The organism is Klebsiella sp. K-3, from assembly GCF_051207495.1.
GTDB classification, from domain to species: Bacteria; Pseudomonadota; Gammaproteobacteria; order Enterobacterales; family Enterobacteriaceae; genus Klebsiella; species Klebsiella aerogenes.
Window position 1 is genome coordinate 286,021 of record NZ_JBPNXF010000003.1, and the last position, 112,292, is coordinate 398,312.

Annotated in this window: 109 protein-coding genes and 1 tRNA gene (1 of these 110 running past the window's edge); 61 read left to right on the forward strand and 49 right to left on the reverse strand. The window is 54.5% G+C overall.

Translation table 11 applies throughout. The features are described from left to right. Window positions 1-195: the 5' portion of a diaminopimelate decarboxylase gene (lysA, locus tag ACSEMK_RS06400; protein ID WP_430914656.1), read on the reverse strand. Its footprint begins 1,068 nt before the window's first position; only the first 195 of its 1,263 coding nucleotides appear in the window; it begins with the start codon at window positions 193-195; its stop codon lies off the left edge, out of view. A gap of 136 nt (window positions 196-331) precedes the next feature. Between lysA and ACSEMK_RS06405 the strand changes: the two genes are divergently transcribed. After that, window positions 332-1,258, forward strand: coding sequence for a LysR family transcriptional regulator (locus ACSEMK_RS06405; RefSeq protein ID WP_087859682.1), 927 nt, complete (start codon window positions 332-334; stop codon window positions 1,256-1,258). Here the strand turns inward: ACSEMK_RS06405 and ACSEMK_RS06410 are convergent. From ACSEMK_RS06410 to ACSEMK_RS06425, 4 genes are all read right to left on the reverse strand, one after another. Beyond that, entirely contained in the window at window positions 1,245-1,937 is a 693-nt protein-coding gene (locus ACSEMK_RS06410; protein WP_046883046.1) for an aspartate/glutamate racemase, read from the reverse strand. The two genes, ACSEMK_RS06405 and ACSEMK_RS06410, sit on opposite strands and share 14 nt — an antisense overlap. A gap of 79 nt (window positions 1,938-2,016) precedes the next feature. Continuing rightward, the gene (locus ACSEMK_RS06415) at window positions 2,017-3,354 is read right to left on the reverse strand and encodes a carbohydrate porin (RefSeq protein ID WP_430914657.1); all 1,338 of its coding nucleotides are present in this window, start codon (window positions 3,352-3,354) and stop codon (window positions 2,017-2,019) included. 108 nt (window positions 3,355-3,462) lie between these two features. Next, the gene (locus ACSEMK_RS06420; protein WP_213793505.1) at window positions 3,463-4,893 is read right to left on the reverse strand and encodes a glycoside hydrolase family 32 protein; all 1,431 of its coding nucleotides are present in this window, start codon (window positions 4,891-4,893) and stop codon (window positions 3,463-3,465) included. Window positions 4,894-4,911: 18 nt separating this feature from the next. Continuing rightward, the gene (locus ACSEMK_RS06425; RefSeq protein ID WP_045373827.1) at window positions 4,912-6,153 is read right to left on the reverse strand and encodes an MFS transporter; all 1,242 of its coding nucleotides are present in this window, start codon (window positions 6,151-6,153) and stop codon (window positions 4,912-4,914) included. Window positions 6,154-6,376: 223 nt separating this feature from the next. Here ACSEMK_RS06425 and ACSEMK_RS06430 point away from each other — a divergent pair, with 223 nt between their 5' ends. Continuing rightward, entirely contained in the window at window positions 6,377-7,372 is a 996-nt protein-coding gene (locus tag ACSEMK_RS06430) for a LacI family DNA-binding transcriptional regulator (RefSeq protein WP_087859686.1), read from the forward strand. Here the strand turns inward: ACSEMK_RS06430 and araE are convergent, their stop codons facing one another. The 4 genes from araE to ACSEMK_RS06450 form a co-directional block, all read right to left on the reverse strand. Next, on the reverse strand, window positions 7,373-8,791 hold the full coding sequence (araE, locus tag ACSEMK_RS06435) for an arabinose-proton symporter AraE (protein WP_435336328.1): 1,419 nt from the start codon (window positions 8,789-8,791) through the stop codon (window positions 7,373-7,375). A gap of 294 nt (window positions 8,792-9,085) precedes the next feature. Continuing rightward, on the reverse strand, window positions 9,086-9,847 hold the full coding sequence (gene kduD, locus ACSEMK_RS06440; RefSeq protein ID WP_430914658.1) for a 2-dehydro-3-deoxy-D-gluconate 5-dehydrogenase KduD: 762 nt from the start codon (window positions 9,845-9,847) through the stop codon (window positions 9,086-9,088). Between the two features lie 366 nt (window positions 9,848-10,213). Beyond that, window positions 10,214-11,392 (reverse strand): acetyl-CoA C-acetyltransferase, encoded by a 1,179-nt coding sequence (locus ACSEMK_RS06445; protein ID WP_430914659.1) that lies wholly within the window; start codon window positions 11,390-11,392, stop codon window positions 10,214-10,216. A 111-nt stretch (window positions 11,393-11,503) separates the two neighbouring features. Further along, on the reverse strand, window positions 11,504-12,379 hold the full coding sequence (locus ACSEMK_RS06450; RefSeq protein WP_032709055.1) for a LysR family transcriptional regulator: 876 nt from the start codon (window positions 12,377-12,379) through the stop codon (window positions 11,504-11,506). 102 nt (window positions 12,380-12,481) lie between these two features. Between ACSEMK_RS06450 and ACSEMK_RS06455 the strand changes: the two genes are divergently transcribed. From ACSEMK_RS06455 to ACSEMK_RS06475, 5 genes are all read left to right on the forward strand, one after another. After that, window positions 12,482-12,943, forward strand: a complete 462-nt coding sequence (locus tag ACSEMK_RS06455; protein WP_020078027.1) for a multidrug/biocide efflux PACE transporter — start codon at window positions 12,482-12,484, stop codon at window positions 12,941-12,943. A 139-nt stretch (window positions 12,944-13,082) separates the two neighbouring features. Next, entirely contained in the window at window positions 13,083-14,312 is a 1,230-nt protein-coding gene (locus ACSEMK_RS06460) for an amino acid permease (RefSeq protein WP_087859690.1), read from the forward strand. Window positions 14,313-14,427: 115 nt separating this feature from the next. Then, complete coding sequence (locus ACSEMK_RS06465; protein ID WP_411325203.1) at window positions 14,428-15,294, forward strand: aldo/keto reductase family oxidoreductase; 867 nt, start codon at window positions 14,428-14,430, stop codon at window positions 15,292-15,294. Window positions 15,295-15,694: 400 nt separating this feature from the next. Further along, window positions 15,695-16,399 (forward strand): flagellar brake protein, encoded by a 705-nt coding sequence (locus ACSEMK_RS06470; protein WP_045396640.1) that lies wholly within the window; start codon window positions 15,695-15,697, stop codon window positions 16,397-16,399. A 5-nt stretch (window positions 16,400-16,404) separates the two neighbouring features. Continuing rightward, on the forward strand, window positions 16,405-16,989 hold the full coding sequence (locus ACSEMK_RS06475; RefSeq protein WP_045396712.1) for a helix-turn-helix transcriptional regulator: 585 nt from the start codon (window positions 16,405-16,407) through the stop codon (window positions 16,987-16,989). 21 nt (window positions 16,990-17,010) lie between these two features. Here ACSEMK_RS06475 and ACSEMK_RS06480 read toward each other — a convergent pair whose 3' ends face one another. Both ACSEMK_RS06480 and ACSEMK_RS06485 read right to left on the reverse strand, forming a co-directional pair. Then, the gene (locus ACSEMK_RS06480; RefSeq protein WP_113372974.1) at window positions 17,011-17,712 is read right to left on the reverse strand and encodes an ArsR/SmtB family transcription factor; all 702 of its coding nucleotides are present in this window, start codon (window positions 17,710-17,712) and stop codon (window positions 17,011-17,013) included. A 21-nt stretch (window positions 17,713-17,733) separates the two neighbouring features. Continuing rightward, a complete protein-coding gene (locus tag ACSEMK_RS06485; protein WP_430914660.1) occupies window positions 17,734-18,051 on the reverse strand; it encodes an antibiotic biosynthesis monooxygenase family protein in 318 nt (105 codons plus the stop codon). A 369-nt stretch (window positions 18,052-18,420) separates the two neighbouring features. Here ACSEMK_RS06485 and ACSEMK_RS06490 point away from each other — a divergent pair, with 369 nt between their 5' ends. Continuing rightward, window positions 18,421-18,633, forward strand: a complete 213-nt coding sequence (locus tag ACSEMK_RS06490) for a YdgH/BhsA/McbA-like domain containing protein (protein ID WP_015369896.1) — start codon at window positions 18,421-18,423, stop codon at window positions 18,631-18,633. 112 nt (window positions 18,634-18,745) lie between these two features. On the opposite strand, the gene ACSEMK_RS06495 is transcribed toward ACSEMK_RS06490, so the two are convergent. Further along, a complete protein-coding gene (locus tag ACSEMK_RS06495) occupies window positions 18,746-19,612 on the reverse strand; it encodes an EamA family transporter (RefSeq protein WP_430914661.1) in 867 nt (288 codons plus the stop codon). An 80-nt stretch (window positions 19,613-19,692) separates the two neighbouring features. Here ACSEMK_RS06495 and ACSEMK_RS06500 point away from each other — a divergent pair, with 80 nt between their 5' ends. Then, window positions 19,693-20,199: a MarR family winged helix-turn-helix transcriptional regulator gene (locus ACSEMK_RS06500; protein WP_087859695.1), complete on the forward strand. Its 507-nt coding sequence runs from the start codon at window positions 19,693-19,695 to the stop codon at window positions 20,197-20,199. Here ACSEMK_RS06500 and ACSEMK_RS06505 read toward each other — a convergent pair. Beyond that, a complete protein-coding gene (locus ACSEMK_RS06505; RefSeq protein WP_087859696.1) occupies window positions 20,196-21,155 on the reverse strand; it encodes a nickel/cobalt transporter in 960 nt (319 codons plus the stop codon). The genes ACSEMK_RS06500 and ACSEMK_RS06505 overlap by 4 nt on opposite strands. A gap of 148 nt (window positions 21,156-21,303) precedes the next feature. Here ACSEMK_RS06505 and ACSEMK_RS06510 point away from each other — a divergent pair, with 148 nt between their 5' ends. The 10 genes from ACSEMK_RS06510 to ACSEMK_RS06555 all read left to right on the forward strand — a co-directional run bounded on the left by ACSEMK_RS06510 (window position 21,304) and on the right by ACSEMK_RS06555 (window position 30,476). Continuing rightward, a complete protein-coding gene (locus ACSEMK_RS06510; protein WP_375372103.1) occupies window positions 21,304-21,780 on the forward strand; it encodes a MarR family winged helix-turn-helix transcriptional regulator in 477 nt (158 codons plus the stop codon). Window positions 21,781-22,128: 348 nt separating this feature from the next. After that, on the forward strand, window positions 22,129-23,274 hold the full coding sequence (locus ACSEMK_RS06515; RefSeq protein WP_430914662.1) for an amidase: 1,146 nt from the start codon (window positions 22,129-22,131) through the stop codon (window positions 23,272-23,274). A 39-nt stretch (window positions 23,275-23,313) separates the two neighbouring features. Then, entirely contained in the window at window positions 23,314-24,480 is a 1,167-nt protein-coding gene (locus tag ACSEMK_RS06520; protein WP_430914663.1) for an acyl-CoA dehydrogenase family protein, read from the forward strand. A gap of 18 nt (window positions 24,481-24,498) precedes the next feature. After that, window positions 24,499-25,011, forward strand: coding sequence for a nuclear transport factor 2 family protein (locus ACSEMK_RS06525; protein WP_430914664.1), 513 nt, complete (start codon window positions 24,499-24,501; stop codon window positions 25,009-25,011). A gap of 22 nt (window positions 25,012-25,033) precedes the next feature. Beyond that, the gene (locus ACSEMK_RS06530) at window positions 25,034-26,338 is read left to right on the forward strand and encodes an aromatic ring-hydroxylating oxygenase subunit alpha (RefSeq protein WP_430914665.1); all 1,305 of its coding nucleotides are present in this window, start codon (window positions 25,034-25,036) and stop codon (window positions 26,336-26,338) included. Beyond that, on the forward strand, window positions 26,338-26,817 hold the full coding sequence (locus ACSEMK_RS06535) for an aromatic-ring-hydroxylating dioxygenase subunit beta (protein WP_430914666.1): 480 nt from the start codon (window positions 26,338-26,340) through the stop codon (window positions 26,815-26,817). Before ACSEMK_RS06530 ends, ACSEMK_RS06535 begins: the two co-directional genes overlap by 1 nt. Before the next feature lie 7 nt (window positions 26,818-26,824). After that, window positions 26,825-27,565: an SDR family NAD(P)-dependent oxidoreductase gene (locus ACSEMK_RS06540; protein ID WP_430914667.1), complete on the forward strand. Its 741-nt coding sequence runs from the start codon at window positions 26,825-26,827 to the stop codon at window positions 27,563-27,565. A 24-nt stretch (window positions 27,566-27,589) separates the two neighbouring features. Further along, the gene (locus ACSEMK_RS06545; RefSeq protein ID WP_430914668.1) at window positions 27,590-28,558 is read left to right on the forward strand and encodes a PDR/VanB family oxidoreductase; all 969 of its coding nucleotides are present in this window, start codon (window positions 27,590-27,592) and stop codon (window positions 28,556-28,558) included. An 11-nt stretch (window positions 28,559-28,569) separates the two neighbouring features. Next, window positions 28,570-29,064 carry a flavin reductase gene (locus ACSEMK_RS06550; RefSeq protein ID WP_015703350.1) on the forward strand — a complete coding sequence of 165 codons (495 nt, stop codon included), beginning with the start codon at window positions 28,570-28,572 and terminating at the stop codon, window positions 29,062-29,064. A 131-nt stretch (window positions 29,065-29,195) separates the two neighbouring features. Next, the gene (locus ACSEMK_RS06555) at window positions 29,196-30,476 is read left to right on the forward strand and encodes an MFS transporter (RefSeq protein WP_430914669.1); all 1,281 of its coding nucleotides are present in this window, start codon (window positions 29,196-29,198) and stop codon (window positions 30,474-30,476) included. Between the two features lie 52 nt (window positions 30,477-30,528). Here the strand turns inward: ACSEMK_RS06555 and ACSEMK_RS06560 are convergent, their stop codons facing one another. Genes ACSEMK_RS06560 through ACSEMK_RS06575 form a run of 4 tightly spaced genes read right to left on the reverse strand, consistent with a single transcriptional unit; the run spans window position 30,529 to window position 35,344 of the window. Beyond that, window positions 30,529-31,527 (reverse strand): hypothetical protein, encoded by a 999-nt coding sequence (locus tag ACSEMK_RS06560; RefSeq protein ID WP_087859705.1) that lies wholly within the window; start codon window positions 31,525-31,527, stop codon window positions 30,529-30,531. A gap of 13 nt (window positions 31,528-31,540) precedes the next feature. Continuing rightward, a complete protein-coding gene (locus tag ACSEMK_RS06565; RefSeq protein ID WP_430914670.1) occupies window positions 31,541-34,024 on the reverse strand; it encodes a fimbrial biogenesis outer membrane usher protein in 2,484 nt (827 codons plus the stop codon). A gap of 18 nt (window positions 34,025-34,042) precedes the next feature. Beyond that, window positions 34,043-34,726 (reverse strand): fimbria/pilus periplasmic chaperone, encoded by a 684-nt coding sequence (locus ACSEMK_RS06570; protein ID WP_015369880.1) that lies wholly within the window; start codon window positions 34,724-34,726, stop codon window positions 34,043-34,045. Between the two features lie 51 nt (window positions 34,727-34,777). Beyond that, complete coding sequence (locus tag ACSEMK_RS06575; protein WP_308957845.1) at window positions 34,778-35,344, reverse strand: fimbrial protein; 567 nt, start codon at window positions 35,342-35,344, stop codon at window positions 34,778-34,780. 350 nt (window positions 35,345-35,694) lie between these two features. On the opposite strand from ACSEMK_RS06575, the gene ACSEMK_RS06580 reads away from it, so the two are divergent. Further along, window positions 35,695-35,940, forward strand: coding sequence for a hypothetical protein (locus tag ACSEMK_RS06580; RefSeq protein WP_435336329.1), 246 nt, complete (start codon window positions 35,695-35,697; stop codon window positions 35,938-35,940). Between the two features lie 32 nt (window positions 35,941-35,972). Here the strand turns inward: ACSEMK_RS06580 and ACSEMK_RS06585 are convergent, their stop codons facing one another. Then, window positions 35,973-36,446 (reverse strand): Lrp/AsnC family transcriptional regulator, encoded by a 474-nt coding sequence (locus ACSEMK_RS06585; RefSeq protein WP_032706451.1) that lies wholly within the window; start codon window positions 36,444-36,446, stop codon window positions 35,973-35,975. 138 nt (window positions 36,447-36,584) lie between these two features. Between ACSEMK_RS06585 and ACSEMK_RS06590 the strand changes: the two genes are divergently transcribed. The 11 genes from ACSEMK_RS06590 (at window position 36,585) to ACSEMK_RS06640 (ending at window position 48,395) form a co-directional block, all read left to right on the forward strand. Beyond that, window positions 36,585-37,196 carry a LysE family translocator gene (locus ACSEMK_RS06590; protein WP_087859711.1) on the forward strand — a complete coding sequence of 204 codons (612 nt, stop codon included), beginning with the start codon at window positions 36,585-36,587 and terminating at the stop codon, window positions 37,194-37,196. A gap of 833 nt (window positions 37,197-38,029) precedes the next feature. Continuing rightward, on the forward strand, window positions 38,030-38,635 hold the full coding sequence (locus tag ACSEMK_RS06595) for a tyrosine-type DNA invertase (RefSeq protein ID WP_087859712.1): 606 nt from the start codon (window positions 38,030-38,032) through the stop codon (window positions 38,633-38,635). A 587-nt stretch (window positions 38,636-39,222) separates the two neighbouring features. After that, window positions 39,223-39,819 carry a type 1 fimbria switch DNA invertase FimE gene (gene fimE / locus ACSEMK_RS06600; protein ID WP_213316528.1) on the forward strand — a complete coding sequence of 199 codons (597 nt, stop codon included), beginning with the start codon at window positions 39,223-39,225 and terminating at the stop codon, window positions 39,817-39,819. A gap of 495 nt (window positions 39,820-40,314) precedes the next feature. Next, window positions 40,315-40,863 (forward strand): type 1 fimbrial major subunit FimA, encoded by a 549-nt coding sequence (fimA, locus tag ACSEMK_RS06605; protein WP_045373910.1) that lies wholly within the window; start codon window positions 40,315-40,317, stop codon window positions 40,861-40,863. Window positions 40,864-40,935: 72 nt separating this feature from the next. Next, the gene (locus ACSEMK_RS06610) at window positions 40,936-41,475 is read left to right on the forward strand and encodes a fimbrial protein (protein ID WP_123273292.1); all 540 of its coding nucleotides are present in this window, start codon (window positions 40,936-40,938) and stop codon (window positions 41,473-41,475) included. A gap of 73 nt (window positions 41,476-41,548) precedes the next feature. Next, on the forward strand, window positions 41,549-42,235 hold the full coding sequence (locus ACSEMK_RS06615) for a fimbria/pilus periplasmic chaperone (RefSeq protein WP_183269119.1): 687 nt from the start codon (window positions 41,549-41,551) through the stop codon (window positions 42,233-42,235). Window positions 42,236-42,316: 81 nt separating this feature from the next. Next, the gene (locus ACSEMK_RS06620; protein WP_087859717.1) at window positions 42,317-44,950 is read left to right on the forward strand and encodes a fimbrial biogenesis usher protein; all 2,634 of its coding nucleotides are present in this window, start codon (window positions 42,317-42,319) and stop codon (window positions 44,948-44,950) included. Between the two features lie 10 nt (window positions 44,951-44,960). Beyond that, window positions 44,961-45,491, forward strand: a complete 531-nt coding sequence (locus tag ACSEMK_RS06625; protein WP_020078007.1) for a fimbrial protein — start codon at window positions 44,961-44,963, stop codon at window positions 45,489-45,491. A gap of 12 nt (window positions 45,492-45,503) precedes the next feature. Continuing rightward, window positions 45,504-46,007 (forward strand): fimbrial protein, encoded by a 504-nt coding sequence (locus ACSEMK_RS06630; RefSeq protein ID WP_087859719.1) that lies wholly within the window; start codon window positions 45,504-45,506, stop codon window positions 46,005-46,007. A gap of 17 nt (window positions 46,008-46,024) precedes the next feature. After that, complete coding sequence (locus ACSEMK_RS06635) at window positions 46,025-46,930, forward strand: fimbrial protein (protein WP_087859720.1); 906 nt, start codon at window positions 46,025-46,027, stop codon at window positions 46,928-46,930. Further along, window positions 46,917-48,395: an EAL domain-containing protein gene (locus ACSEMK_RS06640; RefSeq protein ID WP_430914672.1), complete on the forward strand. Its 1,479-nt coding sequence runs from the start codon at window positions 46,917-46,919 to the stop codon at window positions 48,393-48,395. Before ACSEMK_RS06635 ends, ACSEMK_RS06640 begins: the two co-directional genes overlap by 14 nt. A 36-nt stretch (window positions 48,396-48,431) precedes the next feature. Here the strand turns inward: ACSEMK_RS06640 and ACSEMK_RS06645 are convergent, their stop codons facing one another. Next, on the reverse strand, window positions 48,432-48,704 hold the full coding sequence (locus ACSEMK_RS06645; protein WP_015369862.1) for a GNAT family N-acetyltransferase: 273 nt from the start codon (window positions 48,702-48,704) through the stop codon (window positions 48,432-48,434). Window positions 48,705-48,715: 11 nt separating this feature from the next. Continuing rightward, the gene (gene yjdI, locus ACSEMK_RS06650) at window positions 48,716-48,946 is read right to left on the reverse strand and encodes a 4Fe-4S mono-cluster protein YjdI (RefSeq protein ID WP_087859721.1); all 231 of its coding nucleotides are present in this window, start codon (window positions 48,944-48,946) and stop codon (window positions 48,716-48,718) included. Between the two features lie 275 nt (window positions 48,947-49,221). Here yjdI and ACSEMK_RS06655 point away from each other — a divergent pair, with 275 nt between their 5' ends. From ACSEMK_RS06655 to ACSEMK_RS06670, 4 genes are read left to right on the forward strand one after another with little or no spacing between them, the layout of a single operon-like run. After that, window positions 49,222-49,494 carry a YtcA family lipoprotein gene (locus tag ACSEMK_RS06655; protein ID WP_015369860.1) on the forward strand — a complete coding sequence of 91 codons (273 nt, stop codon included), beginning with the start codon at window positions 49,222-49,224 and terminating at the stop codon, window positions 49,492-49,494. A gap of 6 nt (window positions 49,495-49,500) precedes the next feature. Next, window positions 49,501-50,529, forward strand: coding sequence for a multidrug transporter subunit MdtN (gene mdtN, locus ACSEMK_RS06660; RefSeq protein WP_430914673.1), 1,029 nt, complete (start codon window positions 49,501-49,503; stop codon window positions 50,527-50,529). Window positions 50,530-50,538: 9 nt separating this feature from the next. Next, on the forward strand, window positions 50,539-52,470 hold the full coding sequence (locus ACSEMK_RS06665; protein ID WP_430914674.1) for an FUSC family protein: 1,932 nt from the start codon (window positions 50,539-50,541) through the stop codon (window positions 52,468-52,470). A 5-nt stretch (window positions 52,471-52,475) separates the two neighbouring features. Next, window positions 52,476-53,939 (forward strand): MdtP family multidrug efflux transporter outer membrane subunit, encoded by a 1,464-nt coding sequence (locus tag ACSEMK_RS06670; protein ID WP_430914697.1) that lies wholly within the window; start codon window positions 52,476-52,478, stop codon window positions 53,937-53,939. 446 nt (window positions 53,940-54,385) lie between these two features. Here ACSEMK_RS06670 and ACSEMK_RS06675 read toward each other — a convergent pair whose 3' ends face one another. Further along, window positions 54,386-55,936 (reverse strand): peptide MFS transporter, encoded by a 1,551-nt coding sequence (locus ACSEMK_RS06675; RefSeq protein WP_015369856.1) that lies wholly within the window; start codon window positions 55,934-55,936, stop codon window positions 54,386-54,388. 548 nt (window positions 55,937-56,484) lie between these two features. Here ACSEMK_RS06675 and speFL point away from each other — a divergent pair. From speFL to potE, 3 genes are all read left to right on the forward strand, one after another. After that, the gene (speFL, locus tag ACSEMK_RS06680; RefSeq protein ID WP_006819052.1) at window positions 56,485-56,589 is read left to right on the forward strand and encodes a leader peptide SpeFL; all 105 of its coding nucleotides are present in this window, start codon (window positions 56,485-56,487) and stop codon (window positions 56,587-56,589) included. Between the two features lie 263 nt (window positions 56,590-56,852). Then, window positions 56,853-59,051 carry an ornithine decarboxylase SpeF gene (gene speF, locus ACSEMK_RS06685; RefSeq protein WP_113372992.1) on the forward strand — a complete coding sequence of 733 codons (2,199 nt, stop codon included), beginning with the start codon at window positions 56,853-56,855 and terminating at the stop codon, window positions 59,049-59,051. After that, complete coding sequence (gene potE, locus ACSEMK_RS06690; protein ID WP_015369854.1) at window positions 59,048-60,364, forward strand: putrescine-ornithine antiporter; 1,317 nt, start codon at window positions 59,048-59,050, stop codon at window positions 60,362-60,364. The genes speF and potE overlap by 4 nt, the downstream gene beginning before the upstream one ends. A 48-nt stretch (window positions 60,365-60,412) precedes the next feature. Here potE and rcnR read toward each other — a convergent pair whose 3' ends face one another. Then, complete coding sequence (rcnR, locus tag ACSEMK_RS06695) at window positions 60,413-60,685, reverse strand: Ni(II)/Co(II)-binding transcriptional repressor RcnR (RefSeq protein ID WP_015369853.1); 273 nt, start codon at window positions 60,683-60,685, stop codon at window positions 60,413-60,415. Between the two features lie 118 nt (window positions 60,686-60,803). Between rcnR and ACSEMK_RS06700 the strand changes: the two genes are divergently transcribed. Next, window positions 60,804-61,910 (forward strand): nickel/cobalt efflux protein RcnA, encoded by a 1,107-nt coding sequence (locus ACSEMK_RS06700; protein WP_430914675.1) that lies wholly within the window; start codon window positions 60,804-60,806, stop codon window positions 61,908-61,910. Between the two features lie 116 nt (window positions 61,911-62,026). Then, window positions 62,027-62,683, forward strand: a complete 657-nt coding sequence (locus ACSEMK_RS06705; protein ID WP_020078001.1) for an epoxyqueuosine reductase QueH — start codon at window positions 62,027-62,029, stop codon at window positions 62,681-62,683. Window positions 62,684-63,029: 346 nt separating this feature from the next. On the opposite strand, the gene ACSEMK_RS06710 is transcribed toward ACSEMK_RS06705, so the two are convergent. The 6 genes from ACSEMK_RS06710 to ACSEMK_RS06735 form a co-directional block, all read right to left on the reverse strand. Beyond that, a complete protein-coding gene (locus tag ACSEMK_RS06710) occupies window positions 63,030-63,638 on the reverse strand; it encodes a hypothetical protein (RefSeq protein ID WP_213793534.1) in 609 nt (202 codons plus the stop codon). Window positions 63,639-63,653: 15 nt separating this feature from the next. Beyond that, window positions 63,654-64,622 (reverse strand): hypothetical protein, encoded by a 969-nt coding sequence (locus ACSEMK_RS06715; protein ID WP_213793535.1) that lies wholly within the window; start codon window positions 64,620-64,622, stop codon window positions 63,654-63,656. 464 nt (window positions 64,623-65,086) lie between these two features. After that, entirely contained in the window at window positions 65,087-66,352 is a 1,266-nt protein-coding gene (locus ACSEMK_RS06720; protein WP_430914676.1) for a histidine phosphatase family protein, read from the reverse strand. 25 nt (window positions 66,353-66,377) lie between these two features. Beyond that, window positions 66,378-67,736 carry an MFS transporter gene (locus tag ACSEMK_RS06725; protein ID WP_430914677.1) on the reverse strand — a complete coding sequence of 453 codons (1,359 nt, stop codon included), beginning with the start codon at window positions 67,734-67,736 and terminating at the stop codon, window positions 66,378-66,380. Window positions 67,737-67,846: 110 nt separating this feature from the next. Further along, window positions 67,847-68,656 (reverse strand): inositol monophosphatase family protein, encoded by an 810-nt coding sequence (locus tag ACSEMK_RS06730; protein WP_087859732.1) that lies wholly within the window; start codon window positions 68,654-68,656, stop codon window positions 67,847-67,849. Between the two features lie 116 nt (window positions 68,657-68,772). Next, window positions 68,773-69,729, reverse strand: a complete 957-nt coding sequence (locus ACSEMK_RS06735; RefSeq protein ID WP_275518429.1) for a LacI family DNA-binding transcriptional regulator — start codon at window positions 69,727-69,729, stop codon at window positions 68,773-68,775. Between the two features lie 481 nt (window positions 69,730-70,210). Here ACSEMK_RS06735 and ACSEMK_RS06740 point away from each other — a divergent pair, with 481 nt between their 5' ends. The 6 genes from ACSEMK_RS06740 (at window position 70,211) to ACSEMK_RS06765 (ending at window position 78,036) form a co-directional block, all read left to right on the forward strand. Further along, window positions 70,211-71,284: a catalase family peroxidase gene (locus ACSEMK_RS06740; RefSeq protein ID WP_430914678.1), complete on the forward strand. Its 1,074-nt coding sequence runs from the start codon at window positions 70,211-70,213 to the stop codon at window positions 71,282-71,284. Beyond that, complete coding sequence (locus ACSEMK_RS06745) at window positions 71,281-71,865, forward strand: cytochrome b (protein WP_430914679.1); 585 nt, start codon at window positions 71,281-71,283, stop codon at window positions 71,863-71,865. The genes ACSEMK_RS06740 and ACSEMK_RS06745 overlap by 4 nt, the downstream gene beginning before the upstream one ends. Before the next feature lie 332 nt (window positions 71,866-72,197). Beyond that, on the forward strand, window positions 72,198-73,544 hold the full coding sequence (gene hdcC, locus ACSEMK_RS06750) for a histidine-histamine antiporter (protein ID WP_045373958.1): 1,347 nt from the start codon (window positions 72,198-72,200) through the stop codon (window positions 73,542-73,544). A 34-nt stretch (window positions 73,545-73,578) separates the two neighbouring features. After that, on the forward strand, window positions 73,579-74,715 hold the full coding sequence (locus ACSEMK_RS06755) for a histidine decarboxylase (protein ID WP_015369839.1): 1,137 nt from the start codon (window positions 73,579-73,581) through the stop codon (window positions 74,713-74,715). 116 nt (window positions 74,716-74,831) lie between these two features. Continuing rightward, entirely contained in the window at window positions 74,832-76,100 is a 1,269-nt protein-coding gene (hisS, locus tag ACSEMK_RS06760; protein ID WP_113373000.1) for a histidine--tRNA ligase, read from the forward strand. A gap of 145 nt (window positions 76,101-76,245) precedes the next feature. Further along, window positions 76,246-78,036, forward strand: coding sequence for an ATP phosphoribosyltransferase regulatory subunit (locus ACSEMK_RS06765; protein ID WP_430914680.1), 1,791 nt, complete (start codon window positions 76,246-76,248; stop codon window positions 78,034-78,036). A 32-nt stretch (window positions 78,037-78,068) separates the two neighbouring features. On the opposite strand, the gene ACSEMK_RS06770 is transcribed toward ACSEMK_RS06765, so the two are convergent. From ACSEMK_RS06770 to ACSEMK_RS06805, 8 genes are all read right to left on the reverse strand, one after another. After that, complete coding sequence (locus ACSEMK_RS06770) at window positions 78,069-79,736, reverse strand: Wzy polymerase domain-containing protein (protein WP_430914681.1); 1,668 nt, start codon at window positions 79,734-79,736, stop codon at window positions 78,069-78,071. A 1-nt stretch (window position 79,737) separates the two neighbouring features. Continuing rightward, window positions 79,738-80,277 (reverse strand): fimbrial protein, encoded by a 540-nt coding sequence (locus ACSEMK_RS06775; protein ID WP_271032146.1) that lies wholly within the window; start codon window positions 80,275-80,277, stop codon window positions 79,738-79,740. Window positions 80,278-80,286: 9 nt separating this feature from the next. Further along, entirely contained in the window at window positions 80,287-81,351 is a 1,065-nt protein-coding gene (locus ACSEMK_RS06780) for a fimbrial protein (protein WP_430914682.1), read from the reverse strand. Beyond that, complete coding sequence (locus tag ACSEMK_RS06785; RefSeq protein WP_430914683.1) at window positions 81,348-81,953, reverse strand: fimbrial protein; 606 nt, start codon at window positions 81,951-81,953, stop codon at window positions 81,348-81,350. The genes ACSEMK_RS06780 and ACSEMK_RS06785 overlap by 4 nt, the downstream gene beginning before the upstream one ends. 11 nt (window positions 81,954-81,964) lie before the next feature. Further along, window positions 81,965-82,741, reverse strand: a complete 777-nt coding sequence (locus ACSEMK_RS06790) for a fimbrial biogenesis chaperone (RefSeq protein WP_430914684.1) — start codon at window positions 82,739-82,741, stop codon at window positions 81,965-81,967. A gap of 26 nt (window positions 82,742-82,767) precedes the next feature. Continuing rightward, entirely contained in the window at window positions 82,768-85,239 is a 2,472-nt protein-coding gene (locus tag ACSEMK_RS06795) for a fimbria/pilus outer membrane usher protein (protein ID WP_430914685.1), read from the reverse strand. A gap of 40 nt (window positions 85,240-85,279) precedes the next feature. Then, window positions 85,280-85,828: a fimbrial protein gene (locus tag ACSEMK_RS06800; RefSeq protein WP_113373005.1), complete on the reverse strand. Its 549-nt coding sequence runs from the start codon at window positions 85,826-85,828 to the stop codon at window positions 85,280-85,282. Between the two features lie 69 nt (window positions 85,829-85,897). After that, the gene (locus ACSEMK_RS06805) at window positions 85,898-86,446 is read right to left on the reverse strand and encodes a fimbrial protein (RefSeq protein ID WP_015369827.1); all 549 of its coding nucleotides are present in this window, start codon (window positions 86,444-86,446) and stop codon (window positions 85,898-85,900) included. Window positions 86,447-87,091: 645 nt separating this feature from the next. On the opposite strand from ACSEMK_RS06805, the gene ACSEMK_RS06810 reads away from it, so the two are divergent. The 3 genes from ACSEMK_RS06810 (at window position 87,092) to ACSEMK_RS06820 (ending at window position 89,861) form a co-directional block, all read left to right on the forward strand. Beyond that, the gene (locus tag ACSEMK_RS06810; protein WP_087859743.1) at window positions 87,092-87,880 is read left to right on the forward strand and encodes a winged helix-turn-helix domain-containing protein; all 789 of its coding nucleotides are present in this window, start codon (window positions 87,092-87,094) and stop codon (window positions 87,878-87,880) included. A 1-nt stretch (window position 87,881) separates the two neighbouring features. After that, window positions 87,882-88,400, forward strand: a complete 519-nt coding sequence (locus ACSEMK_RS06815; protein WP_045391971.1) for a hypothetical protein — start codon at window positions 87,882-87,884, stop codon at window positions 88,398-88,400. A 651-nt stretch (window positions 88,401-89,051) separates the two neighbouring features. After that, entirely contained in the window at window positions 89,052-89,861 is an 810-nt protein-coding gene (locus ACSEMK_RS06820; protein WP_316424761.1) for a DUF4225 domain-containing protein, read from the forward strand. On the opposite strand, the gene ACSEMK_RS06825 is transcribed toward ACSEMK_RS06820, so the two are convergent. From ACSEMK_RS06825 to ACSEMK_RS06840, 4 genes are all read right to left on the reverse strand, one after another. Next, window positions 89,858-90,172 carry a hypothetical protein gene (locus ACSEMK_RS06825; RefSeq protein ID WP_049059946.1) on the reverse strand — a complete coding sequence of 105 codons (315 nt, stop codon included), beginning with the start codon at window positions 90,170-90,172 and terminating at the stop codon, window positions 89,858-89,860. The genes ACSEMK_RS06820 and ACSEMK_RS06825 overlap by 4 nt on opposite strands. A 606-nt stretch (window positions 90,173-90,778) precedes the next feature. Next, a tRNA-Gly gene (locus tag ACSEMK_RS06830) sits at window positions 90,779-90,852 on the reverse strand. A gap of 80 nt (window positions 90,853-90,932) precedes the next feature. Continuing rightward, entirely contained in the window at window positions 90,933-91,652 is a 720-nt protein-coding gene (gene actS / locus ACSEMK_RS06835) for an amidase activator ActS (protein ID WP_087859745.1), read from the reverse strand. Window positions 91,653-91,739: 87 nt separating this feature from the next. Continuing rightward, a complete protein-coding gene (locus tag ACSEMK_RS06840; RefSeq protein ID WP_101705733.1) occupies window positions 91,740-92,654 on the reverse strand; it encodes a LysR family transcriptional regulator in 915 nt (304 codons plus the stop codon). Window positions 92,655-92,865: 211 nt separating this feature from the next. Here ACSEMK_RS06840 and ACSEMK_RS06845 point away from each other — a divergent pair, with 211 nt between their 5' ends. From ACSEMK_RS06845 to idi, 4 genes are read left to right on the forward strand one after another with little or no spacing between them, the layout of a single operon-like run. Further along, window positions 92,866-94,359: a UbiD family decarboxylase gene (locus ACSEMK_RS06845; protein WP_015369801.1), complete on the forward strand. Its 1,494-nt coding sequence runs from the start codon at window positions 92,866-92,868 to the stop codon at window positions 94,357-94,359. Between the two features lie 11 nt (window positions 94,360-94,370). After that, window positions 94,371-94,949, forward strand: coding sequence for a UbiX family flavin prenyltransferase (locus tag ACSEMK_RS06850; protein ID WP_045359429.1), 579 nt, complete (start codon window positions 94,371-94,373; stop codon window positions 94,947-94,949). 12 nt (window positions 94,950-94,961) lie between these two features. Next, a complete protein-coding gene (locus ACSEMK_RS06855) occupies window positions 94,962-95,678 on the forward strand; it encodes a DUF554 domain-containing protein (RefSeq protein WP_004144724.1) in 717 nt (238 codons plus the stop codon). Between the two features lie 53 nt (window positions 95,679-95,731). Next, the gene (gene idi / locus ACSEMK_RS06860; RefSeq protein WP_087859747.1) at window positions 95,732-96,286 is read left to right on the forward strand and encodes an isopentenyl-diphosphate Delta-isomerase; all 555 of its coding nucleotides are present in this window, start codon (window positions 95,732-95,734) and stop codon (window positions 96,284-96,286) included. A gap of 106 nt (window positions 96,287-96,392) precedes the next feature. On the opposite strand, the gene lysS is transcribed toward idi, so the two are convergent. The 5 genes from lysS to xerD form a co-directional block, all read right to left on the reverse strand. Further along, window positions 96,393-97,910, reverse strand: a complete 1,518-nt coding sequence (lysS, locus tag ACSEMK_RS06865; protein WP_015369798.1) for a lysine--tRNA ligase — start codon at window positions 97,908-97,910, stop codon at window positions 96,393-96,395. Window positions 97,911-97,919: 9 nt separating this feature from the next. Next, a protein-coding gene (gene prfB / locus ACSEMK_RS06870; RefSeq protein ID WP_096335406.1) for a peptide chain release factor 2 occupies window positions 97,920-99,018 on the reverse strand; the annotation gives its coding sequence in 2 pieces (ribosomal slippage) (window positions 97,920-98,942 and window positions 98,944-99,018; 1,098 coding nt in all). A gap of 85 nt (window positions 99,019-99,103) precedes the next feature. Further along, complete coding sequence (gene recJ, locus ACSEMK_RS06875) at window positions 99,104-100,837, reverse strand: single-stranded-DNA-specific exonuclease RecJ (RefSeq protein ID WP_087859748.1); 1,734 nt, start codon at window positions 100,835-100,837, stop codon at window positions 99,104-99,106. A 5-nt stretch (window positions 100,838-100,842) separates the two neighbouring features. Beyond that, entirely contained in the window at window positions 100,843-101,556 is a 714-nt protein-coding gene (gene dsbC, locus ACSEMK_RS06880; RefSeq protein WP_087859749.1) for a bifunctional protein-disulfide isomerase/oxidoreductase DsbC, read from the reverse strand. A gap of 22 nt (window positions 101,557-101,578) precedes the next feature. Beyond that, entirely contained in the window at window positions 101,579-102,475 is an 897-nt protein-coding gene (gene xerD, locus ACSEMK_RS06885; protein ID WP_015703420.1) for a site-specific tyrosine recombinase XerD, read from the reverse strand. 100 nt (window positions 102,476-102,575) lie between these two features. Between xerD and fldB the strand changes: the two genes are divergently transcribed. Beyond that, a complete protein-coding gene (fldB, locus tag ACSEMK_RS06890; protein ID WP_015369793.1) occupies window positions 102,576-103,097 on the forward strand; it encodes a flavodoxin FldB in 522 nt (173 codons plus the stop codon). Between the two features lie 7 nt (window positions 103,098-103,104). Here fldB and ACSEMK_RS06895 read toward each other — a convergent pair whose 3' ends face one another. Both ACSEMK_RS06895 and sdhE read right to left on the reverse strand, forming a co-directional pair. Further along, a complete protein-coding gene (locus ACSEMK_RS06895) occupies window positions 103,105-103,515 on the reverse strand; it encodes a protein YgfX (protein ID WP_015369792.1) in 411 nt (136 codons plus the stop codon). Beyond that, on the reverse strand, window positions 103,496-103,762 hold the full coding sequence (sdhE, locus tag ACSEMK_RS06900; protein ID WP_015369791.1) for an FAD assembly factor SdhE: 267 nt from the start codon (window positions 103,760-103,762) through the stop codon (window positions 103,496-103,498). The genes ACSEMK_RS06895 and sdhE overlap by 20 nt, the downstream gene beginning before the upstream one ends. Before the next feature lie 223 nt (window positions 103,763-103,985). On the opposite strand from sdhE, the gene ygfZ reads away from it, so the two are divergent. Then, window positions 103,986-104,969 (forward strand): tRNA-modifying protein YgfZ, encoded by a 984-nt coding sequence (ygfZ, locus tag ACSEMK_RS06905; RefSeq protein WP_316424749.1) that lies wholly within the window; start codon window positions 103,986-103,988, stop codon window positions 104,967-104,969. Window positions 104,970-105,067: 98 nt separating this feature from the next. Here the strand turns inward: ygfZ and trhA are convergent, their stop codons facing one another. Continuing rightward, window positions 105,068-105,727 (reverse strand): PAQR family membrane homeostasis protein TrhA, encoded by a 660-nt coding sequence (gene trhA / locus ACSEMK_RS06910; RefSeq protein WP_008806429.1) that lies wholly within the window; start codon window positions 105,725-105,727, stop codon window positions 105,068-105,070. A gap of 164 nt (window positions 105,728-105,891) precedes the next feature. Further along, window positions 105,892-106,203 carry a N(4)-acetylcytidine aminohydrolase gene (gene yqfB, locus ACSEMK_RS06915; RefSeq protein WP_316424748.1) on the reverse strand — a complete coding sequence of 104 codons (312 nt, stop codon included), beginning with the start codon at window positions 106,201-106,203 and terminating at the stop codon, window positions 105,892-105,894. A 50-nt stretch (window positions 106,204-106,253) separates the two neighbouring features. On the opposite strand from yqfB, the gene ACSEMK_RS06920 reads away from it, so the two are divergent. From ACSEMK_RS06920 to ACSEMK_RS06945, 6 genes are all read left to right on the forward strand, one after another. Then, window positions 106,254-106,982, forward strand: coding sequence for a MurR/RpiR family transcriptional regulator (locus ACSEMK_RS06920; RefSeq protein WP_087859751.1), 729 nt, complete (start codon window positions 106,254-106,256; stop codon window positions 106,980-106,982). A gap of 119 nt (window positions 106,983-107,101) precedes the next feature. Continuing rightward, window positions 107,102-108,535: a 6-phospho-beta-glucosidase BglA gene (gene bglA / locus ACSEMK_RS06925; protein WP_435336330.1), complete on the forward strand. Its 1,434-nt coding sequence runs from the start codon at window positions 107,102-107,104 to the stop codon at window positions 108,533-108,535. Between the two features lie 124 nt (window positions 108,536-108,659). After that, window positions 108,660-109,019, forward strand: coding sequence for a copper resistance protein (locus ACSEMK_RS06930; RefSeq protein ID WP_430914687.1), 360 nt, complete (start codon window positions 108,660-108,662; stop codon window positions 109,017-109,019). Between the two features lie 49 nt (window positions 109,020-109,068). Further along, window positions 109,069-111,078, forward strand: coding sequence for a protein-disulfide reductase DsbD family protein (locus tag ACSEMK_RS06935; RefSeq protein WP_430914688.1), 2,010 nt, complete (start codon window positions 109,069-109,071; stop codon window positions 111,076-111,078). 1 nt (window position 111,079) lies between these two features. Then, window positions 111,080-111,691 carry a DsbA family protein gene (locus ACSEMK_RS06940; RefSeq protein ID WP_430914689.1) on the forward strand — a complete coding sequence of 204 codons (612 nt, stop codon included), beginning with the start codon at window positions 111,080-111,082 and terminating at the stop codon, window positions 111,689-111,691. Further along, window positions 111,681-112,184, forward strand: a complete 504-nt coding sequence (locus ACSEMK_RS06945; protein WP_308959108.1) for a protein disulfide oxidoreductase — start codon at window positions 111,681-111,683, stop codon at window positions 112,182-112,184. The genes ACSEMK_RS06940 and ACSEMK_RS06945 overlap by 11 nt, the downstream gene beginning before the upstream one ends. Window positions 112,185-112,292: the final 108 nt, after the last annotated feature.

Below are 112,292 nucleotides of genomic sequence, written 5' to 3' on the forward strand. Positions count from 1 at the left end.
CATCAGACGCAGAATATGAATATTGGAGCAGGCCTTCTGCGCAAAACGCACTACGTCAAACTGGCTAAGTTGGGCAATATGGCGGCGGATAATCTGCGCGTCATAGACCCATACCGGGCAGCCGAACTCAGCGGGCAGGCGCAGTAGATTGTCAGCGGTCAGATCGGTATCGGTGGCGTTCAGCGAGCGTGGCATAAGGACTCCGGTGCGTGCGTGTGTTTGTCGATGTTTTTTCCGATTACGCCACAGCGGGAAGAGAATAAAAAATATCGTTTTGTCGCGAGTCTATGCAAAAATGATATGGCTATCTGATGCTAACCGGGAGCCGCCCATGCCTGCCGTCAACTTACGCCATATTGAGATTTTCCACGCGGTGATGACCACCGGCAACCTGACCGAAGCGGCGCGGATGCTGCACACCTCGCAGCCGACGGTCAGCCGTGAACTGGCGCGCTTTGAGAAAGTACTCGGCTTAAAGCTGTTTGACCGCGCCCGCGGCCGTCTGCAGCCGACGGTCCAGGGGCTGCGACTGTTTGAAGAAGTACAGCGCTCGTGGTACGGGCTGGATCGCATCGTTAGCGCCGCGGAGAGCCTGCGCGAATTCCGCCAGGGAGAGCTGTCGATAGCCTGTCTGCCGGTCTTTTCGCAGTCATTTCTGCCGCTGCTGCTACAACCATTCCTCGCGCGCTATCCGGACGTCAGCCTGCAGATCGTGCCGCAGGAGTCGCCGCTGCTGGAGGAGTGGTTGTCCGCCCAGCGCCACGATTTAGGGTTAACGGAAACGCTGCATACGCCGGCCGGCACCGAGCGCACGCCGCTGCTGACCTTAAATGAGGTCTGCGTACTGCCACAGGATCACCCGCTGGCCGCGAAAACCGAACTCACCCCCGCCGACTTCCACGGCGAAAACTATATCAGCCTGTCGCGCACCGACAGCTATCGTCAGCTGCTTGATGCGCTGTTTATGGAGCACCAGGTAAAACGACGGATGGTGGTGGAAACCCACAGCGCGGCGTCGATCTGCGCGATGGTGCGCGCCGGAGCGGGCATTTCGGTGGTCAACCCGCTCACCGCCCTCGACTACGCTGAGAGCGGCGTGGTGGTGCGGCGATTCAGCGTCGATGTGCCCTTTACCGTCAGCCTAATCCGCCCGCTACATCGCCCCGGCTCCGCGCTGGTCGACGCCTTTGTCCAGCATCTGCAAACCAGCCTGCCGCGTATCGAACAGCCGCTGGCGGCGGTACTTAAGAGAGCATAAATTCCACCGCGTCGGCGGCATGGATCGCCGCGGTATCAAATACCGGCAGCGGGCTACTCGTTTCCGGTACCAACAGGCCGATTTCGGTGCAGCCGAAGATAACGCCTTCCGCCCCCTGCGCCGCCAGCGCCTCGATGACCTGCAGATAATAGTCGCGCGAGGCGTCGCTAAAGGTGCCGAGGCACAGCTCATCAAAGATAATCTGATTGATGCGCGCCCGATCGTCGGCCTGCGGGATCAGCGTCTCAATGGCAAACTGCTGCTGCAGACGGCCGCGATAAAAATCCTGCTCCATGGTGTAGCGGGTACCCAATAGCGCGACCCGACGCTGGCCTTTAGCGCTGATAGCCCGCCCGGTGGCGTCGGCGATATGCAGGAACGGCACCTCGCAGCGGGCTTCAATCGCATCAGCCACCTTATGCATGGTGTTGGTGCACAGCACGATACCCTCGGCGCCGGCCTGCTGTAGCCCCAGCGCCGCCGCGGCGAGGATCTCGCCGGCGCGATCCCATTCCCCTGCCGATTGGCAGGCTTCAATCTCATGAAAATCAACGCTATGAAGCAACAGGCTGGCGGAATGCAGGCCGCCGAGCCGCGCTTTAATGCCTTCATTAATTAACCGGTAATAGGGAATGGTGGATTCCCAGCTCATGCCGCCCAGCAGGCCGATGGTTTTCATTATCTGCTCCTTTATGGTTTGCTCCAGTGAAGCAAACCTGCCGATAACTTTCCACTGTTGCTGTTGGGCGGCGGCCACATCAGAAGAAATATTTAAAGCGCACGCGCGCGCCATAGCGTTCGTCGGCGTTCCCGCCCTGTTGGGCCGACGAATCCAGCCATGAGGCATAGGCGCCGAGATAAATATTAAAGTTCGGCATATCCATGATATTCGGCAGTTGCCAGGAGGTATGAATCGTGTGGATGTCATAGCGGCCCGGCGTCAGAATCGCGCAGTCGCCATCGCACTCGCCGCTGACCCCCGCCATGTTGAACTGGTCGATTTTGTTGTGCGCGTAGATATATCCCAGCTCGACGCGATGCCACAGCGCGTTAATACCGGCGCTGAAATCCTCTTCATCCGCCGCGTCCAGATAAGCGGTGCTGAGATTCACCACCATGCCATTTTCGGCATCGGTTTTAAGCGTATTCCAGCTCATCGTCAGACCGTAACCGGTACGGCTGGACTGATCGACCCAGCGTCCATTCTGGTTTTGATAGCCATAAGCATTGTTCACCAGATTGCTCTCAACCGCCGCCGCCACCGACCACGGCCCGGACTGCCAGGCCGCCACCGGCCGCACGTAGACCACGTTTTTACGATTATCGAGCGCGTTGCCGTGGTAGTTTTGATCGACAAACAGCGAACTGCCGTCTTCCACCAGCGTGTTGAGCTCAAAGTACCAGTTATCGAGGTATTTGCTCAGCAGGAAATTACCGCCGCTGCTGCTACGCCCGCGCCCCTCTTTCATCATGTAGATATAACCGTAACCGTCGCTATAGAGATCGTTGGCGGTATTACCAGAATATTCAATAAACGTATCCTGATTCAACGGGAACATATCGTAGGCTTCAAAGCGCCCCACTTTTATTTTCCAGTCATTTTCCTGACCAAAGAAAAATACGGCATCATCAAGATTCATTTTTCCGGTCATATCCGCCAGCGGTTGTACGCTAAAGCCGGAGTATTTCCCATTAGCGCCTTTACGTAAACCATCGAATCCTAACAAAATACGCCCATTAATATCCCAGCGCTCTTTATCCCCCGGCGCCCAGTTCTTATTCGCGCTGGTTTTTACCGAGGTCAGGCTGCCGGTTCGGCTGGCGCCATCCATATTAAATTCAACATCACCGTAAAATTTTAAATCGACATCTTTATTCACCGCCAGCGCGGGCGCAGGCACGCTGCTTTTAGCCGTCGCGCGCTCCTGCTGTTTCAGTTCGCGGATTTCCGCCTCGGCGTTTTGCGCCCGCTGCTCGGTGGCTTTTAAGCGCTGCTCCATCTGCGCCAGGCGCTCCTCAAGCGAAAGCGTTTGCTGCGCGCCGGCGGCGGGAATAAATAAAGACGAGATAAGACATCCAACCCAGATTTTATTCATCGTTAGACCCTGCTTATTATATATTAAAGGTATTGTTTTATTATTTTGGTAAATATTAAATACCCGCCAGCGATTGCTAACGGGTGATTCTGGTTAATGACTCTTTAATTAGATGTTCCACGCTCCGCCATCAATTAATGCCGCACTGCCGCTCCAGGAAAATAAAGCTAATTCCCGGCGCCGGGCATCAGGATAAATACGGCTGCTGAGGCAGGCTTCGCCATCATTGACGAAAACCTCAACGGATGAGCTATCGAAAAATAGCCGCAGCTTCAACGCCGAACCGGCCGGTAACGCAACGCTGCGGGTGCCGCACAAACCATATTGCGGATAGCGGCGCTCCAGCACCAGACGCTGCATCTGATTGTCGACATATACCCTCAGCCCTTCGCCAAAGCTCAAACCGTACTGCTCGGCGCCGCTATTGGCCGTATCCCAATGCAGGTTGACCTCCATGGTTTCGCAGTGCTCTACCATCGTCAGCTGCTGATTCTTCAACGAACTGACCGGCCACGGGAACCAGTCGCGGCGCAGGCCTTCCACCTCTTTTGCCGGACGCATCAATAACCGATTATTCGCGCCGAGGCTTAACTCGCGCGGCAGCGACAGCATACCGGCCCAACCGTCCTGCTGCTCCGGCAGCGGCGACTCCCACATGTCCAGCCAGCCGATAACAATTCGTCGGCCATCGGGGGTGAGGAAGCTTTGCGGCGCATAGAAATCGTGGCCGCTGTCGAGTTCGACAAACGCCTCTTCGCGGACAAAAGGTTGCCCCGGCTGCCAGTCTCCCAGCAGGTAGCCGCTCTGGAATAAATTGCGCCGGGCAAAGCCGTCTGCGGCCATCCCCTGCGGCGAGAACATCAGCACCCGCTTGCCATCGAGTTCAAAGAAATCCGGGCACTCCCACATGTAGCCCATCCCCGCTTCGGCCTGGGCAAGAATACCGGCGTCCTGCCAGTGGCGCAGGTCGGCGGAACGGTACAACCGCACCTGGCCGACGTCGTCTACCCGCGCGCCGACCACCATGTACCAGCTTTCACCTTCACGCCATACTTTCGGGTCGCGAAAATGGTGCATCCCCGGCGGGGTATCAATGACCATCCCCTGGCGCTCAAAATGGATGCCGTCGCGGCTGGTCGCCAGACACTGGACCTGGTACAGATTATTTTCATCAGCGGGATCGCCATGAAATTTATGGCCGGTGTAGATAAGCGCCAGCGTATCACCATCAACCACCGCCGAGCCGGAGAAGCAGCCGTCTTTATCTTCCGGCCCTTCCGGCGCCAGCGCCACCGGCAGGTGTTCCCAATGCACAAGATCCTTGCTGCGCGCGTGGCCCCAGTGCATCGGCCCCCACTGGTTTGAATACGGGTGGTGCTGATAAAACGCGTGGTACCAGCCGTCGAACCATACCAGCCCATTGGGGTCGTTGATCCAGCCGGCACGGGCCGCCAGGTGATAACGCGGATACCAGCGCGGGTTGAGATCCACGCTTTTCGTCTGCAGTTCCCGCTCCGCGTTACTAATGGAATACATCATATTCATTTCTCTTTTCAGTCAGATAGTGGATGGCTGCGACATGAGCGAATCCGAAGAGGCCTTATTGGATCGCAGCAGGAAGATGGAGATGAAGGTGGTACAGAACACCAGTAGTCCCATGATCAAATAGGAGTCGGCGAAACCGTATTTTTCGTAGCTATAGCCCGCCAGCGGCGACAGTACGGTGGCGATAACCGAACTGGTGCAGGCGAAACCAACCAGGTACAGGGTGGAAGAAAGGCGTTTATCAAAGTTCAGGCTGTTGTATTTAAAGATGGAAACCAGCAGCACCGGCAATTCCACGGCGTGCAGCAGTTTCGTAATCGAGATCAGAACCGGGCCTTCCACCAGCCCGGAGGCCACCATGCGCATCGCCATCACCATGCCGGCGAAGATCAGGCCGTTTTTCGCGCCGATGCGGTTGACCAGCCACGGGGCGCAGAACATCCCCGCCGCTTCGAGGAACACCTGGAATGAGTTGAGATAGCCATACATCGCGTTCCCTTCATGCAGCGTGGCGAACTGCGAAGAGAAATAGACCGGGAATTGCTGGTCGTAAACGCCGTAAATACAGGTGCCGACGACGAAAAACACCAGCGCCCAGAAGCGCGGCAGCGTCAGCAGGCGCAGCGCGTCTTCCAGCGTGACTTTACCGCCACTGACCGCCTCCTGCATGGCGTGCGGCGCTGAAGAAACCTTAAGCCGCGCCAGCAACATGAAGAAAACCAGACCGGAACAGCTGGCGACGGCGAAATTCAGCTGTGGGTTAATGTTGAACAGCAGCCCGGCGAAAAAGGTCGCCACCGCCCAGCCCAGCGATCCCCACATCCGCGCTTTGCCGAATTCAAACTGGCTTTGCCGCGCCACGCGCTCGGTATAGGACTCCAGCACGCCAATGCCGCCGTTAAAGGTCAGGCCGATATAGATGCCGCCAAAAATACTGCCGAGCAGCACGTTGATTTTGAGCAGATAGCCAAACAGCAGATAGGCCGGCCCGGAAAGGATCAGTAAGACCGTGATATACCAGAGTAAGTTTTTGCGCAGCCCCAGTTTATCCTGGATAAAGCCGTAGCAAATCTGGGCGAATAGCGCCGAGACCGACAGCACCGCGTAGATAATGCCGGTATCCCCGGCTTTCAGCCCTACCTCCTGATGTAGCCAGATGGAAAGCAACGAGCCGGAAGAAGACCAGGTAACAAAAAAGAAAAACAGTAAGGCACTGAGTAAGGGGTAGCTGTGAGAGTGATGTGTCTTCATCATGACATTCTCGTGTTGGAGTAATGTGCAAATGGTAACGTTAACAAAAAACAACTCTCATCTGGTTTTGTGACGATTCATGATGTTAATCACAAAAGTTAACGTTAACATAATGGAGATGAGATCGCGATCAACTATTCCTCGCCATGCTTCACCATCGGGCTGGGATAGACTATCGTATGATCCTTTTACATCAGCGACTTAGTTGTATACCGGAGTAATCACCATGGCATCCCTGAAAGATGTAGCGAAGCTAGCCAACGTCTCACTGATGACGGTATCCCGCGCGCTGAACAGCCCGGAGCGCCTGAAGGCGGAAACGCTCGCCCGCGTACAAGCAGCGATTGAACAGACCAATTACGTCCCCGACCTGTCGGCGAAGAAAATTCGCGGCGCCCGGGCAACGCCGAGCACCATCGGCGTACTGGCGCTGGACACGGTGACCACCCCTTTCTCGGTAGAGATAACGCTCTCTATCGAAGAGACGGCGCGGGCCCACGGCTGGAACAGCTTTGTGGTCAACATGTTCTCGGATGACAACCCTGATGCCATTCTCGACCTGCTGCTTTCCCATCGCCCGGACGGCATCATTTACACCACCATGGGGCTGCGCCAGGTTCCGCTACCGGCAAAATTGTTGACGCTGCCCTGTGTACTGGCCAACTGCGAAAGCCTGAACGAGAACGTCGCCAGCTATATTCCGGATGATGAACAGGGCCAGTACGACGCGGTGAAAGCGCTGCTGGCCGCCGGCTATCGCCGCCCGCTCTGTTTGCATCTTCCGGCCAGGCATCTGGCGACGATACGCCGTCGACAGGGGCTGGAACGCGCCTGCCGTGAGGCGCAGGTTGATCCGGATACGCTCGATCACTGCTATATGACCTACGGTGACGAACACTATCGCGATATTCCCGGCCAGCTGCTGGCCCATATTGAGCAGGGTAAACCGCGGTTTGATTCCGTGGTGTGCGGCAACGATCGCATCGCCTTTATGGTCTACCAGACGCTGCTGGCGCAGGGTTTGCGGATCCCGGAAGATGTGGCGGTGGTGGGTTATGACAATATGGTGGGTATTGGCGATCTCTTCCTGCCGCCGCTGTCAACGGTGCAACTGCCGCATTATGAAATTGGCCGCCTGAGCGCCCTGCATATCATTAACGGCGACAGCCATCGGGATACCATTAAGGTTCCCAGCCCGTGGCTGCCGCGTGAATCCGTGTGATCAGTTGCCGATGTTACGCAGCTTTTCGCCGGACATCAGCTTGCGTTCGATGTGCTCCAGCGTCACGTTTTTGGTTTCCGGGATCAGCCAGAAGGTCACGCCGATAAAGGCCACGTTCAGCGCGGTATAGAGCCAGAACGTGCCTGCCGCGCCAATCGCGTCCAGCAGCGTCAGGAAGGTCGCGCCAATAATCATGTTCGACACCCAGTTGGTAGTGGTCGAACAGGTGATGCCGAAGTCGCGGCATTTTAGCGGCTGGATCTCGGAGCACAGGATCCAGACTACCGGCGCGGCGCTCATCGCGTACCCGGCAATACACATCATGGTCATTCCCACCGATAACCAGGAGAGGCCGCTGCCGGCGGTACCGTTATCAAACTGCATCAGGCAGTAGCCCAGCACCAGGGTGCCCAACGCCATCACGCTAAAGCCGATTTTCAATGCCGGTTTACGCCCGGCCTTATCAACGGTAAACACCGCGATAAAGGTGGCGAACATGAAGGTCAGGCCGACCACCAGCGTGGCGATCATCTGCTGCTCGGTGGTGGTAAAGCCGGCCATTTTGAAGATTCGCGGCGCGTAATACATGATGATATTCATGCCGGTAAACTGCTGCATCGCCTGCAATAACATGCCGAGGAACACCGCCCGACGCACGTTGCGGTTCACTTTGAACAGCGCCCATCCCCTCTGCTTCAGCTTCAGGCTTTCGCGAATTTCATTCAGTTCATCGCGCGCCTTTTCCGAGGTATCGCGCAGCATGCGCAGCACTTCTTCGGCCTCGATATGGCGGCCTTTTTCCGCCAGCCAGCGCGGGCTGTTTGGCAGGAACACCACCAGGATAATCAGCAATACCGCCGGCAGCGCCAGCACGCCAAGCATCGCCCGCCAGTTGCCGCTGTAGCTGAAGGCGGTATCGGATAAGAAGGCCAGCACGATGCCAAGCGTGACCATCAACTGATACATGCTGATCATCTTGCCGCGAACGTTTTCGCTTGCCATTTCAGAAAGATAGAGCGGCGCGGTATAAGAGGCGATACCGACGGCGACGCCAAGGACAATACGCGCCGCCAGCAGCATCTCGACGCTGGTGGCGAATGCCGAGCCGATAGAGCCCGCCACAAATAGCACCGCGCCAACCATCAAACTGTATTTACGGCCAAGACGGAAAGAGAGCCAGCCGTTGAACAGCGCGCCAATCGCCGCGCCAAGCATCATACTGCTGACCACCCACTCCTGCAGACGGCTGGATAAAACGAAATGATCGGTGATGAAAGGTAGCGCCCCGGCAATCACGCCGATATCAAGGCCGAATAACAAACCCGCCACCGCGGCGGCAATGGAGACAAACTGGTTCATGCGCCGGGTGTTGCGCTGCGCATTGGGGAGTAAACCCGGATCGGTGGTCAATGAAGTCATTTTTTTCCTGCCTCAACAGAGTATGCGTGCAGTGAAAGTACGGGATCGCAGGGCTAAGGTGTCAGGCGGGAGATGGCGAAGATATGGATAAAACGGCTGGTAGCATTGTTTTTGTGATGGACATTAAACTTTATCTTATGCAAAAAATGCTGTCCGATCGTCAAAACAACCCTGATGAATGGCGAGTATTTTATTTTCCATTACTAACGAGTATGGATTATTTAAACCTCATGATATGGACGATCATTGTTCAGAAAACAACCCGCCGGTTGGCGGGTTGTTCGACTATGTCTGTTAGCGCGCCAGCCAACCGCCGTCTACCGCCACGGTATAGCCGTTGATGTAATCGGATGCGCTGGAGGCAAGAAACACCACCGGACCCATTAAATCGCTCGGCAGCCCCCAGCGACCGGCCGGGATACGGTCGAGAATTTCCGCGCTGCGCTGTTCATCGGCACGCAGCTGCTGGGTATTGTTGGTTGCCATGTAGCCAGGGGCAATGGCGTTAACATTGATATTATGCTTCGCCCATTCGTTGGCCAGCAGGCGAGTTACGCCCATGACGCCGCTTTTCGAGGCGGTGTAGGACGGCACGCGGATCCCCCCCTGGAACGACAGCATGGAGGCAATATTGATGATCTTGCCGCCGTTACGCTGGGCGATGAAATGCTTCGCCGCGGCCTGGGACATAAAGAAGACGCTTTTGATATTCAGGTTCATCACGTCATCCCAGTCTTTCTCACTGAATTCGATAGCATCCTGACGGCGGATCAGCCCCGCGTTATTGACCAGAATATCGATGTGACCGAATTCCGCCACCGCGCGCTCAAGCAACTGCGGAATACCATCTATCTGCCGCAGGTCGGCGGTGAGGCTTAAAAAACGACGCCCCAGCGCGGTAACGCGCTCGATGGTTTCCGTCGGCTCAACGATATTAATACCGACGATATCGCAGCCCGCTTCCGCCAGCCCAACCGCCATGCCCTGGCCTAAACCGGTGTCGCAGCCGGTCACTACCGCGACTTTCCCCTGAAGAGAGAATGCATCAAGAATCATATCTGGTTCCTTTCTTTCACGGCCTGCTCACCACAGGCAAGGTTCTGAGGTTAAGAAGAACTCCTGGAACATCCCCATCATAAAAATAAAACAGAGTTCCGTTTTGCTAATGCTCACATAGTAGATCGCGGAAAAATCATTTTCAATGACAATTAAAACAACGTTTCATTTTTTATGATTAAAAATGATAAAAACACAAAACGGATCACATCGCCAGGGAGCGGTGACCCGTGAAAACACTTAAAATACAACTATTTAGCTTATCTTTGAAAAATAAGCGCAGAGAATGAAAATCTGGTAGAAAAACGAAGAAAGGAAGATCGGTGAGGATGATGGACCTCGCGCCAAAGATGGCGCGAGATCGTATTATGCGCGCTCCACCGCCAGCGCAACGCCCTGACCGCCGCCGATACACAGCGTCGCGAGCCCTTTACGCGCATCGCGCTTAATCATTTCATGTACCAGCGACACCAGAATACGGCAGCCGGAGGCGCCAATAGGATGGCCCAGAGCGATAGCCCCGCCGTTGACGTTAACCCGCCGTTCATCCCACTCCAGCACTCTGCCAACGGAAATCGCCTGGGCGGCGAAAGCTTCATTGGCTTCAATTAAATCCACTTCATCCAGCCGCCAACCCGCGCGCTCAAGACAGCGGCGGGTAGCGTGTACCGGCGCAATGCCCATTAGCGCCGGATCGACGCCGACGCTGGCGAAGGCGCGAATGCGCGCCAGAATCGGCAGCCCCAGCTCCTGGGCCTTTGACTCGCTCATCATCATCACCGCCGCCGCGCCATCGTTAATACTCGATGCATTACCCGCGGTCACCGACCCAAGCTGGTCGAAGGTGGGCATCAGGCTGGCTAACCCTTCAGCGCTGGCATCCATCCGCGGCTGCTCGTCGGTATCCACCAGCCGTTGACTGCCGTTATGCTCGGTGGCGACCGGCACGATTTCATCGCGAAACCGCCCGGAGTCTATCGCCCGCCGCGCTTTTCGCTGCGAGCTAAGCGCCCAGGCGTCCTGTAGTTCACGGCTGATCCCATACTCCCGCGCCAGATTTTCCGCCGTTACGCCCATATGGTAGTCATTGAAAGCGTCCCACAGCCCATCATGCACCAGGCTGTCGATAAGCTGGCTATTGCCCAGCTGCGCGCCGGTTCGGCTATCGGTAAGCACATGCGGCGCGCGGCTCATGTTTTCCTGGCCGCCGGCAATCACCACATCCGCTTCGCCGCACTGGATAGCCTGAGTCGCCAGGTGCAGCGCTTTCAGCCCGGAGCCGCAAACGTCGTTGATGGTGATCGCCGAAACGGTATTCGGCAGCCCGCCGCGGATCGCCGACTGACGCGCCGGATTCTGCCCGGTGCCCGCGGTCAGCACCTGACCGAGGATCACTTCATCAATGCACTGCGGATCGATTCCGCTCCGCTCGACTAACGCCTTCACCACCACGCTGCCCAATTCCACCGCCGAGTGACGCGCCAGCGTTCCCTGAAAACAGCCGATGGGCGTACGCAACGCGCCGACGATCACGACATCTTTCATCCTTTACCTTCTGCGCAAAGAACCATCAATAGATGCCGTTATAGTAGAGAATTGTTATCAAAAAATTTCGCAATTGTTTAAAAAAAGTGAGGAGGTTCACAAAGTTCGCCATCACGACTCGCGGCCTTGCCCTTCAAGGTGTTGGCGCAGCCAGCTGCCCGCTTCCCCCAGCGGCGTACGCTTGTTCCATAGTAGATCCACCGAGATCGAGCGCGGCCAGCCGGCGATATTCAACGCTTTAAGCTTGCCGCTACCGGCGAACTCTTCCACCAGCGCGCAGGGCAAAATGCACCAGCCAAAGCCCTGCACCGCCATACTCAGCAGCAGCAAATAGTTGGGCGCCGACCATACCTGGCCGCGCGAAGGATCCGGCGCGCTCTCAAGATAAGTGCTAAGCCGCAATTCACGCCAGCCGTGCAGATCATCCCAGAAAATCCGTCCCTGACCGGCCAGCGGATGCCCCGGCGCAACATAAATCCCCATCGCCGTTTGCAACGGCAGGCGCATGCTGCCGATCTCCATCGGATAGCTGTCTCTGGCTTCGATAAGCCCCACCTGCGCGCGCTCTTTTTGCAGCAGATCTACCACATCTTCGTCTTCGCCAATCAGGCATTCAAACTCGGTATGCGGAAAACGCCGATCGAACTGTTCCAGCAAATCCTCCAGTACATCCGGGTGCAGGGTATCCGACAAGACGAAGGTCAGCCGCGGTTCGGTATTGCCGGATAACGAACTGGCGAGCTCATCCAGCCGCGAACTAGCGGCCAGTATCGCTTTCACATAGCCCAGCACCTGCTCGCCCTGCGCGGTTAGCGTCGGCTGGCGAGTGGAACGATCGAACAGAGTCAACCCCAGGTCGGTTTCAAGATTCGAAATCGCGGTACTGATGGTGGACTGGCTTTTACGCATCCGCCGGGCGGCGGCGGAGAACGAACCGCTGGCGGCGGCTTCTACAAAAGCGGTGAGAGCTTCGGGAGAATAGTGCATAAACTATCTACTTTATCGATGGAATCTATCTTTTGTTTATCACATTTTTCCATAAAATGCCGGGTAAATCTGGATGACAGAACTGACAAGAGGTATCCAAAAATGAAAACCAATCACCTGCAGCGTAAGACACTGCTGGAACGCGTACTCCACGCGGTGAGCTTTGAAGGTCTCGCCACGTTAATTCTGGCTCCCACCGCCGCCTGGCTAATGCAGCGATCGGTGGTCGAAATGGGCGGCTTGAGCATTCTGCTCGCCACCATGGCGATGGTCTGGAACCTGATCTATAACGCCGCCTTCGACCGTCTGTGGCCGGTTTCACGCCTGGCGCGTACGCTGCGGGTGCGCGCGCTGCACGCCATCGGCTTTGAGTGCGGCTTTATCATCATCGGCGTCACCGTCGTCGCGCTGGTGCTTGGCGTGTCGCTGGTGCAGGCATTTATGCTGGAAATCGGCTTTATGCTGTTCTTCCTGCCCTACACCATGTTCTTTAACTGGGCGTGGGATACGCTGCGCGTGCGCGTCCTGAAGTATCGCCAGCCGCAGAGTCTGCCGAATAGTTAACGTTCTCGATCGCGCGGATCGCCTAACCCTTTGGCGATCCGCAGGTTTATTTATCGCCGAAAACTATCACCGCAAACGATTCATAAATGTGGTAAATTGCACTCCTTTTTTTGGGTTATACGGTTGATAAATTCGCATAATGTCTAAAATTTGGTCTAAAGAAGAAACTCTATGGAGTTTTGCTCTATATGGCACTGCCGTAGGCGCCGGCACCCTATTCCTGCCGATTCAACTCGGTTCGGCCGGCGCCATCGTGCTGTTCCTTACCGCTTTGGTTGCCTGGCCGTTAACCTACTGGCCGCACAGAGCGCTGTGTCAATTCATCCTGTCGGCAAAAGTGGCGGCCGGTGAAGGGATCACCGGCGCGGTCAATCATTACTACGGCAAAAAAGTCGGCAATCTGATCACCAGCCTGTACTTTCTCGCCTTCTTCGTGGTGATCCTGATCTATGCCGTGGCAATCACTAATTCGCTGGCTGAACAACTGGCGAGACACGTGGCGATGACCCCTGGGGTACGCGCTCTGCTGAGCCTCGCCGTGGTGCTGGTACTGAATCTGATCTTCCTGATGGGGCGCCATATGACCATCAAAGTGATGGGATTCCTCGTCTTCCCGCTGATTGGCTGTTTCCTGTTCCTCTCCATCTACCTGATTGGCAGCTGGCAACCGGAACACCTCACCAGTCAGATGCAGCTGAACGCAAAGACCTGGCACCAAATCTGGATCTCAATTCCCGTGATGGTTTTCGCTTTTAGCCATACGCCGATTATTTCGACCTTCGCTATCGATCAGCAGGAGAAATATGGTGAGCTGGCCATGGGTAAATGCAAAAAAATCATGAAGGTGGCCTACACCATCATCTGCGCCAGCGTGCTGTTTTTTGTCTTCAGTTGCCTGCTGTCCATTCCGCTGCCGTACATCGAAGCCGCGCGTAATGAAGGGGTGACGATTCTCTCTGCGCTCTCCATGGCGCCGGGCGCGCCGGGCTGGCTTGCAGTGACCGGCATTATCGTCGCGGTGGTCGCGATGTCGAAATCGTTCCTCGGCACCTATTTTGGGGTGATCGAAGGCGCCAGCGAGATCGTTAAAACGTCTCTCGGCCAGCTCGGCATTCGCAAGAGCCGCGCCTTTAACCGCGCCATGTCGATTATGCTGGTCTCGGCGCTGACTTTCATCGTCTGCTTTATCAATCCGAACGCCATCTCGATGATTTACGCCATCAGCGGCCCACTTATCGCCATGATTCTGTTCATCATGCCGACGCTGTCGACCTACATTATCCCGGCGCTCAAGCCCTATCGTTCACTGGGTAATCTCATAACCTTGATCGTCGGGCTGCTCTGCGTCTCGGTGATGTTCTTCAGTTAAATCGCTCTCGCGGCGACGCCTTCAGCGTCGCCGCACGTTCTGCCAACATTCTCGCCCATTACCTCTCCCTGACGGGATTACACTTACTCCTTGCCTATCATCGGAGGGAGTCATTATGTCCAACGTAACATTATCCGGGGTCGCAATCTTAGGCGACCGTCAGGTTTATCGGCTTGGATACGGCGCCATGCAGCTCGCCGGCCCCGGCGTATTTGGCCCGCCAAAAGATCCCGACGCCGCCATTCGCGTTCTGCAAGAAGCCGTCGCCGCCGGGGTGAATCATATCGATACCTCCGATTTCTACGGCCCGCATATCACCAATCAGCTAATTCGCCAGGCGCTGCATCCCTATGGCGATGATTTGTGTATCGTCACCAAGGTCAGCGCCCGCCGCGATGAGAAAGGCAACTGGCTACCGGCGATGTCGCCGGCGGAACTCACCCAGGCCGTCGAAGATAACCTGCGTAACCTCGGCCTGGAGAGGCTGGAGGTGGTTAATTTGCGCAGCATGCTCGGCACCCACGGCCCGGTGGAAGGTTCGCTGGAGGAACCGCTAACGACCTTACTGGAACTAAAAGCCCGCGGTCTGATTCGTCACATCGGTCTGAGTAACGTCACCGCCAGACAGGTTGCCGATGCGCAGAAGCTGACGCCCATCGTCTGCGTACAAAACCAATACAACATCGCTAACCGCGGTGACGACGCGTTAATCGACGCGCTGGCGCAGCAAAACATCGCCTACGTGCCGTTCTTCCCGCTGGGTGGTTTTACGCCGCTACAGGCGCAGGAGCTTAACGAGGTTGCCGCCGGGCTCAACGTCACGCCGATGCAGGTGGCGCTGGCGTGGCTACTACAGCGCTCGCCGAATATTTTGCTGATTCCGGGCACCTCATCGGTGGCGCATTTACGGGAAAATCTCGCCGCCGCGACGCTTTCTCTGCCCGCCGAGGCGCTGGCGACGCTGGATAGCATCACCCGCTGATGGCGTCAACTCCCCCCTTTACGGCGTTTGTCGTAAAGGGTTATCCCCTTAATATTAAGCTGGAATTAGGCCATCTCTGCTGGCACTATATATCCTACAAATCGGGTTTTGCTGATTCCTTATCCGGGCAATAACCTTATAAATTGCATTGAGTTACGTTATTTCTTAGGCCTCCTAATTGGGAGGCTGTTGTCGTTTGTATTGTTCCATGGTTTTTGTTAACACTCTTGATTACAGGAAAAAACAATATCGGCTTCGACGTTTATACAAATCAATTTGGCCACAAAGATAGTCAATATCATCGAACGTTCACAAAAACATCTGGTTAACATAATCAGTATGTCGCTATTGCTGTAAAAAAAATTAACTATGCACAGTAACGATTCAACAAGGATTACCCATGATAGAGGGAACGATAAAAACCAGTAAGTATGAAATCATTGCTATTTTCAGAGAGGAACAGAGAAAGCAAACAGAGATAGAAATTTTCTTTAATAACAAAAGCATCAGTACTCAGATTGCGCGTGTCGATTTTGCCGAATTCCATATCCGCAGCGAGAGCAAAATCCCGGCGGGGAATAAATTCAAATTTATTCTGCATAGCGATTCAGGAAAGATCGAGTTCACCTCCCAGCGGCAGAAGAATTCCGCTGGCGGCGCGGAGAATAGCAATAAGGTGGCATTTGCGTTACCAGAATGCATCCAGGTTGTACAAAGACGACGAGATCCCAGATTTCGTTTGCGCGATGAGAATGATTTCTTTTGTCATGGCCGCCACAAAAATGGCGAAAACTATGCTTTTGATATCAAAGATATTTCTGATGGCGGCTGCGCGCTGATTGCGCAAAGTCCAAACCTGAAATTCCTTGCCAACAACTCAACGTTGAAAAACGCCATTCTGTCTCTGGCGGAATATGGCGAAATCACCGTTGATCTGGTTATCAAGAACGTGGCGATGGTCACGCTGGATAGCGAAGAGAAGAATCAGGAAAACTACTATCAGATTTCCTGTCAGTTTAAGTTCCGCCGCAGCGACGACAGGAAGAAAATAGAAAAAACGCTGATCGATTTGATTCTGGAAGCCAAGCGGAAGAAGAGAGTTTAATGCCCTTGAACAATATCTTGCTGTACACCGACGACAATATCATTGGCCAATCTATTCACGATTATCTGAGCGATATTCACCAGGATATCACCCAGGCCAGTTATCAGGACATCGTACAAGGGGGCGTCGCGCCCCTGGCTGAGACGGTGATCCTCAATATGATCCACAAGGATATATCCGCTGCCGATACGGTCGTATTACTCAACAAGCTGCGCTTTCATTTCTCGCGCTGTACATTGTTGGTATTGATGGTAAAAAGCGATATCGCCAATCTGTGCCGGGAATTAATAGATCTGGAAAACCTGTTAATCCTGACGGAAAAATCTTCCTTAGACGCATTTTCGGCAATTACCAGAACGCAGGATGAAAACCCGCAGTCCCGGTATTTGCGCACGCAGCGAAAGCTGACGGCCAGAGAGCTGCAGGTACTGGAACTTATTATCGCCTGCAATAACAATAAGCGAATTGCCTCGCTGCTGAATATCGACCATAAGACGGTGCACAGCCATCGCATTCACATCATGAAAAAGTTGGGAATGAATAGCTCGCAGGTGATGCATAAGCAAATCGTCAATATGAATCACTGCTGAACGGGCATACCGCTGCCGGGTCTACAGCGCCAAACCAAAGTGTTGACGCAGCGCTCGCTTACCGGGCTCGCTAATTGTCACTTCTCGGTAGCCGGGCACCAGCATGAACCAACCTTTTTGCACGCCCCACTGCAACAAGGCAGCGCCCGCGGCACCACCCAGATGAAAACGGCGCTCGCTCCAGTCGAGACAGGCGCAGCAGGCTTTGCGGCGGGAGCCGCCATCGCACGCAATACCTAAGCGGGCGAAATGCGCCTCCCCCGTCGCGGTAAGCGCTGCGCCATTAGCCGTGAGCCACGCTTGCTGTTGCAGAAAATCATAGATGGCGACGGCCACCTCACCCGCCAGATGATCGTAGCAGGTACGCGCCATACGCAGCGTCCCCGGCGTTCGTGTGGCCAGCGGCACCGCGCTTTTTCCGGCCATCGTCATCATATTTTCCAGCAATCCGGCGACATCACCACCCGCCAGGCGATAATAGCGATGCCGCCCTTGCGCCAGGCAGATCAGTAAGCGACTGCTGACTAACCGGCTAAGATGCGCGCTGGCGGTCGACGGCGAAATGTCCGCCGCGACGGAGAGCTCAGTCGCTGTCCATGCCCGGCCATCCATTAGCGCGCAGAGTATTTTCACTCGTGAAGGGTCAGCCATCGCCGAAGCAACCGCCGCCATCGCCACGGCCAGCGCTTCGTCATCATTAATCACAACCGCTGGTTGCAGCATAACGCCTCCGCTTAATGTCGGTTACGCAGAGCGCGGACTCTGCATCTGATATTCACGCAGCACCTGCGCCACGCGAATCTGATAATCAGCAAAAATAGACTCCCGCCCTTCCCGCTGCGCCACCTGATGACAAATATTGCGCTTCCAGTCCGCCACCGCCTGCTCATCCCGCCACCAGGACAGCGACAATATCTTCCCCGGCGCACTGAGGCTTTGAAAACGCTCAATGGCGATAAAGCCGTCGATAGTCTCCAGCAGCGGTTTCAGCTGTGCCGCCAGCGCAAGGTATCGTTCCTGCTGCGCTGGCGTGACCTGTGCTTCAAAGAGTACCGCAATCATGGTTTTTTCCTCCAGTAACGAATGAAGCAGCACTGTAGCGCGCCGATGGCTAGCAATGCTTCGCCAGCGGGCGAAGTATCACCGTTACAGAAAGCCAAAAAACCACCAAACCATTCACACAATCAATGCCAAGCAAAATTCTGGCGAGGCTTAAACGCGGGTCAACGGAAATTAGCATTATCGAAGATGAGGTATAACATTCTGTTTTTAAAGTTTTTTTCAATAAAAATTCCATTTGCAGTCATGCAACCGTCACAAAAATGTGATCTAAATCGCACTTTTTGCAACGTACGTTATAGTTAGCAGACTTATTATAAACCCATCGAAAGCACAACGCTTTCCACCATAAAAGTTAAAAGGATAAACACCATGAAAAACGTAAAATTACTTGCTGCTGCTGGTATGCTGTCTCTGGTTTCTTTCGCAAGCTTTGCGGCTCACCCGGTGAGCGTGACCTCTGATACCCTGGACAACGCAGAAGCAAAAATCGCTGCTATCGCTAAAGATCAGGGCGCCTCTTACCACATTACCGAAGCCTATACCGGTAATCAGGTACACATGACGGCGGAACTGTCTAAATAACCGAATGGTCGCAGAGGGAGCTGCCGGACAGGTCGTCTGAGGACGGCTGGTCTGGCTCCCGCCACGTAAAAAAACACGGCAATGTCGAGCCCCTTCATGGGGCTTTTTCACGTCAACGTTTCGCCAGCGCGCGCTGAATAGAGAGCACACTCGCCAGCACCACAATCAGCCCCGCCAACGCCATTCCCTCAATTCTCTGACCGAGAAAAATCCATCCCAGCAGTACCGCCGTCACCGGACTTAGCAGGCTCATTGCCGATACCGCCACCGGCGACAATCGACTGATACCGCGAAACCATAAGCCATACGCCAGCATCGCCCCGGCTACGCACAGCCAGACATAACCAGCGGCCTGTAATAGGGTGACGTTTTGCAGCGGCGGGTCCACCAGCAGCGCGATAGGCAGTAACACGATCCCGCCAATCAGCAATTGCCAGCCGGTCATCGCCACGACCGGCAACGATAGCGCCCAGCGCCGCGACAGCCAGGTGCCCAGTGCCATACTAACGGCGCCAAGAAAGGCGGCGCCGATACCTAACGAATCCAGCACCGTGCGCGGAGAAAGCAGCAACATCGCCATACCGATGATCCCGGCGCAGGCGGAAACCACCGCCAGCCACGGCGAACGCTGGCGATCCACGCACCAGGCCAGCAGCATTACCAGCAGCGGCTGAATCGCGCCGATCACCGCCGCCAACCCGCCGGGAAGACGATAAGCGGCGATAAACAGTAACGCCTGAAAGGCGCCGATATTTAATATTCCGGTGATGATCAGCTTCCACCACTCACCACGCTGCGGAAACTGACGGCTCCACAGTAACAACGCAATTCCGGCGGGCAACACCCGCAACAGCGCGGCGATAAAAGGACGGTCCGGCGGCAAGAATTGCGAAGTGACGATATAGGTGGTTCCCCAGATGGCGGGAGCCAGCGCGGTCAGCAGCAGATCGACCGCCAGATGACGAGTAAAAAAGGCCATGATTTTATCTTCATATCAAGTTAAATTGTGTAGCAAGTATGTATCGATAAATATCTTGATATCAAGATAAGTGAGCACGCATGGACAAATTACCGCCAACGGATGCCGTTGACCGCATTCTCGCCCAATGGCAGCGCGAGCGCCCGGATCTGGATTGCAGCCCGATGGGGCCAATCGGCCGCCTGAAACGCTGCGCCATGCTGCTGGAGCCGCGCGTTGAGACGGCTTTCATCAAACATTCTCTGGTACGCTGGGAGTTCGACATGCTGGCGACGCTGCGCCGCGCCGGCGAGCCATTCGTGCTGTCGCCGACCCAGCTCTTTTCGACACTGATGATTACCTCCGGCACGATGACCCATCGCCTCAAGGCGCTGGAAAAACGAGGGTTGATTACCCGCTTAGCAAATCCTCAGGATGCCCGCAGCATGCTGGTAGCGTTAACGCCAGAGGGACGAGCGCTGATCGATGAGGCGGTTGCCACCCACGTGGCGAATGAGCAACAACTGCTGGCGGGGCTTTCCGTCCCCCAACGCCAGCAGTTAGACGAGGCGCTGCGGGTATTGATGCGCCTGCTGGAAAACGACTAACATCCGGCGGCAATAAAATCGCCGTTGGCGCTGACCGGGATGACAGTTAGAAACAGCACTGTAGCAAACAAGATGAGCAGCACGCCGCCAATCATTTTCACCAACGGCACCAGCCAGCGTAGCTGACGGCTATCGGCGATAAACAAGTTGATCGCCCGATTGCGCGCATAGCGTACCACCAGCGACAATCCGAGGATTGAAAGCGCGGTGCCTAATGCCATGGTCATCACCGCGGCAATGCCCCAACTGACAATTCCCAGCGCATTAGCAAACATCAGGATCATGATTGCTCCGCTACAGGGACGCGCGCCAATCGCCAGCACGACGCCAAGGCGAGTTTTCCAGTCGACGCCGTGTAATTCGCGCCCAACGCCATGATGGCCACAGCCGCACTGTGCATCATGCCCATGCAAAGGCGTCACTGCGTTAATCGTCATTTTGCGCGGGCGCAGGCTTGCCAGCGCCCGGTAGATAACATATGCGCCAAAGGCGCCAATCATCAGGGCGCTAATTTTCTCCACGTACCAGCGGCTGGCGCTAAGGTCGCCAGAGGCCAGGTTCAGGCCAACCGCGAGGATAAAGACGAATAATATGGCGCTCACTCCCTGCATCAGGCTACCAAGGAACGGGACAATCCGCGCTGCCGCCACGCTCTCCTGGTTGGTACTGAGGTACGTGGTGACGATGAATTTACCGTGCCCTGGTCCAATGGCGTGCAGCACGCCATAGAGAAATGCCCCAACCAGCAGCCAGACGCCGCCACTGTACTGGTTATCGTTGAGCTGCAACAGGTACATGACCAGGTAGCGATGCAGGGTAATTTGCATCGCCAGACACCACTGAATAAACGCTCCCCAATGGGCATGCAGCGTCATGGCGGCCCATAGCAGCGTAACCCCCAGCACGCCCGCCAGCAGCAAGCGTGTTTCGCGGCTTAAATAACGTATGGCTAACATAATGTCGTCACCTTTTAGAGGTCTCGCATTGTGCCGAAGCCAGCTTAATCACCTCAGCATCGCAGGGTCTTATTACAGCGTATTGCGTTTTGCAATAACCGCCAAATACGCATACCATCTGCACATTCTATCGTCGTCAGGCAAGGAGATGCTTGTGGATAAGACTCACTCTTCGACCCCGCCAGAGAGCCACGAAAGCCGCTTTCATAAAGAAGAGTTTCCCTTCTTTTGGGTGGTTAACGTTTACGCCCGTTATACCCAATTAATGGAAATCGAGCTCAAAAAAATCGACATCGACCTTTCCCGCTTTCGCGTACTGATGCTGGTGCATCAGTACCACCGCGCCAGTATTTCGCGGATCACCGAATATGCCGTTAGTAAGATGCCAACGGTGACCAAAATTGTTGGCCGTTTGCGCGATGATGGCCTGCTCACGACCCACGTTAGCGTCAGCGATGGTCGGGTCACCGAAGCGGAACTTACCGCTGCCGGTGAAGCCAAGGTTGCCGAAGCCCGGGCGTTAGCGGAAACCGTGTTTGCTAAAGCCTTCAAGGGCATCACCTCAGCGCAGGAAAAAAAGATGAATCAGGTGCTGGCGCTCATTCTGCATAATCTCGATGACTAATCCCCTGCAATAATAACCATTTTCTATAAATGGTTATTCTTTTTATTTTGCCCTCCCCTGCGTTTTTCGCACACTTTTTTATCATTTTTTTAACTTATATTTTTCATTTATTTTTGTGACGCCCCTCAAGAGATTAAAATTTAAACACAATTTTTTATCCATAAAAATCAATAAATTAATAAAAATGATTGCCTTCATAGCGTCGTCTTATCATGAGTTTCGATGTAAAAAACGGGTGACAAATTACTTGAAATTTCAAGTTTTACTGACAAGATTATCTCAAACGCCAGCGGGTCGTTTTTTAGTCATTTAGCGCGGTAATTATCACCCCTTACGGAGTTGTGAAACATGGTTACTGAACATCGTACAGAGACAGAAAACGCACAATCCGGGTTTATCTCGCGCTTTACCCTTGGCGACGGCGAGCTGACGTTTGCGGTCAAAGACAGCCTCGATATTGCCGGTTTCCCGACCCGCGCCGGCAGCCCGGTATTGCAGGATGCGCCGCCTGCCGTCCGCCATGCGGCCGTAGTCGCGGCGCTACTGGATAACGGCTGCCAGCTGCGCGGCAAAACGACCCTACACGAGCTGGCCTTTGGCGTCACCGGCATCAACCCGCATAGCGGTACGCCGCGCAATCCGCATTATCCGCAGTTAATCCCCGGCGGTTCGTCCAGCGGCTCTGCCGCCGTGGTCGCGGCCGGTGAAGTCGACTTCGCCGTCGGCACCGATACCGGCGGCTCGGTGCGAATGCCCGCGGCCTGCTGCGGCGTGGCTGGCCTGAAGCCGAGCTTTGGCCGCCTGAGCCGCGCTGGCGTCATGCCGACTGAAAGTTCGCTCGACTGCGTCGGCCTGTTCGCCCGCGATATCGCCACATTGCGTCAGGCGCTGGCAAAAGCGCTGGGGGAATCAGTGTCTCCTGCGCGCCGGGAAGCCCCCGCGATAAGCTATCTGGCGGGCATGGCAACGCCGGAAATTGAGCAACTGATCGTCTCACGTCTGCAGCAGGCGGGTCTGACATGGACTAGCGCTGAACTGCCGGGGCTCAACGAAGCGCATCAGGCCGGGCTTACGGTGATAAGCCAGGAAAACTGGCTGGCGTTTCACAACATTATCGACGCGCCGAATCTGGCGCCGGACGTCGCCCAGCGGATCCGCGCTGGCGCGGAGATCGGCCCTCAGCAGCGGCAGGCTGCGGAAGGCGTGCGTCAACAATTCAGCGCCGCGGTGGATGCGCAACTGGCGAAAACCCCGCTGATTCTGCTGCCGACCCTGCCAGAATGCCCGCCAACGCTGGAAGAAGCGGCGGATCCGCTCAAAGTGGTCAACCTGACTCGCCTGGTGCGCCCATTTAATTTAAGCGGTCATCCGGCCCTGAGCCTGCCGCTTGGCGAAGTTAATCATCGCCCGGTGGCTCTGCAATTAGTCGCCAATAAAAATAAAGAGTTCGATTTACTTAATTACGCTGAGTATTTGCTGGAAAAATTAAAATAATAAAACCGTACTTTCATTAACTGGAAGAGGCTAAATCGCATGTTAAACCCCTCTGCAACTTCGCGTGCGGAAAAGACCCTGCACGCCACGACAACAGAATTTGCCGAATTACTCGCGGATATTAAAAAACGCAGCGAGGAGTTCGAGCAGCAGAAATATATCTCGGCAGATATCATTTCCCGCTTTAAAAAGATTGGTGTTTATCGCGCGCTGGTGCCAAAACGCTACGGCGGCGATGAAATATCACCTGCGGAGTTTTGTCAGTTAATTGAAACGCTCTCAACGGCGGACGGTTCTGCCGGCTGGGTGGCGAGCTTCGGCATGAATCCGTTTTATCTTGGCGGCCTGCCGCCGAGCAGTCTCGATGAGCTTTACCGCCACGGGCCGGATATTGTCTTTGCCGGCGGGATCTTCCCGCCGCAAAAAGCGACGACTCAGGATGGCGGTTACTGCGTCAGCGGGCGCTGGAGCTTCGCCAGCGGCTGCAGCGGCGCCGAACTTATCGGCGTGGGCATTCTAACCGATGACGGTAGCGACCGTCCGCTACCGCGCATCGCGGTGCTACCCGCCGGAGAGTTCACCATCGATCCGGTCTGGAATACGGTCGGCCTCTCCGGCACCGGCAGCCATGACGTGGTGCTGAATAATGCCTTCGTGCCGCAGGAATGGACCTTTATTCGCGGCGGCGAACTTAACCTCGAAGGCCCTCTGTATCGCTACCCGGTACTGTCGCTGGCCACTCAGGTACTGTCGGTGGTCGCGCTGGGTATCGCCCGCGCGGCGTTATCGGAGATTTACGCCATTGCCGAACGACAAAGCTCGGTCACCGGCGCGCCGTGCCTGGCGGATCGTCAATTCGCGCAGATGGAAATCGCCCACTGCGAAGCGGAACTCCGTTCGGCGCGCTGCTGGTTCTACGACGCCATCGACGATGTCTGGCAGGCGATTCTGCGCGGCGATGAACCGGGAGAAGAGCGGATTAACGCCATGCGCCTCTCTTCCACCCATATTACCCGCGTCTCTGCTTCGGTCACCACCCGCGCGCTGAAACTGGCCGGGATGCCGGGCATTTCAATGCGCAGCCCGCTGCAGCGCTATGCCCGCGACTCCATGGTCATCACCCAGCACGCCTTTATGGGCGAGCTGACATACATCAACGCCGGCAATATGTTCTTCGGCCACTCGCCGCAGCCCGGCTATTTATAAGTCAACACGGAGCCGGTAATGAATGAAGAAATGCTGCAACGGCTGGAAAAGCTGGAAGCCGTGGTGCAGATCCGTAACGCCATCAGCCAGTATATGCATCTCTGTGATGATCTAACGCATCCGGATACCGCCCGGCAAATTGGCGCGCTATTTAGCGAAACGGCTATTTGGGAAGGTATCGGCGAATTATATCAACAAAAGCTCGGGCGCTACTGCGGCAGAGCGGCGATCGTGGGGATGATGAACGCTTATATTAGCGAGCCGTCGCACTTCGCCATCAACGTACATTATTTAACGGCCGAGCATATTCGCGTTGGCGAAAATAACCACGCGGTTGGCCGCTGGAAAATGCTGCAAGCTTCAACGTTTCGCCGCGGCGGCTCGCATTTAAATAGCGCGGAGCTCGTCATTGAATTTATTAAACAAGATCAACAGTGGTTTATTCATCATTTTACCACCCGTAATTTATTTAGCCGCCCGGTAGCTGACTGGCATTCGCTCGCCGATTTACCGGTGCCTGATGGTCATTAAAAGAGATATGTGGAGAGTGACAATGTCTGAATGTATTCCGGTAAAAAATATCGATACCAGCCATACCGCCGAAACGCTGGCAGCACTGGTGCAAAGCGACCGGGTCCATACCTGTCTCTATACTTCCGAGGAAATTTTCGACCTCGAAATCGACAACATTTTTAACCGTACCTGGGTATGGGTCGCCCACGAGAGCGAAATCCCTGACGCCGGCAGCTATAAATCCTCGATGGTGGGTACCCAGCCGGTGATCGTCGTGCGCGATCGCAAAGGCAATATCAACGTGCTGCTCAACCGCTGCCGCCACCGTGCCGCCACCGTTTGCGAACATCGCAGCGGGAAAACGAACGGTTTTACCTGCCCGTATCACGGCTGGGGCTATGGCCTCGACGGCGCGCTGCGCGGGGTGCCGCATCCGGAGAGCTACGGCGATACGCTGAACAAATCTGAGCTCGGCATGGTGCGCCTGCGCGTTGAAAGCTACGCCGGAATGATTTTCGCCAGCTTCAACCACGACATTGAGCCACTGACCGACTTCCTCGGCCCGGCGATGAAATGGATGGATCTGTTCATGAAACAGGGGGCTGGCTACGCGCTGCAGGCCACCACCGCGCACCGTTTTCGCTTTCCCGGCAACTGGAAAATCCAGCTGGAAAATACCACCGACGGCTATCACTTCCCGATCGTTCATAAGTCGTTTTTAAGCTCGGTCGATAAACAGACCGAAGAGATGCTCAACTTCGTCGACGGCAAAGGCTTCGTGGAAGATCTCGGCAACGGCCACAGCGTGATGGTGATGATCCCCGAGCTTATCGATCTGGAAGACAATCTCGATGCGCCAATCCCGGATCGCTTTAGCGAACTGGCCCAAGCCCTGCGCGAGGAAGGCCACGACGAGCAGCAGGTGCGGCGCATCGTACGCGCGGTCGGCGGCAGCGGTTTTAACCTTAACCTGTTCCCCAATGTCGCCTGTTCAATGGCCTTCTTCCGCGTGCTGCAGCCGATATCGGTAAAAGAGACGGAAATTCATCACATGGTGCTGACCATGAAAGATGGCCCGGCGATTGCCAACCAGGCGCGCCTGCGGCTGCAAGAACACTTCCAGGGGCCGATGGGCTTCGGCACCCCCGATGATTCAGAGGCCTGGGAGCGGGTGCAGCGCGGCGGCGGCGCGGGCGACGATCTGTGGATCATGCTCAATCGCGGCCTGCCCGGCGAAGTCCGCACCGCCGACGGCCTGCGCAGCGACGTCAGCGCCGAAACCGGCATGCGCGCCGCCTATCAACAATGGAAAAAGTACATGACCGCTGACAACCGGGGGCAATAATGAACACATCATCTATCCTCAACGCCGCCATTCAGTTTATTAACCTGGAAGCGGACCTGCTCGATCACGGCGAATTTCGCGAATGGCTGGCGCTGTGGCGCACCGAGGGGATGTACATCATCCCCATCGACCAGCAGACCACCGATTTCGCCAACGTGCTCAACTATGCCTACGACAACCACGAGATGCGGGAAAAACGCGTGCAGCGTTTATACAGCGGCGAATCTATCTCCACCACCCCGCGCGCGCGCACTATCCGCATGAGCGGACGTTATCGCCTGCTCGGCGTCAGCGATGAGGTCGTCGAAGTACGCTGCGCCCAATTCCTTTACGAGTACCGCAAGGGCAATGAACAGCACTACGCCGCTGACGTCACCTGGACGCTGGCGCCGGAGGGCGACAGTTTCCGCATCCTGCAAAAGGTGGTGCGCCTGATTAACGGCGACGATTACCTGCATAGCATTGGCTACATCCTGTGAGGACTTTATGACACGTAGCGTACTTATTACCGGCGCGGCCAACGGCCTCGGGCTGGTTATTAGCCGCCATCTCTGGCAACAGGGCTATCAGGTGGCGATGGCCGACCTCAATCTCGATGCGGTCACCCGCAGCGCGCAGGAGATCGATCCCAGCCAGCAGCGGCTGCTGCCGCTGGCGCTGGATATTCGCCAGCCGCAACAGTTCAGCGATGCGCTGGCGCAGATCAGCGCACGCTTCGGCGAACTCGACGTGCTGGTCAACAACGCCGCCTTAACCCTGACTACGCCGATCATGGAGATCGACGTGGAGGAGTTCGATCGCGTCACCAGCACCAACCTGCGCGGCACCTTCGTCGGCTGCCAGACCATCGGCCGCTATTTCAGCCAGCGCCAGCAGGGCAGCATTATTAATCTCGCGTCGCTGGCCGGGCAAAACGGCGGCACCGCCTCCGGCGCCCACTATGCAGCCTCCAAAGGCGGCATTATTACCCTGACCAAAGTCTTCGCCCGCGCCCTGAGTAACGCCGGGGTGAGCGTCAACGCAATTGCGCCGGGGCCGCTGGATCTTCCTTCCGTTCGCGCCGCGGTGCCGGAAGAGAAAATGCCGGCGCTGCTGGAGATGATCCCGATGAAGCGGCTTGGCGATCCGCTGCTGGTCGCCCGCGCGGTAGAACTGCTGGCGGCGCCCTCCGCCACCTTTATCACCGGTGCGACCTGGGATATCAACGGCGGCATTTATATGCGTTAAGCCCTTCGCGGGTGGAGAAAAACTATGGCTGAAACATTGACGGTACGCGTCACAGAACGCGAAATTCAGGGAGCCGAGGTGGTAGTCCTGACGCTGGCCTCGCCGGACGGCGCTCCCCTGCCCTCGTTTAGCGCCGGGGCGCATATCGATCTGCATCTTGGCGATGGCATCGTGCGCCAGTATTCGCTGTGCGGCAGCGCCCATCACCCGCAGCGCTATCGGTTGGGGATCCTCAAGGATCGCGCCTCGCGCGGCGGTTCGCTGGCGGCGCACGCTTTACAGCCCGGCGACGAGGTGCAAATTAGCCCCCCGCGCAACCTGTTCGCGCTGGAGATGTCGGCGCCTCATAGCATTCTGATCGGCGGCGGCATTGGCATCACGCCGATGCTGGCGATGGCCGATACGCTATTTCGCGCCGGGAAATCCTTCGAAGTGCATTACTGCGGCCACAGCCGTGAGGGAATGGCGTTTCTGGCCGAACTGGCGGATTGCCACTTTAGCGCGCACGTTCAGCTACATATCAGCGATGAAAACGACCGGATCCGCCCTCAGGAACTCCTGACGCCTCACGCCGCCGCCGGCCACCTGTACGTTTGCGGTCCGGAGGGTTTTATGGCGTGGATTAATGAAACGGCGCAGGGGTGCGGTTTCAGCGCGGAGCGGCTGCATCAGGAGTATTTCAACCGCGAGGTCGAAACCAGCGGCGGCAGCTTTGAGGTTGAGGTTCCGGAACTCAACCTTAGCGTTACCGTCGGCGAAAACGAGACCATCGTCGCCGCGCTGCAAAAGGCCGGCATCAAAGTGAAAGTCTCCTGCCAACAGGGCGTCTGCGGCACCTGCCTCGCCAACGTTTGTAGCGGCGTACCTGACCACCGCGACGAGTATTTAACCGAAGAAGAACGCGAAGACAACGACCAGATCCTGCTGTGCTGTTCGCGGGCCAAAACCCCGCGGCTGGTTATTGCAGGCTTCGAATACGTCAAACTGAAATAACGGGTATGACTATGAACCTGACATCTGATTTTCGTAATGCCATGGCGCAACTGGGCAGCGCGATCACCATCATTACCACCGATGGCCCGGCGGGCCGCTTCGGCTTTACCGCCTCGGCGGTGTGTAGCGTGACGGATTCGCCGCCGACGCTGCTGGTATGCATGAACCGCTCGTCCTTCGCGCACGGCAAATTCCAGCACAACGGCGTGCTGTGCGTTAACGTGCTCTCCGGTCAGCATCAGCAATTGTCCGGGATTTTCGCCAACGGCCAAATCCGCTCTGAAGAGCGCTTCCTGCACGACGAATGGCTGGCGCTGGAGACCGGCTCGCCGGCGCTGGCTTCCGCCGTGGCGAACTGCGACTGCGTCATTGCCGACAGCCACGAAGTGGGCAGCCACAGCGTATTTTACTGCGAGGTCAAACAGATCCGCTTCGGCAACCCCAGCGACGGGCTGGTCTGGTTTAATCGCCAGTTCCACACCCTTAGCATGGCGTCGTGCCGTTAAGTTTCATCATAACCATAAAAACCCAGCCGACCCATCGCCCGGCGCCAGCAGGCGCCGCCTGATTCACCTGCACTGGAGTTAACCTTATGTCTGGAGCTGTGAGCGGTACAACGGTCCCCCCGGCGCAACCTATGCGCAAATTAATCATCGGGTCTTTTCTTGGCAACTCGCTGGAATGGTACGATTTTTTCCTGTACGGCACCGCGGCGGCGCTGGTCTTCGGGCCGCTGTTTTTCCCCGCCACGAATGACCCGCTGCTCGGTTCATTTTTAGCCTTTTCCGGCTTCGCCATCGGCTTTATCGCCCGCCCGCTCGGCGGCGTGATATTCGGCCATCTCGGCGATCGCTACAGTCGCAAAATGACGCTCATCATCACCCTGACGCTGATGGGCGCCAGTACGTTCTTAATTGGCCTGCTGCCAACCTACGCCCACATCGGCTTGCTGGCGCCAATTGCCTTGATTACGCTGCGCTTTGTACAGGGCGTGGCTTCCGGCGGCGAATGGGGCGGCGGGGTGTTGATGCTCAGCGAAAACGCGCCGGAAAGCCAGAAAGGGTACTACACCGCCTGGAGCCAGGTAGGAGTCTGCGGCGGGTTTGTTCTTTCTTCGCTGGCATTCTATCTGGTACAGCTGCTACCACAGGAAGAGGTGATGTCGTGGGCGTGGCGTATTCCGTTTTTGCTCAGCTTGTTTATCTTTCTGGTCGGCGTCTATATTCGCCGTAACATCCAGGAAAATGCGGAATTCGTGGCGCGCAAAGCAGAAAACGACAGCCAAAATGAGGCCCATCATTTACCGGTACTCAGCGCCTTTAAAAATCATCCACGAGCGATATTGCAGGCGATCGGCCTGCGGCTGGCGGAAAACGGCGCGGTGTATATCTTCTTCACATTTTCAGTGGTCTATTGCAAACATATCGGCATCGACACCCGCGACCTGATCGCGGCGGTCACCATCGCTATGACGGTGGAGATCGCCACGATTCTCGGCTGGGGATGGCTTTCCGATCGCATTGGCCGTAAGCGGCTTTACTACATCGGCGTGATAGGCATGGCGCTGGTGGCCTTCCCCTTCTTCTGGCTGCTGAATATGCACACCTTCCCGGCGATGCTGCTCGCCATGCTGTTGGCATTGCCATTGTGCCATGGCGCGATGATTGCCGCGCAGCCGTGTCTGATGGTGGATCTATTTCCGGTGGAGGTACGCTACACCGGGCTGGCGCTGGGACATGAGATTGGGGCGGTGATTTCCGGCGGTATTAGCCCGATGCTGGCGGTGGCTTTTCTAATGATGTGGGATAGCTATATCCCCATTGCGCTGATGCTGCTGGCTTTCGCGCTACTGGCGCTGCTGGCGCTGGTGAGTATTCGCCAGCAGCAGTTGCGACCTGAACCGGTCGCAACCACGTAAACCACGTAAACCACGTACACCGCGCGCAAAGGAAGGCGCGCGGTACAGAGGGTTAGTTATTGTTCACCACGATAATGACCCGGCTTTTAATCGTACCGCCGCGGATATTCTCGCCATATTTCATCGGTTTGATTTGCAGATAGATCGGGTTGTTGCTGCCATGCCGGGCCTCCTCGTCGGAGTGATAAAGGAAACCGCTGCCGTACTGGAGTTCCCCGCCCTGGCTATCGCGCAGATGAAAACCGACTTCTCCGGCGCCGGTGGCGGCATCCTGATCGTCATTCTTCAATATTTTGCTGGTGCCGGCAAAGCCGGAGGCGGCGACAAAGTAATAATCAATTTTACCGGGCGTCAGTTCGAATACCGCCGACTCGTTCTGGCTACAGTCGATATCAACGCTTTCCATGCGATATTGCGCTTTGTCTTCTTTAATATCGAAGTAGCTGTAATCGCCCATATTGATGAGACGGCTCGGGACGTCAAAACCGCAGGTCATAATATTAATCTGCAGGGTGACGTTAAAGGTGTAATTGATGGTTATCACATGGCAATCTTTATTGCCTTTACAGTACTCAAAGCGCATCGAGTAAAGCAGTGGAAAGGATTCTCCTGGCCTCACCTGCGTCCCGACCGCCGCGCCTTCTTTAATCGTATAGCGAATACCGATCACGCTGTTGAAGATATCCGCTAAGTTATAACTCTGATTTTTTATGATATTACCATCCGCAAGCGCGTTGAGTTTTGCAGGATCGAGAGAAAACTCCATCACGTAGGTTTTACTGCCGACCACCACGTAGAAGTCTTTATTGTCAGGGGGCGACGATGCCACCGAGACGCTGACATTTTGCGTACTGTTGCAGATAAAGTGAAATCCGTCGGCCTGAATATCACTGTTTTGGACATTCAATTCACCGCTGGCGGCCAGCGGTTTAAATGTGTAATTACCACTAGCGTCAACCGTCAGCGATTTAACATCCGGGGTGACATCACAGTTCCCCGCCCGCGCTAAAAAAGAGCATAAGCTTAATACCAGCAAAATTATCCATTTCATGAAAATCGTCCTTTTAGCGGCAGACATAGGTCTTACCTTCATCAATGGTATGTTTAAATGTAATGGTGCAGTAATGGCCCTGCTGCTTATCGACCGCGATGGTTATCGACGGCGGTACGTTATCGGTGCGGATATACAGCATGCTGCCCTGACCGACGACGCCGACATTCTGTCCGTCGTTATCTTCAATTTCATAGCCAAATTTCAGCGGCGTACCGTCCGGGCGTTCGGCGTGAATAAGCCAGGGTTGACGTTGATCGGTATCGAAACGCGCCAGCACCACCGCGCCGCGGTACGGAGCGACCGCTTTACGGTTGCCAATCAACTCGGTTTTGCTCTGCGTATTGGCGGTATTCAGCAGTAACGAACTTTCGCGATAGGGCAATACGTGATCGAAAATGACCGTTCCCTGACCGTTGGTGGTGCGATATTTCTGACCATTAACGAAAGCATTTTCCAGGCCCGGCGCCTGAATAATGGCGAAGGTTTCCGACAGCTGGTTCGCGAAATTGACGCCGCCGGACCAGGCTACCACTCCACCCGACAGGCTGCCGCTGGCCTGGGTATATTTTGACGACTGGCTGTAGCTGCCGCTCAGCGTCGCCAGCGGCGCGTTCCAGGTAAGGTTGCCGCCGGCGGTGGTTTCATGATTTTGCTGCTGCCGGCTAAAGTTCACACCATAATCAAACTGGTCTCGTTGGCCGCCGGTTCCGCTGATGCCGGTGTTATTGGAGGCAAAACCGTCGTTATCGAAAGTCGTCGAATTCGACAGCGTCAGACGACGCGCCAGTACGCTATCACTCTCTCCCCAGATAAGCGGAATCGAAATGAAGAGGTTAAAGCGCTTATCTTCATGATGATCCTCATCATAGGTCTGGCTGGCCGAAATGGTCCAGGAAACCCGCTGCCAGTTATTGGTGTAGCTCAGTTGATAATCTTTATTACTGCCGCTTTTTCCCCAGTAATCACGCCATAAAGCGCTCAGTGAGAAAGACCCTAATCCTTCCGGCAACGACTGGCTAATATTGGCGGAAAAACTATTTTTACGGCCAAAATCATAACGGTAATAATCATCAATGTTGTAAACGTCATTATCATCATGGTGATAACTATTACGGTTCTTCGCCCAGACATGATCGTTAAAGGTACGATAGTCGCTGGTTGAATAGCGATAAGCCGCCATACCGAAACGCGTTTTAGTCTGGGTGAGATATTTGTTGTAGGCAAGCTGATAACTTTGCCCTTCAAAAGTCCCGTTATCCTGATCGCTGCGCGCCCACGTGCCGTCAACGGATACCGCGCCGAGATGAGTATTCCACCCGGTTCCCATAGTAAAAGCTTGATAGTCGGTACCGAGCATGGTACCGCCATACAGGGTCAGCAGGTTGTTCAGGCCATATTGATAGCTAGCCTGCATAAAGTCTTCCTGATTGCTGGCGCCTTCGATATGGCTGCGCCCGGCGGAAATGTCATATTTAGACACCCCCGGCTGCAACATATTAGGTACCGAGGAATAAGGCACCAGGTAGGTGGTTACCGAGCCGTCGGCTTCCCGGATAGTGACATCGAGATCCGCCCCGCCGCCGGCGAGTTGTAAATCGGCAATCGCGAACGGTCCCGGCGGCACCTCTTTCTGATAGACGGTGAAGCCGTTCTGCTCAATAGTCACCAGCGCGTTGCTCTGGGCAATCCCCTGTACGATCGGCGTAAAGTTCTGTTTTGAGTTTGGCAACATTTGCATGTCGCGGAACAGACGAACCCCACGAAAGCGTACCGCATCGAAAATATCCGCTGAGGTATACATGTCGCCTGCACGCAAGGTGCCTAAAATCGGCGCGAAGCCGCGTTCCAGATACAGGGTGTTGCTCTTCCAGTCGCCACCACCGCTATCGGCCTTGCTGTAGGTGGCGTCAGAGTGCAACTGCCAGCTCAACAGGTTCAGCCCGCTGTTGAAACGGGCATAGGTGCTTTTATTATTGCCGCTGTCTTTATAGTCGCTGTAATACTGGCTCAGATAATAAGAGGTATACAGCGCGTTAACGCCGCGGTCCCAACTTTCCGGCGCGACGTAGCCGCGCTCAAGATCCAGAACGTAGGCCTGCGGAATTTCTAAATCAAGCTGAAAAATATTGATATTAAAGGTATAACTGCCGCTCCGCACCGCAGATTTTAGCGTCATACACTGGTTATCTTTCACCATCTGCGCGCTATCCGCTTTGATTCCCAGCTGATTTAATAATGCCGATGACAAGCAGGTATCATCCGGATTACTGGCGACTACGATTGGATATTTACCACGCCATTGTTTATTGACGTAAATATCCAATTCATATTCCCCAGGCAGCGGTTGATTATCCGCGAAGCGAAAGCTTGACGATTTCTCACCTTTCATTCCGCCGATCATAAAATTGGTATCAAAAGTCTCCTCAGCGGCCTGCAACTGGCCGGATAATAAAACCAACAATATCATTGAGGAAAGCGGCGTCATCCTTAACATGGCCAACTCCATTATTTATTATTTTACATTGAGCCTGTCGCTAATAAAGTTCCCATTATCATCAATCATCGTTAGCGAATACTGGCGGGCGAGATTATTTTTTAAAAAAACATCCTGACTGGATAACGGCGCAAGCATAACGCTGCGCTCATTGACTTTAACGTTACTGAGTTTAATTTCAGTAATCGTCAACCAATTTGCCGAACCATTGGCAATATGCAGAGCGTTTTTGCGCGAAGACAACGAAATACTTTTAAACGTATCTTTATTTACCGCCGCGATACCTTTAGGGCGATAAAAAAGCTTAATGCGGTTTTGCATGGCAAACCGCAGCGTATTCGCCCCCTCACTGCCTGGTGTATTCGGAGGAATATCGAGTACGTTGAGATAAAACAGCGACTCTTTGTTCGCCGGAAGTTTGTTGGCTAACTTTTTAATTCGCAGCTGCTGACCGGAGTTACCCGTTATGCGCGCCACCGGCGGCGACAGCAGGAAAGGCACGTTGATTTTTTCCGGCGGCAACGAGGTATTGCCATCGTCTATCCACGACTGCACCAGTGAAGAGCGGGCGCCATGATTCATCAACTGTACGACCACTTCTTGTTTCTCAGCCGGATAGACAACCCGGGTACCGAAAATCACCACTCCGGCATGCGCGGGTTGCATAGCGATAAATAAGCCTGCTAATAAAATCCGTTTCATAGCACCACACCCTCAGCACAATAATTGCCGGCGAAACGCCGGCACAGGTCCTTACTCCGCAGATACGGCAATCGTTAACACCGAGCGGACTTCACCGGCGGTCACCGGAGTGGTGGCATTAATTCGTGCGTATTGCGCAGAGAAGTTCATTTGATAGACGCCATTGCCCACAGAAGTCACCGCCCGCGGCAAATTATTAACGTCATACATGGTATTTTCATTAATCTCCGAATCACCCAGTTTTAATTTAAAACCGACACCATTAGCAGAAGTTGTCGTCGCGATAGGATTAAGTACGCCGCCGGTAGTATAGGTCCCGCCGCTAATATCAATCGATTTCAATACTGTGCCTTCCGGGCAAACGATAGTTAATGGATCGCTACTGGTGGCGAAATTACCGGATAAGACTTCACCGGCCGCCATGCCGGCAAAACGGGTTGCATCAACATCAGCCAGCTGAATTGTACTGCTATAATCGGTTTCAAAACGACAGGAAGAATTAATAACATTACCAATAATAACTAACTCGCCCTGCTCTTCATTTGGCGCCGCAGCAAAAGCATTAACATTCATCAGCACGGTTGAAAATACTGCAGCAGCAATAATTGAACGCTTCATATAATATTCCTTTTATTAACAATTCCATTTAACTTCGCGGGGACTGAGAAAAATCTCATGCCGCGAGCATCGCACGGCCAAATACCCGCCACAACCTGATGAATAAGAATCGTTGATAAAAATCAATGCAAATACTTAAAGCGAATGAGCCCTGATGCCATATACGTAATCTCTTTAGCGTAATAAGCTAAAATACGTAGCAACGAGAATAATAAAATGAGAATTTGCCGGGCGTGTTTAATAATAAACTAAAAAAAAGAGAATTCAGCACATTTTGTGTCGATTTACATAAGATTACGAACCACAATTATAACATTCCGTGATTTATTTTTATATTTAAGGTTCCGACAATGAAAAAAATAATCCTGCCTCTGCTTACCGCCGCCCTGTTGCTGCCGACCCTCACCGCACACGCCACCTACCGCGCGGAAAAACGCCAGGATGCTCGCGATATTCGTCAGGATGCGCGCCAGAGTGGACGTGAAGAAAAACGTGAATGCGTGAGAAATGACGACAAGAGCAATATGCGCTGTCGCGCAGATAAGCGAGAAAATCGGCGCGAAGGCCGCCGCGACGCGCGTGATGAGAAGTGGTAATAACCATACTGCAATGCCCTGGCCGCAGGGCGTTAGCGGGAAGCGTTTAACGTTTCCAGTGGAAAAGGGCGATCTTGCACCACGGTTTTCATCACCAGCGTCGAACGTAAATGCTGCACGCCGGGCATCGCCGACAGTTTGTCATCATAGAGTTTCTGAAATGCGGGAAGATCCCGGGTAACGACATGCATCAGATAATCCGGATCGCCAAACAAACGTTGCGCCAGCACAACCTGCGGGATCTCCGCCACCGCCTCCTCAAAAGCGCTGACCGCTTTCTTATCGCCCTCTTTCAACGTGGCGAAAACGATAGCCAGAAAATTGAATCCCATTTTACCCGGATCGAGATTGGCGCGATAACCGGTAATCACCCCCTCTTGCTCCAGCGCGCGTAGTCGCCGGTGGCAGGGAGAGAGGCTCAAGTTTACCCGCTCCGCCAGTTCAGTTATCGACAGACGACCATCCGCCTGCAGCTCAGCAAGAATTTTTCGATCTATGCTATCCATTTGGAAGATTTTCTCTTTAAACGCCGGTTCAGGACATAACATTGAAAGCTCATTTCGCTTCTATGTCGATATTCTTTCTCACACGATAACCTAATTTTGCGAGTGTGTGATGTCTAATATCATTAAGGAGCGTTGCTGATGGAAATGAGCCTGATCGCCAGCTTCTGGGTAGTCTCGTTTCTGTTGATTATGACTCCCGGTGCCGACTGGGCCTATGCCATTAGCGCCGGTATCAACGGTCGTCGCGTGGTCCCGGCAGTGATGGGGCTGATGTCAGGTCATCTGCTGGCGACCATTGTCGTCGTCGCTGGCGTCGGCGTGTTGATCGCCGGCCATCCGCTGGCGCTATCAGCGATCACGCTGGCGGGCGCGGTCTATCTACTGTGGCTCGGGGTCATGATATTACGCCATCCGGCGGCGCCGAGCGCGGCGAAACAATCGGCTGGCAGCTGGAATAGATGGGCGGTTAAAGGGTTATGTATTAGCGGCCTTAATCCAAAAGTCTTTCTGTTGTTCCTCGCCCTGCTACCGCAGTTTACCGATCCCCACGGCAGTTGGCCGCTGGCACTGCAGATGTCGGCGCTGGGCGCGATGCATCTGATGACCTGTACGCTAATTTATCTGTTGGTCGGCTACGGTTCACGCGCGGTACTGGCAGCCCGGCCGCAGGCGGCGAAGGGAGTAAGCATGGTTTCAGGGCTTATCATGATTGCCATCGCTATTATCCTGTTCTACCAGCAGTTAAGATAATTCGTAAGCGACGGCGCTCATAGAGTAACTTCTTTAGCGCCGCACCGTCTTACCAACTAATATAATCGTGGGTCACAGGTAGCTATTATGTTGCTAAACCAGGGAAGCTAGCTCATCTATTTCCATGAGCTCCTGAAGATGAATTATCTATGTATCATAAGCGGTTACGGCTGAGTGACCAACATCGATAACTTCCTAAAATTGCTGAAAAACTCCGATTAAGCCCCCCGTTAACTGATTACTTGAGCGGAAAATTCCGACTGCTCGATAATAAGTAAAATCTCTCTTTGAAACGTCTGCACATTTATTAACGCTATTCTCCCTACGATTTTTGCAGTATGGTTTAATCGCTGTTGTAGTGTTGCAGTGAATGCTAACAATCGCCGGACGCTGTTTGCCTACGGTAAAACATTTACGCAATACCAACCTGTTTATTGAGGCAATTATCCTCATGGATAACGGTCATAGCGTTATCCAGCCAGGACTCAGTTTATCAGCCGGTAGTCAATGACCTTGCTGTAAGCGCGCATACTCAAGAGGAGAAAGGATGAACAGGACGTGTAAACCCCCAGGAAAATCGATATACATCAAATGCCTGAGCGCATCGCATCAAAAATTCGCCAGCGCACTACACTCCGACGGCGGGGAGACTTCATTATACCCACTGGATTTCGCGCAGCGTTACCGCGACACGGTCCTTGTTACTTGAGGAATATTAAAAACGATCCGCATCATGCTTACTTATAAAATGCGAAACCTATCTTCGGATCCTGTAATAGGCCAACCAGAGCCTATGGGATAGTAATGTACGCCTGCAATAGAAAGGGAACATAATGAAGAATAATAGCGAAATAAAAAAAAGGAACTTCCTGACTCAGAATGAAATCGAGTCACTGCTTAACGCTGCCAATAGTGGACCACATGCTGCTCGTAATTATTGCCTGACATTGCTTTGCTTTATTCATGGATTTCGTGCCAGTGAAATTTGCCGACTGCGAATTTCGGATATTGATTTGCGTTCAAAATGTATTTACATCCACCGTTTAAAAAAAGGGTTCTCAACGACACACCCGTTGCTGAATAAAGAGATTCTGGCACTAAAGCGCTGGCTGGATATTCGTGATGAATATCCACAATCCACCAGCGAGTGGTTATTTCTATCACGTAAGGGTAACCCGCTTTCACGCCAACAGTTTTACCAGATTATTTCCGCCTCTGGCGATCAGGCAGGACTACCGCTGGAAATTCATCCGCACATGTTGCGTCACTCCTGTGGCTTTGCGCTGGCCAATATGGGCATCGATACGCGTCTTATCCAGGATTATCTCGGCCACCGTAACATTCGCCATACCGTCTGGTACACGGCCAGTAACGCCGGACGCTTTTACGGGATTTGGGATAAATCCCGCGAGAAGCAGAGAACGTCGCTTTTCCAGTAAGGTAACCTTACGCCACGGATGGCGTTTCGTTATCGGTGCATCGCATTTCCCCCTGCAGACATTGCAAACCCTTCCCACGGTCTGGCTGTTGCAAATTTGCTCTGTTTAGGCTGCGATAAAATGCAGCTTTCCTCATATATAGATTTTTTCTTGCGAAACATTAATAAAAATTAACCATACGTTAAATATGTTTATTGTTCTTAAAAGTTCTTATTTAGAACATGAAAAAAAACGTTCCTATGCACCTGTAAACCATCAGGATATTAGTTCGTTATTTATTGTTAAATTAATCCTTTCAGCACATGTTTTCCGTTCAATAAATAGCTGGTATTAACTTTTTTCCTTGCTATTTTATGCACCTGCCAGCGACCTTGCGCGGCTCTATTGTGGTAAACAATAAAATAGATAAAAATAAGAATTATCGCGTGGCGATAATTTATGCATGTGTAAATGTAATGTGATACCTGTTTTGTCATTAGCCCCTTCAAATAATACGGCCTTTGCATTCAGATTGTTTTTTATCCAGCCAGGGATCTTTTTCCCAGGCTGTTCCTTGCGAGTAAACTTAAATTCAGGAGCTTAAAATTGTGAACCGACGTCGTTTTCTCACCGCCAAAGAAGTACAGGCAATGATGCAGGCGGCCCAGCACGGCCCAACCGGCGAACGAGATTACTGTCTGATCCTGTTGGCGTTTCGTCACGGGATGCGTATCAGCGAATTACTCGATCTGCACTATCGCGATCTCGACCTTAACGAAGGACGCATCAATGTCCGCCGCTTAAAGAACGGTTTCTCTACCGTACATCCGCTGCGTTTTGATGAACGCGAAGCGATAGAACGCTGGACGCAACAACGGGCCAACTGGAAAGCAGCAGGTAAAAGCGACGCACTATTTATCTCGCGCCGCGGTACCCCGCTTTCACGGCAACAGGCTTATCGTATTATCCGCACCGCCGGGGAAGAGGCAGGAACCGTGACGCATACGCATCCACATATGCTGCGCCACGCCTGCGGCTATGAGCTAGCTGAAAGAGGGGCAGATACCCGTTTGATCCAGGATTATCTCGGACATCGTAATATTCGCCACACTGTCCGTTATACCGCCAGTAATGCAGCGCGTTTTGCCGGGATATGGGAAAGAAACAACCTTTTAGAGGAAAATTTACAAGCGCGGAAGAAATAGGATAACCAATTGATAAAAAGGAAAATTTTTAAGATTGAACAAGTCAATTGGGGCCAAACTGTCTATATCATAAAAATGTTTTGTAATCTTTTGCAACTGACAAGTGCATATTTCATCAAAAAAAATCTTATCTTATTGATTTACATTAACTTCTATAACGACCTTTCTTTACTTATCCTCCTCCGACTATCTACCACACACTCACTTCTCAACATTGAACTCAAGCACGTCTTTTTTCCATACCCGGCAGAGTCGTAGTTTTTAAATCCATTAAATAAACAAAAATCAGTATATAAATCCAATAATAAACCAACATAAACAAAATAAAAGCCATAAATCCCGACGAGTCAAAATGGCCCCAATTGACTCATCAGTAGGGGCGAAAACTGTGCAGAACCGGCAGTCGCACCATTCGGCTGATTTATGGAATGCCTGGAAGGCAAAACGGCTGCCAATTTTGGTTCGTAATATCGATTTTGTTTAAAGGAAAACAGCATGAAAATCAAAACACTGGCAATCGTTGTTCTGTCAGCTCTGTCCCTGAGCTCCGCGGCGGCCTTGGCCGATACCACCACGGTAAATGGCGGTACAGTGCATTTTAAAGGAGAAATCGTCAACGCAGCCTGTGCAGTCGATGCCGGTTCTATCGATCAGACCGTTCAGTTAGGCCAGGTTCGTTCGGCAAAACTGGCTACCGCGGGCAGCACCAGCTCCGCAGTCGGTTTCAACATTCAGTTAGATGACTGTGATACCACTGTCGCGACCAAAGCCTCTGTCGCTTTCTCCGGTACCGCGGTTGATAGCACCAACACCAGCGTTCTGGCACTGCAGAGCTCCGCTGCTGGCGGCGCGACCAACGTCGGCGTACAGATCCTCGACAAAACCGGCACTCCGTTGGGCCTGGATGGCGCAACCTTCAGCGCGGCCACCACGCTGAACGACGGCACCAACATCATTCCTTTCCAGGCGCGTTACTACGCCACTGGCGCGGCTACTGCCGGTACTGCTAACGCAGACGCCACCTTCAAAGTGCAATACGAGTAATTCAAACATCAGACAGGGAAGCATTCCGGGCCAGGATGGCCCGTTATCCACTACGGGATTGGGGTGATAACGATGCAAGGAGTGAAGACAGGTCTGCTGATGTTTCTGCTTTCGCCGCTGGCGCAAGCCGGCAACCACTGGAACGTCACGGTCGCCGGGGGAAACATGCGTTTTCAGGGCGTCATCATCGCCGAGTCCTGCCGCGTTGAAGCCGGCGACCAGCAGATGACCGTCAATATGGGGCAGATCAGCAGCAATCGCTTTCATTCAGCCGGGGAAGATGCCAACCCCGTGCCATTCGATATTCACCTTCAGGATTGCAGCACCGCAGTCAGCCAGCATGTCGGCGTGTCGTTTCGCGGCGTGGCCGATGGCAAAAATCCGGATGTGCTCTCGGTTGGCGAAGGACCGGGTATCGCCACCGGCGTAGGCATCGCGTTATTTGATAATGAAGATCAATTGATTCCGCTGAATAGCCCGCCGGGCGCCTGGCGGCGGCTGTATACCGGCCCCACCACGCTACATTTTGTAGCCAAATATCGGGCGACCGGCAATCAGGTCACCGGAGGAGCGGCAAACGCGCAAGTTTGGTTCTCTCTGACCTATCAGTAATTAACCAGCAGACATCCGGAAACAGGAAACAACGGTGAGTACAAAAGGGGTAAACGTGAAAAAGAGACTGGGGATGACGCGCGGACTACTGGCGGGATTATTGATGATGGCCGCAAGCGGTTACTCCGCTTGGGCTCAGGCCGGCGTTGCGCTCGGCGCCACGCGGGTTATCTATCCGGCCGGGCAAAAACAGGTACAGTTAGGGGTAACCAATAATGATGACAGCAGCACCTATCTGATTCAGTCCTGGGTGGAAAACGCTGACGGCGGCAAAGATGGCCGCTTCGTGATTACGCCGCCGCTGTTTGCCATGCAGGGCAAAAAAGAAAATACCCTGCGCATCATTGACGCCACCAATAAACAACTGCCGCAGGATCGCGAAAGCCTGTTCTGGATTAACGTGAAAGCCATCCCGTCGATGGATAAATCCAAGCTGAGCGAAAATACCCTGCAACTGGCGATTATCAGCCGCATCAAGCTCTACTATCGCCCGGCGAAGCTGGCGCTACCGCCGGATCAGGCGGCGGAAAAGCTGAGCTTTAGCCGCAGCGGTTCGTCGTTAACGTTGACTAACCCTACCCCTTATTACCTGACCGTCACCGAACTTAACGCCGGCACTCGGGTGCTGGAAAACGCGCTGGTGCCGCCAATGGGTAAAACCTCCGTCAAGCTGCCGCCGGATGCCGGTAGCAACATAACTTATCGCACGATTAATGATTACGGCGCGCTGACCCCAAAAATGACTGGCGTGCTGCGTTAACACAGGTTTGGCCCGCCGGGCGGGCCATGCCGCGCATAACAATAAGAACTGACAGCCGGGCGAATTGAGACCGGAGGGACTATGTCACATCTCAAATATGGACTGGACCGTTTTGGTTCCCGCAGCGCCAGGCTCCGCCCACGCGCTATTTTGGCCATGGCGAAATTCCCCGTGGCACTCTGTTTTGTCCTGCAGGCGGGCCACGCGCAGGCTGAACTCTATTTTAACCCGCGTTTTTTGGCTGACGACCCTGCGGCGGTGGCCGATCTTTCCGGTTTCGAAAACGGGCAAGAGGTGCCGCCCGGCACCTACCGAGTCGATATTTATCTTAACGACGGCTTTATGACCACTCGCGATGTCACTTTTAACCGCGGCGAAAAAGGCCATGGGCTAAGCCCGTGTCTGACCCGCGGGCAGTTGGCCGGAATGGGGGTCAACACCGCGGCGGTGACCGGGATGAACGCCCTCGCCGCCGACGCCTGCGTGCCGCTGACCGAACTTATCACCGATGCCACGACGCGCTTCGACGTCGGCCAGCAGCGCCTGTATCTCACCGTACCGCAGGCCTTTATGGGCAACCGCGCGCGCGGCTATATTCCGCCAGAAATGTGGGATGACGGCATCAACGCCGGACTGCTGAACTACAACTTCACCGGCAACAACGTCCATAACGATACCGGCGGCAGCAGCAACTACGCCTATTTAAATCTACAAAGCGGCCTTAACCTTGGCGCCTGGCGACTGCGTGATAACACCACCTGGAGCTACAGCAGCGGCGGCAGCAGTTCCAGCAATGAGAACAAATGGCAGCATGTTAACACCTGGCTTGAGCGCGACATCACGCCGCTGCGCTCGCGTCTGACCCTCGGCGACAGCTACACCAACGGCGATGTTTTCGACGGCATTAACTTCCGCGGCGCCCAGCTGGCGAGCGATGACAACATGCTGCCGGATAGCCAGAAGGGCTTTGCGCCGGTGATCCACGGTATCGCCCGCGGCACCGCGCAGGTGTCGATCAAACAAAACGGCTATGAGATTTACCAGAGCACGGTCCCGCCGGGCCCGTTCACCATTAACGATCTCTATGCTGCGGGCAACGGCGGCGATCTGCAGGTGACGATTAAAGAAAACGACGGCACCAGCCAGGTCTTTAGCGTGCCGTGGTCAACGGTGCCGGTACTGCAGCGCGAAGGGCATACCCGGTACGCGCTGACCGCCGGCGAATACCGCAGCGGCAACGATCAGCAGGAAGAGCCGAAGTTCTTTCAGAGCACCCTGTTACACGGCCTGCCTGCGGGCTGGACTTTGTATGGCGGTACGCAACTTGCCGACCGCTACCGCGCCTTTAATCTCGGCGTGGGGAAAAACATGGGCGATTTCGGCGCCGTCTCGCTGGATGTCACCCAGGCCAACGCCACCCTACCCGACGACAGCGATCATCAGGGGCAGTCGATTCGCTTCCTCTATAACAAGTCGCTGAGCGATGTCGGCACCAATATCCAACTGGTGGGCTATCGCTACTCCACTAAAGGTTATTACAGCTTTGCCGATACTACCTACCGCCGGATGAGCGGTTACGACGTACAGACCCAGGATGGCGTGATCCAGGTGAAGCCGAAATTCACCGATTACTACAACCTCGCCTATAACAAGCGCGGCAAAGTGCAACTGAGCGTGACCCAACAGTTGGGGCGTACCGCCACGCTCTATCTGAGCGGCAGTCATCAGACCTACTGGTCGACCGGCAAGGCGGACCAGCAGCTGCAGGCCGGACTCAACGCGGCGGTGGACGACATCAACTGGACGCTGAGCTACAGCCTGACTAAAAACGCCTGGCAGCAGGGCCGCGACCAGATGCTGGCGGTCAACGTCAATATTCCGTTCAGCCACTGGCTGCGTTCCGACAGCAAATCGGTATGGCGGCACGCCAGCGCCAGCTACAGCATGTCGCACGATCTTAATGGCCGGATGACCAATCTGGCGGGACTTTACGGCACCCTGCTGGAAGACAATAACCTGAGCTATAGCGTGCAGACCGGCTATGCCAGCGGCGGCGAAGGCGATAGCAGCGGCACCGGCTACGCGGCGCTGAACTATCGCGGCGGCTACGGCAACGCCAACGTCGGTTACAGCCGCAGCGACGGTTTCAAACAGCTGTACTACGGCGTCAGCGGCGGGGTGTTGGCCCACGCTAACGGCGTGACCCTGAGCCAGCCGCTGAATGACACCGTGGTGCTGGTGAAAGCGCCGGGCGCCGGTGATGTAAAAGTGGAAAACCAGACCGGGGTACGTACCGACTGGCGCGGCTATGCGGTACTGCCTTACGCCACCGAATATCGCGAAAACCGGGTGGCGCTGGATACCAATACCCTTGCCGATAACGTCGATCTCGATGACGCGGTGGTGAGCGTCGTCCCTACCCACGGCGCTATCGTGCGGGCGGACTTCAAAGCCCACGTCGGGGTCAAGTTACTGATGACGTTGACCCATAACGGCAAACCGGTGCCGTTTGGCGCGATGGTCACCTCAGGCAGCAACCAGAGCGGCAGTATCGTGGCCGATAATGGCCAGGTCTACCTGAGCGGGATGCCGCTCGCCGGCAGCGTGCAGGTGAAATGGGGCGAAGGCGCGGACGCCAGCTGCGTGGCCAGCTACCGCCTGCCGGAAGAGAGTCAGCGGCAGGCGCTGAGCCAGCTATCGGCAGAGTGCCGTTAAGGAACGCATGATGATGAAAAAACCACTTAACCTGTTCGGCGCCATCCTGACGCTGGTCTGCGCCAACGCCTTTGCGGCGGACAGCACCATCACCATCAGCGGCTACGTGCGCGACAACGCCTGCGCGGTGGCCACCGAATCGAAAGAGTTTACCGTCGATCTGATGGATAACGCCGCGAAGCAGTTTAACGCCGTCGGCGCAACCACGCCGCTGGTGCCGTTTCGTATCGTGCTGTCGCCCTGCGGCAGCTCGGTGACGGCGGTCAAAGTCGGCTTTAACGGCACTCCGGATAGCGACAATAACGACCTGTTAAAAATCGACGGCGGCGCCTCCGCGGCGGCGGGGATGGCGGTGCAGATCCTCAACGGCCAGCAGACGATGCTGCCGGTCAACGCGCCCTCTTCGTCGATCGCCTGGACCACCTTAACGCCGGGGCAGACCAACACCCTCGGTTTTTACGCCCGGCTGATGGCAACCCGCGTACCGGTGACCGCCGGTCACGTCTATGCCACCGCCACCTTTACCCTTGAATTCCAGTAACCGGAGGCTGAGATGAAAGCACACTACGCAGGATGGCTTCTGGCAGGCGCGCTGGCGTTAAACATTATCCCGCTGCAGGCCGCCGACATCACCATCACGGTGAACGGCAAAGTGGTGGCCAAGCCGTGTACGGTCTCCACGACCAATGCCAACGTTGACCTCGGCGATCTTTATACCTTCAGCCTGGTGTCGGCGGGTTCCGCTTCGGCCTGGCACAGCACCGCGCTTGATTTAAGCAACTGCCCGGTCGGCACATCGCGCGTCGTCGCCACCTTTAGCGGCACCGCGGACAGCACCGGCTATTACAAGAATCAGGGTACCGCAGGAAATATCCAGCTCGAACTACAGGACGACAGCGGCACCACGCTCAATAACGGGGCGCAAAAGTCGGTTCAGGTCGACGATAGCTCGCAGTCGGCGCGTTTTCCGCTGCAGGTTCGGGCCCTGTCGGTTAACGGCGGCGCCACCCAGGGAACCATTCAGGCGGTGATAAGCGTCACCTATACCTACGCCTGAGTCAGGAGAGTTTGTTTATGAAAAAAGTCATCGCTCTGTTAACCACCCTGCTGCTGATGGGCTGGTCGATTAACGCCTGGTCCTTCGCCTGTAAGACCGCCACCGGCGCAACTATCCCCATCGGCGGCGGCTCGGCCAACGTTTACGTCAACCTGACCCCGGCCGTCAACGTAGGGCAAAACCTGGTGGTCGACCTGTCGACGCAAATTTTCTGCCATAACGACTACCCGCAAACCATTACCGACTATGTGACGCTACAGCGCGGATCCGCCTACGGCGGCGTACTATCGAGCTTTTCCGGTACCGTAAAATATAACGGTACCTCTTATCCGTTTCCGACCACCACGGAAACCTCGCGGGTAATCTACGATTCGACCACCGATAAACCCTGGCCGACCGTACTCTATCTGACTCCGGTCAGTACCGCGGGCGGGGTGGCGATTACCGCCGGATCGCTGATTGCCGTGCTGATTCTGCATCAAACCAACAACTACAACAGCGACTCCTTCCAGTTCGTGTGGAATATATACGCCAATAATGACGTTGTCGTGCCGACCGGCGGTTGCGATGTCTCCGCACGCGATGTGACCGTGACCCTACCCGACTATCCGGGTTCGATGGCGGTGCCGGTCACCGTCCACTGCGCGCAAAACCAGAATCTTGGCTATTACCTTTCCGGCACTACCGCCGATAGCGCCAACTCCATTTTCACCAATACCGCTTCCGCTTCGCCGGCGCAGGGTATTGGCGTCCAGATGACGCGCAACGGTACCGTCGTTCCGGCCAACAGCAATGTCTCACTGGGTACAGTTGGCACTTCACCGGTGAATCTGGGGCTGACCGCCACCTATGCGCGCACCAGCGGTCAGGTGACGGCGGGTAATGTACAGTCGATTATTGGGGTGACGTTTGTCTACCAGTAAAGTCGATACCCCGCAGGCGACGACAGACTACATCCTGTCGCCCTGCGCCATGGCGGCGGCGGGATTAGCTGATATGGTCGACGACGGTTGCCGCCAGTTGGTATGGCTACAGCCGCGGATGCAGACCATGCTGTCGATATCTGCGCCCGCCGACGTCCGGAAAATTGTGGTTTTTCTGCCCGACGATCCCTGGTGGCTACTGTTCGTCCTGCGCGAAGCCGCCTGGTTACTCAACCAGGCCAAACGGCCTTTGCCTATGGTGATCTTAAGCCGCAGCCCGGCGCCGTGGCTGTGGCAAACCTTACTGCACCAGGTCAACGACCGCCGCCTGCTGGCCGCCGTACAGGCGGTCTCCTCCGATCTCCCCTGCCGCCGTCTGGCGGCATTGCTGAAAGGCGGCCTGGTCGGCTACCCCGCCCTGCAACAGCTTTCTACCATCGAGGCACTGGCGCGCGGCAAGCCGCCGTCGGGCTTAAGCAAAATCGAACTTAACGCCACCCTCGCCCTGCTGTATGGCCACAGCATCACCAGTCAGGCGCAAATCCGCGGCGTTAGTCAGAAAACGCTCTACAACCAAAGAACCTCAGGACTAAATAAGATGGTGGAGTATCATCCGCATCTGGCGAGCCGGTTTCCGGGCAGCCGAAGCAAACGCGTTGCCGGTCAGAGCATCACTGCGCTGACTCCCTTCGAACGTGAGTTTATTCATGCCATTCATGGACGGCAGATCTTTCCGGTCTTTCAGCCGATTGTCGACGACCGCATACGCCTGCAGGGCATCGAGATATTATCGCGCTGGCGCAAAGATGGCGTGGTACTGCCGCCGGGCGAGTTTCTACCGCATATCCACTCCGAATACACCTGGCTATTACTGACCGCCTTTGTCCTGCAGGAAGCGGTGCAGAATATCAATCGCTATCAGGGCGAGTTCTATTTTTCGGTCAATATCCCTCCCTGTATCGCCTATCACGATAATCTTGCCCGTATGATGGAAACCGCCTGGCAACAGCTACAGAACCCGCAGTGGGCCGACCGGCTGGTGCTGGAATTTGCTGAAACCGTCGATTTACAGCAGCAAGGAAAAGCGGTAGCGAATATGAGCAATATTCAGCAGCAAGGCTTTCGCATCTTTCTCGACGACTGCTTCTCGCACAGCAGCGTCATGTTCCCTGTGCGCACGGCCCGTTTTAGCGGCTATAAGCTGGATATGAGTATCGTCAATGATTTTCAGCGCGACCCGCACGCGCTGGTGCTGATTAAAAGCCTGGTCTACTACTGCCAGCTGACGCAGAGCCGCTGTATTGCCGAGGGAGTGGATAGTCTGGAGAAATTTAATCAGCTAAAAGCGCTGGGGGTCGATCGTTTCCAGGGGTATCTGTTCTCACCACCGGTCACTCGCGAGCATCTGGGAGAGATCATTCAGCGCTTTTTACCGGATCATGCCACCTGCCGGTTGGCCGGGTGATCGCAGCACGGCGCCAGCCACAGCTGGCGCCGTATTTCAGGCGCGAATGTCGTCGTACTCGCGGGTGTTATCGAATTCGTGTTTGGCAAACGGGCACAGCGGAATGATTTTGCGTTGTTCCTGGCGCATTTTCTCGACCACTTTCGCTACCAGCTGTTTACCCACGCCCTGGCCTTTCAGGCTGGGATCGACATCGGTATGCTCAATAATGCTCAGATGTTCACCGGTTGGAACAAAGACAATTTCCGCCACCTGGTTTCCCTCGGCGTCATTAACGTAGAACTTGTTATGGCCTTCCAGAATTTCCATCATTTCCTCGCTTATTTGTGGCGATACTTCAATGCGCCGCTGGGACAGGTATCGATCACTTTTACCACCGTCGCGACATCCACCTGATCGGGGATGATCCACGGTTTACGTTTCAGATTGAACAGCTTCGCGCTGCCGCGCACGCAGTTACCCGAGTGCTGACAGATATCGGTATTGAAATAGACATCTATCTTCTCGCCGGTATAGACCCGGTAGCCCGCTTCCAGTAGTTCTTTATCCATGACATTGCCTCAGTATTTTTATTATGCTTTCCTAAGCATAGCTCGCGGCATAGCCGCTGACTATGGAGAAATGAGAAACGCCCTATTTCAATTATATCGCTAATGATAAAGCGACTTTTTAATACCTACGCGAAATTAAACTATTATCAGAGGATAACCATAACTCGGCTAAGCAAACCATCAGCGCTATAATTTAGGCGGTGTATTGAGGGTTTATTTCGTCAACAACGAATAAACTCAATTGTTCAATGGCATGAACATTCAGGTATCTTCCTTTGAAGCAAATTGTAAAACGGGCGCGCCCGGCATTGTTATTACTTCTTTTGGCGGTCTCCGGTTGCTCTTTATCCCCCGCCATACCGGTATTAGGCGCAGCATTCCCCGGCTGGTTCTTCTGCTTTTTAGGCGGCGCATTACTGCTGATCCCTTGCCATATCTTGATTGCCCGTAAAGGCTGGCAGGCGCGCTTTTCCCCGCTGGTATTAAGTTACCTGGCGTTAATGTTTCTATTTGCCACTATTCTGTGGTTTCTTCTTTTCGCACATTAAATACCTATGACTCAATCCAGCCCAAGCGTATTACGGAAAAAATGGCCCTTGTTGGCTCTCGTCCTCGCCGCTATTGTGGCGCTGATCGTGGTTATCTGGCAGTTGCAGACTTCGCCGGAAACCAACGACGCCTACGTCTACGCCGACACCATCGATGTGGTGCCGGAAGTCAGCGGGCGGATCGTTGAAATGCCGATCCGTGATAATCAGCGGGTGCAGAAAGGCGATCTGCTGTTCCGCATCGATCCGCGTCCCTACCAAGCGATGCTGGACGATGCCAAATCACGGCTGGCGGCGCTTGATGCGCAGATTATGCTGACCCAGCGCACAATTAAAGCCCAGCAGTATAACGCCCAATCAGTGAGCGCCGCGGTAGAGCGTGCGAAGGCGCTGGTGAAACAGACCACCTCGACCCGTATCCGCCTGGAACCGCTGGTGCCGCAGGGATTCGCCGCGCAGGAAGATCTCGATCAGGCGCGCACCGCGGAAAAAGCCGCCCGCGCCGAACTGGAAGCCACGCTGCTGCAGGCCAAACAGGCTGATGCCGCGGTCACCGGCGTCGATGCGATGGTCGCGCAGCGCGCCGGGATCGTCGCGCAAATCGCCCTTGCGGAACTGCACCTGGAGTTCACCGAAGTTCGCGCGCCGTTTAACGGCGTAGTCATCGCCCTGAAAACCACCGTCGGACAATATGCTTCCGCCCTGAAACCGGTCTTCACGCTGCTGGATAACGACCACTGGTACGTGATTGCGAACTTCCGCGAAACCGACCTGCAAAACGTTCAGCCTGGCGTGCCGGCAACCGTGACGGTGATGACCAACCACAGTCGCGCCTTTGACGGCGTCGTCGATTCCGTTGGCTCAGGCGTACTGCCGGAAGGCGGTAGCGTCATTGGCGGGCTGCCGGTGATTCAGAAGAGCATCAACTGGGTACATGTGTCGCAGCGCTTCCCGGTTAAAATCGCGGTGAAAAATCCCGACCCGGAACTGTTCCGCATGGGCGCCTCCGCCAGCGCCGTGCTGCAGGCGAAATAAGGGTCCGGCATGCATAATTTCTGGTTGTTTCTGCAACGGGAGCTCGCCGACGCGCCGGGGCGGGCCAACTATACCCTGCGCCTGACGCTGAGCTGCGCGGTGCTGATCACCCTGTTTATGACCCTGCAGATCCCGTTTCTCGCCGTGGCGCTGATCGTGGTGTTTTACGTCAGCCAGCCGAACATTCTGATGATTAAGCTGGGCAGCGTCCTGTTTTTTGTCACCATCAGCGTGGCGCTGGGGCTGGTGCTGCTGATCATCAAGTGGACCTATGATTTCCCGCTGATTCGCCTGGTCGCTTCGGTATGCCTGTTCTTTGGCGCGATGTATCTGATGCGCGTGCTGGGCAAACTCGGGCTGGCGTTTTTCGTGGTGGCGCTGGCGGTGATTTATGCCCAGACCTTCCCGTCGATGACCAGCCAAAGTGAAGTTCTGGTGCGCCTGCTGCTGTGGCTTTGGGTGGCGATCAATACCGCAACGCTGGTCACGCTCCTGGTCAACGCCTGCTTTCGCCAGGCCTTTCCCGGCTATCAATTCCGCGCTCAGCTGGTGGTGATGCAGCGGCAGGTCGCCGACGTACTGACGCAGAACGCCGCGCCGCCGACCTTCAAAGAGATCGCCGGGCGTTTTAATCAGTTGCAAGGATTGTTTAAGCAGGCGCGCTTTGCGGCGCCGGAAATTGCCGCCGATCCGCCGCGCTGGCAGGCGCTGATGGCGGCCACCCTGCGCTGCTATCACCTCGCGGCGCTGCTGCAACCGGGCGATGACCACGCCGCGGCGCGCCAGCAGATCGCCGCCGCGCTACAGGCGCTGGCGCCGTCGATGAACGAGGGTACGCCGTTTTCATTCTCCGCGCCGGTCATTGATGATCGCGGCGCCAATACGCTGATTTTACAAGAGATGGCGGATGTGCTGGCGAAGCTGGCGCGCGGTGAAAGCATCGACCTGCCGCAGGGCGAAGCCGAGAAGTCGCCGCTCCTGCTGCCGGATGCCTGGCGCAATCCCGCTTATCTGCATTTCGCCCTGAAAACCCTGCTGGCGACGCTGCTGTGCTACGTCTTCTATACCGCCGCCGACTGGCAGGGCATCCACACCATTATGCTGAGCTGCGTGATTGTCGCCCAGCCGGGGCTGGGGGCGACGATGCAAAAAACCTGGCTGCGTATCGGCGGCGCGCTGCTCGCTACGCTGCTGGCGCTATTGTTGATCGTCTTTGTACAACCGTGGACCGAGTCTATCGTCGGCCTGCTGGCGATGGTTCTGCCGGTAATGGCGCTCTCGGCGTGGATTGCCGCCGGCTCAGAGCGTATTGCCTACGCCGGGATCCAAATCGGCTTTACCTTCTCGCTGGCCTTCCTCAGCTGGTTTGGTCCACTGACCAACCTGACCGAACTGCGCGACCGGGTCATCGGTATTTTGCTCGGCGTACTGGTCTCATCGATCGTCCATCTTTACCTGTGGCCGGATAGCGAAGCGCCGCAGTTGAAATCGCGGCTGGCGCAACTTTATCGCCAGATAGCCGACTTCCTGCGCGCGAAAGATGATAAGCCGCAGATGGTGCCGCTGTTCCAGGCGCTGACCACCAGCGAAACGCTGATGCATCGGGTCGCCGCCGAGCCGCTGGGCACTTTTGCGCATCCGTGGCCGCAGGCGAAATCCTGGCCGAGCAAAGCCACCTGGCAGCAGGCGCAGGAGATAGTCCGCCTGAGCGAGGGCTACCGGCTGTACGCCGCGCCGGGAGATCCCTTCTTAAGCCGCTGCGCCGAACAGTTACAGGCGTATGCCGATGATATTGAACGTCAGCAGCCGACGACACCCGTCGCGCCGCTGGTTGTCGATCCGGCTAATCCGTTCGGCGAACCGCTGACCGCTTTACTGGCCACCCTGCCGGACTGGTCAGACAAACCTTCTGAATTTACGCGACAGGCAGAACCGTCATGATAAAAATGAATGCCGCAGCACGTTTTCTGCGCTACTCACCGCTGGCCTTCGTCATCAGCCTGTTGACAGGATGCGCGCTGATTCAGGACGATCCTGGCGAAGTACCGATCGTTAATCCGCAACAGGCGCAGCTGGCGCAGGTGATCCACCTGGCGAATAGCGGCTGGCCGGCGGCCCGCTGGTGGGAGGGGTATCACGATCCCCAGCTCAACATGCTGGTAAACCGCGCGCTGCAAAATTCGCCGACCATGCAGGCGGCGCGGCTACGCATCTCACAGTCACAATCCACCGTCGAGCTGGCGCAGTCGGCAATGGGCGTGCAGGCGACCGCCGTGGCGGCGCAGAATCGGATGCGTATAACCGATAAATCTTTTAGCTGGCCCTACTCCTATTCTCTGCCGGTGGATAAAAACGGCCCGTGGTACACGCTCAATACCGTGGGGGTCGGCGCGACGCTGAATATCGATTTGTGGGGTGCCGACCGGGCCCGCGTCGCGGCGGCTATTGGCGAAAAGAACGCTCGCCAGGCGGAAACCGCCGGTATCGAACTGGACCTCGCCAGCAGCGTGGCGCAGCTGTACTTCGCCATGCAGGCCACCTTCCAGAAGATCGTTCTGCTCCAGCAGCTAGAAGAAATTGCGCGGCTGTCGGTACAGGCGCATGAACACCGCACCCAGCGCGGCGTGGAGGATAGCGTCGATATCGCCAATGCGCAGGCGGAACTGCTTGGCGCGCAACAGCAGGTGATTACCGCCCGCGGCACGCTGACCCAGTACCGCGAAACGTTGCGGGCGCTAATTGGCGCCGACGCGCAGAGTATGCCTGAGATCCACCCGGTCGCTCTGCCGGCGTTGCAGGAAACGCTGCCGGATTCACTCTCCTTCGAATTGCTGGCGCGTCGCCCGGATCTGCAGGCCCTGCGCGGTTATGTGACCGCTTCTATGAGCCAGGTCGATGCGGCGAGAGCGGCCTTTTATCCGCATTTTGATATTAAAGCCTTCTGGGGATATAACGCGCTGAGCGTCGGCGATCTGTTTAAGTCGTCCTTCCAGCAGATTAACCTGCTGCCGGGGCTGTATTTGCCGATATTCGATGGCGGCCGCCTGAACGCCAATCTGAAGTCGGTACGTACGGCGAGCAATATCCTGATTAAGCAGTACAACCAGGCAGTGCTGGATGCGGTACGGGACGTGGCGATAAGCTCCAGTCAGCTTAACGATCTCAACCAGCAGGTGGCGCTGCAGGAGCTGAAGGTGACGGCGGCGATGGCCACCACCCGCAGCGCCAACGCCCATCACCAGCGCGGCCTGTTAAGCCGCTATGCCGCACAAGAAGCGCGACGACCGGCCATCGCCCAGCAGCTGTTATTGCTGGATATCCAGGCCCAGCGCCTTAGCACCGATATCACGCTGATTAAGGCCCTCGGCGGCGATTATCGCGGTCCGGCGGTGGGTTCCGCAGAACCGTAAGCCAGCGCATCGCGAGCAGGGAACTCCCCGGATAGCGGCTTACGCCTTATCCGGGCTACCGTTCTGATGAAGCCCCGGCAGTGGGTTGCGCAGAACCGTAGCCCTGCCAAGCGCAGCGCGAGCAGGGAAATCCCCGGATAGCGGCTTACGCCTTATCCGGGCTACCGTTCTGATGAAGCCCCGGTGGTGGGTTCCGCAGAACTGTAGCCCTGCTAAGCGTAGCGCGAGCAGGGAAATCCCCGGATAGCGGCTTATGCCTTATCCGGCTACCGTTCTAATGAAGCCCCGGCAGTGGGTTCTGCAAAACCGTAACCCTGCTAAGCGCAGCGCGAGCAGGGAAATCCCCGGATGGCGGCTTATGCCTTATCCGGGCTACCGTTTCCATACTCTGCTTACTATAAAAAAGCCGGCGCTCAGCGCCGGCTTTTCATTGACCGCTTGCGCAATCAGGCATTGGTCGCCGGTTTTTGCTCGACGGATTTGCTGTTCTCCAGCATACGGCGCACCGGCACAATTAGCACGCACAACACCGCGGCGCAGATCAGCAGCGCCGTCGAGCAGCGGGCGAACAGATCCGGCAGCATATCCAGCTGGTCGGCCTTCACGTGGCCGCCAATCAGCCCCGCCGCCAGGTTACCCAGCGCGCTGGCGCAGAACCACAGCCCCATCATCTGGCCGCGCATTCTTTCCGGCGCCAGTAGGGTCATAGTTGCCAGGCCTATCGGGCTCAGACACAGTTCGCCCAGCGTCAGCATCAGAATGCTGCCCACCAGCCACAGCGGCGATACGCCGGCGCCGCCGTTGCTCAGCACGTTCTGCGCCGCCAGCATCATCAGGCCGAAGCCCGCCGCCGCGCACAGAATCCCGATAACAAACTTGGTGATGCTGCTCGGGCGCACGTTTTTGCGAGCCATTGCCGGCCATGCCCAGCTAAATACCGGCGCCAGCAGGATGATAAACAGGGCGTTAATCGACTGGAACCATACCGCCGGGATTTCGAAATCGCCGATCATGCGGTTAGTGTAGTCGTTAGCAAACAGGTTAAACGAAGTCGGTTTCTGCTCGAAGGCTGACCAGAAGAAGGCGGCGGAAACCAGCAGAATAAAGCAGACCAGCAGACGCGCGCGCTCTTTACGGTTAAGCCCCGCAAAAACAAACAGGTAGATGAAATAGAGCACCACCGACGCGGCAATCACGTACACCAGCATGCTGGCGACCGCCACCGGGTTAATGACTATCACCCCCTGAGCAATCAGCGTAATCACCACCGCCACGCCGACCGCCAGCGCCAGCAGCCAGGCGCCAACGCCGTTTTTCTTCGCGACGGGACTATTCCAGGTAGAGTCGAGACCCACTTCGCTGTCGTAGCGTTTCATTGCCGGGACCGCGAAAAGGCGGAAAATCACCAGCGCCACCAGCATACCGATACCACCGATGCCGAAGCCCCAGTGCCAGCCGTGGGATTTAATCAGCCAGCCGGAAATCAGCGGCGCGATAAACGACCCCATATTGATACCCATATAGAACAGCGAGAAACCGCCATCGCGACGGCTATCGCCTTTCTTATACAGCGTACCGACCATCACCGAGATGCAGGTTTTAAACAGGCCGGAACCGAGCACGATAAACATCAGCCCGATAAAGAACAGGTTGTTGCCCATAAACGCTGACAGCGCAATCGACAGATGGCCCAGCGCGATCAGAATCGAGCCGTACCACACCGCTTTCTGCTGGCCGAGCCAGTTGTCCGCCAACCAGCCGCCCGGCAGCGCCGCCAGATACATGGCGCCCGCGAAGATGCCGACGATGGCCGACGCGTTCTCACGAGCTAAGCCCATACCGCCGTCATAGACGGTGGCCGCCATGAACAGGATCAGTAACGGACGAATGCCATAAAACGAGAATCGCTCCCACATTTCGGTGAAGAACAGCGATCCCAGAGGGTAAGGGTGACCAAAGAAGGTCCGGCTTTCATTTTTGTTAACAGAGGAATGCATAACTTCTCCCAATAAGGCGATCTTAGCGCTTTGTCATGCCGAAAAGCGTATTGACCATTTTTTCTACCTGCCTATCATTCACACAGGCGTTAATTTTATTTAACCATTTGATAACCAGACGGTGGTTTTGTCTAGCCCCTGGGCGATATCTTTTAGATGAAAACTCGACCAGGCTCTCTTTTCCCAGATTTTATGTTGGCAATAAAGGGATAATGATTGACAGCGTTCTTTCGTACTACAGGAACCTCTTAATCCTTAATAAACATAATGTTAAGAGGGTAGAAGTCAGAAAGTCCCGAGTATACGACATATTTCCGTCATATGGCTGAAATAACGCAATGATTAACCGGCCATTATTCATTTTAACCACATTGCAACACAATATATTTACATATAAACAACAAACCAGTGAATAATGTTGGATAAGATCAAAATACCAGCTATTGATATCATAATGAGAGGCTATTAGTGATCGGCGTCACAGATTAAGTCTAAGCCGGATATAGAATATGCCATACCTTCAGTCAATCATTTGAAAGGTGTATATCATGGAAAACAATAACAGGATGATGCCACACATAAGGCGGACAACGCATATTATGATGTTTGCTCACCGTAACAGCTTCGATTTTCATTTCTTTAATGCCCGGTAGTCTTCCGACTACGGGCGCTTCAGCATACAGGTCTTCCTGCATCTTTTGTTGTTAATACAGGCATTCGCCTGTAGCTAACCGCGCTCGCCCTAATAAATCCTGCTATTTACCAGCCACCGGACTGGTAGGGTTTATTGCATCTCAAAAGGTACTCTACTGATATTTATTATATCAGCGGCAGACTATTACCTTTTGTCCGGCGTAATCAATTTCTCATTCGAGAAATTGAGGGCCTGCTATTATCTGAAAATAAAGAGATAACAATGACTGATTTAAAAATTGCCGTTAGCCGTACATGTCCAAACTGTTTTTCTACCCAGCGTAATATTGTCAATACTACCGAAACCAACTTTATTGATGTGGCCGCGGTAGTATTAACCCTGGAAGATATCGAATGCGGTAAACTCGATGAGTTAAAGGCTACCGGCTATAACATCCCGGTATTTATCGCTATTAATAAAGAAGAAGTTGTCCCAGCCGAATATATGGCTTCGGTGCAGGGGGTATTTGAACACGACGAAACCCGTAACGACTTCTACGGCCGCCAGTTAGAAGCCGCTGCGCATAAATATGAAACCGAACTGCGTCCGCCGTTCTTTAGCGCGCTGGTCGATTACGTTAAACAGGGCAACAGCGCCTTTGACTGCCCGGGGCATCAGGGGGGGGAATTCTTCCGCCGTCATCCGGCCGGTAATCAGTTCGTCGAGTATTTCGGCGAGACGCTGTTCCGCTCCGACCTGTGCAACGCCGACGTCGCCATGGGTGACCTGCTGATCCACGAAGGGGCGCCATGCATTGCCCAACAGCATGCGGCAAAGGTCTTTAACGCCGATAAAACCTACTTCGTGCTCAACGGCACCTCCTCTTCTAACAAAGTGGTGCTCAACGCGCTGCTGACCCCGGGCGACCTGGTACTGTTCGATCGCAACAACCATAAATCCAATCACCATGGCGCGCTGCTGCAAGCCGGGGCGACACCGGTCTATCTGGAAACCGCGCGTAACCCGTACGGTTTTATCGGCGGTATCGACGCCCACTGCTTCGAGGAGCGCTACCTGCGCGAGCTGGTCGGTGAAGTGGCGCCGAATCGGAAACAGGATGCCCGCCCGTTCCGCCTGGCGGTGATCCAGTTAGGTACCTACGACGGCACCATTTATAACGCTCGTCAGGTGGTCGATAAAATTGGTCATCTGTGCGATTACATCCTGTTTGACTCCGCGTGGGTCGGCTATGAACAGTTCATTCCGATGATGGCTGATTGTTCGCCGCTGTTGCTGGAGCTGAACGAAAACGATCCGGGCATTCTGGTAACCCAGTCGGTGCACAAACAGCAGGCAGGTTTCTCCCAAACCTCGCAAATCCACAAAAAAGACAGCCATATCAAAGGCCAGCAGCGTTACGTTCCGCATAAGCGTCTGAATAACGCCTTTATGATGCATGCCTCCACCAGCCCGTTCTATCCGCTGTTTGCCGCGCTGGATATCAACGCCAAAATGCATGAAGGCGAAAGCGGCCGCAACATGTGGATGGACTGCGTCATGAACGGCATCAAGGCGCGTAAGCTGATCCTTGAAAGCTGTAAGCACATCCGTCCGTTTGTGCCAAAAATGGTCGATGGTAAACCATGGCAGTCATATGAAACCGCGCAAATCGCCGTTGACCTGCGCTTCTTCGAGTTTGGCCCAGGCGAACGCTGGCACGCCTTTGACGGTTATGCCGAGCATCAGTACTTTGTCGATCCATGCAAACTCCTGCTGACCACGCCGGGTATCAATACCGCCAGCGGCGAATATGACTCCTTCGGCGTACCGGCCACCATTCTCGCCAACTTCCTGCGTGAAAACGGCGTGGTACCGGAAAAATGCGACCTCAACTCCATTCTGTTCCTGCTGACCCCAGCGGAAGATATGGCCAAACTGCAGCAGCTGGTCGCCCTGCTGGCGCGCTTCGATAAACTGCTCGACGCCGATGCGCCGCTGCAGGAAGTTCTGCCGTCTATCTACAGCCAGCACAAAGAACGTTATGCCGGTTATACCCTGCGCCAGCTGTGTCAGGAAATGCATGACCTGTACGCCCGTCACAACGTCAAACAGCTGCAAAAAGAGATGTTCCGTAAAGATCACTTCCCACGGGTGGTGATGAACCCGCAAGAGGCTAACTACGCCTATCTGCGCGGCCAGGTCGATTTGGTGCCGTTGCCGCAAGCCGAAGGCCGCGTGGCCGCTGAAGGCGCCCTGCCTTACCCGCCGGGAGTGCTGTGCGTAGTCCCGGGCGAAGTCTGGGGCGGCGCAGTGCTGCAGTACTTCACCGCACTGGAAGAAGGGATCAACCTGCTGCCGGGCTTCGCGCCGGAACTGCAGGGGGTTTATATCCAGGAGCACGATGGCCGTAAACAGGTCTGGTGCTATGTCATCGCGGAAAGCGAGAAACAAAGCGCGCTGTTGAAAGGGGAAACTGTATGAGCAAATCCAGTAACAAGATGGGAGTGGTACAGCTCACCATCTTAACCATGGTCAACATGATGGGCTCCGGCATCATCATGCTGCCCACCAAGCTGGCGGAGGTGGGGACTATCTCCATTATCTCCTGGCTGGTGACGGCGGTAGGATCGATGGCTCTGGCGTGGGCCTTCGCCAAATGCGGGATGTTCAGCCGTAAATCGGGCGGGATGGGCGGTTACGCCGAGTACGCGTTCGGCAAGTCTGGCAACTTTATGGCCAACTATACCTACGGCGTCTCGCTGCTGATCGCCAACGTCGCTATCGCTATCTCCGCGGTGGGTTACGGCACCGAGCTGTTCGGCGCCACCCTGTCGCCGGTACAGATTGGCCTGGCGACTATCGGGGTACTGTGGATCTGTACCGTAGCCAACTTCGGCGGCGCGCGCATTACCGGCCAGATCAGTAGCATCACCGTATGGGGGGTGATCATTCCGGTCGTCGGCCTGTGCGTCATCGGCTGGTTCTGGTTTAGCCCGACGATGTACGTCGAGTCCTGGAACCCGCACCACGTGCCGTTCTTCGGCGCCGTTGGTTCGTCAATCGCCATGACGCTGTGGGCCTTCCTCGGTCTGGAATCCGCTTGCGCCAACACCGATGTAGTCGAAAACCCGGAACGTAACGTGCCGATCGCCGTACTCGGCGGTACCCTCGGCGCGGCGGTTATCTATATCGTTTCGACCAACGTCATCGCCGGGATCGTGCCGAACATGGACCTGGCTAACTCCACGGCGCCGTTTGGCCTGGCGTTTGCCCAGATGTTCACGCCTGGCGTAGGTAAAGTGATTATGGGGCTGATGGTGATGTCCTGCTGCGGTTCGCTGCTTGGCTGGCAGTTCACCATCGCGCAGGTCTTTAAATCATCGTCTGACGAAGGTTACTTCCCGAAAATCTTCTCCCGCGTCTCGGCTTCCGGCGCGCCGATTCAAGGGATGCTGACCATCGTTATCCTGCAAACCGGCTTGTCGCTGATGACCATTAGCCCGTCGTTGAGTAATCAGTTCAACGTGCTGGTTAACCTGGCGGTGGTGACTAACATCATCCCGTACATTCTGTCGATGGCCGCGCTGGCGATTATCCAGAAAATGGCCAATGTGGAACCGGGCAAAGCGCGATCCACCAACGTGATTGCCTTTATCGGTGCGGTATACAGCTTCTATGCGCTGTACTCCTCCGGCGAAGAGGCGATGCTCTACGGCGCGATTGTGACCTTTATGGGCTGGACGCTGTACGGCCTGGTATCACCGCGTTTTGAGATGAAAAACAAACACAGCTAATGCTGAAGCCGGCGGCGCGTCTGTCGCCGCCGGCGCTATCCGTGGCCGCTATTTGATATAGGAATCCAGCACCTTCAGCACCACGTCCAAATCCTCTTCACGTTTCACTTCATCGCCTTCATGAACGATATGTTCCGTCAGATGGCCCTTGATCACTTCACGCATTAGCCCGTTTACCGCTCCGCGAATAGCGGCAATTTGCTGCAGCACGGCGGCGCATTCGTGCGGCTCATCCAGCATCTTTTTCAGCGCGCTCACCTGCCCTTCAATCTTGCTGGCTCTGGCCTGCAGCTTCTTTTTATCCCGAATCGTATGCGACACGTTAACCTCACTGGCGAACTCAATGCCTCAATTATAGGTTTGTAATCTACTGGGGGGTAGTATCTTATACTGGGGGGGAGTAGAATCCCGTTCACCAACGACAACCAACTCTCTTCTTATGAACGAATTCTTACCTTTACTTCAGCAGGGCAATGCCTGGTTTTTCATTCCCAGCGCCATTCTGTTAGGCGCGCTACATGGCCTGGAACCGGGCCATTCAAAGACCATGATGGCGGCGTTCATCATCGCCATTAAAGGCACGGTACGTCAGGCGGTGATGCTGGGCCTCGCCGCGACCCTTTCGCATACAGCCATCGTCTGGCTGATCGCCTTTGGCGGCATGTATTTTAGCCAGAAATTTATCGCCGAAGCGGCTGAACCCTGGCTGCAGCTGGTTTCCGCGTTCATCATTCTCGGTACCGCAATATGGATGTTCTGGCGCACCTGGCGCGGTGAACGTAACTGGCTGCAGGCCATGCAGGATCGGGATGAGCATCATCATGATGATGAAACGCAAATCGTCGACACCGGCCACGGTAAAATCGCCCTTTCCATCTTCGAAGAAGGAGAACCGCCGCGCTGGCGCATACGCACGCTAAGTGGCAACCGATGGGCCGCTGGCGATGTCTCACTGGCGACACGGCGCAGCGGGAGCAGCTTCGCGCAAATGTTCTCTTTTGTTGATAAAGGCGATTATTTAGAATCCGCGCAGACCATCCCGGAACCGCATGACTTGAACGTACGCCTGACGCTCGGCCACCAGCGCCATACCCACGATTATGATCTGGCGTTTCATGAACATCATCATCATGAACTGGACGGCCTTGAGGAAGGAAGTCAGGCCTATCAGGACGCCCACGAGCGGGCCCATGCGAACGATATTCAACGTCGATTCGACGGCCGGGAGGTCACCAACTGGCAGATCTTACTGTTCGGCCTGACCGGCGGATTGATCCCCTGCCCGGCGGCGATCACCGTACTGCTTATCTGCATCCAGCTCAAAGCCCTGACCTTAGGTGCGACGCTGGTTCTATCTTTCAGCATCGGTCTGGCGTTGACGCTGGTCACCGTCGGCGTTGGCGCGGCGGTAAGCGTTCGCCAGGTGGCCAAACGCTGGAGTGGTTTTAATACTCTCGCCCGTCGGGCCCCCTACTTTTCCAGCGTGCTAATCGGCGCGGTGGGGATCTATATGGCGATCCACGGCTATCTCGGCGTGAGAGGTTAATTTGAGATGAATTCAGCGCCGCGTGAGGATGCGCGGCCTGACATTTCTGGGGAAGGTTAGCAGCCCTTCAAAATGCTACAGTTGGCGCTGGATGTATTTACTTCAGGAATGACTTGATGTCCGAGTTCCAGCGCCCACAGCTGACGTTGCCCAACGGAGCCGATAAACTGCTGCTCCACTCCTGCTGCGCCCCCTGCTCCGGGGAAGTGATGGAGGCGATTCAGGCCTCCGGTATCGACTACACCATTTTCTTCTATAACCCCAACATTCACCCGCAGAAAGAGTATGAAATCCGCAAGGAAGAGAATATTCGTTTTGCGCACAAACACGGTGTGCCGTTTATCGATGCCGATTATGACACCGATAACTGGTTCGCGCGGGCCAGGGGGATGGAATGGGAACCCGAGCGCGGCGTGCGCTGCACGATGTGCTTTGATATGCGCTTCGAACGCACCGCGCTCTATGCCTACGAGCACGGCTTTAGCGTTATCAGCAGTTCGCTGGGAATTTCACGCTGGAAGAACATGCAGCAAATCAACGACTGCGGCGAGCGCGCCGCCGGGCATTATCCAGGCATGGTCTACTGGGATTATAACTGGCGTAAACAGGGTGGATCCTCGCGGATGATCGATATCAGCAAGCGCGAGCGCTTTTACCAGCAGGAGTACTGCGGCTGCGTCTACTCGCTGCGCGATAGCAATCTGCACCGTAAATCCCAGGGCCGACCGCTAATTAAGATCGGCAAGCTCTATTATGGCGATGAAGGTGAATAGCTGAAGAAAAGGGGATGATGTGGATAAATAACGGGCCAGCAAAGGTCCGTTGTTTAATAACTTCACATAAATTTCATACTCTATTTCCTGGCACAATCTTACGGATGAGATAGTTCAACCCCACGGTCATAATCATCATCAACGTCAGCAAAACCCACAAGAAAGAGGGGTCGGCATCCCCATCGGCAAACCCCAGACCGGTGCTGTTCAAGAAATTGTTGCTAGGCCAGGATAAATAATCTAACAGCTATACATAATGACAGCGCGCTCTTAAAGTCAATATCCAGACTACGATATCGTCACGCATTGAATACTCAAATAGTAACTAACGCAGAAGTATGAACAATCATCGACGCCCGAAATATTTACCTGATGAGTGTTGCAATTTTGTTTGCTGGCGGGAGACCCGATTTAGTAAGTAAAATGCGATTGTTTTAGTAAACATAACCGTATTGAGGCATTTGATGCTGATCGCGATAAAAAACACCGCTAAAATAGCACCGATGAGATCGCCCGCATCATTACCTCCCCCCATAATGAAAGTAATAACAGTGAATAATAAAAATACTATTGCAATAATTCCTGTCCCAGTAATGACAAATAAAAGAGATTTCAGACCTATCAATCGGCCTCGTGAAGTAAGAAACGCCGGAATACAAATCAATATGCTATATAACCCCCCCGTGGGAAAAACTGCAGCCAGTATAGCATAATCAGGCCATCCATTAAGTCTGAATATAATTTCCCACACGGTAATTTGCGGCATAACAAAGCAAAAAACAGCAAATAGTATTCCGCCCACCATTGGAATACTGAGCGTATGTCCCCCGACTCTTGCTCCTACATATTCGGTCAATCGTTGCTTAACCATCTCAAGTTGCCGGGGACTCATTGACGCAAGATTTTTTTCCACATCAATATTTAACACAAGGCTGTTTTTTATATGCTCAATCATTATGCCAACCAGATTTTATGTTAATGAAAAGGATTGTATTATCCCTATCACATATTGTCCTGTTTTTTTTAGATTGTGTGGATTTCTAACAGTTCCGGAAATGCCGCTTCCTGCAAATGCTGATGAGTTAACAATCACTTGCATCAACTCCCTTTGTAGAGTTCGTTGTAATGCTTCAGATGGAAATCGTTTAGGATAACGCCCCATTTCTATAGCAGCTTTTATGCCAGAGTTAGATATTCCCGGATTTTCATTACGAATGATTTCATAAGTAAGCCGCTTACGCTCAAATCTACTTAGGCCTCTGAGCCATGATAAAGCTTCTGCTGAAGATATTTTTTTCATCGTTTTCCACACTTCGATCGATTTCGCTAACCCAGCTCCGGCACCTGCAAGAGAAATGATATCAAGGATAGTAGTCGTAGTAAGATACCAATCCTGCGAATCAAGCCATGCTAAACGCTCTTCCCCACCTCTACTTATTGTCCATAATCTTCCCGCACCGATAAAACATTGCCCAACGGTAGCTACGCCGCTGGCAGCAATAACTCCGGCTACCAGCACCGATGCTCCAGCCGTAATGGGAAGTATCGCCGTTCCAGTAAGAGCAAGGGCTAATGTGATTACAGCCGCTCCGCATGAAAGTGCCGTTGATGTAATTTCGGTGGCCAGTGATGGTGCCTGAAGTGTCTTAACAATAGCTTTTGTGGAACCTTCTTGTGAGATATCACAAACCTTTGTGACAATAACATGACTTGCTATGCTTTGGGCCGAATTGGCAATCCGCCGGGAGGGTCTTACCAACCATTGGCTCACACCATTAGAATAAATAATACCAACTCGATTGAAATTCCGCGAACAGTCCAATTGTTTTGCTAGATCATGAAAATTAAAATCAACCGGACCTGGCCCTCCCCATGTTGCTGGTCTATCAAAAGGAGAGATATTGTGGAGGCCATCATGGCCAAAATAATATTCAACCATTGCATAAATCCTTTTTAGCTTTAACTTACTCCCACGAAAATGGTGGCATAAAATCCAACAAAACCAATATCACACCAACCCAATTTAGCCCGCCAATAAATATGACTATTACCAACCTCTTCAATATGTTATTAATTGAAGTATTAAAAATCCCCCTACTCTTTAAAGTAAATATCTATACTATTACAGAGCACTACCTTGAGAAGTTAAATGGTAACCAACTCCTGAGTTGTGAACAATCTTAGCGCACCTAAATGTTTTCCTAAAAATTCCAAAAAACCAAGGCATATTACATAAAGACGTAACAAAACTCAGAGGAGGCTTGCTTATTTTTTCTCTCAGGAAATTAGTGCCATGCGTCCATTAAACCAATATCTCTGGAATTATTACTCGAATCACTAACGCTTTTAAGCAATACGCCATATTCCTTCTATTTCTGCTAAGGATTATGGCGTTTGCGCTGATTAAAGAACCATATTCACCGGCGGTACCGCGCTTTTATCGATCTGTTTACCTAAGGCCTCCAGCGCGGACTGATACGGGCATAACGTGCCCACGCTGGTCTGCTGGCAATCAGGCTGACGCCACTCCTGTTGCAGCATCGGGTGCTGACGATCCGGCATCTGCAGGCGTCGCAGGTCGTCCAGGCTTTGCGCCTGGAAATAGACGCGCAGATAACGTTCGCCGCTTTTGCTGTTGCGCCAGCGCTCTATAACCAGACTGCTGCCCGGCGGAATATTACCCCGGCTGTAGCCCGGCAGCTGCCAGCTAAAATTCATCAGCGTGCGCACCATCGCGATATTGGTGTCATGGGCCACCAGCAGCAGCCAGCGTACGTTCGGCGTGGCGTCCGCTTTCACTCCGTCCAGCATCGCGTTGAGCAGCACCGAGCCGCGCTTTTGCGCGGCGTACAGCACGTCATTACTGAGATCGTAGTTTTCCGTTAACAGCGGCAGAATAGCTGTGATCTGGCTGGCGCGGGTAATCTTCCCCCACGCCAACTGGCTCAAGGGCAGGTTTTCACTCCAGCCCAGACGCAGCGTTTCAACCATATTGGCCATCACGCTCAGCCCGCTAATGGTAGTTTTACCGCTTTGGTTTTGCTCCACCTGCCAGGGCTTATCAAAAATGGGGCACGGTTTATCCTGTTGGCAAACCGCGGCTTTTAATAACTGGATCGTCGGCGCCAAGGCCTGCCGACGCTTAGCCAGATCGCCGGCTTTCGCCTTCACTTCCGCCAGCTGGCGGACGGGATCGGTTTGCGTCGCGCTAAACTTGTCGGTCTGGAACAGCGGATCGGCATCGCCGCTGACATAATGAATCGCCACGCCGCAGCCGGGAAATGCCCCATCTACCAGCGCCTGCGCGGTTGCCCGGGTACGCTGTAGCGGGCTGGCGCGAACATAAATATCCTCCGCGCTGGGACACTGCCCCTGCAGCAGGCCAAGCTGGCGATAATGCTGCCCTTCCGCGCGCCCTTTATTGGCGACCGCCGCATAGCCATGTCCGGTCAGCTCCCCATCGTGGGTGGTCCATTCGGTCCATGGACGCTGGGTCGCGGCTTCAATAGCTTCACGATTGCCGGGCGTTGGCGGACGAATGCCGTGGCGGCTTAACTCCACCACTTTTTCCAGTTGCCAGTTCGCCGCGACGGCGGATTGCATCGCCAGCAGCGGCAGCGCACAGGCGATAAACAGGCGTAAAAGGCCCTGATGTCTTGCAGGCATCATAAAATCTTCCTTATCGATTAATCAGTTATGAGGAGAATGAAGTCTGCCGTTCGACGGCATGGCGTCGGGCGACGATGGCGGCGGTGGTAAAACAGAGTAACGCGGAACCCAATCCGGTGCCTATCCAGAACAACGCCAGCGTGCTGAAATCATAAAGCGTTTTCCCGTTTTCGAGGATCGCGGTTTTATCGATAATGATCCCGGTCAGAAATTCGCCCAACCCCGCCCCGGCATAGCTGGCAATACCAATGGTTCCCAGCGCTGCCCCCGCCGCTTTGCGTGAAGAGATATCGACGGCGATCAACCCTCCGAGGAAACAGGTTAACGCGCCGATGGTCGCGCCGAAGACGATCATCGCCAGGATGTCGGTGTAGTAATTATGCGGCGACCAGAGCATTAAGGCGAAACCCGCGGTGTTCAGCAGGCTGATAAACCCGGCCATGACGCTGCGATTGCGCGGGAAAAAGCGGTCAGAGAGCATGCCGGCGATGATGGTCCCGGCGATACCGGCGATCGCGTTAACGCCGATGATGCCAGAAGCCTCAAGGGTGGAATAAGCTTTATCCTGCTCCAGAAAGAAGATCCCCCACGAGTTCACCGCATAACGGTCGATATACATAAATGCCGATGCCAGCGCCAGCGTCCACAGCGCCGGGTTACGCAATGCCAGCAGTTGGTTTTTGAACACCGATCCCCGCGCTTCAGTCTCTTCCTGCGGTTCATCACGAATCACATTAATGGAGGGAAAGCCGCAGCTCTGTGGCGAATCGCGCATAAACAGCAGCAACAGCACCACGCCAGCGGCGCCGAGCGCAGCCGTGGAGAGGTAGCCCATTTGCCAGCCAAAACCCGCGATCACCGCGGCGATCACCATGTAGGTCATGGCCTCGCCGATGTTATGCGCCGTCGACCAGATGGCGTAAAACGTTCCCCGCTCTTTAAAGCCGTACCAGCGCGCCAGCGAAACCGCACAAGGGCCGACGCCCATCGACTGCGCCCAACCGTTGATCCCCCAAAAGATAGCCAGCAGCATGGCATTGGTGGTCATGCCCATCAGCAGGTTCATCCCGGCGCTGAGCAATAGACCAAGGCTCATGTAGCGCACCACGTTGGCATGATCGGCGATAAAACCATTGACCAGTTTGCCGATGGCGTAGCTAAAGAATAGCGTCGAGCCAATCATCCCCAACTCCGTTGGGGTAATGCCTAATTCCACCAGCGCGCTTTTCGCCACGGTGAACGATAAGCGGCAGACGTAGAACGTCACGTAGGCCAGGGTCATGGCAATAAACGTTTGCCAACGTACCCGGCGAAAACGTTTTTCATCAAACGCGGCGCCCGCTTGCGGCGGCGACGCCCGGAAAAAATTAATAATTCCAGACATATAGTTTCTCCGACGGTCGGAGGCTTGACTGATTGATGTGCTTCGTCCGTGAGGGTCGTTATCGTTACTGTGTAGGGTACATAATCAGAAACAGCCCGAACCTGTAAGGGTTAATGTAATGGTTGAAGGATCATCTTTTGTAGTTGGGGATACAGCGTTTGGCTGGCCAGCAGGAGGGGATTACCATGGCGAATCCCCTCTTGCGCCAGAAAGTCGTTGGCGACGCCCCCGGCTTCGCGCATCAACACCAGACCGGGTAAGGCATCCCACGGATTCATGTGCGGTTCATAGTAGCCAATCAGTCGCCCGGCGGCCGCCCATGCGCTCATCAACGCGCCGGAGCCATTGCGGATGAACATGCCGCCATCGCTGAGCAGCGCGTCAAGAAAAGGCAGGAACTGCGCCGGCGTCACCCGATGCGACGTTCCGACGCCCATCACCCCTTCTTTGACCGTTGCTGCGGGATGTGGGCGGATTGGCGTCTCATTAAGCCAGGCGCCATGGCCCCGTAGCGCGTGGAACAGTTCACGATGATTGGGATCGTAGACGACGCCAACCACCGGCTCGCCGTCAACGACGATCGCCAGCGACAAGCACCAGGTATGCAGCCCATTCAAAAAACAGCTGGTGCCATCAATGGGATCAACCACCCATAGCACCCTGGCGTCCGGCATCTGCGTACCGCTCTCTTCGCCGAGAAAACCATCCTCCGCAAACGCGTCAGTAATGCGCTGCTTAACAAAGGCTTCTACGCGTTTATCGGCCACGCTCACCACGTCCTGAAGGTCATTGCCCTTATGCTCTACCGCCAGCGCCTCGCGCTGCTGATAATATTCGAAAGCCAGCTCGGCACCCGCTTTCGCCAGCTCGCAGGCCAGGCGATAGCGGGCCTGTAGCGCAGAGGAATCCAGTGATGTCATCATTTACTCCTTTTGCACACGTGTGCAATTTTATTTAAAAAAGCCCCGAAGAGCGCAGTGAGTGTGGATGGATTTTAGCGATAATTCTGTGATCGATTCATCATAAAACGAATTTTTCATTTAGCGCTATTACGAATTATTAATTTCACGGCAACTTCTCGATGACGTGAAGGTTGATTGAATTTGGCGATCCGGCTAACCAGCATCTCCACCGCGTGATAAGCCAACAGCGTGGTGTCCTGCTGGATAGTAGTAAGTTGATAAGGCTGCCACTCCGCCTGGGGAATATCATCGAAGCCAATAATCGCCGGCAGGACGGCCGCTGGATTATCCGCTCTTAGCCCATCCATCGCCCCAATCGCCAGCATATCGGTGGCGCAAAACAGCGCCTGCAATCCTGGCCTTTCCGCGGCGAGCCGGCGAGCGGCAGCAAAACCGGACTGATAACCGCCCGTTTCGCAGAAATGCGGCGTAACAGCTAGCCCGCTGGCATGGTGGATAAACCCCTCGTAGCGCTGACGGGTACTGAAATTGTCACGATTTTCGCCAATAAAACCGACGTCCCGGCACTGGCCTGCGTGCAACAGTTCAGCGGCCAGTTTCCCGCCGAGCGCGTTATCGCTGCTGACGCGATCGCAACCGGGAAGCTCAGCGTGACGGTTGATAAGCGTAACGGGAATTTTTCGCGCAAGATACTCCTCAGCCAGCTCCAGCGGCGGCGCGCCGGAAGTGATAATGACGCCTGCGACGTGGTAGCTGAGAAGATGTTTTAGCGAAGGGGCTAACTGCTGCGGATCATCGGCGTTCATCAACAATGGCATAAATCCATGCAGCGCCAGCTGGTGGATGAGCGGCGCCAGCAGTTTACTGCGAAAAGGGTTATCGAACCCCGAAGTGATGATGCCGATAAAGTTGCTGCTGCCGGTGTTCATCGTACGGGCGATGATATTGACCTGGTAGCCCAGAGCTTCCGCGGCGGCCTGCACTTTGGCGCGGGTTTTCGGCGACACCGAGGCCCCAGGCGTGAAAGCGCGGGAGACTGCTGAACGGGAAACGCCGGCAAGCTTCGCCACGTCTTCTGCTTTAATCCATTTTTTATCGTTCATCACTTTGATTTTTCAGTGAAATTTATCCAACATAGATATATAGCTCAACACATTACCCTCGTCACGCTGTAGGCAATGTATTCCGAGACCACTTTGGCTTTCACTATACCCTGAATCGGGTCGGTGATGCCCGTCATCCGGCGCGGATAATGACATTTTTTATTATCACGTTAACTGCACAGAAGTATAAACTTTTCGTGATATTGTTTCTTTCGTTCGCGCACCAATTATAATTATTATCATGATAATTCATGAAGAATAAAAATGCGGTTAAAGAAGAAAAACAACCAACTAAATTATAATAAACACAATCTTTCCCAGCACATAAAAAAATATAGCGACAACGTCCATATATCAATAATACCCCTATATTTTCACGATATTAACTGCGTTATTTGAAATAAAGTAAGCGTGATGTGGAATAAAACTTAATAACAGGAAAAGGTCTATGTCAAAACTGGATTTCCGATCCCCAAATACCTGGCGCGCGCTGGCGTCCATCGCGGTCATCGTCGGGGCAACGGCGGCGGCATTCGCCTGGACCTCAGGCTGGTTGGGTTCGCGAACCACCAGCCAGTCATTAGTCCCCGATCCAGTCAAGCCTTTTCCTGCCGGGTTTCGCCGGGCACACGGCAAAGGGATCTGTTTTAGCGGGACGTTCGAGCCAGCCGCTCCAGCCGTTTCTTATTCCACCGCGCGGCTCTTTTCACAGTCGAAAACCCCCGTTGTAGGGCGATTCTCCATTGGCGCAGGTAATCCACACGCGGCTGATAATTCAACGAAAACCCTGAGCATGGCGCTGCTACTGAAAACGGACGATCAACAGCAATGGCGCATGGCAATGAACAACGAGCCCTACTTCGCCACGCGAAACCCGGAGGGCTTTCTTGCCATGAAGAAGGCCACCGCCGTCGACCCGGCCACCGGTAAGCCCGATCCGCAACGTCTCGCGGCATTTTTACAGGCCTACCCGGAAGCCGGTAAATATTTGCAGTGGGCGGCGCAAAAGCCAGCGCCAGGCGGCTTTGCCGGGGCGACATTTTACAGCATTAACGCGTTCTATCTTGTGAACGCTGACCGCCAGCGCCAGCCCGTACGCTGGATGATGCGGCCGCACGATCCATTTGTCTCTATCGCTGATGAACAGCGACAGAAAGCCGACCATAACTTCCTGTTCGAACAATTACAGCAGCGGCTTTCTCAGCATCCTATTTACTGGGATTTGGTATTGCAACTCGCCCAATCTGGCGACGCGGTGGATGACCCTTCGCAGCCATGGCCAAAGGATCGCCAGCAGGTCGTCGCCGGTACGCTCAAAGTCACCCAACTCGTCGCCCAAGCCGAAGGCGCCTGCCGTGACGTTAACTTTGATCCCTCCATCGTGCCTGCTGGAGTAGAGGTCTCTAACGACCCCGTCTTAAATGCGCGCTCTGGCGCCTATTCGCATTCCTGGAGCCGTCGCGAACGGGAAATTGGCTACGGCAAAGCAACCGAAGCCGTGCAAAAACAGGAGGTTAAATGATATCGAATAAACCTGACCAAAGGCGCGCGCCGCAGCATTTCAACCTTCTGGCGAGATATCTGCATTGGCTGATGGCAATCATGATCCTGGCCATGCTGTTCATCGGCGCCGCGATGATGACTTCATTACACCATCGCATTTGGTTGGTGGATGTACATCGGCCATTGGGGATCGCTATTTTGCTGCTGGCGCTCATTCGCCTGGCCAACCGGTTTTATAGCCGGCCGCCACATCTTCCTGCGGAGCTCTCACGCTGGCAGATGCTGGCGGCAAAAGCGTCACACTGGGCGCTATACGCGCTGATGCTGGCAATGCCATTGCTTGGCTGGGCGCAACTGTCGGCTGCGGGCGTTCCGATAGTTATGTTTGAAGGACTTAACCTTCCGGCCATTACCCCGACCAGCCCGGCGCTTTTTGCCTGGTTTCACGACGCCCATCGCCTGTTAGCTAAACTGCTCTTTGCGGTGGTGTTGCTACATCTCTCGGCGGCATTAGTGCACGCATGGATATTCCGCGACGGCGTGTTTGCCAGCATGGCGAAAAGTACCAGCCGGTCCAGTAAACCACCTGCTGAGCGGTGAAACTTAATAACAAGATGCGTTGAAATAAAGATAAAGGGGCTTTTGCCCCTTATTTTTTGCATCCGAAAAATCAGCAGCCACTCACTGTAGCGCCCGCCTATAAAAATTAGCCCGTCCGTTATTTATTGCACAATCACCACTGACCTTGATGATTAAATAAAAAAGGGGACGGAGTGAATTACCCAATCACTGTTTAAAAACCATACAGAAATTAATATATATTCGCGCATATCATTTTCAAAAAATGATGTAGATCATATTCCCGCACCTGCCCTGTGAAAAAATGCGCTTAATAACCAAGTAAGCATTTACTTAATACAGAGGGGATATATATGGGAAGCGTCAGCGCGGGTACTGCGCAAAAAATGGGGTTAACGGCACTAACCCTTGTGACCGCATCAAATATGATGGGTTCCGGTGTTTTTATGTTGCCGACCAATCTCGCCGGAGTGGGATATATTTCACTATGGGGATGGTTGTTTACTATTATTGGCGTAATTGCGCTGGCGTTGGTTTTCGCTAAAACCAGCCTCATTACCCCTCGCGCAGGAGGGATCGTGGCCTATGCCAGCGATGCGTTTGGCCCTTTCATCGGGTTTCAGACGACGGTTTGCTACTGGATCAGCGCCTGGATTGGCAACGTCGCGCTCCTCGTCGCCGGGGTCGGCTATCTGAGCTACTTCTTCCCGGCGCTGCATAATCCGGTTTACGGTTGTATCACCGCTATCGCGATTCTGTGGGCATTTATTGCCTTAGGCAGCCTGGGGGCTAAAACGGCCGGGCGCGCGCAGTCCTTCACCGCCAGCTGCATGCTGGTCGTGGTGCTGGGTGTGGGCATTGTCGGCTGGTTCTGGTTTGACCCGAAAATGTTCTCTGAAGTCTACAACGGGACGGGCAACAGCGACAGCTCAGCCATCGTCTCCGCGGCCTCCATTGCGCTGTGGGGTTTCTTAGGGGTGGAATCCGCCGTGGTCTCCAGCGGACAGGTGGAAAACCCTGAACGCACGGTGCCTCGTGCGACCGTATATGGCCTGCTGATTGCCTCCGTATGTTACGTCGGTAGCTGTACCGTTATCATGGGCCTGGTTCCCCACGCCGAACTGGTCAAATCTGCCGCCCCATTCGCCGATGCGGCACGCTATATGTTTGGCGATATGGCCGGCAACATCGCCTCCGCGCTGAGTATTATCGCCTGCTTTGGCTCCATTTCCGGCTGGTTGATTTTGCAGTCAGAAGGGCCGCGGGCCGGGGCGAAACAGGGGTTATTTCCGCAGATTTTCGCCGAGACCAATAAAAATGATGTCCCGATGAAAGGTCTGATTATTTCTGGCGTGCTGATGAGTCTGGTGCTGTTACTGACGGCTTCCCCCGATCTCGCCAAACAGTTCCAGGTGGTGATTCTGATGTCGGTATTTGCCTCCCTGCTGCCTTATATGTATGCCATTATCGCGCTACCTATCATCATGGTTTCTAAAAAGCTCAACCGTGGACGTGGCTTTATGTTTTATTGCGTCCTGACTGTCATCGGTATGATTTACAGTATATTCGCCCTGCTCGGTTCGGGTACTGATTCCATTTTCTGGGGCACAATTATGATGATGGTAACCATTCCTCTGTTTTCTTTTGTCGCGGCCGGACGTAATAAAAAAGGCCAGGATATTCTTTACCTTCAAAAATAATATTTTATTCACCAACATAAATATGGAGATTCATATGTCTTTATCTATTGCCGATCAAAATAAACTTGATGCATTTTGGTCATACTGTGTAAAAAATCGCTACTTTAATATTGGCTACCCTGAATCTGCTGATTTTGATTACACCATGCTGGAGCGCTTCCTGCGTTTCTCAATTAATAACTGTGGTGACTGGGGGGAGTACTGTAACTATTTACTCAACTCTTTCGACTTTGAAAAAGAAGTCATGGAGTATTTCTCCGGCATATTCAAAATCCCCTTTGCGGAAAGCTGGGGTTATGTCACCAACGGCGGTACAGAAAGTAATATGTTTGGTTGCTATCTGGGAAGAGAGCTGTTCCCGGAAGGCACGCTCTACTATTCAAAAGATACTCACTATTCCGTCGCTAAAATCGTCAAACTGCTGCGTATCAAATCGCAACTGGTGGAATCTCAACCAGACGGAGAAATGGATTATGACGATTTAATCAATAAAATCAGGACCTCAGGCGAACGCCATCCTATCATTTTCGCCAATATTGGCACAACGGTACGCGGCGCTGTTGATAATATCGCTGAGATACAGAAGCGTATCGCTGCGCTGGGGATCCCACGTGAAGATTATTATCTGCATGCGGATGCCGCGCTAAGCGGCATGATCTTGCCTTTCGTGGAGGACCCACAACCCTTTACCTTCGCGGATGGTATCGATTCGATTGGTGTTTCCGGACACAAAATGATCGGCTCCCCGATTCCATGCGGCATTGTGGTAGCCAAGAAAGCCAACGTCGACCGTATCAGCGTAGAGATCGACTACATCTCCGCCCACGATAAAACGATTTCAGGGTCACGCAACGGTCACACCCCTTTGATGATGTGGGCCGCCGTTCGCAGCCATACCGATGCCGAATGGCATCGCCGCATTGGTCACAGCCTCAACATGGCGAAATACGCCGTGGATCGCTTTAAAGCAGCAGGTATTGACGCGCTGTGCCACAAAAACTCCATCACGGTGGTCTTTCCGAAGCCTTCTGAATGGGTATGGAAGAAACACTGCCTGGCAACGTCCGGCAACGTGGCCCATCTGATCACCACCGCTCACCACCTGGACAGTTCCCGGATTGATGCGCTGATCGATGACGTGATTGCCGACCTGGCGCAACGGGCGGCATAAGAGTGAGCAGCGGCAAACTGCCGCTGCCCGCTGGACAATCTGGTGGGTTGCAGCGCCAACCGGAACCCGCCAGACCTGCACAGTATATGGGAATTTCGCATCAGGAGTCATAAACGATGAGTGCAAAGTTAAAAGCCATACGTGGTATGCGCGACGTACTGCCCGCCGAAACGCCAATCTGGCAATGGCTTGAAAATAAATTCCGTCGTCTGACCTACCGTTATGGCTACCAGGAGATCCGCTTACCCCTGCTGGAACCGGTCGCCTTATTCGAACGTGCTGTTGGCGAAGCCACAGATATCGTTGCCAAAGAAATGTACAATTTTACGGATAAAAGCGGCGAACAGATTACGTTGCGTCCCGAGGGGACCAGCGGCTGCATGCGTGCGGTGCTGGAAAATAATCTGTGTTACAACAAAACCCAGCGCCTGTGGTATCAGGGCCCGATGTTTCGCTATGAACGCCCGCAGAAGGGACGACTGCGTCAGTTCACGCAGTTCGGCGCTGAAGCCTTCGGCATGGCCGGGCCAGACGTCGATGCTGAAATGATTTTTATGGTCCGGGATTTGTTCCAGGAGCTGGGCCTGACCCCGCATGTCAGGCTGGAAATTAACTCCCTGGGCACGCCGGATGAACGGCGGGCGCATAAAGCCGCCCTTGTTGACTGGTTTAATGCTCATCGTGAGCAATTGGATGAAGATAGCCTCAAACGACTGGAAACCAATCCATTACGTATTCTCGACAGCAAAAATCCGACCATGCAGCCCATGCTGGAACAGGCGCCACGATTGCTGGATTACCTGTTCGAAGACTCCCGTCGCCATTTTTCGCTACTTTGCGAACTGCTCGATAAGGCCGATATCCCCTATACCATTAATCCGCGTCTGGTGCGCGGGCTGGATTACTACACCCGCACCGTGTTTGAGTGGGTGACTGATGAACTGGGTTCGCAGGGTACCGTCTGCGGCGGTGGCCGCTACGACGGCCTGGCGGAGTTATTCAATCCGAAGGCGTTGCCAGCCTGCGGTTTTGCCATCGGTATCGAACGCCTGCTGCTACTGATTCAGACCGTCAGCCAGAAAGATAATCCGTTGTGGCATTTTCACCCAGACGTGGTCATTACCAGTGAATGTCAGGATGATGGCCTGCGGGCCCAGATGCTGGCGGAGCTTCTGCGCCAGCGTATTGAGAAGTTAAGCGTGATGGTGGATTGCAGCGGCAACAAACTTAAACGCCAGCATCAAACCGCCCTACAAAGCCAGTGTCGCGCGATAATCACGCTGAATACCGACAATGAGATACGGCTATGGGACCTCGCCAGCTCCCGTCAAATGTCGCTCGAAGAGAAAGCGCTCATTGACTGGCTGCAACAGCACTGTCAGTAAACACGTCCAGATTGGGTACCGTGCGGCAGGACGGTACTCGTCGCGGCGCTTATCCCGCCTTCAGCATTTCACCCTGACACACAGCGAGATCCTTAAGCAGAGAACCGTGGACATGCCGAGAAAAAACAGATTATTTATTCCGGGGATGCCGCATCTGGCGCAGCTTCGCGGGCATAATGGCGAGGAGTTATTCCGCCACGAGGAGGATTACTCAACCTTCGAACGGTGTATGCAAGACGCGGCGCAACGTTACGCCGTGTCTATTCACAGTTGGTCACTTGCCGTTCCACGTATCCTGCTGCTGGTCAGCGCTCCGGATAAACAGGCGCTGAGCCGTTTTATTCAGCATATCGGACGCAGCTATGTGCCTTATTATAATCGTCGTTACCAACGGCATGGCGCGTTGTGGGACAGCCGCTACCTATGCAGCCCACTGGAACCTGAAACCTATTTCCTGGCCGTAAAACGCTTTATTGAATGTGACGAAGACGGGAGCCCGGGGTGCCATAGTCACGGTAATCTGCCTTCAGGTTTGATAGTTCCTCATCCTGCCTGGCTCAAGCTCGGTGAGAATGAGCGACAGCGACAGGCCCACTTCCAGGCGTTCTGCCGGCAACCGGTAAATCGGGCGCTGGTGACCAGAATCCGCCATGCACTGGCGCAAAATTGCCTGCTCGCCTCGCAAGCGTTGAGCCAGCAACTTGAAGCCCAGATGGAAAGGCCGCTGCGGGCAAGACATTGCGGCCGCCCGCGTAAATATGAATCCTCCCCGTCAGAACAGTGGACCTGGCTGGAACTTCAGGCTGAACAGTTTCTGCGCCAGCATGGCTATCAACAAATCAGGTTACCCTTACTTGAACATACATCGCTATTCGCCCCAGGCGGCCCGGTGATGGCCGACAAGGGAAAATTACGTGGCGATGGGACAACCGGATGTCTACGCCTGATGGCCGATAACCCTCATACCGCAGTAATGAGCCGGATTTGGTATTCAGGCGCCATGTTCCGTCAACGCTCCCTGGATGGAGATATCCGGCAAAATCATCAAATTGGCGTCGAAGCATTCGGCATGCCGGGCGTTGATATCGAACTCGAGCATCTGGTTATGCAGGCGGTTTTCTTCAGGCGTATTGGCCTCGGTGAAATGGCGGAACTGCATATTAATATGCTGGGTGACGAGGCCTCGCTGGCGGCTTTCCGCCGGGCGTTACGCGATTATTATCAGCCCATCGCGCATTTGCTGAACCCGGAGCAGCAGCACTGGCTGGAGAAACATCCGGAGTGGTTGATCCATCATGAGGATATCCTTCTTCAGCGTCTTGCTCCTGCGGCGCCCTGCCTGGCGGATTTTATTACCGTTGACTCCCGTCATCGGTTCCAGCGCCTTCAGCACGCCCTGACCCAAGCCGGTATTGCCTGGCAATACGATCCTGCGCTGTTTCCCGCCAATGACTATTGTCAGTTGGTCTTTGAATGGCGCAGCATTGCCATGGAGCGCGAGTTAATTATCAGCCGTGGCGGCCGATACGACGCCTGCGCCAGCCGTATTGCTGAAAAACCGGTTTCCGCCTGCGGTTTTGCATTCATGATGGAGCCGATTGTCACTCTGCTCGGTTATCGTCCCCAACCCGCCAGAGCGCATCCGCCGACCGACATTGTGATTATTGCAGGCCAGCCTCGTGTGGCTGCTAAGGCAATGCTGCTCGGGCGTAGCCTGCGTCAGCAATTTCCCTATTTAAGCATCATCAACGACTGCTCTCCCCAACGAATCAGCACCCGCTATAAAAATTCCAGGCGCCTGGGGGCGAGATTTATTCTTGAAATCGAAGGCGACGGAGAAACGATTATCCTCTCTGATTCACGGGACCATCGTATTAAGATTTGCACGCTTGATAACATCACCGATCGGCTCGCGCAGGTCGTTCTGGCTCAGTAATGGGCGTGGGCCGATAAGAGGATTTGCTTATCTCACTCCATTATTTGATTAAAAGGACGTCGCGCATTCTGCAGCCATGGAATACGCCTATCATTCGGGTATAACAGACAAAAGCGCGTCGCCAGACGATGCGCCTCAGCCAGATCTCGCAGCTGTAAGGCCAGCAAGATCTGCGTGAAGGAGACATTCGGGTCCGGTTGAACACGCACATAGTCAGGCGCCCAGCGGCGAACGGCTGCCAGCCAACGCTCATCGCGGGTATGTTGGTATCGTTGTAGATACCCCATCTGGACATCAAACCGGTAGCGGGTGGCAAGCAGCCAGCCTCCTACAGGAAGAGATTCGGCCAGACGCCACTGTGTTGATTGTCGCTCCGCCAGCGTCAGTTGCTGCTGCGTATGCAGCGTGAGAAACAGCAATGGTGTGATGACAACAACCGCGATCAATGCCACAGCACGCAACAGCGTCGCCAGGGTGAACGGCAGCCGTGCCCCCTTTCGCCTACAGTCTGCGCAACGAAGCAACAAAATCAGCAGTAGCCAGTGTGGCGTTGACTGCCTGACGGGGTATTCCGTCAACATATGGATAACGACGGGTAGCGCCGCCACCAGACAGGCGCGATGCCAGCGATTGCCGTATAGCCAGAGCCATAAACCACTCGCCATAAAACAAAGCGCCCCCAGCAATCCAATCAGCCCTCCCTCCACCAGCCACAGCGCCAGTTCGTTATGCGGATGCGAGATGCTACTCAGCCCCAACGGACCCGCGCGTTCAAGAAACACGGCGGCGAAACTGCCCACGCCCCATCCTGCCCACGGACGTTCGGCAAATAATGCCAGCGATGCTTTCAACACCGTCCAGCGCACCTGGGAGGTCGTCAGGTGATTAACCGTCACCACCGACAAGAAATGGCGGGCAAGCGCGCCCGCAATCATGCCTATCGCCAGCGGCAGCAGAAGTAACAGCAGTGTACGGCGCTGCGCAGGAAAAACCGCCAGCAGCAAGGCCTCGCCTACCGCCACAGACAGGTAACCGGTTTGCGACTGAGACTCATGTAGTACAAATCCCATTAGCACCAGAGCAATCGCGATGATAATTCGATATCCGCCACGTAGCCGTAAAAAGAGCAATGCTGACAGCAGCACGCCACACGCCGTGAAGCTGGCCATCAGATTAACCTGCTGAAAAATACCGTAGGGGCGCGTACCGCGCCGCCAGGCAAACTCCCAGTAATTAACCCCCGGCCAATGCCAGTATTGATAGGTAAACGCCAGACATTCGAGGACACACGCGCCCCAGAGCAGAGCCAGCAGTACTGTCAGCGTGTTTGTCGTAAGCGGAATTTGCAACGTCGCCAAATAAACAAGCACGCCTCCCAGCAACGCCCCCGCGACCAGCAGCGCCTCGGACCGCCAAACCTCAGGCGTCAGTAGACAAAGCAGCGTTAGAATGAGCGCCCCCATCGTAAACCCCGCTGCGGGTATAGTTATCCGCCAGCGTTGACGAGGTACCAGCATCGATGCGCTAGCTGCCAGCACAACGGCATAAATCCAGGCCGTAATATTTAGCGGCAACGACAAACCGCTACCGCCGTTATTCGGCCAGTAGAGATGCATTGCCCCGCCCCAGAACAGCAGACTGACAACGAGCAATACTTTCTGCGCCGGCAGCGGCGCAATACGATGCAATGCGTTCATCATGCTACTGGTAGTTCAGCGTCCAGGTCCCGCTGGCGCTGAAGGGGCCGTATTCGAGAGTCTGATTTTTTATCGCCGACGGTTCCGCCGCGACCCATGCCAAAAAATTCAGCGTCATCGAGCCTTCAGTAATCTCTTTGACTGACGTGCTTTCATCAAGGCGGATTGCCGTACCATCCTCTTCGCTCATTCCAATGCCGATTCCGGAGGCGCCTTGTTCACTGCTATCCAGCGCCAGATGATCCGCCAACTCCGCATCCTCACGCCCGCTGAAAGTGACCGAGATCCCGCGAAAAACCTCCGGGTTGCAGTCGCGTAACTCAATGCTGAATTTTTTCGGCTTACTGCGCCCCGAGAGATAGAGATCCTGCGTCGCGATTTGCCCGAAATCGACCTCGATTTTGTCGCCTCCTGGCGCAAGGCTGCAGGCCAACGCTCGAATGGTGCCGTGAAAATACATATCGCCGCCGACCAGCTTAGTGTCGGCCTGCGCCAAGCCGCCAAGCAGTAGCGCGCTGGTCGCGATTAACGCCGTAAATCTCATGGCATCCCCCTACTGAAACTGCGCGACAACGGTGGCAGAAGCTTCAAACTCACCTTCTTTAACGCTTCCCACGCCCGGTTTTGCCACCGGCGCGGCGGTAAGATTCCAGTCGCCCTGATTCTGGTAAAAACCCTTCACGTTGTAGAATTGATTGGGCACGACGGTGCCGCCGCTCGCGTCTTTAATCACAATGCCAAGGTCGTCGCGTTTTTGGCCACCGCTCAGCGTGCCGAGGAGATGATCGTTAAACCCCGCCGTGCCTGACGCCGTGGTAGTTTGTACGCCAAGATTAATGTTCAACGCGCCCTGATCGAAGCTCCCCCCCTCGCAGACCACATGAATGGGGATCGACTTGCTGTAGTTGGTGCCGTTGAGCCGGGCGGCGGAGCCTGGCAGATCGCCAAATTCAATGCTGATTTTGTCTCCCCGATTAAAGATGCATTTGTCCGGTACGGTAATGAGCCCGGATTTAATGACCACACGGGAAATTGGCGTTGTCGGCGTAGGTCCCGCGTTGCCCAGACGTCCAGCAACCTCCACCAGCGACTGAGAGGTAATATTGATGCCGTTAATAATGGGTTTAGTGACAATAAACGTCACTTTCCCTTTAGAGCCACTTTCAATGTTAGTAGCTCGCTCGTAGCCTTTGCGCTTTTTGCAGTTATGGTCGTTGTAGCGATTCGAAAAGTTGGTGAACGGCGCCTGAACATAGTTGTTATACCGCCCGGCGACCCATACCTGGACTTCCACATCCAGGTACTCATTCAGACGAAAACGGTTCGCTCCCTGATTAGAAGGCGGCATGGTGGTCGTGGTAGTGTAGTAAATCGGCTGTCGCGAGATGTCGGCCTGCTCACAATGAAAATCCACGACATACCAACTGCCCAAATTCCAGGTGAACGGATCCGTTCTGCCGCCCTCGTGGTTTTTGCTGACATCCAGCGAGCTCAGTTCAATATCGTACTGATGCGGCGAACCGCCCTGTGGTTCTCCCTCTCCGAGGGTAAATGCCTGCCCGGCCAGCGGACAGCCCGCCAGGGCGAGCCACAGCAGTGCTTTGTGCAATACGCTCATAGATACTCCAGCTTAAGTCTGACCAGACCGTTAAAGTCGCCAGCGGTCACCTCCTGCCCAAAAGATTCCAGCGCGGCAAGAAAGTGAATCGCGTTATCGCCCGGTTTGAGGATCCACATGCGTTGCGGTTGATTCAGATGGATCAACTGGTTGCGTTCGGTCAGTAGCCGAATGCCCGCGCCGCGCACATCGCCGCGAATCCGCCCAAGATCGCTGTTTTCCGGCGCGCTTTCGGCCATCAGAGTCATCGAAACGCCACGCTCCACCGTACTGTGCGACAGCTCAGGGAGCTCGCTGGTCTGCCCAGGGAAGTCCTTTAACGTGTGCCCGGAGCCTTTTAAGCAGCCATTCAGGTGCAGCGTCACCAATACCGGATCGCTGCGATCGCCGCTCTGGCGAAAGCGGCTGGCGGAAATATCACCGAGATCGATGGTCTGATCGCGTGAAGCCATATCCAGCACGCACGGCGAAACGAATACCCGGCCATGAAAGCGGACGTTGCCATACTCGCCGGAAACGTTGCTCATATCATGGCGGCCGCTTGTGGCCTGAACCGAGCAGGCCATGCCTGCCATCAACAGAGCGCAAAGCATCTTTTTCATTTACGAGTCCTTTACCGGGGCTGTTGCTCCATCGGCAATGCTTTACACACATTGCCTGTGCAGCTGAATTTCAATTCAGGGTGACCGCCAAAATCGTTCACGTACATCATGCTGAACTGGCTGACGCTGGCATCCGAAACCTTGAAATCGAGGGAGGATTTCGGCGAGATCATAATCCCCGGGAAATCAGTCAGCCTGCCGCCGCCCTGGGCTTCAGGTTTGCGGCTTAAGCCGATTAAGGTGACGAAGTATGGCGTTGGGTTATCCACGGTCCAGCGCTGACCCTGTTTGTGAAAGGTCAGTTGGTTTTGCCACACGGCCCCCGGCGTTTCCGGCACGATAGCTGTCGGCCGATAGAACAATTTGATCCGCGACTGCATCGCCAGCTGCAGTACGTTCGGCTTATCCGGTTTTGGCGGAATTTCACGCACGTTCAAATAGAACAGACTCTCGCGATCCTGTGGCAACGCGTTAATTCCGCTGGTTTTCGTCACGCGGGCGATTCCCTTCTGCCCACCGTTAATCCGTTGCAGCGGCGGTAAGACCATTAATGGCGAAGTAATTTTTGTTCCGTGGGCGTCCTCTACCCACGACTGAGCCAGAAAGGGAATACTCGGGCTGGTGTTGGTTAAGTTCGCACTTACCGAGCGCGTATCACCGGTGATGATCATGCGGGTACGGTCGAGCGCAATTCCCGCCCATGAAGCATTTATCTGGGCAATAAAAAACAGGCCACAGGCCACGGGTTTAAGCCAACGGCGCGCGAAATTAAGAGATTTATTATTCATGACAAAATTCATTCAGGTTATTGATATTATTCACAAGGCAAAAGCACGTTACCTTCCGGGTTGATTTGTTGCGGCACCTGTAAGTGACACTGCGCACGACCAGCCCAAGCAACGGAAAGACGCTCGGACGGATTCACCCCCGCAATCCAGGCCATGCCGTTTTCCATCACCATGGCGACGCTGACGCCGTTGGCGTTAAACACTTCGGCGCCAAACGGCGGCACCGAGCCATCCTTCAGGCGCAGCAGCGCCATCATTTTTTGCCCCTGCGCGACGGCAAAGCGCTGGTAGCCAATAGCGCCTTCCGTCAGGGTGTTAGTCACGATCGCTTTGGTCGCGGAAATGTCCTCATCCATGGCGTCCACATCGATACGGGTATCAAAGCTGTGATAGCTGACGACGTCCGGTACAACAGCAATACCGAAACGATTTGAGTGCGCCTGTTCGCCGTTAAGCGGCACATTGGCAACGCCATCGGTATCAACCATCACTCTGGCGGTATTCATTGACGCCTGGCTGTTATGTAACGCCGCGCCGTGACGCGTCGCCGTAAAGCCGCCGCGTACCGTGCCGCCAACGGAGAAATAGCGTGATTGCTGCCAGCTGACGTTGGATTCCAGTTCCGCCATCATGCTGCGGTGCTGGTAATAGCCATCAAATGCCGTATGACCTTCCCCGGAAATCCCTGCGCGCAAGCGCCACGGATTGTTGCGATCGCGGTTATCGGAATACGAAACCATTTGGCTGGTCTGGTTACCGCTGTTCTGTAATTCATAATCCATAGAGCGGCCATCGCCCCATGGCACTGAAATTGAAAGCGAGAGACTGTCGTCCCGTTTGCCCTGATACTCAGAGCGATAAGCCGCAAGGTTGGCGCTGATCCCCTGGATACCCGCGAAGGAAAAACTGTGTCCCATCGATAACCCGTAACGATCCTGGGAACCGCGATCCCAATAGTTCTGGTGGGTATAGGTGAGGTAGAGCGTGGTCGCTAAATGCGGATCGTCAGCAAAAAAGGTTTTGTTGCCGGTAACGGTGTACATCTCTTTTTCGTTGCCGGCGCTGTTGTTACTTTCATACTGCTCGTCGAGAAACTGCGAGAAGGTGCGGAAGTTACGCTGTGAAAAGCGGTATCCGGCAAAGGTAATCGCGCTGTTGTACTCATCAAAGGTTTTGGCATAGCTGAGCTTAAAGGACATGCCTTTTTGTTCAGCCTGACGCTTCACCCGACTCACGGATTGCGTCGCATCGGCCGACAGCGCTCCCAGCCAGCTTAAATCCCGTCCAATCCCCATCGACCAGGCGTTGTAGCGCTCGCCGGTGAGCAACGCGCCCCCGTACAGTGACCATGCATTGCTCACCCCCCAGGAAAAATCGCCGCTATAAAACGCAGGGCCCTGAACGTCGTGGTTATAACGCGATGGCTTGCCGACCGCGGCGTTGTAGCGAACATAGCCCGGGCGCGTCAGGTAAGGAATATCAGCCGTATTGACCTGAAAAGTTTGTACGCTGCCATCCTGCTCTTCGACCCGCACATCCAACGTACCGCGTACCGAACCGTGCAGATCCTGAATATTAAACGGCCCCGCAGGAACGGTGGTTTGATAGATAACACGGCCCTGCTGACTGACGGTGACCTTCGCATTACTGCGGGCGATGCCGTGCACTTCAGGCGCGTAGCCCTGCAAATTTGGCGGCAGCATACGTTCGTCGCTGGCGAGGTTGACCCCGGTGAAGCGCACCGAGTCAAAAACCTGAGAATTCAGATAGATTTCACCGACCGTCAGTTTTGCAGCCTGCATTGGTAACGGGCGATAAGCATAGATCTGATCCCAGTCGATACGCCCGTGATTATCATCTGAAGCGTAATTGGCCTGATATTGGCCACGAAAACGCCATGCGCCGAGGTTAAAACCTGTCTGCCCATAGCCGGACAGAGAGCGATAATGATCGCCACCCTGTTCGTAATGCGTGGCCTGCCCTGAGATGCTGTAGTCAAAAATCAGCCCGGCGACGCCGTTATCCCAGCGCTCCGGCGGCGTCCAGTCTGGGTCGGTATATTTCATCCATGCCTGAGGCACGGTAATGTCCAGCACGCCTGCGCTATTATTCAGCGCCACACCCGGCAGGCGGGAAATGTCATAGCAGGTTGCGCTAATGGGATGAATATGGGTCAACGCCTCTTCTTTTAGCGCCAGTAACTCGAGTTGTTGCGCCGTCAGACACGCCATAGATTTATGTGAGTTGGCAGGATCGGCGATATAACGGATTGACTGTTGAGGAATCTCCTGGCTGTTTATACGAACATCCAGCAGATATTCTCCGGGAGCCACAAAGTTGCCTTCGGAAAAACGCTGTAAATCGACATTATGCCTGTCGCTGGCATCCAGTACGTCGGTATTAAATTCAATGGCCTCATCCGCTTCAGCCCATGAAGCGGCGCAGACCAGAGCAATAAATAGTGCCAGACGTTTTTTATCTGTTTTCAGCGTGATCATTTTCGTTCGCAACCTTCAGATACCCGAATTGCAGTGCAGCTCAGAGATAATTCACAACAAAATGCGTGACCGCAGTAAATTCGCCAGATGTCATTCTTCCGTCGCGGGAGATCAAATAAGCCGTAAACTTGAGCGTATTTTTTCCTGGGTTAAGTACATAGTCCGGTGATGGTTTGCCCAGATGAATTTGCTGCCCTTTGCTGTCGTATATTTCTATCGCTAAATTTTCAGTTTCCGATTGCACGCTCAGATAATCTGGATTGTCGCTATCGGGGGCGCCGGAAAAAGTAATATTGGCGCGTTGAAACAAATTACCGGGGTGTTGAGAATCCCCTAGTGAGCATCCCAGCAAATGAATGCTGAAATCATGCGCAGATACTTTTTCAGGTGTTCCGGAAATATCTCTGGCTGAGAGGTCATCAAATTCAACCAGTAGCGACCGGTCGCGCGGATCGACATAACAAGCAGCCTCAATAATATTTCCCCGCATACGCATTTTTCCGGGCGTACTGACAAGACGTTGAGTGTCAGCCGAAACCCATGCAGGCGATATGAAGATAAAAAGCAGTAAAATACGCCATCCAGGCATAACCGCATTTCCTTTCAGTTATTCGCAGGAAGGGTTAAGCAGGCGCGTTAATGCGCCCGCTGCAGATCGTTACTGATAATCGATCTGGAAATTAACGGTAGATTCAAAATCACCCGGAGTTACCGCTGCAGATGCGTTGTTTGCCTGCAGGTAAGCGACGAAATCAATGTCGGTTTCGCCATCGGTAATGTTGACCTGAGAGGCCGCTTTACCCCACTCAACATCCTGGTTGCCGCTGTCAACCATACCGATGCCTGCGCCCTTGGCGGTACCAGAGGTGAAGGCGGCTAGCGCGTTGTTGTCTGCATCAATCGTTGCCGGGGTATAAGTCACGGTAGCGGTTTTTGCGACAGTCGTATCGCAACCCTGCAGAACGATTTTGGCATGTTTAACGCCAGCCCGTTGGTTGTCTTTTAACTGAGAGGTTGGGATCTCGCCAAAATTCACCTGCACCGGGCTGGATTCTGGCGCCAGACCACATGCGGAATTAACGAGAGAACCGGTGAAGTGGATTTTACCGTTAGTCGGTTCAACATTTTTTGCAGCGAAAGCAGAAGATGCAGTAAAAGTCATTCCCGCCATCAGCGCACAGGCCACAGCCACGTTTTTCATTTTCATATTACTACTTAACCTTATATCTGTGTTTTGGTTATTTCGACGATCTATTTCCACAGACAATTCCTGTCCGGGAAAGCCCGATCTCGCGGTGGCGGCAGCGCATATCCTTGCAAACAATCCATCTCAAGCCGCACCGTATTTTGAAGTTCATTGGTATTCCATCAGAAATACCGTCCACAGTCGTTTACGCTGTTTCGGGGCTTATATTAAGTCGACGAAAAATTGACACAATGCCAAAATACGGAATCAATCAAACTCAGGAAATCGTGTTGCTCCCCCGCCTGCAGATCGATCTTTTACCTAAAAATCAGTCAAAAAACACGCAACCAACAGTGTTAATGTCTATTATTTATGGTTTTTATAGAGTTTTTAACTATCAACTATTTTTTAATTTAGAACAGATAACTGGCAGAATATATTTATAAAATATTTTTAAAAATTGAAAGGGATACCAAAAGTGAGTGCTGACAATAAGATAGTGAAAGAAAGGAAGGAGAATGAATGATGACATAAAGAATATTAAAATATTGTTATGTAAATGATAATAAAGCGATCTATGGCACAACCTCTTTTTATAAATGAATTATGTTATGCTGTTGCTTCCCCCACTCGAATGCGAGATATCCTGCTTTAAAGGAGACATCAGTGATTTCTCATATACCAATAAACAAAATTAAATCCGTAATTATTGGTGATGGTTTAGTTTTCAGACCACTTAAAAATACCCTAAAAGACGTGGCATCTGGTGAAATAGCTACATTGAATAATGTGGCCACACAATTACTGCTCTATTTGTTGCAAAATGGTAAAGAGATATCTTCGCGCGATGAAATTCTGCTGAATGTTTTTCAGCAGAATGGCGCCAGGGCGACGGATGCGAATCTTAACCAGCACATTTCATTTTTGCGTAAAGCCATTACGTCAACAGGTCATCCTGCAGAACTCATCGTTACCATTCCTCGTATTGGATTTCGGATGGGCGACGTCAATATCAATATTCAGCAAATGGAAGAAGCGCAAACGGCCGCCAGAGTTGCCTATGTTGCATCGACGCCGAGGAGAAAGAAACCAAACCGGTGGCCTGTCGCTATCACAGCGTTAATTACCAGCATCGCCGTGCTGGCGACAGCGTGGTTAACATGGATACCCAATCATATCGCCATGACAGACGCGGCTATCTTGCGCACCATCGACTACGAGCAATGCCGTGTACATATATTAGGAAATGCCCTCACAGACACGATAAGCGAAAAGAAAGCGCTGGATATTTTCAAGTCCGTGGGGATTAGCCCCAACTGCTCGCACCCTAAAGATCTGTATCTTAATACCTGGGCGAGCAACCATAACCTGGTTGATTGGTCGTTTGCCGCTGAATGCGGCCTCAACCTCGGCTATTACCATTGCATCAGCCAGTATCGCCATCATGAGGAATGATATGAAGCAGGAAAGCGATCACTCTTTTTTACTCTGGTCAGTCGTAATCGTCATTATTGGGCTGGCAGCAATCGCTTATTTGATTATCACTGGGAATGCTAAAAAACAAGAAATCAGTTTTTCCTGCTCCTCGGAATTCACGTCGATACTCGACATCCAGAATACCAAAAAGGAACTCCACGGAATCATGCTGATTACCAGCTACAACTCCGGGCACCTTTCATTATCAGTGCAAGGAAAGCTCAAAAGCGATGACGGCGAGTTTGCTGTAAACCGAAAATTGTTCTTTCGGTATGCTCGTCCGCTTGGACATACTGCCGGCGTTTTCATGCTCACTCCCGAGGGACGCGAAAAATCCCCCGATGATGAAGCAACGGACGCTGTCGATTATCTTTTCTTCGACGCTTACGAACGTGCCGACAAGCTGTATATGTTAAAGCGGCTGAATGAGGAAACGGTTCTTATTGGCGATAACTTTTCACCCCGCTTTGCCTGCGTAATGAATCACTTCGCAGATTAATCACCTTCTGGATATGCGTCGGGTTAAGGATGACCTGATGTATCTCTCTGAATCGCCACGGATGATCGGTCATAGAGTCAGCGCCCAGCTTTAGCAGATTCTTTTCAGGATGGAATCATCGCAAATCAGGAACTCGCGGCAGGCTTTGAGAAAAGCATTCTGTCCGGTTGTCGATTCGGGGACGGCGTGCTCGTGCGGTTTCAATGTGGCATCGTCCAGGCGAACGCCGGGGAAGTCTGGCGGCAGTGGCTCAATATAACGAGCAGGCTCTTTATTTAGTCATTGCTCAGTCTCAGCGCGGCAGGTGTGGGTCTTACGGCCAATTCCGTTCGCCTCTTTCCATTCACGGAACGACATAACAGAATCGTCAGCGTTAAAGTAAAACTCTTCGGTCTGCGTATTAAACGCAGCCTGTACTAGCTTCCGCTTGATGGGGCATTGCTTATTACGCTAGTGACGCGCTCGCAGTCCTGCCCGTACTCCAGGACGTTTGAAACGTCGGACGATGAAAAATAGAGAATTACCATGTGGAGTCTCAGAGTTTGATTATGTGTTCGTTCCGCTAAAATCAGACGTTGGGAAAGCATTTCCTGTTGTCTTCGACCTTACTGCACGTAAAATGACCAGACACATTTTGGGAAGGAGTCTTTAATGGATATTGCGCTGCTCAACAGGGGCTGGAACAGAACATGGTCAGATACCATGGTGAATCTTGAAGCCCGGAAACTCGTCGAAACAGCAAACCGGCTGTCAGCATTCTATTTGCAAGATGGTATTACACGAATCAAGTTTGTCGAAGAGATAAAACAGGTTGTATATAAAGAATTTGAAACAGCACGACGAGCTAAAACCGATGAAGAATGCATTGCATGCATCAAGAATCTGCGTGCCGAAACAGATAATTTGCAAGAACAAGAACGCCTGTTAAGAACCAGAGCCGCCCAACTTTATGCAAAGGTCGAGTTTGTCAGGGAAAACAATAAAACCGTCGGTTATGTTATATCCGCTGTAAATGTGGTGCTATCAGGCGTGGTTCTCTTTGGTGGCTTTATGATGTTATCCACTATGGGGCCGATTGGTATGCTGGCTGGGGCAGTCCTGATTGCCGATGGAATGAACGGATTAACGAAAGAAGTGCTCAACTTTGATCAGCCAGCAGGACATAAACCCTCGCAAGGCATCATTGCTGACTCCGCGATGCATACGGCCCAGTTCATGGGATTTAATCCTAACACGGGCCTGGCTCTCTATAATGGTGTTACTCTTGGTGCCAGTGTGTACAGCATTGTAGGACTCGCTCGAAAAACTGGAGCCTGGAGATTATTCCGTTGGCTTCCACACGATTACTATCGCAAAGTCAGCACAATGAACACTCCTAAGCTAACAATGAAGATTGTCGGTTATGGTGTTAAAGCAAAAGTGATTTTCGATCTATTAACAACAGAAAATGGAACCAGTTAATCCTTGATAGTTTTTCGGTAACGCCAGGATTTATAGGAAATTACCGGCGGCTGTGCAAAGAACATAATGGCAACCCCAAAGATCATCGCCAGCCCCCATGCAAATGCTCTATCAGGTGAGCTGAAGACGATAAGTAGCAGTAGGATTAAGGCACACACAGCCACCACTCCCGCCAAGGTAACAAATCGCCTGGCGAGGTCATTTATGGCCTCTCCAAGCGTTCCTCCATATTTTTCAATATTGCTTTTTATCTTCTGCAATTCAGGCTGCGTAAACCCTGAACGTAACAAAGCCTCATCAGTCACTTTCATATCGTCTCGTCCCTTATCTTCCAGAAGTGCTTTCCCAATCGCTGATTGTGCAAGCAATCATACTGATGAATTTTACAGCAATCCACATGATGTTTATGCAATGTATCAGATTTCAGACAATAGAAGCCATAAAGCCCCGTTAGTGGTACAAGCAACAAGCGTAGCGACTTCATCAGGCCAACCTGGTTGGTTTAGCTTTGCGAAAGTCATCAGTGATCAAATCAGATTGTCAGAAGGATCACACCTTATCAGGGTGCTCGTGTATCTTTCGGAGCGTGAGCGAAGCGCTGGCAGAACCTGCATATCGTGTGCAGGTACGTTTACCACTATTCACCTGTTTACGCAGCCACAAGGCCACACATCGGGCTTAAATGCGTGTGATCAATCTGTTCGGGAGTTATGCCAGGTATGCGGCTTTTTGTTCGTTGTTGTACTGTCGCAGTATGAACGATGGAACGACTGCCAGTGTGAAGATATGCTCCCCTGTACCACAGACCAATCACGCGACAGGTGCGGGCGTAGTACAATGGGTAGTTTAAGTTGTACCTGTAAAGCAGAGCAACGTAACTGACTGAATAATCTAACTTATTGATTATTAATAAGATTTGGAGCGGGCGAAGGGAATCGAACCCTCGTATAGAGCTTGGGAAGCTCTCGTTCTACCATTGAACTACGCCCGCGAAGAGGTGCGAAAAGCATTATAGACCTTACGCACCCTGTGGCAAGCCCGGATTGGGCTAACTGCTGATAAAATAACCTTTTAGCACTTAGGCTTACTGCCTTGCGGCGGCAGATAACGCAGCGGGTCGATGGCCGTGGCACGATAGCGAATCTGGAAATGCAGCCGTACGGAATCGGCGTCCGTACTGCCCATGGTCGCAATCTGCTGGCCAATCTTCACGCTCTGGCCGTTATTAACCATCATCTTATCGTTATGCGCATACGCGGTGATGTAATCCTCGTTATGCTTAATCATGATCAGGTTGCCGTAGCCGCGCAGCTGATTGCCGACGTAGACAACCTTACCGGAGCCGGCGGCGTAAACCGGCTGGCCGCGGGTACCGGCGATATCAATACCTTTATTGCCGCCATCGCGGGTGGAGTACGGCATCACCACCTTACCGCTGGTCGGCCAGCGCCAGCAGCGCTGCCCCACCGGCGGCCATGAGGACTGCGGCACCGCCGATGATGGCGTTACGGAGGCTGTGCGGGTGCTGGAGGATTTTTTCCCGGCGGTACTGCTTTTTGCTTTCGAACCGCCGTTAAGTTTCAGCTTCTGTCCGACTTCAATAGTGTATGGCGGAGAGATGTTATTCAAGCGCGCCAGATCGCGTACGCTGGTGCCAGTGCTACGGGAGATCGCATACAGCGTATCGCCGCGCTTCACGGTATAGGTGGAACCAGAATCGGATGTACTGGAACAGCCGGCTAATACCAGGCTACCAAGCAGCATCATCGCGATATAAAAGCGTGTTTTCATCAGGCGTCCTGCACTCAACGGTTTCTCATCTCGGCGTCATGGGCGAATATCATACCAGCCCGATGGACGATCCCCAATGTTCTACGCTTATTCTACGACCTCTACTCCCTTCGGCGCGTTAAATGGATAACCTCCGGCGATAATATCCATCAACGCCGGGAGATACGACATTGACGGTAATTTCACCAGCGCCGGATAAAATATCTGCGGCGAGGGGAAGACATCAACCACATAGCAATGAGGCAGTTTTTCAGCATTCACTTCCGAGGATGGCAACAACGTCGCCGCTTCCAGTCCGCCCTCCAGCCAGTCGAGGATCACCCCTGGTTGGGTAATATGCATAATCACCTTCGCACTGACGCCGGATTTACGAAACAGATCCATCAGCATCTCATAGGTGCCGGAATCTTTCGCCCGGTGAAGCAGCACCAACGGCATCTTCGCCAGCGCGTTATAATCGAAGGGATTAGACGGCGGCTGCGGCAGACATTTTTTATTAATGACGGCTACCAATTTTATCGGGTCAAAGGAGACATAATCGAAACCCTCACTACGGTAGGGCCGCTGTATTAAGGCCAGGTCGATAGCGCCTTCATTTAATAACGTTTCCAGATGACTTGAATCGGTCACCGAGATATTTATTGCCGTTTCTGGATTTCGCCGATAGAGCTCCATTAATAAAGGCTGAAAATAGTTTTGATAAAGATGAGTTAAGCCAACGCGCACTTCCGCACGGGTCTTTTGCGCAATATCGGCCGTTTCCCTGGCGGTATCTTCCACCTGGCGTAATATTTCACAACCCTTACGATAAAGAAAATAGCCTGCTTCCGTTGGTTCAATACGGTTGCCGCGGCGTTCAAAAAGCGACACCTGCAGCTCTTCTTCCAGCTCCTGTATCCGCTTACTGAGCGGCGGCTGCGCCATGTTGAGCGATTTCGCCGCCTGGCTAACCGAGCCATGTTCGACCACCCGGCAAAAATAGCGTAAGCGTTTCAGATCCATTATCTAACCCCTCTTTATCTGCAGGTCAGTATTGCACTAATGGAATCAAATAAAAAGCCGCGGCAATCCCTCCATTTTAATTAATCATTTCTTAACAGCTTTTTAAATTAAACCTTTTTGATCTACTGACCATCCGGTAAACGGTATTTGTTTAATTAATCGAACAAAAATATTGTGCGGTTAGCAAAATTGCTTTCCCAAAGGAACACTCATGGCACACTCAGATAAAAAAGCGCCGTCGTCGGTGCATGATTTACGCTCTGCCCTGGCGCTATTAAAAACGCTACCTGGCGAATATGTTGAAACCGATACCGAAGTCGATCCCCACGCCGAGCTCTCCGGCGTTTATCGCTACGTGGGCGCCGGCGGTACCTGCCAGCGTCCGACGCGTAAGAACGGCCCGGTGATGGTATTTAACAACATTAAGGGCTTCAACGACATCAGCGTAGCCATCGGGCTGAACGGTTCACGCCAGCGCGTCAGCCAGTTCCTGCAGTGTGAACCGGCGAAACTGGGCCACCTATTGAAAGACTCCGTTGAAAATGCCATTGCCCCGACCATGGTGCAGGGCGCGGCAGTATGCCAGGAAGTGGTGCACCTCGCCAGCGATGATGATTTCGATCTACGCAAGCTGCTGCCTGCGCCAACCAACACCGAAGAAGACGCTGGCCCGTATATCACCATGGGCCTGTGCTATGCCTCCGACCCGCAAACCGGTGAATCCGATATCACCATTCATCGTCTGTGCGTACAGAGCCGCGATGAACTCTCAATGTGGCTGACGCCGGGCCGCCATATCGATGCCTTCCGCATGAAGGCGGAAGCGGCGGGACAGCCGCTGCCGATCTCGATTAGTATCGGCGTGGACCCGGCTATCGAAATCGCCGCCTGCTTTGAACCGCCGACCACCCCGCTGGGCTTTGATGAGCTAAGTATCGCCGGCGCGCTGCGCGGCCATCCGGTGGAGATGGTGCAGTGTAAAACCATTAATGAAAAAGCCATCGCCCACGCTGAAATCGTTATCGAAGGCGAACTGCTGCCGAACGTACGCGTGCGTGAAGATCAAAACACCAATACCGGCCGCGCCATGCCGGAGTTCCCTGGCTATACCGGCGAAGCCAAAGAGGCGATTCCGGTCATTAAAGTTAAAGCGGTTACCCATCGTATCAACCCCATCTGGCGCACCACCGTCGGGCCAGGCGAAGAACATGTCAACATGGCCGGGATCCCGACCGAAGCCAGTATTCTCGATATGGTAGAACGCGCCATGCCGGGCAAATTGCTCAACGTCTTCGCCCACTCGGCAGGCGGCGGCAAGCTGCTCGCGGTGCTGCAATTCAAAAAGTCGTCTCCAGCCGATGAAGGCCGCCAGCGCCAGGCTGCGCTACTGGCGTTCTCCGCCTTCCCGGAACTCAAACACGTTATTCTGGTAGATGAAGATGTTGATATTTTCGATAGCGACGACGTGCTATGGGCGATGCAAACCCGTTACCAGGGCGATGTCGATACCGTGGTGATCCCTGGCGTACGCTGCCATCCGCTCGACCCGTCGCAGGTGCCGGAATACAGCCCCAGCATTCTGCAGCAGGGAATGTCGTGTAAAACCATTTTCGACTGCACCGTACCGTTCCATCTGAAGCACAACTTTGAGCGCTCTAAGTTCAAAGCGGTTGATGTAAAACGTTTCCTGCCGGATTTCGAATAAGGGCAAATACCATGACACCACGCATCATCATTGGCATTAGCGGCGCTTCCGGATTCCAGTACGGCGTCAAAGCGCTGGAGCTTCTGCGGCCGCAGGCGGTAGAAGTGCACCTTGTGGTCTCCAAAGGCGCGGAAAAGACCTGCGAGCTGGAAACGGACTACCGCTTAGACGAAGTGATGGCGCTGGCTGACGTGGTACACCCTATCAACCATCTGGGCGCATCTATCTCCAGCGGATCGTTTAAAACGCTGGGGATGTTAGTCGCCCCCTGCTCAATGCGGTCATTGGGCGCTATCGCCCACTGTCTCACCGATAATCTGCTCACCCGCGCGGCGGACGTGGTGCTGAAGGAACGCCGTCGGCTGGTGTTGTTAGCGCGCGAGACCCCGCTCAACCTCGGCCATATACGCAATATGGCGGCGGTTACCGAGATGGGCGGCATCATCTTTCCACCGGTTCCGGCGCTCTATCAACGCCCGCAAAGCGCAGATGACATTATTACCCATAGCGTGAACCGCGCGCTCGACCTCTTTGACCTTGAGGTCAATAACATCCCGCGCTGGGGTGAAGGCGCGCTGCATTACGCGTAACAGGAACTCGCAATGTTAATTGGTCCATATGTAAATGGTTCCGCCGTGATTATCGGCGGATTGATCGGCGCAATGGCCGGAGGCAAACTTCCGGAACGCGTCAAAACCGCGCTACCGATGACCTTTGGTCTCTGTTCGGTTGGCCTGGGCATCACCCTGGTGCTGAAGGTGAAATATATGCCGGCGGTAGTGCTGGCAATGGTACTCGGCGCTTTCCTCGGCGAACTGCTGCATCTGGAAAAACGCATCGGCAGCGCGGCGGGTTCAACACGTGGCTTGATTAATAAAGTTTTGCCGCCCGTTCAGGGGTTAGGTCATGAAGAATTCACCGAAAAATTCGTCGCTATCCTGGTGCTGTTTTGCGCCAGCGGTACCGGTATTTTCGGCGCCATGACCGAAGGTATGAGCGGCGATCCGTCGATCCTGTACATTAAAACGATCCTCGATCTGTTCACCGCCGGGATATTCGCAACCCTGCTGGGCTACGCGGTGATGACCATCGCTATCCCGCAGATCGTTATTCAGGTGGCGCTGGCGATGCTGGCGGTGTTTATTCTGCCGATGATCACCCCGTCAATGATGGCGGATTTCTCCTGCGCCGGTGGATTGCTGATGGTAGCGACCGGGTTGCGCATCTGTAACATCAAGCTTTTCCCTGTCGCCAACATGCTACCAGGGCTTGTTTTGGTAATGCCTTTCTCCCATTTATGGGCTACCCTAGTGGCCTGAGTACATGACCCGGCGGGTTTGTGCCGGGTCATTTATTTTTTTCAGGAGTCGTCATGGCCGGGGAACACGTCATTTTGCTGGATGAGCAAGATAAACCCACAGGTATGCTGGAGAAGTATGCCGCCCACACGCTCGATACCCCTTTGCATCTCGCATTTTCCTGCTGGTTGTTCAATGAGCAAGGCCAGTTCCTGGTCACGCGCCGTTCGCTTAGCAAAAAAGCCTGGCCCGGCGTGTGGACTAACTCGGTGTGCGGACATCCGCAACAGGGCGAGACCTTCGAACAGGCCGTCACCCGGCGCTGCCGCTTCGAACTGGGCGTCGAGATCGCTGATATTGCCCCCGTCCATCCGGCCTTCCGCTACCGCGCCGTCGCACCGAATGGCATCGTCGAAAACGAAGTGTGCCCGGTTTTTGCCGCACGCGTGGTCAGCGAGCTGCAACCGAACGATGATGAAGTAATGGGTTATCAGTGGGTTGAGCTGACGGAAATGTTAAGCGCGCTGGCCGCTACCCCGTGGGCCTTTAGCCCGTGGATGGTACTGGAAGCCCAAAACAAAAACGCGCGTCAGGCGTTAATAGACTTTGTCGCACGTTTACGTGCGTAACCGCGAGTGACGAGCATTAAAGACCCAGGCTACGCCAGCGACGAACCTTGACATCAGACATAAAAAAACCCGGCAAGCCGGGTTTTTTACTTTTCGCGAGAAGCGATTATTTCTGCGGACGCATCGCCGGGAACAGAATAACGTCGCGGATGGTGTGGCTGTTAGTGAACAGCATCACCATACGGTCGATACCGATGCCCAGACCGGCGGTCGGCGGCAGGCCGTGTTCCAGCGCGGTGACGTAGTCTTCGTCGTAGAACATCGCTTCGTCGTCACCGGCGGCTTTCGCATCAACCTGATCCTGGAAGCGCTGCGCCTGATCTTCGGCGTCGTTCAGCTCGCTAAAGCCGTTACCGATTTCGCGGCCGCCGATGAAGAATTCAAAGCGGTCGGTGATTTCCGGGTTCACATCGTTACGACGGGCCAGCGGAGAGACTTCTGCCGGGTATTCGGTGATGAAGGTCGGCTGGATCAGATGCGCTTCCGCCACTTCTTCGAAGATCTCGGTCACAATACGGCCCAGACCCCAGCTCTTCTCAACTTTGATGCCGATAGACTCAGCGATCGCTTTCGCGGAATCGAAGTTATCCAGATCCGCCATCTCGGTTTCTGGACGGTATTTCTTGATGGCTTCACGCATGGTCAGTTTTTCGAACGGCTTGCCGAAATCGAAAGTCTGATCGCCGTAAGGCACGGCAGTGTTACCGAGGATGTCCTGCGCCAGGGTGCGGAACAGGGATTCGGTCAGCTCAATCAGATCTTTATAATCCGCATACGCCATATAGAGTTCCATCATGGTGAACTCTGGGTTGTGGCGAACGGAGATCCCTTCGTTACGGAAGTTACGGTTGATTTCGAAAACGCGTTCGAAGCCGCCAACCACCAGACGCTTGAGGTACAGTTCCGGCGCGATACGCAGGTACATGTCCAGATCCAGCGCGTTATGATGGGTGATGAACGGACGCGCGGAAGCACCGCCTGGGATCACCTGCATCATCGGGGTTTCCACTTCCATAAAGCCGCGGCCAACCATGAACTGACGGATGCCAGCCAGGATCTGCGAACGTACTTTGAAAGTGTTACGGGATTCGTCGTTGGAGATCAGATCGAGGTAACGCTGACGGTAGCGCGCTTCCTGGTCCTGCAGGCCGTGGAATTTGTCCGGCAGCGGGCGCAGGGCTTTGGTCAGCAGACGCAGCTCGGTGCAGTGGATGGACAGCTCGCCGGTTTTGGTTTTGAACAGCTTACCGCGGGCGGCGATGATGTCGCCGAGATCCCATTTTTTGAACTGATCGTTGTAGACGCCTTCCGCCAGGTCATCGCGCGCGACGTACAGCTGAATGCGGCCGCCGACATCCTGCAGGGTAACGAAAGACGCTTTACCCATGATACGACGGGTCATCATGCGGCCAGCAACGGCCACTTCGACATTCAGCGCTTCCAGCTCTTCGTTTTCTTTGGCATCGAAGTCAGCGTGCAGTTGGTCAGAGGTATGGTCACGACGGAAATCGTTCGGGAATGCGACGCCCTGCTCACGCAGCGCAGCCAGCTTCTCACGACGGGTTTTCAGTTCATTATTAAGGTCAATTGCCGCGTCAGCGCCCTGTGCTTGTTGTTCAGACATGTTGGTTCCTCATAACCCTGCTTTCAAACTTGCTTCGATAAATTGGTCCAGGCTGCCATCGAGCACCGCCTGAGTGTTGCGGGTTTCCACCCCGGTGCGCAGATCTTTAATACGCGAGTCGTCCAGCACGTAAGAGCGGATCTGGCTGCCCCAGCCGATGTCGGATTTGTTATCTTCCATCACCTGCTTCTCGGCATTTTTCTTCTGCATTTCCAGCTCATAAAGCTTCGCTTTCATCTGCTTCATGGCCTGGTCTTTGTTCTTGTGCTGCGAACGGTCGTTCTGACACTGCGTCACCAACCCGGTCGGGATGTGAGTAATACGCACCGCGGATTCCGTACGGTTAACGTGCTGACCACCGGCGCCGGAGGCGCGGTATACGTCGATACGCAGGTCGGCCGGGTTAATTTCGATATCGATATCGTCATCAACTTCCGGATATACGAACGCCGAGCTAAAGGAGGTATGACGGCGGCCGCCGGAATCGAACGGGCTCTTACGCACCAGGCGGTGAACGCCGGTTTCAGTACGCAGCCAGCCGTAGGCGTAATCGCCAATGATTTTGATGGTCACGGATTTAATGCCCGCGACTTCACCTTCGGATTCTTCGATGATTTCGGTCTTAAAGCCGCGCGCTTCCGCCCAACGCAGGTACATGCGCATCAGCATGCTGGCCCAGTCCTGGGCTTCGGTGCCGCCGGAACCGGCCTGAATATCAAGATAGCAGTCGGCGCTGTCATATTCGCCGGAGAACATGCGGCGGAACTCAAGCTGCGCCAGCTTCTCTTCCAGCCCGTCCAGCTCGGCAACCGCTTCGTTGAAGGTCTCTTCGTCTTCGGCTTCTACCGCCAGCTCCAGCAGTCCGGCGACATCTTCCAGACCCTGGGTCATCTGATCCAGCGTTTCGACGATAGCTTCCAGGGAAGAACGTTCTTTACCCAGCGCCTGTGCGCGCTCAGGTTCGTTCCAGACGTCCGGCTGTTCCAGCTCGGCGTTTACTTCTTCGAGACGCTCTTTCTTCGCATCGTAGTCAAAGATACCCCCTAAGAACGTCGGAGCGCTCCGTGAGGTCCTGAATGCGGTTTTTTACCGGATTTATTTCAAACATGGTCGGTTTCTTTTAATGGATTTGTCAAAATGCGGTGATAAGAGCGGAATTCTACCGGATTCGCGCCCTTATTAATACACTGTTGTCAATTTGGCCAGAGGTGATCGATGATCAGCTGCAGGCTACGGTTGCCGCGGAACTCGTTGATGTCGAGCTTGTAGGCTAACTGTACTTCACGCACGCCGTTATCCGGCCAAATGGAAGTATCGATGTTGAAGGCAATACCGTCCAGCAGCGGCCCGCCGTCAACCGGTTCGACCATCACTTTCAGGTGACGCTCGCCCACCAGCCGCTGCTGCAGCAGGCGGAAACGGCCATCAAACAGCGGTTCCGGGAACATCTGCCCCCATGGCCCGGCATCGCGCAGCATCTGCGCCACTTCCATGCTCATCTCCGCGGCCGCCAGCGGGCCATCGGAAACCACCTCGCCCTGCAATAATGCGGGATCCAGCCACTCGGTCACCAGCTCGCCGAAGCGCTGTTGAAACTCCTCAAAACGCGCCTCTTCCAGCGATAAGCCCGCCGCCATCGCGTGGCCGCCAAACTTCAGGATTAACCCAGGATAAAGCGTATCAAGGCGCTCCAGCGCATCGCGCATGTGCAGCCCCTGAATAGAGCGGCCAGAACCTTTGAGCGTGCCGTCGCCGGTAGGCGCAAAAGCGATAACCGGGCGATGGAAGCGCTCTTTAATCCGTGATGCCAGGATGCCGACCACCCCCTGATGCCATTGCGGATGGTACATCGCCAGCCCGCCGGGCAGGGTCTCGCTACTACGTTCCAGTTTCTGACACAGAGTCAGCGCTTCGGCCTGCATCCCCTGCTCAATCTCTTTACGCGTTTGATTGAGCGCATCGAGCTCGTTGGCCAGCACTCGCGCCTCGCCGATGTTATCGCACAGCAGCAGCGCGACGCCGACGGACATATCATCCAGTCTCCCCGCAGCGTTCAGGCGCGGCCCGAGGGCGAAACCAAGGTCGCTGGCGGCAAGCTTTTGCGGATCGCGGTTGGAAATTTCCAGCAGCGCTTTAATCCCTGGCCGACATTTCCCGGCGCGAATGCGGCTTAACCCCTGCCAGGTCAGGATGCGGTTGTTGGCATCCAGCGGCACGACGTCCGCAACGGTGCCCAGCGCCACTAAATCCAGCAGCTCGGCAAGGTTTGGCGCGGCGATACCGCGGGCCTCGAACCAGCCGTTATCTCGCAGGAAAGTACGCAGCGCCAGCATCAGATAAAACGCCACCCCAACCCCGGCCAGCGATTTTGACGGGAAGTCGCAATCGCGCAGGTTAGGGTTAACGATAGCTTCCGCCGCCGGCAGCGTATCGCCCGGTAGATGGTGATCGGTCACCAGCACCGGGATGCCGAGCGCATGGGCGTGATCGACGCCGGCATGTGATGAAATGCCGTTATCGACGGTCATGATCATCTGCGCGCCGCGCGCGTGCGCCTGATCGACCACTTCCGGGCTTAAGCCGTAGCCGTCTTCAAAACGGTTCGGCACCAGATAGGAGACGTTGCCGTAGCCCAGCGCGCGTAGCGCCAGCACGCTAAGGGCGGTACTGGTGGCGCCATCGGCGTCAAAATCGCCGACCACCACAATATGTAGCCCTTTCTGGAAAGCGTCATGCAGCATCTCAACGGCCTTTTCAACGCCGGTAAGCTGCGTCCATGGCAACATGCCTTTGACGCCGCGTTCCAGCTCCTGCGCGCTGCGCACGCCGCGGCTGGCATACAGCCGCTGCAGCAGCGGCGGCAGGTCGGCGGGAAGGTCGACGCCGTCAACCGCCTCGCGGCGGCGTAGTTGTATCTGTTGTTTCACGCGAATCAGTTACCGCTTGTCTGTTTTTGATGCTCGTCGAGGAAAGCTTTAAGCTCTTTCGGCCCCTGATAACCTGGTAGCACCATACCATTGCTGAGGACCATCGCCGGGGTACCGTTGACGCCCATCTGTACGCCAAGCGTGTAGTGTTTAGCGATATCCACATTGCAGCTCGCCGGCTGTACGCCCTTACCGTTCATGGCGTCATCCAGCGCTTTATTGCGATCTTTCGCACACCAGATCGCTTTCATATCCTGCTCGGCCTGGCTTTGCAGCCCCTGGCGCGGGAAGGCCAGATAGCGCACGGTGATCCCCAGCGCGTTATAGTCGCTCATCTGCTCGTGCAGTTTATGGCAGTAGCCGCAGGTGATGTCGGTAAAGACGGTAATGACATGCTGCTCCTTCGGCGCTTTATAGACAATCATCTCTTTGGCTAAGGCGTTCAGCTTACCGACCAGCAACTGGTTGGTGACGTTAACCGGCTGCGCGCCGCTGACGTCGTACATCGGTCCCTGAATAATGTGTTTGCCATCGTCAGTGACGTACAGCACGCCGCTGTCGGTAAGCACCGTGCTCATCCCGGAAACCGGCGACGGTTGAATATCGGTGCTCTGCACACCCAGTTTCGCCAGCGACTGTTTGATCGCCGCGCTATCGGCATGCGCCGCGCCGGAGAGTGAAGCCGCCAGCAGGGTGAACATCAATAAACCTTTTTTCATACTCAGTCCTTTTATTCAGCACTCACGCCCGCGGGTGATGCTGTTGATGAAGTTGTCGTAAACGTTCGGTCGCCACGTGGGTGTAGATCTGCGTGGTGGAGAGATCGCTGTGTCCTAACAGCATCTGCACCACGCGTAAATCGGCACCGTGATTGAGCAAATGTGTGGCGAACGCATGACGCAAGACGTGCGGGGAGAGCTTCGCGCTGTCGATCCCCGCCAGTACGGCATAGTGTTTAATGCGGTGCCAGAAGGTCTGGCGCGTCATCTGCTGCGCGCGCTGGCTGGGGAAAAGCACGTCCGAAGCCACACCGTTCAGCAGCCACGGGCGGCCGTATTCAAGGTAATTTTCTACCCATGACACCGCCTCTTCGCCCAGCGGCACCAGCCGCTCTTTGTTGCCTTTACCAATGACCCGCAGTACGCCCTGTCGCAGGCTGATATCGCTCATCGTCAGGCCAACCAGTTCGGAGACGCGCAGGCCGGTGGCATACAGCACTTCCAGCATCGCCTTATCGCGCAACTCCAGCGGCTGCTCCACCAGCGGCGCCTGCAGCAGACGCTCAACCTGCGCCTCGCTGAGATCTTTCGGCAGCCGCTGCGGCAGCTTCGGCGAAGCCAGCAGCGCGCTGGGATCGTCCGGGCGGACTTTCTCCCGGTACAAATGCTGGAAGAAGCGGCGCACGGCGCTAAGCAGCCGCGCGGTACTGGTCGCTTTGTAGCCGCCGGTTTGCCGCTCGGCCAGCAGCGCCTGCAGATCGTCGCTGCCGACGCTCGCCAGCGACAGCCCGCGATGATGCAGCCACTCCACTAACATCGTCAAATCGCGACGATAGGCGCTGAGCGTGTTCTCCGCCAGATTACGCTCCAGCCAAAGGGCATCGAGAAACTGTTCAATTTGTGCCAGATCCTGTTTCACATCGGCCTCTTTGTTCGTTATACGCCCTCATTATGCCTTAAGAGGCCGCCTTTCTGGTACACTGGGCGCAATTCACGGCAAGAATTGAGACGTTTACGCGATGAATATAGGTCTTTTTTACGGCTCCAGTACCTGCTACACCGAAATGGCCGCGGAAAAAATCCGCGATATCATCGGCCCCGAGCTGGTGACGCTGCATAATCTGAAAGATGACTCCCCCGCGCTGATGAGCCAGTACGATGTGCTGATCCTCGGCATCCCGACCTGGGATTTCGGCGAAATTCAGGAAGACTGGGAAGCGGTCTGGGAACAGCTCGACGCCTTAGATCTGAATGGCAAAATCGTCGCGCTGTACGGCATGGGCGATCAGCTTGGTTACGGCGAATGGTTCCTTGACGCACTGGGGATGCTGCACGATAAGCTGGCGACCAAAGGCGTGAAGTTTGTCGGCTACTGGCCAACCGAGGGCTATGAGTTCACCAGCCCGAAACCGGTTATCGCCGATGGCCAATTGTTCGTCGGCCTGGCGCTGGATGAAACCAATCAATACGACCTGAGCGATGAGCGCATCCAGAACTGGTGCGAGCAGATCCTCGGCGAAATGGCGGAGCACTTCGCCTGATCCTGAGTTAGTCGTGCGCCGGCTTTTGCAGCACCAGCCGGCGCAAATCCCGCCATTCCCCCGCATCCATGCTATCCGCCGCCACCCACAAATGCTGGCTACGGCCGGTTTCCGCATGCTTCAGGCGCAGCAGCATCCCGCTGCTGATAACCCATGGCGTCCCGACGATATCCCATTCCGTTTTTTGCCACCGTAAACGGGAATCGATCAACAGCTTAATTTCTCCCTGACAGGCGTGGATCCGCCGCTGGCTGCGCACGCAGTCAAACACCACCAGCGATAGCAACAGGAGCCAAATCGGGGTGTAGCTTAACGGCCAGGGCATGAGCAGCACTATCGCCGCCACCACCCCGTGCAGCAGCAGCGAGAACCACTGCGAACGCCAGGAAATACGTAAATCAGATTGCCACAGGACCACGTTCCCGATTCCGAGTCTGGATTAAATTAATCATCCGTTGTAATTGTGCATCTGCCGGCTTACCGTGATTCATCAGCCAGTTAAACAGATCCGGATCATCGTTCTCCAGCAAACGGATGAACAGACGCTTATCGTCATCGCTGAGCGTGTCGTACTCATACTCGAAAAACGGCATGATGGAGATATCGAGTTCGCGCATACCGCGGCGGCATGCCCAGTGGATGCGAGCTTTGTTGTTAATGTCCATGTTGTCCTTCCAGCATCAAGATATAGCTTAGTTTAACCCTTTTTAGGCACTTACTTTACAGTAATATCGCCTTGTGCGAGCAGCATTCCATAAAAGCCCAACATCCGGTTGGCTATTCACCGCATCCGGAGGGCACAAATGGCTTGCCGAAAGCGCTTGCATTGCACCATAGCTCTTTTACCATTAGTCATTCACTCTGCGTTAAGCTATTCAGGATATGACTATGGCTTTTACACCTTTTCCTCCGCGTCAGCCTTCTTCTTCCGCTCGTCTGCCGTTAACGCTGATGACGCTGGATGATTGGGCGCTGGCGACGATTACCGGTCCGGATGGCGAGAAGTATCTGCAGGGGCAGATCACCGCCGATGTCAGCCATTTAAACGCCGATCGGCATCTGCTTGCCGCGCACTGTGATGCCAAAGGCAAAATGTGGAGCAACCTGCGCGTCTTCCACCGCGACGGTGGTTTCGCGTGGATTGAGCGCCGCAGCCTGCGCGAAGCGCAGCTGACCGAACTGAAAAAATATGCCGTCTTCTCCAAAGTCACCATCGCCGCAAACGACGATCTGGTCCTGCTGGGCGTTGCCGGTTTCCAGGCGCGCGCCGCGCTGGCGCCGCTGTTCGCCGCGCTGCCGGATGCCGGTAAACCGGTGGTCACCGAAGGCGTGACCAGCCTGCTGTGGTTTGAACACCCTGCCGAACGCTTCCTGCTGGTGACCGATGCCGACACCGCCAACCGGGTGACGGACGCGCTGCGCGGCGAAGCGCAACTTAACAACAGTCAGCAGTGGCTGGCGCTGAACATCGAGGCCGGTCTGCCGGTTATCGACAGCGTAAACAGCGCGCAGTTCATTCCGCAGGCGACCAACCTGCAGGCGTTGGGCGGTATCAGCTTCAAGAAAGGCTGCTACACCGGCCAGGAAATGGTCGCCCGGGCGAAATTCCGCGGCGCCAATAAACGCGCGTTGTGGACGCTGGCGGGTACCGCCAGCCGGGTGCCGGAAGCCGGGGAAGATCTGGAGCTGAAAATGGGCGACAACTGGCGCCGCACCGGTACGGTGCTGGCAGCCGTACAGTTGGATGACGGAAGCCTGATGGTCCAGGTAGTGATGAATAACGATATGGAACCGGACAGCGTGTTCCGCGTGCGTGACGATGCCGGCAGCCTGAGCATCAAGCCATTGCCGTATTCGCTGGAAGAAGATTAAGGAACAGTTCCCGGCTTGCGGCGCTTGCGCCTCAGCCGGGCTACCAGGCCGCAGAATATTGTAGCCACGGTAAGCGCAGCGCCACCGTGGAAGTTTGATCAGGACTGGCCGACGTAAAGATAAATCGCCAGGAAATGACACACGCTGCCGCCGAGCACGAAACCGTGCCAGATAGCGTGGTTATAAGGAATACGTTTACAGACGTAGAAGATGACCCCCAGCGAGTACACCACCCCGCCAACCGCCAGCAACGTTACGCCGCCCACCGCCAGCTTCACCGCCAGTTGATAGACTACGATAAGCGACAGCCAGCCCATCGTCAGATAGGTCACCAGCGACAAAATTTTAAAGCGGTGCGCGATAGTCAGCTTAAACAGGATCCCCAGTAGCGCCAGGCTCCAGATGACAATCATCAACCCCTTTGCCAGCGGCGAATTCAATCCCACCAGCAAAAATGGCGTGTAGGTTCCGGCAATCAGCAAGTAGATGGCGCAGTGGTCGAATTTCTTCAGCCACTGTTTCGCCCGCTGATGCGGGATAGCGTGATAGAGCGTGGAAGCGAGGAACAGCATAATCATACTGCCGCCGTACAGGCTGTAGCTGGTGATCGCCGTCGCGCTGGCGTTCGTGTCTACCGCCTGCACCAGCAGCAACACAAGGCCGACAATACCGAACACCAGCCCGATCCCGTGACTGATGCTGTTGGCAACTTCCTCTGCCAGAGAATATCCCTGAGTGATTAATGGTTTGCGAACCATATTTTGACTCCGTGAAAACAAGAACGCTTTCATTGCCCACTTAGGTTAACTGAGAATGATTCCAGTGAACACCTGTTAGCTAAAATAAAACGATGTATATTTGTAAACACATTAAAATCATAGTGTTACAACAATATTTCAACTAACAGTTGTGCTGGTTTTATTTAAAGACGTTTGAATTCAATAACATAAAACCGATCTTCCGCAGGATAGATTTCATTGATGACCTGCCGCAGTTGTTCGAGGGTCATATTCTCCTGTTGAGCATGCTGTTCAGTTAGCGTGTCGAGGGTCACCGTCGAGGTCGCGGTAACGGCGATAGTGCAGAAGTAGCCGTCATCTTCATAGCGTCCGACGCGCAGCACGTCACCGGGCTTAAAGTGCGACTCCGCCGCATCGCGAATGGTGATCGTTTTGCGCCCGGCGAGGATGTCGTCCTGAAAACGCTGAAAAAAGGTAATGTCATTAGCCTGCATGATATAATTCCGTCCTGGTCTTTATGAATTGTGAGTTCGCCACTGTGAGTATGTTCTCCCACGCCGCTGTCGCTAGTCTCAATAATCTTGAGATGATGGTCTACCACTACGTCATTAAGAATCGTGACAAAGTGATGTACATGACTATTCGCGAACTGGCCGAGGCCGCCGGGGTCTCCACCACCACCGTGTTGCGCTTCTGCCGCAAACTGCAGTGCGAGGGCTACTCTGAATTTCGCGTACGTTTTAAATTATATCTTGAGCAGAATGAGCCTCAACAGGCAAATATCGGCGCCAGCGAAATAATGAGCTTTTTTAAAAGCGTCAATAATGACGAGTTCGATCAATTGCTCGAACAGGCCGTCGATATTATTCTCTCCTCCGAACGTATTATTTTCGTCGGCGCCGGTACCTCTGGCGCACTGGCGAAATATGGCGCTCGCTTCTTTTCCAACGTCGGGAAATTCAGCAACCATATTGACGATCCTTATTTCCCGGTCACCAATGACATGGCCCGCAACGCGCTGGCGATTGTGCTTTCCGTCTCCGGCGAAACCGAAGAGATTCTTCGCTTTGCCAGCCAGTTCAGTCTGCATCACTGCAAGGTGATGTCGATTACCAGCCATGAGCATTCGCGGCTGGCAAAACTGGCTGATTTCAATCTCTCCTGGCACGTGCCGCAAACGCGCATCGGGGGCGTTTACGATATTACAACGCAGATCCCGGTGATATATATTCTCGAAACCCTGGGGCGTAAATTAGCGCGCAAAATCGGCTAAAAATAACAGCCTGTTTTTCCGATGTAACATATTACCTTTAGCGGAATTTGTTATATCGTGACATTCAATTTCGCTTTGCTAGACTCAATCGCAATAGTTATTCATAGAGATTAGCAAAGATGAAAAAATTGACTCTTCCAAAAGACTTTTTGTGGGGCGGCGCTGTCGCCGCGCATCAGGTTGAAGGCGGCTGGAATAAAGGCGGCAAAGGCCCCAGCATCTGCGACGTTTTAACCGGCGGGGCGCACGGCGTGCCGCGCGAAATCACCCAACAGATCGAGGCAGGTAAATATTACCCTAATCATGAAGCGGTTGATTTTTACGGCCACTACAAAGAAGACATCAAACTGTTCGCCGAGATGGGTTTCAAATGCTTCCGCACCTCTATTGCCTGGACCCGCATCTTCCCGCAGGGCGACGAAACTCAGCCGAATGAAGAAGGGTTGAAATTCTACGATGACATGTTTGATGAACTGCTGAAGTACAACATCGAGCCGGTGATCACCCTTTCCCACTTTGAAATGCCGCTGCATCTGGTCCAGCATTATGGCGGTTGGATCAACCGTAAAGTGGTCGATTTCTTTGTGCGCTTCGCCGAAGTCGTCTTTGAGCGCTATAAGCACAAAGTGAAATACTGGATGACCTTTAACGAGATCAATAACCAGCGTAACTGGCGCGCGCCGCTGTTCGGCTACTGCTGTTCCGGCGTGGTCTATACCGAGCATGAAAACCCGGAAGAGACCATGTACCAGGTGCTGCATCACCAGTTCGTCGCCAGCGCGCTGGCGGTGAAAGCGGCGCGGCGCATCAACCCGGAAATGCAGGTCGGCTGCATGCTGGCAATGGTCGCCCTCTACCCTTACTCCTGCAAACCGGAAGATGTCATGTTTGCCCAGGAGTCGATGCGCGAACGCTATGTCTTTACCGATGTCCAGCTGCGCGGTTACTACCCGAGCTATGTGTTGAATGAATGGGAACGCCGCGGCTTCAACATCAAGATGGAAGACGGCGACGCGCAGATCCTGCGTGAAGGCACCTGCGCCTATCTCGGCTTCAGCTACTACATGACCAACGCGGTGAAAGCCGAAGGCGGCACCGGCGATGCCATTTCCGGCTTCGAAGGTAGCGTGCCGAACCCGCACGTTAAAGCCTCCGACTGGGGCTGGCAGATTGACCCGGTTGGCCTGCGCTACGCCCTGTGCGAACTGTATGAGCGCTACCAGAAGCCGCTGTTTATCGTGGAAAACGGCTTTGGCGCCTACGACAAAGTAGAAGCCGACGGCAGCATCAACGATGACTACCGCATCGATTATCTGCGCGCCCACGTCGAAGAGATGATTAAAGCGGTCACTTATGACGGCGTTGATCTGATGGGATATACCCCATGGGGCTGCATCGACTGCGTCTCCTTCACCACCGGCCAGTACAGCAAACGCTACGGCTTCATCTACGTCAATAAACACGACGACGGCACCGGCGATATGTCCCGCTCGCGCAAGAAGAGCTTTAACTGGTACAAAGAAGTCATCGCCAGCAACGGCGAGAATCTGTAATTAACCGCCCTCTCCCGGCCGGGAGGGGGCAAATCACTTATCCGCCAGACACTTCTTTACAGCTTTACCATTGCTAAAACGCGTTCGCCCGATAAGATAGGCCTCGTGAATATTTGAGGCGACCATGATTAAGCGACAACGCAAAGCCATTCTTCTTGTACTCCTTGCCTGCCTGGTGGTGCTGATCTGTACCGCCCAGAGAATGGCGGGGATGCATGCGTTGGTGATGAACGTCACGGCCGCCAGCCAATCCGCCCAACCTGGCCCAGATAATGCCGAGGCGCCGGTTTCCCCCTGCGAACTCAGCGCCAAGTCGCTGATGGCCGTTCCGCCGGTGCTGTTTGAAGGGGCGCTATTAGCGATCGCTCTGCTGCTGGCGGTGTTGGCGGCCATCCCGCCGCGCATCGAGCGAATCTGGCCTCCCCGCGTCATTTCTCCTCCCCGATTGCGGGTGCATCTACGATTATGCGTCTTCCGTGAGTGATTAATTCTCCTGACAGCTCAGGTTAATTTATTACTTACGGAGAAAATTTATGTTTATGGTATTCAGGCGACTGCTGGTCTGCCTGCTTTGGCTATGGCTGCCCGTCAGTCAGGCCGCCGATAGCGGCTGGCTGCGCGTCGCCGACAATCAACACGCCAGCGTGCGCCTGCGGGCGCAAAGCGAAAGCAATGGCGACACCCGTCTGCTTTTAGACGTAGCGCTGGAAAAGGGCTGGAAAACCTACTGGCGTTCGCCGGGCGAAGGCGGCATCGCGCCGGCTATCACCTGGCGCACGCCGCTGGAGGTGAACTGGCGCTGGCCGACGCCGCAACGCTTCGACGTCGCGGGTATTTCCACTCAGGGGTATCACGGCGACGTTAGCTTCCCGATGACCCTGCGCGGCAAAATACCGCCGACGCTTAGCGGCGTACTGACGCTCTCTACCTGCAGCAATGTCTGTATTCTCACTGACTACCCCTTTTCGCTGGATATGACGGCTCCGGCGGGGGAGCAATTTAATTACGATTTCACCCGCGCGATGGGCACGCTGCCCCTGCGCGACGGTCTCACCTCGGCGCTTAGCGCCAGTTACGTCAGCGGTAAGCTGACGGTAACCGCCCGCCGCGATGCCGGCTGGCAGCAGCCAGCGCTGTTTATTGACAGCATGGAGGATGTCGATTTCGGCAAGCCGAGTTTTACCAGCCGCGGCGATACGTTGACCGCCACCGTACCGGTCACCGATAGCTGGGGTGAAGCGGCGCCGGATCTGAGCGGCAAAACGCTGTCGCTGGTGCTGGCCGATAGCGGTCAGGCGCAGGAAAGCCAAATCGCCATCGCCGCCGGCAGCGCCGCGCCGGGGCTGGCGTTAGGCTGGGTGCTGCTGATGGCGCTGGCCGGCGGGCTAATCCTCAATGTAATGCCGTGCGTGCTGCCGGTGCTGGCGATGAAACTCGGCTCGCTGGTGCAAACCGAACGTCGCGAACGCGGCGCGGTGCGGCGGCAGTTCCTCGCCTCGGTATGCGGGATCGTCGTCTCCTTCCTGGCGCTGGCGCTGATGATGACCGCGCTACGCTTAGGCAATCAGGCGCTCGGCTGGGGGATCCAGTTCCAGAACCCGTGGTTTATCGGCGCGATGGCGCTGGTGATGGTGCTGTTCAGCGCCAGTTTATTAGGGCTGTTCGAAATCCGTCTATCCTCCAGCGCCAGTACCTTCCTCGCCACCCGCGGCGGCAACGGATTAATGGGCCATTTCTGGCAGGGCGCCTTCGCCACCCTGTTGGCGACGCCCTGTACCGCACCGTTCCTCGGTACCGCCGTTTCGGTGGCGCTAGTGGCGCCGCTGCCGCTGTTGTGGGGGATTTTCTTCGCCATGGGGATCGGCATGAGCCTGCCGTGGCTGCTTATCGTCGCCTGGCCGGGTCTGGCGCAACGACTTCCACGTCCAGGCCGCTGGATGAATCATCTGCGGGTGGTGCTGGGGTTGATGATGCTTGGCTCAGCGCTATGGCTGGTCAGCCTGTTGACGATCCACATCGGCCGTACGCCGGTGCTTACCCTGCTGGTGATTCTGGCCATCGTCCTGCTCCTGGCCACCGCCTGGCGCTACCGCTGGCGTACGGCGCTGCGCGCGGGCGCTCTGGCCATCGTGGTAGCGGGCGCCGTCGCCTTTGTCGCACAACAGGACGGCCAGGGCCCGCGTCGCGACCGGGTTAACTGGCAGCCGCTCAGCGAGCAGGCTATCGCTAACGCCCTGGCGGAGCATAAACGGGTATTTATTGATGTCACCGCCGACTGGTGCGTGACCTGTAAAGCCAATAAATACAACGTGCTGCTGCGCGACGACGTCCAGCAGGCGCTATCAGAACCAGACTTGGTCGCCTTACGTGGCGACTGGAGCCGCCCCTCCGCCGACATTAGTCAGTTTTTAACCGCTCGCGGCAGCGCCGCGGTGCCGTTTAACCAGATTTACGGACCGGGATTGCCGCAGGGACAGATTCTGCCTGCGCTGTTAGACCGCGAACAACTTCTCGCCACCCTGTCCGCCGCTAAAGGAAAATAAAATGAGAGCTATCACCGCCTTATTTCTGCTGTGCGTATCGGCCTTCAGCTTCGCCGCCCCGGCGGAAGAACCACAATCGAACGGTAATGACCAGTTAGCCCAGCTGCTGTTTAACGATCCGAATAGCCCGCGCACCGGCGCGAAAGCGCCGAAGCTCACGATCGTCTCGTTTACCGATTACAACTGCCCTTACTGCAAACAGTTTGATCCGATGCTGGAAAAAATCGTCCATGATAATCCGGACATCCAGCTCATCGTTAAGCTGCTGCCGTTTAAAGGGCAGAGTTCGGTGAATGCCGCTAAAGCCGCGCTCTCCACCTGGCGTCAACAGCCCGATAAGTTCTGGGCGCTGCATCAGCGGCTGATGGCGAAAAAAGGCTATCACGATGACGCCAGCATCGCCTCCGCGCAGAAGAAAACCGCCACCGATAGCGTGAATATTGATGACAAGACCATGGATTCGCTGAAAATGAACCTGATTTTGTCGCAGGTGCTGAATATTCAGGGCACCCCGGCGACCATCATCGGCGATCAGATGGTGGCCGGCGCAATCCCTGCTGAAGATCTGGAGGGGCTGGTGAAAGAACAGCTGGCGAAAGCCCGTGGCCAGTAAAATCAGGCGCTGGCTGCGCGAGCTGGCGTTATGGCTGCTGATTGGCGCGGCGGTGAGCCTGGCGGTGGATTATTTTCGCCAGCCCGCGCTACCGCAAAACTTCAGCGCCACATCGCTGCAGACACTCGACGGCAGAACGCTGGATCTGAACGCCATGAGCCAGCAAAAGCCGCTGCTGCTGTACGTCTGGGCGACCTGGTGCGGAGTCTGTCGCTATACCACACCGTCGGTGGCATCGCTTGCCGCCGATGGCGGCAATGTGCTGACGGTAGCCCTGCGTTCCGGCGATAACGCCGCGCTGGAGAAGTGGCTGACCAGGAAGAAAATGGCGCTGCCGACGGTAAATGATCCGAGCGGCCAGCTGGCCCGGCAGTGGGATATCCAGGTGACGCCAACTCTGGTGTTCATTTCTCAAGGCGAGGTGAAGTCGGTTACCACCGGCTGGACCAGCAGTTGGGGAATGCACCTTAGGCTATGGCTGGCCTCCTGGTAGACCGTCGGGTTACCCGGCTCGCGTTGTTGGGTAGCCCGGATAAGGCGTAGCCGCCATCCGGGAAGGTTTCCCCGGCTCGCGCTGCGCTCAGCCAGGCTACGGGTACGT

Excerpts from the sequence above, each read along its gene's own strand:
- potE (WP_015369854.1), top strand. The coding sequence starts at position 59,048 with ATGAGCAAATCCAGTAACAAGATGGGAGTGGTACAGCTCACCATCTTA.
- ACSEMK_RS06455 (WP_020078027.1), top strand. The coding sequence starts at position 12,482 with ATGAAAACCAATCACCTGCAGCGTAAGACACTGCTGGAACGCGTACTC.
- ACSEMK_RS06710 (WP_213793534.1), bottom strand. The coding sequence starts at position 63,638 with ATGATTGAGCATATAAAAAACAGCCTTGTGTTAAATATTGATGTGGAA.
- ACSEMK_RS06850 (WP_045359429.1), top strand. The coding sequence starts at position 94,371 with ATGACACCACGCATCATCATTGGCATTAGCGGCGCTTCCGGATTCCAG.
- ACSEMK_RS06495 (WP_430914661.1), bottom strand. The coding sequence starts at position 19,612 with ATGGCCTTTTTTACTCGTCATCTGGCGGTCGATCTGCTGCTGACCGCG.
- ACSEMK_RS06525 (WP_430914664.1), top strand. The coding sequence starts at position 24,499 with ATGAATGAAGAAATGCTGCAACGGCTGGAAAAGCTGGAAGCCGTGGTG.
- hisS (WP_113373000.1), top strand. The coding sequence starts at position 74,832 with ATGAGTGCAAAGTTAAAAGCCATACGTGGTATGCGCGACGTACTGCCC.
- ACSEMK_RS06765 (WP_430914680.1), top strand. The coding sequence starts at position 76,246 with ATGCCGCATCTGGCGCAGCTTCGCGGGCATAATGGCGAGGAGTTATTC.
- ACSEMK_RS06575 (WP_308957845.1), bottom strand. The coding sequence starts at position 35,344 with ATGAAGCGTTCAATTATTGCTGCTGCAGTATTTTCAACCGTGCTGATG.
- ACSEMK_RS06590 (WP_087859711.1), top strand. The coding sequence starts at position 36,585 with ATGGAAATGAGCCTGATCGCCAGCTTCTGGGTAGTCTCGTTTCTGTTG.
- ACSEMK_RS06740 (WP_430914678.1), top strand. The coding sequence starts at position 70,211 with ATGTCAAAACTGGATTTCCGATCCCCAAATACCTGGCGCGCGCTGGCG.
- mdtN (WP_430914673.1), top strand. The coding sequence starts at position 49,501 with ATGACTCAATCCAGCCCAAGCGTATTACGGAAAAAATGGCCCTTGTTG.
- ACSEMK_RS06670 (WP_430914697.1), top strand. The coding sequence starts at position 52,476 with ATGAATGCCGCAGCACGTTTTCTGCGCTACTCACCGCTGGCCTTCGTC.
- ACSEMK_RS06470 (WP_045396640.1), top strand. The coding sequence starts at position 15,695 with ATGATAGAGGGAACGATAAAAACCAGTAAGTATGAAATCATTGCTATT.
- ACSEMK_RS06465 (WP_411325203.1), top strand. The coding sequence starts at position 14,428 with ATGTCCAACGTAACATTATCCGGGGTCGCAATCTTAGGCGACCGTCAG.
- ACSEMK_RS06930 (WP_430914687.1), top strand. The coding sequence starts at position 108,660 with ATGATTAAGCGACAACGCAAAGCCATTCTTCTTGTACTCCTTGCCTGC.
- yqfB (WP_316424748.1), bottom strand. The coding sequence starts at position 106,203 with ATGCAGGCTAATGACATTACCTTTTTTCAGCGTTTTCAGGACGACATC.
- ACSEMK_RS06675 (WP_015369856.1), bottom strand. The coding sequence starts at position 55,936 with ATGCATTCCTCTGTTAACAAAAATGAAAGCCGGACCTTCTTTGGTCAC.
- speFL (WP_006819052.1), top strand. The coding sequence starts at position 56,485 with ATGGAAAACAATAACAGGATGATGCCACACATAAGGCGGACAACGCAT.
- ACSEMK_RS06715 (WP_213793535.1), bottom strand. The coding sequence starts at position 64,622 with ATGGTTGAATATTATTTTGGCCATGATGGCCTCCACAATATCTCTCCT.
- fldB (WP_015369793.1), top strand. The coding sequence starts at position 102,576 with ATGAATATAGGTCTTTTTTACGGCTCCAGTACCTGCTACACCGAAATG.
- ACSEMK_RS06580 (WP_435336329.1), top strand. The coding sequence starts at position 35,695 with ATGAAAAAAATAATCCTGCCTCTGCTTACCGCCGCCCTGTTGCTGCCG.
- ACSEMK_RS06610 (WP_123273292.1), top strand. The coding sequence starts at position 40,936 with ATGCAAGGAGTGAAGACAGGTCTGCTGATGTTTCTGCTTTCGCCGCTG.
- ACSEMK_RS06555 (WP_430914669.1), top strand. The coding sequence starts at position 29,196 with ATGCGCAAATTAATCATCGGGTCTTTTCTTGGCAACTCGCTGGAATGG.
- dsbC (WP_087859749.1), bottom strand. The coding sequence starts at position 101,556 with ATGAAAAAAGGTTTATTGATGTTCACCCTGCTGGCGGCTTCACTCTCC.
- ACSEMK_RS06420 (WP_213793505.1), bottom strand. The coding sequence starts at position 4,893 with ATGATGTATTCCATTAGTAACGCGGAGCGGGAACTGCAGACGAAAAGC.
- ACSEMK_RS06540 (WP_430914667.1), top strand. The coding sequence starts at position 26,825 with ATGACACGTAGCGTACTTATTACCGGCGCGGCCAACGGCCTCGGGCTG.
- ACSEMK_RS06450 (WP_032709055.1), bottom strand. The coding sequence starts at position 12,379 with ATGCACTATTCTCCCGAAGCTCTCACCGCTTTTGTAGAAGCCGCCGCC.
- ACSEMK_RS06790 (WP_430914684.1), bottom strand. The coding sequence starts at position 82,741 with ATGAATAATAAATCTCTTAATTTCGCGCGCCGTTGGCTTAAACCCGTG.
- ACSEMK_RS06510 (WP_375372103.1), top strand. The coding sequence starts at position 21,304 with ATGCTTGTGGATAAGACTCACTCTTCGACCCCGCCAGAGAGCCACGAA.
- ACSEMK_RS06825 (WP_049059946.1), bottom strand. The coding sequence starts at position 90,172 with ATGAAAGTGACTGATGAGGCTTTGTTACGTTCAGGGTTTACGCAGCCT.
- ACSEMK_RS06490 (WP_015369896.1), top strand. The coding sequence starts at position 18,421 with ATGAAAAACGTAAAATTACTTGCTGCTGCTGGTATGCTGTCTCTGGTT.
- fimA (WP_045373910.1), top strand. The coding sequence starts at position 40,315 with ATGAAAATCAAAACACTGGCAATCGTTGTTCTGTCAGCTCTGTCCCTG.
- ACSEMK_RS06785 (WP_430914683.1), bottom strand. The coding sequence starts at position 81,953 with ATGAAAAAGATGCTTTGCGCTCTGTTGATGGCAGGCATGGCCTGCTCG.
- ACSEMK_RS06620 (WP_087859717.1), top strand. The coding sequence starts at position 42,317 with ATGTCACATCTCAAATATGGACTGGACCGTTTTGGTTCCCGCAGCGCC.
- ACSEMK_RS06445 (WP_430914659.1), bottom strand. The coding sequence starts at position 11,392 with ATGAAAGATGTCGTGATCGTCGGCGCGTTGCGTACGCCCATCGGCTGT.
- ACSEMK_RS06845 (WP_015369801.1), top strand. The coding sequence starts at position 92,866 with ATGGCACACTCAGATAAAAAAGCGCCGTCGTCGGTGCATGATTTACGC.
- hdcC (WP_045373958.1), top strand. The coding sequence starts at position 72,198 with ATGGGAAGCGTCAGCGCGGGTACTGCGCAAAAAATGGGGTTAACGGCA.
- sdhE (WP_015369791.1), bottom strand. The coding sequence starts at position 103,762 with ATGGACATTAACAACAAAGCTCGCATCCACTGGGCATGCCGCCGCGGT.
- ACSEMK_RS06460 (WP_087859690.1), top strand. The coding sequence starts at position 13,083 with ATGTCTAAAATTTGGTCTAAAGAAGAAACTCTATGGAGTTTTGCTCTA.
- ACSEMK_RS06800 (WP_113373005.1), bottom strand. The coding sequence starts at position 85,828 with ATGCCTGGATGGCGTATTTTACTGCTTTTTATCTTCATATCGCCTGCA.
- ACSEMK_RS06560 (WP_087859705.1), bottom strand. The coding sequence starts at position 31,527 with ATGAAATGGATAATTTTGCTGGTATTAAGCTTATGCTCTTTTTTAGCG.
- ACSEMK_RS06805 (WP_015369827.1), bottom strand. The coding sequence starts at position 86,446 with ATGAAAATGAAAAACGTGGCTGTGGCCTGTGCGCTGATGGCGGGAATG.
- ACSEMK_RS06410 (WP_046883046.1), bottom strand. The coding sequence starts at position 1,937 with ATGAAAACCATCGGCCTGCTGGGCGGCATGAGCTGGGAATCCACCATT.
- speF (WP_113372992.1), top strand. The coding sequence starts at position 56,853 with ATGACTGATTTAAAAATTGCCGTTAGCCGTACATGTCCAAACTGTTTT.
- ACSEMK_RS06700 (WP_430914675.1), top strand. The coding sequence starts at position 60,804 with ATGAACGAATTCTTACCTTTACTTCAGCAGGGCAATGCCTGGTTTTTC.
- ACSEMK_RS06795 (WP_430914685.1), bottom strand. The coding sequence starts at position 85,239 with ATGATCACGCTGAAAACAGATAAAAAACGTCTGGCACTATTTATTGCT.
- ACSEMK_RS06645 (WP_015369862.1), bottom strand. The coding sequence starts at position 48,704 with ATGGAAATTCTGGAAGGCCATAACAAGTTCTACGTTAATGACGCCGAG.
- ACSEMK_RS06635 (WP_087859720.1), top strand. The coding sequence starts at position 46,025 with ATGAAAAAAGTCATCGCTCTGTTAACCACCCTGCTGCTGATGGGCTGG.
- ACSEMK_RS06415 (WP_430914657.1), bottom strand. The coding sequence starts at position 3,354 with ATGAATAAAATCTGGGTTGGATGTCTTATCTCGTCTTTATTTATTCCC.
- ACSEMK_RS06780 (WP_430914682.1), bottom strand. The coding sequence starts at position 81,351 with ATGAGCGTATTGCACAAAGCACTGCTGTGGCTCGCCCTGGCGGGCTGT.
- bglA (WP_435336330.1), top strand. The coding sequence starts at position 107,102 with ATGAAAAAATTGACTCTTCCAAAAGACTTTTTGTGGGGCGGCGCTGTC.
- ACSEMK_RS06565 (WP_430914670.1), bottom strand. The coding sequence starts at position 34,024 with ATGTTAAGGATGACGCCGCTTTCCTCAATGATATTGTTGGTTTTATTA.
- araE (WP_435336328.1), bottom strand. The coding sequence starts at position 8,791 with ATGACTTCATTGACCACCGATCCGGGTTTACTCCCCAATGCGCAGCGC.
- yjdI (WP_087859721.1), bottom strand. The coding sequence starts at position 48,946 with ATGGATAAAGAACTACTGGAAGCGGGCTACCGGGTCTATACCGGCGAG.
- ACSEMK_RS06775 (WP_271032146.1), bottom strand. The coding sequence starts at position 80,277 with ATGAGATTTACGGCGTTAATCGCGACCAGCGCGCTACTGCTTGGCGGC.
- lysS (WP_015369798.1), bottom strand. The coding sequence starts at position 97,910 with ATGTCTGAACAACAAGCACAGGGCGCTGACGCGGCAATTGACCTTAAT.
- ACSEMK_RS06535 (WP_430914666.1), top strand. The coding sequence starts at position 26,338 with ATGAACACATCATCTATCCTCAACGCCGCCATTCAGTTTATTAACCTG.
- actS (WP_087859745.1), bottom strand. The coding sequence starts at position 91,652 with ATGAAAACACGCTTTTATATCGCGATGATGCTGCTTGGTAGCCTGGTA.
- ACSEMK_RS06630 (WP_087859719.1), top strand. The coding sequence starts at position 45,504 with ATGAAAGCACACTACGCAGGATGGCTTCTGGCAGGCGCGCTGGCGTTA.
- ACSEMK_RS06725 (WP_430914677.1), bottom strand. The coding sequence starts at position 67,736 with ATGTCTGGAATTATTAATTTTTTCCGGGCGTCGCCGCCGCAAGCGGGC.
- ACSEMK_RS06665 (WP_430914674.1), top strand. The coding sequence starts at position 50,539 with ATGCATAATTTCTGGTTGTTTCTGCAACGGGAGCTCGCCGACGCGCCG.
- ACSEMK_RS06940 (WP_430914689.1), top strand. The coding sequence starts at position 111,080 with ATGAGAGCTATCACCGCCTTATTTCTGCTGTGCGTATCGGCCTTCAGC.
- ACSEMK_RS06855 (WP_004144724.1), top strand. The coding sequence starts at position 94,962 with ATGTTAATTGGTCCATATGTAAATGGTTCCGCCGTGATTATCGGCGGA.
- ACSEMK_RS06840 (WP_101705733.1), bottom strand. The coding sequence starts at position 92,654 with ATGGATCTGAAACGCTTACGCTATTTTTGCCGGGTGGTCGAACATGGC.
- ACSEMK_RS06430 (WP_087859686.1), top strand. The coding sequence starts at position 6,377 with ATGGCATCCCTGAAAGATGTAGCGAAGCTAGCCAACGTCTCACTGATG.
- ACSEMK_RS06545 (WP_430914668.1), top strand. The coding sequence starts at position 27,590 with ATGGCTGAAACATTGACGGTACGCGTCACAGAACGCGAAATTCAGGGA.
- ACSEMK_RS06480 (WP_113372974.1), bottom strand. The coding sequence starts at position 17,712 with ATGCTGCAACCAGCGGTTGTGATTAATGATGACGAAGCGCTGGCCGTG.
- ACSEMK_RS06595 (WP_087859712.1), top strand. The coding sequence starts at position 38,030 with ATGAAGAATAATAGCGAAATAAAAAAAAGGAACTTCCTGACTCAGAAT.
- idi (WP_087859747.1), top strand. The coding sequence starts at position 95,732 with ATGGCCGGGGAACACGTCATTTTGCTGGATGAGCAAGATAAACCCACA.
- ACSEMK_RS06820 (WP_316424761.1), top strand. The coding sequence starts at position 89,052 with ATGGATATTGCGCTGCTCAACAGGGGCTGGAACAGAACATGGTCAGAT.
- ACSEMK_RS06615 (WP_183269119.1), top strand. The coding sequence starts at position 41,549 with ATGACGCGCGGACTACTGGCGGGATTATTGATGATGGCCGCAAGCGGT.
- ACSEMK_RS06520 (WP_430914663.1), top strand. The coding sequence starts at position 23,314 with ATGTTAAACCCCTCTGCAACTTCGCGTGCGGAAAAGACCCTGCACGCC.
- ACSEMK_RS06745 (WP_430914679.1), top strand. The coding sequence starts at position 71,281 with ATGATATCGAATAAACCTGACCAAAGGCGCGCGCCGCAGCATTTCAAC.
- ACSEMK_RS06515 (WP_430914662.1), top strand. The coding sequence starts at position 22,129 with ATGGTTACTGAACATCGTACAGAGACAGAAAACGCACAATCCGGGTTT.
- trhA (WP_008806429.1), bottom strand. The coding sequence starts at position 105,727 with ATGGTTCGCAAACCATTAATCACTCAGGGATATTCTCTGGCAGAGGAA.
- ACSEMK_RS06505 (WP_087859696.1), bottom strand. The coding sequence starts at position 21,155 with ATGTTAGCCATACGTTATTTAAGCCGCGAAACACGCTTGCTGCTGGCG.
- ACSEMK_RS06550 (WP_015703350.1), top strand. The coding sequence starts at position 28,570 with ATGAACCTGACATCTGATTTTCGTAATGCCATGGCGCAACTGGGCAGC.
- ACSEMK_RS06730 (WP_087859732.1), bottom strand. The coding sequence starts at position 68,656 with ATGACATCACTGGATTCCTCTGCGCTACAGGCCCGCTATCGCCTGGCC.
- ACSEMK_RS06920 (WP_087859751.1), top strand. The coding sequence starts at position 106,254 with ATGTTCTCCCACGCCGCTGTCGCTAGTCTCAATAATCTTGAGATGATG.
- ACSEMK_RS06815 (WP_045391971.1), top strand. The coding sequence starts at position 87,882 with ATGAAGCAGGAAAGCGATCACTCTTTTTTACTCTGGTCAGTCGTAATC.
- ACSEMK_RS06500 (WP_087859695.1), top strand. The coding sequence starts at position 19,693 with ATGGACAAATTACCGCCAACGGATGCCGTTGACCGCATTCTCGCCCAA.
- ACSEMK_RS06705 (WP_020078001.1), top strand. The coding sequence starts at position 62,027 with ATGTCCGAGTTCCAGCGCCCACAGCTGACGTTGCCCAACGGAGCCGAT.
- ACSEMK_RS06485 (WP_430914660.1), bottom strand. The coding sequence starts at position 18,051 with ATGATTGCGGTACTCTTTGAAGCACAGGTCACGCCAGCGCAGCAGGAA.
- ygfZ (WP_316424749.1), top strand. The coding sequence starts at position 103,986 with ATGGCTTTTACACCTTTTCCTCCGCGTCAGCCTTCTTCTTCCGCTCGT.
- ACSEMK_RS06570 (WP_015369880.1), bottom strand. The coding sequence starts at position 34,726 with ATGAAACGGATTTTATTAGCAGGCTTATTTATCGCTATGCAACCCGCG.
- ACSEMK_RS06770 (WP_430914681.1), bottom strand. The coding sequence starts at position 79,736 with ATGATGAACGCATTGCATCGTATTGCGCCGCTGCCGGCGCAGAAAGTA.
- ACSEMK_RS06720 (WP_430914676.1), bottom strand. The coding sequence starts at position 66,352 with ATGATGCCTGCAAGACATCAGGGCCTTTTACGCCTGTTTATCGCCTGT.
- ACSEMK_RS06425 (WP_045373827.1), bottom strand. The coding sequence starts at position 6,153 with ATGATGAAGACACATCACTCTCACAGCTACCCCTTACTCAGTGCCTTA.
- ACSEMK_RS06625 (WP_020078007.1), top strand. The coding sequence starts at position 44,961 with ATGATGAAAAAACCACTTAACCTGTTCGGCGCCATCCTGACGCTGGTC.
- ACSEMK_RS06530 (WP_430914665.1), top strand. The coding sequence starts at position 25,034 with ATGTCTGAATGTATTCCGGTAAAAAATATCGATACCAGCCATACCGCC.
- ACSEMK_RS06585 (WP_032706451.1), bottom strand. The coding sequence starts at position 36,446 with ATGGATAGCATAGATCGAAAAATTCTTGCTGAGCTGCAGGCGGATGGT.
- kduD (WP_430914658.1), bottom strand. The coding sequence starts at position 9,847 with ATGATTCTTGATGCATTCTCTCTTCAGGGGAAAGTCGCGGTAGTGACC.
- ACSEMK_RS06935 (WP_430914688.1), top strand. The coding sequence starts at position 109,069 with ATGTTTATGGTATTCAGGCGACTGCTGGTCTGCCTGCTTTGGCTATGG.
- ACSEMK_RS06405 (WP_087859682.1), top strand. The coding sequence starts at position 332 with ATGCCTGCCGTCAACTTACGCCATATTGAGATTTTCCACGCGGTGATG.
- ACSEMK_RS06755 (WP_015369839.1), top strand. The coding sequence starts at position 73,579 with ATGTCTTTATCTATTGCCGATCAAAATAAACTTGATGCATTTTGGTCA.